Origin of the sequence: Nocardia sp. NPDC051750 (genome assembly GCF_044453135.1) — a bacterium.
In the GTDB taxonomy this organism is placed as follows: domain Bacteria; phylum Actinomycetota; class Actinomycetes; order Mycobacteriales; family Mycobacteriaceae; genus Nocardia.
In genome coordinates this window covers 684,758-800,100 of record NZ_JBITCK010000001.1, presented here as the reverse complement: position 1 = coordinate 800,100, position 115,343 = coordinate 684,758, and the positions used below count along the sequence as shown (strand labels likewise).

General features: G+C 67.0%; 101 protein-coding genes (2 of these 101 running past the window's edge). 56 read left to right on the top strand and 45 right to left on the bottom strand.

The features are described 5' to 3' along the window. Positions 1-1,400, top strand: partial view of a DUF4185 domain-containing protein gene (locus ACIA75_RS03450; protein WP_397099448.1) — the 3' portion only. 190 nt of this gene lie to the left of the window's left edge; 1,400 of the gene's 1,590 nt are visible here — the last part of the coding sequence; the start codon falls outside the window, past its left edge; the stop codon is at positions 1,398-1,400. An 11-nt stretch (positions 1,401-1,411) separates the two neighbouring features. On the opposite strand, the gene ACIA75_RS03445 is transcribed toward ACIA75_RS03450, so the two are convergent. The 3 genes from ACIA75_RS03445 to ACIA75_RS03435 are packed head-to-tail and all read right to left on the bottom strand — an operon-like array spanning position 1,412 to position 3,720. Further along, positions 1,412-2,272 carry a biotin-dependent carboxyltransferase family protein gene (locus ACIA75_RS03445; RefSeq protein ID WP_397099446.1) on the bottom strand — a complete coding sequence of 287 codons (861 nt, stop codon included), beginning with the start codon at positions 2,270-2,272 and terminating at the stop codon, positions 1,412-1,414. Further along, entirely contained in the window at positions 2,269-2,955 is a 687-nt protein-coding gene (locus tag ACIA75_RS03440) for an allophanate hydrolase subunit 1 (protein WP_397099444.1), read from the bottom strand. Before ACIA75_RS03440 ends, ACIA75_RS03445 begins: the two co-directional genes overlap by 4 nt. A gap of 15 nt (positions 2,956-2,970) precedes the next feature. Then, positions 2,971-3,720, bottom strand: a complete 750-nt coding sequence (locus ACIA75_RS03435) for a LamB/YcsF family protein (protein ID WP_397099442.1) — start codon at positions 3,718-3,720, stop codon at positions 2,971-2,973. A 473-nt stretch (positions 3,721-4,193) separates the two neighbouring features. Here ACIA75_RS03435 and ACIA75_RS03430 point away from each other — a divergent pair, with 473 nt between their 5' ends. Then, positions 4,194-4,802 (top strand): hypothetical protein, encoded by a 609-nt coding sequence (locus ACIA75_RS03430; RefSeq protein WP_397099440.1) that lies wholly within the window; start codon positions 4,194-4,196, stop codon positions 4,800-4,802. 50 nt (positions 4,803-4,852) lie between these two features. Here ACIA75_RS03430 and ACIA75_RS03425 read toward each other — a convergent pair whose 3' ends face one another. Both ACIA75_RS03425 and ACIA75_RS03420 read right to left on the bottom strand, forming a co-directional pair. Further along, positions 4,853-6,205, bottom strand: a complete 1,353-nt coding sequence (locus ACIA75_RS03425; RefSeq protein WP_397100889.1) for an MFS transporter — start codon at positions 6,203-6,205, stop codon at positions 4,853-4,855. 49 nt (positions 6,206-6,254) lie between these two features. Then, positions 6,255-6,755 (bottom strand): NUDIX hydrolase, encoded by a 501-nt coding sequence (locus ACIA75_RS03420; protein ID WP_397099438.1) that lies wholly within the window; start codon positions 6,753-6,755, stop codon positions 6,255-6,257. 196 nt (positions 6,756-6,951) lie between these two features. Here ACIA75_RS03420 and ACIA75_RS03415 point away from each other — a divergent pair, with 196 nt between their 5' ends. The 3 genes from ACIA75_RS03415 (at position 6,952) to ACIA75_RS03405 (ending at position 10,575) form a co-directional block, all read left to right on the top strand. Further along, complete coding sequence (locus ACIA75_RS03415; RefSeq protein ID WP_397099436.1) at positions 6,952-7,731, top strand: pirin family protein; 780 nt, start codon at positions 6,952-6,954, stop codon at positions 7,729-7,731. A gap of 307 nt (positions 7,732-8,038) precedes the next feature. Next, the gene (locus ACIA75_RS03410; RefSeq protein ID WP_397099434.1) at positions 8,039-8,512 is read left to right on the top strand and encodes a DUF4190 domain-containing protein; all 474 of its coding nucleotides are present in this window, start codon (positions 8,039-8,041) and stop codon (positions 8,510-8,512) included. A gap of 59 nt (positions 8,513-8,571) precedes the next feature. Then, positions 8,572-10,575: a M13 family metallopeptidase gene (locus ACIA75_RS03405; RefSeq protein ID WP_397099432.1), complete on the top strand. Its 2,004-nt coding sequence runs from the start codon at positions 8,572-8,574 to the stop codon at positions 10,573-10,575. A 71-nt stretch (positions 10,576-10,646) separates the two neighbouring features. Here the strand turns inward: ACIA75_RS03405 and ACIA75_RS03400 are convergent, their stop codons facing one another. Next, a complete protein-coding gene (locus ACIA75_RS03400) occupies positions 10,647-11,543 on the bottom strand; it encodes a L,D-transpeptidase (RefSeq protein ID WP_397099430.1) in 897 nt (298 codons plus the stop codon). A gap of 636 nt (positions 11,544-12,179) precedes the next feature. Here ACIA75_RS03400 and ACIA75_RS03395 point away from each other — a divergent pair. Then, on the top strand, positions 12,180-12,815 hold the full coding sequence (locus ACIA75_RS03395) for a hypothetical protein (RefSeq protein WP_397099428.1): 636 nt from the start codon (positions 12,180-12,182) through the stop codon (positions 12,813-12,815). A 70-nt stretch (positions 12,816-12,885) separates the two neighbouring features. Here the strand turns inward: ACIA75_RS03395 and ACIA75_RS03390 are convergent, their stop codons facing one another. Continuing rightward, positions 12,886-13,578, bottom strand: a complete 693-nt coding sequence (locus ACIA75_RS03390; RefSeq protein WP_397099426.1) for a serine protease — start codon at positions 13,576-13,578, stop codon at positions 12,886-12,888. Between the two features lie 612 nt (positions 13,579-14,190). On the opposite strand from ACIA75_RS03390, the gene ACIA75_RS03385 reads away from it, so the two are divergent. The 10 genes from ACIA75_RS03385 (at position 14,191) to ACIA75_RS03340 (ending at position 24,649) form a co-directional block, all read left to right on the top strand. Then, positions 14,191-15,009, top strand: a complete 819-nt coding sequence (locus ACIA75_RS03385; RefSeq protein ID WP_397099424.1) for an MlaE family ABC transporter permease — start codon at positions 14,191-14,193, stop codon at positions 15,007-15,009. A 4-nt stretch (positions 15,010-15,013) separates the two neighbouring features. After that, positions 15,014-15,877, top strand: a complete 864-nt coding sequence (locus ACIA75_RS03380) for an ABC transporter permease (RefSeq protein WP_397099422.1) — start codon at positions 15,014-15,016, stop codon at positions 15,875-15,877. A 4-nt stretch (positions 15,878-15,881) separates the two neighbouring features. Further along, the gene (locus ACIA75_RS03375) at positions 15,882-17,423 is read left to right on the top strand and encodes an MlaD family protein (RefSeq protein ID WP_397099420.1); all 1,542 of its coding nucleotides are present in this window, start codon (positions 15,882-15,884) and stop codon (positions 17,421-17,423) included. Then, complete coding sequence (locus ACIA75_RS03370; RefSeq protein WP_397099418.1) at positions 17,420-18,451, top strand: MCE family protein; 1,032 nt, start codon at positions 17,420-17,422, stop codon at positions 18,449-18,451. Before ACIA75_RS03375 ends, ACIA75_RS03370 begins: the two co-directional genes overlap by 4 nt. Continuing rightward, on the top strand, positions 18,448-19,446 hold the full coding sequence (locus ACIA75_RS03365; protein WP_397099416.1) for an MCE family protein: 999 nt from the start codon (positions 18,448-18,450) through the stop codon (positions 19,444-19,446). Before ACIA75_RS03370 ends, ACIA75_RS03365 begins: the two co-directional genes overlap by 4 nt. Beyond that, positions 19,443-20,543, top strand: a complete 1,101-nt coding sequence (locus tag ACIA75_RS03360) for an MCE family protein (protein ID WP_397099414.1) — start codon at positions 19,443-19,445, stop codon at positions 20,541-20,543. The genes ACIA75_RS03365 and ACIA75_RS03360 overlap by 4 nt, the downstream gene beginning before the upstream one ends. Then, positions 20,540-21,634, top strand: a complete 1,095-nt coding sequence (locus tag ACIA75_RS03355) for an MCE family protein (RefSeq protein WP_397099412.1) — start codon at positions 20,540-20,542, stop codon at positions 21,632-21,634. Before ACIA75_RS03360 ends, ACIA75_RS03355 begins: the two co-directional genes overlap by 4 nt. After that, positions 21,634-22,794, top strand: a complete 1,161-nt coding sequence (locus ACIA75_RS03350; protein WP_397099410.1) for an MlaD family protein — start codon at positions 21,634-21,636, stop codon at positions 22,792-22,794. The genes ACIA75_RS03355 and ACIA75_RS03350 overlap by 1 nt, the downstream gene beginning before the upstream one ends. Positions 22,795-22,980: 186 nt before the next feature. Continuing rightward, on the top strand, positions 22,981-23,982 hold the full coding sequence (locus ACIA75_RS03345; protein WP_397099408.1) for a hypothetical protein: 1,002 nt from the start codon (positions 22,981-22,983) through the stop codon (positions 23,980-23,982). A 40-nt stretch (positions 23,983-24,022) separates the two neighbouring features. Continuing rightward, a complete protein-coding gene (locus ACIA75_RS03340; protein ID WP_397099406.1) occupies positions 24,023-24,649 on the top strand; it encodes a hypothetical protein in 627 nt (208 codons plus the stop codon). Between the two features lie 106 nt (positions 24,650-24,755). Here the strand turns inward: ACIA75_RS03340 and ACIA75_RS03335 are convergent, their stop codons facing one another. From ACIA75_RS03335 to ACIA75_RS03320, 4 genes are all read right to left on the bottom strand, one after another. Beyond that, a complete protein-coding gene (locus tag ACIA75_RS03335) occupies positions 24,756-25,352 on the bottom strand; it encodes a ribonuclease H (protein WP_397099404.1) in 597 nt (198 codons plus the stop codon). Positions 25,353-25,361: 9 nt separating this feature from the next. Further along, positions 25,362-25,835 carry an SRPBCC family protein gene (locus ACIA75_RS03330; protein WP_397099402.1) on the bottom strand — a complete coding sequence of 158 codons (474 nt, stop codon included), beginning with the start codon at positions 25,833-25,835 and terminating at the stop codon, positions 25,362-25,364. A gap of 361 nt (positions 25,836-26,196) precedes the next feature. Next, a complete protein-coding gene (locus ACIA75_RS03325; protein ID WP_397100887.1) occupies positions 26,197-27,000 on the bottom strand; it encodes a TIGR03084 family metal-binding protein in 804 nt (267 codons plus the stop codon). A 239-nt stretch (positions 27,001-27,239) separates the two neighbouring features. Continuing rightward, a complete protein-coding gene (locus ACIA75_RS03320; RefSeq protein WP_397099400.1) occupies positions 27,240-28,595 on the bottom strand; it encodes a hypothetical protein in 1,356 nt (451 codons plus the stop codon). A 166-nt stretch (positions 28,596-28,761) separates the two neighbouring features. Here ACIA75_RS03320 and ACIA75_RS03315 point away from each other — a divergent pair, with 166 nt between their 5' ends. The 7 genes from ACIA75_RS03315 to ACIA75_RS03285 all read left to right on the top strand — a co-directional run bounded on the left by ACIA75_RS03315 (position 28,762) and on the right by ACIA75_RS03285 (position 38,201). Then, on the top strand, positions 28,762-29,571 hold the full coding sequence (locus ACIA75_RS03315) for a cyclase family protein (RefSeq protein WP_397099398.1): 810 nt from the start codon (positions 28,762-28,764) through the stop codon (positions 29,569-29,571). Next, complete coding sequence (locus ACIA75_RS03310; RefSeq protein ID WP_397099396.1) at positions 29,568-31,283, top strand: thiamine pyrophosphate-binding protein; 1,716 nt, start codon at positions 29,568-29,570, stop codon at positions 31,281-31,283. The genes ACIA75_RS03315 and ACIA75_RS03310 overlap by 4 nt, the downstream gene beginning before the upstream one ends. A 241-nt stretch (positions 31,284-31,524) precedes the next feature. Next, positions 31,525-33,867: an endopeptidase La gene (gene lon, locus ACIA75_RS03305; RefSeq protein WP_397100885.1), complete on the top strand. Its 2,343-nt coding sequence runs from the start codon at positions 31,525-31,527 to the stop codon at positions 33,865-33,867. A 167-nt stretch (positions 33,868-34,034) separates the two neighbouring features. Continuing rightward, positions 34,035-34,682, top strand: a complete 648-nt coding sequence (locus ACIA75_RS03300) for a fasciclin domain-containing protein (RefSeq protein ID WP_397099394.1) — start codon at positions 34,035-34,037, stop codon at positions 34,680-34,682. Positions 34,683-34,832: 150 nt separating this feature from the next. After that, positions 34,833-35,516, top strand: coding sequence for an ECF RNA polymerase sigma factor SigK (sigK, locus tag ACIA75_RS03295; RefSeq protein ID WP_397099392.1), 684 nt, complete (start codon positions 34,833-34,835; stop codon positions 35,514-35,516). Then, the gene (locus tag ACIA75_RS03290) at positions 35,509-36,402 is read left to right on the top strand and encodes an anti-sigma factor domain-containing protein (protein ID WP_397099390.1); all 894 of its coding nucleotides are present in this window, start codon (positions 35,509-35,511) and stop codon (positions 36,400-36,402) included. Before sigK ends, ACIA75_RS03290 begins: the two co-directional genes overlap by 8 nt. A gap of 206 nt (positions 36,403-36,608) precedes the next feature. After that, complete coding sequence (locus ACIA75_RS03285) at positions 36,609-38,201, top strand: molybdopterin-dependent oxidoreductase (RefSeq protein ID WP_397099388.1); 1,593 nt, start codon at positions 36,609-36,611, stop codon at positions 38,199-38,201. Between the two features lie 81 nt (positions 38,202-38,282). Here the strand turns inward: ACIA75_RS03285 and ACIA75_RS03280 are convergent, their stop codons facing one another. Continuing rightward, positions 38,283-40,163 carry an ABC transporter ATP-binding protein gene (locus ACIA75_RS03280; protein ID WP_397099386.1) on the bottom strand — a complete coding sequence of 627 codons (1,881 nt, stop codon included), beginning with the start codon at positions 40,161-40,163 and terminating at the stop codon, positions 38,283-38,285. A gap of 74 nt (positions 40,164-40,237) precedes the next feature. Continuing rightward, positions 40,238-41,344 carry a DNA polymerase IV gene (locus ACIA75_RS03275; RefSeq protein ID WP_397099384.1) on the bottom strand — a complete coding sequence of 369 codons (1,107 nt, stop codon included), beginning with the start codon at positions 41,342-41,344 and terminating at the stop codon, positions 40,238-40,240. Between the two features lie 86 nt (positions 41,345-41,430). On the opposite strand from ACIA75_RS03275, the gene ACIA75_RS03270 reads away from it, so the two are divergent. From ACIA75_RS03270 to ACIA75_RS03260, 3 genes are all read left to right on the top strand, one after another. Then, complete coding sequence (locus ACIA75_RS03270; RefSeq protein ID WP_397099382.1) at positions 41,431-41,871, top strand: PaaI family thioesterase; 441 nt, start codon at positions 41,431-41,433, stop codon at positions 41,869-41,871. Positions 41,872-42,051: 180 nt separating this feature from the next. After that, positions 42,052-44,856 carry an FAD-binding and (Fe-S)-binding domain-containing protein gene (locus ACIA75_RS03265; protein ID WP_397099380.1) on the top strand — a complete coding sequence of 935 codons (2,805 nt, stop codon included), beginning with the start codon at positions 42,052-42,054 and terminating at the stop codon, positions 44,854-44,856. Between the two features lie 281 nt (positions 44,857-45,137). Next, positions 45,138-46,082: a DNA-3-methyladenine glycosylase family protein gene (locus tag ACIA75_RS03260; RefSeq protein ID WP_397099378.1), complete on the top strand. Its 945-nt coding sequence runs from the start codon at positions 45,138-45,140 to the stop codon at positions 46,080-46,082. Between the two features lie 7 nt (positions 46,083-46,089). Here the strand turns inward: ACIA75_RS03260 and ACIA75_RS03255 are convergent, their stop codons facing one another. Continuing rightward, positions 46,090-46,290, bottom strand: a complete 201-nt coding sequence (locus ACIA75_RS03255; protein WP_397099376.1) for a hypothetical protein — start codon at positions 46,288-46,290, stop codon at positions 46,090-46,092. Between the two features lie 267 nt (positions 46,291-46,557). Between ACIA75_RS03255 and ACIA75_RS03250 the strand changes: the two genes are divergently transcribed. Further along, positions 46,558-46,785: a DUF397 domain-containing protein gene (locus ACIA75_RS03250; protein WP_397099374.1), complete on the top strand. Its 228-nt coding sequence runs from the start codon at positions 46,558-46,560 to the stop codon at positions 46,783-46,785. Between the two features lie 80 nt (positions 46,786-46,865). After that, on the top strand, positions 46,866-47,063 hold the full coding sequence (locus ACIA75_RS03245; RefSeq protein ID WP_397099372.1) for a hypothetical protein: 198 nt from the start codon (positions 46,866-46,868) through the stop codon (positions 47,061-47,063). A 21-nt stretch (positions 47,064-47,084) separates the two neighbouring features. On the opposite strand, the gene ACIA75_RS03240 is transcribed toward ACIA75_RS03245, so the two are convergent. The 5 genes from ACIA75_RS03240 to ACIA75_RS03220 all read right to left on the bottom strand — a co-directional run bounded on the left by ACIA75_RS03240 (position 47,085) and on the right by ACIA75_RS03220 (position 52,971). Then, complete coding sequence (locus ACIA75_RS03240; RefSeq protein WP_397099370.1) at positions 47,085-47,831, bottom strand: succinate dehydrogenase/fumarate reductase iron-sulfur subunit; 747 nt, start codon at positions 47,829-47,831, stop codon at positions 47,085-47,087. Positions 47,832-47,835: 4 nt separating this feature from the next. Then, positions 47,836-49,803, bottom strand: a complete 1,968-nt coding sequence (locus ACIA75_RS03235) for a fumarate reductase/succinate dehydrogenase flavoprotein subunit (protein WP_397099368.1) — start codon at positions 49,801-49,803, stop codon at positions 47,836-47,838. A gap of 15 nt (positions 49,804-49,818) precedes the next feature. Next, entirely contained in the window at positions 49,819-50,652 is an 834-nt protein-coding gene (locus tag ACIA75_RS03230; RefSeq protein ID WP_397099366.1) for a hypothetical protein, read from the bottom strand. Between the two features lie 285 nt (positions 50,653-50,937). Then, a complete protein-coding gene (locus ACIA75_RS03225) occupies positions 50,938-51,225 on the bottom strand; it encodes a hypothetical protein (RefSeq protein ID WP_397099364.1) in 288 nt (95 codons plus the stop codon). Between the two features lie 558 nt (positions 51,226-51,783). Beyond that, positions 51,784-52,971: an AAA family ATPase gene (locus ACIA75_RS03220; protein ID WP_397099362.1), complete on the bottom strand. Its 1,188-nt coding sequence runs from the start codon at positions 52,969-52,971 to the stop codon at positions 51,784-51,786. A gap of 451 nt (positions 52,972-53,422) precedes the next feature. Between ACIA75_RS03220 and ACIA75_RS03215 the strand changes: the two genes are divergently transcribed. Both ACIA75_RS03215 and ACIA75_RS03210 read left to right on the top strand, forming a co-directional pair. Next, positions 53,423-54,010, top strand: coding sequence for a C40 family peptidase (locus ACIA75_RS03215; protein WP_397100883.1), 588 nt, complete (start codon positions 53,423-53,425; stop codon positions 54,008-54,010). Between the two features lie 3 nt (positions 54,011-54,013). After that, positions 54,014-54,418: an RNA-binding S4 domain-containing protein gene (locus ACIA75_RS03210; RefSeq protein WP_397099360.1), complete on the top strand. Its 405-nt coding sequence runs from the start codon at positions 54,014-54,016 to the stop codon at positions 54,416-54,418. 131 nt (positions 54,419-54,549) lie between these two features. On the opposite strand, the gene ACIA75_RS03205 is transcribed toward ACIA75_RS03210, so the two are convergent. Next, complete coding sequence (locus tag ACIA75_RS03205) at positions 54,550-56,550, bottom strand: acyltransferase domain-containing protein (RefSeq protein WP_397099358.1); 2,001 nt, start codon at positions 56,548-56,550, stop codon at positions 54,550-54,552. A gap of 427 nt (positions 56,551-56,977) precedes the next feature. Between ACIA75_RS03205 and ACIA75_RS03200 the strand changes: the two genes are divergently transcribed. After that, positions 56,978-57,931, top strand: a complete 954-nt coding sequence (locus ACIA75_RS03200) for an MBL fold metallo-hydrolase (protein WP_397099356.1) — start codon at positions 56,978-56,980, stop codon at positions 57,929-57,931. Positions 57,932-58,045: 114 nt separating this feature from the next. Here ACIA75_RS03200 and ACIA75_RS03195 read toward each other — a convergent pair whose 3' ends face one another. Further along, positions 58,046-59,020 (bottom strand): NAD(P)H-dependent flavin oxidoreductase, encoded by a 975-nt coding sequence (locus ACIA75_RS03195; RefSeq protein ID WP_397099354.1) that lies wholly within the window; start codon positions 59,018-59,020, stop codon positions 58,046-58,048. Between the two features lie 332 nt (positions 59,021-59,352). Here ACIA75_RS03195 and fadD5 point away from each other — a divergent pair, with 332 nt between their 5' ends. Further along, entirely contained in the window at positions 59,353-60,918 is a 1,566-nt protein-coding gene (gene fadD5, locus ACIA75_RS03190) for a fatty-acid--CoA ligase FadD5 (RefSeq protein WP_397099351.1), read from the top strand. A gap of 67 nt (positions 60,919-60,985) precedes the next feature. Here the strand turns inward: fadD5 and ACIA75_RS03185 are convergent, their stop codons facing one another. Continuing rightward, positions 60,986-63,370, bottom strand: a complete 2,385-nt coding sequence (locus ACIA75_RS03185; protein ID WP_397099349.1) for a YbhN family protein — start codon at positions 63,368-63,370, stop codon at positions 60,986-60,988. Between the two features lie 118 nt (positions 63,371-63,488). On the opposite strand from ACIA75_RS03185, the gene ACIA75_RS03180 reads away from it, so the two are divergent. Beyond that, positions 63,489-64,088, top strand: coding sequence for a GDSL-type esterase/lipase family protein (locus ACIA75_RS03180; RefSeq protein WP_397099347.1), 600 nt, complete (start codon positions 63,489-63,491; stop codon positions 64,086-64,088). A 95-nt stretch (positions 64,089-64,183) separates the two neighbouring features. Here the strand turns inward: ACIA75_RS03180 and ACIA75_RS03175 are convergent, their stop codons facing one another. Continuing rightward, positions 64,184-65,557, bottom strand: coding sequence for an ABC1 kinase family protein (locus ACIA75_RS03175; protein WP_397099345.1), 1,374 nt, complete (start codon positions 65,555-65,557; stop codon positions 64,184-64,186). A gap of 141 nt (positions 65,558-65,698) precedes the next feature. Here ACIA75_RS03175 and ACIA75_RS03170 point away from each other — a divergent pair, with 141 nt between their 5' ends. Further along, on the top strand, positions 65,699-66,487 hold the full coding sequence (locus ACIA75_RS03170) for a GntR family transcriptional regulator (RefSeq protein WP_397099343.1): 789 nt from the start codon (positions 65,699-65,701) through the stop codon (positions 66,485-66,487). A 191-nt stretch (positions 66,488-66,678) separates the two neighbouring features. Here the strand turns inward: ACIA75_RS03170 and ACIA75_RS03165 are convergent, their stop codons facing one another. Both ACIA75_RS03165 and ACIA75_RS03160 read right to left on the bottom strand, forming a co-directional pair. After that, a complete protein-coding gene (locus ACIA75_RS03165) occupies positions 66,679-67,806 on the bottom strand; it encodes a nitronate monooxygenase (RefSeq protein WP_397099341.1) in 1,128 nt (375 codons plus the stop codon). A 168-nt stretch (positions 67,807-67,974) separates the two neighbouring features. Next, entirely contained in the window at positions 67,975-69,372 is a 1,398-nt protein-coding gene (locus tag ACIA75_RS03160) for a glycosyltransferase family 87 protein (RefSeq protein WP_397099339.1), read from the bottom strand. A 292-nt stretch (positions 69,373-69,664) separates the two neighbouring features. On the opposite strand from ACIA75_RS03160, the gene rpsF reads away from it, so the two are divergent. From rpsF to ACIA75_RS03125, 7 genes are all read left to right on the top strand, one after another. Beyond that, on the top strand, positions 69,665-69,952 hold the full coding sequence (gene rpsF / locus ACIA75_RS03155; protein ID WP_357243570.1) for a 30S ribosomal protein S6: 288 nt from the start codon (positions 69,665-69,667) through the stop codon (positions 69,950-69,952). A gap of 96 nt (positions 69,953-70,048) precedes the next feature. Beyond that, positions 70,049-70,591: a single-stranded DNA-binding protein gene (locus ACIA75_RS03150; protein WP_397099336.1), complete on the top strand. Its 543-nt coding sequence runs from the start codon at positions 70,049-70,051 to the stop codon at positions 70,589-70,591. A 55-nt stretch (positions 70,592-70,646) separates the two neighbouring features. Beyond that, positions 70,647-70,898 carry a 30S ribosomal protein S18 gene (gene rpsR, locus ACIA75_RS03145; RefSeq protein WP_033246575.1) on the top strand — a complete coding sequence of 84 codons (252 nt, stop codon included), beginning with the start codon at positions 70,647-70,649 and terminating at the stop codon, positions 70,896-70,898. An 18-nt stretch (positions 70,899-70,916) separates the two neighbouring features. Then, positions 70,917-71,372: a 50S ribosomal protein L9 gene (gene rplI / locus ACIA75_RS03140; protein ID WP_397099334.1), complete on the top strand. Its 456-nt coding sequence runs from the start codon at positions 70,917-70,919 to the stop codon at positions 71,370-71,372. A 658-nt stretch (positions 71,373-72,030) separates the two neighbouring features. Continuing rightward, positions 72,031-73,413 carry a replicative DNA helicase gene (dnaB, locus tag ACIA75_RS03135; RefSeq protein ID WP_397099331.1) on the top strand — a complete coding sequence of 461 codons (1,383 nt, stop codon included), beginning with the start codon at positions 72,031-72,033 and terminating at the stop codon, positions 73,411-73,413. Between the two features lie 363 nt (positions 73,414-73,776). Beyond that, the gene (locus tag ACIA75_RS03130) at positions 73,777-74,499 is read left to right on the top strand and encodes a hypothetical protein (RefSeq protein ID WP_397099329.1); all 723 of its coding nucleotides are present in this window, start codon (positions 73,777-73,779) and stop codon (positions 74,497-74,499) included. A gap of 63 nt (positions 74,500-74,562) precedes the next feature. Further along, positions 74,563-74,781 carry a hypothetical protein gene (locus tag ACIA75_RS03125; protein WP_397099327.1) on the top strand — a complete coding sequence of 73 codons (219 nt, stop codon included), beginning with the start codon at positions 74,563-74,565 and terminating at the stop codon, positions 74,779-74,781. A 57-nt stretch (positions 74,782-74,838) separates the two neighbouring features. Here the strand turns inward: ACIA75_RS03125 and ACIA75_RS03120 are convergent, their stop codons facing one another. Further along, positions 74,839-75,234 (bottom strand): RidA family protein, encoded by a 396-nt coding sequence (locus ACIA75_RS03120; protein WP_397099325.1) that lies wholly within the window; start codon positions 75,232-75,234, stop codon positions 74,839-74,841. Between the two features lie 104 nt (positions 75,235-75,338). On the opposite strand from ACIA75_RS03120, the gene ACIA75_RS03115 reads away from it, so the two are divergent. Then, the gene (locus tag ACIA75_RS03115; RefSeq protein ID WP_397099323.1) at positions 75,339-75,746 is read left to right on the top strand and encodes a MarR family winged helix-turn-helix transcriptional regulator; all 408 of its coding nucleotides are present in this window, start codon (positions 75,339-75,341) and stop codon (positions 75,744-75,746) included. A gap of 234 nt (positions 75,747-75,980) precedes the next feature. Here the strand turns inward: ACIA75_RS03115 and ACIA75_RS03110 are convergent, their stop codons facing one another. Then, the gene (locus tag ACIA75_RS03110; protein ID WP_397099321.1) at positions 75,981-77,093 is read right to left on the bottom strand and encodes a DUF475 domain-containing protein; all 1,113 of its coding nucleotides are present in this window, start codon (positions 77,091-77,093) and stop codon (positions 75,981-75,983) included. 210 nt (positions 77,094-77,303) lie between these two features. Next, positions 77,304-77,879, bottom strand: a complete 576-nt coding sequence (locus tag ACIA75_RS03105; RefSeq protein WP_397099318.1) for a TerD family protein — start codon at positions 77,877-77,879, stop codon at positions 77,304-77,306. Positions 77,880-78,067: 188 nt separating this feature from the next. On the opposite strand from ACIA75_RS03105, the gene ACIA75_RS03100 reads away from it, so the two are divergent. From ACIA75_RS03100 to ACIA75_RS03085, 4 genes are read left to right on the top strand one after another with little or no spacing between them, the layout of a single operon-like run. Then, positions 78,068-79,276 (top strand): hypothetical protein, encoded by a 1,209-nt coding sequence (locus tag ACIA75_RS03100; protein ID WP_397099316.1) that lies wholly within the window; start codon positions 78,068-78,070, stop codon positions 79,274-79,276. A 15-nt stretch (positions 79,277-79,291) separates the two neighbouring features. Further along, on the top strand, positions 79,292-80,506 hold the full coding sequence (locus ACIA75_RS03095; protein ID WP_397099313.1) for an HpcH/HpaI aldolase/citrate lyase family protein: 1,215 nt from the start codon (positions 79,292-79,294) through the stop codon (positions 80,504-80,506). Then, positions 80,503-82,959, top strand: a complete 2,457-nt coding sequence (locus tag ACIA75_RS03090; protein WP_397099311.1) for a phosphoribosyltransferase — start codon at positions 80,503-80,505, stop codon at positions 82,957-82,959. Before ACIA75_RS03095 ends, ACIA75_RS03090 begins: the two co-directional genes overlap by 4 nt. 47 nt (positions 82,960-83,006) lie before the next feature. After that, positions 83,007-83,804 (top strand): HAD family hydrolase, encoded by a 798-nt coding sequence (locus ACIA75_RS03085; protein ID WP_397100881.1) that lies wholly within the window; start codon positions 83,007-83,009, stop codon positions 83,802-83,804. Positions 83,805-83,901: 97 nt separating this feature from the next. Here ACIA75_RS03085 and ACIA75_RS03080 read toward each other — a convergent pair whose 3' ends face one another. The 4 genes from ACIA75_RS03080 to ACIA75_RS03065 form a co-directional block, all read right to left on the bottom strand. Next, positions 83,902-84,867 (bottom strand): DUF389 domain-containing protein, encoded by a 966-nt coding sequence (locus ACIA75_RS03080; protein ID WP_397099308.1) that lies wholly within the window; start codon positions 84,865-84,867, stop codon positions 83,902-83,904. A gap of 66 nt (positions 84,868-84,933) precedes the next feature. Continuing rightward, a complete protein-coding gene (locus tag ACIA75_RS03075) occupies positions 84,934-85,674 on the bottom strand; it encodes an AIM24 family protein (protein ID WP_397100879.1) in 741 nt (246 codons plus the stop codon). 171 nt (positions 85,675-85,845) lie between these two features. Then, positions 85,846-86,541: an AIM24 family protein gene (locus ACIA75_RS03070; protein WP_397099306.1), complete on the bottom strand. Its 696-nt coding sequence runs from the start codon at positions 86,539-86,541 to the stop codon at positions 85,846-85,848. Positions 86,542-86,544: 3 nt separating this feature from the next. Further along, a complete protein-coding gene (locus ACIA75_RS03065) occupies positions 86,545-87,168 on the bottom strand; it encodes an AIM24 family protein (protein WP_397099303.1) in 624 nt (207 codons plus the stop codon). Positions 87,169-87,445: 277 nt separating this feature from the next. Between ACIA75_RS03065 and ACIA75_RS03060 the strand changes: the two genes are divergently transcribed. Continuing rightward, positions 87,446-88,789, top strand: coding sequence for a TerD family protein (locus tag ACIA75_RS03060; protein ID WP_397099301.1), 1,344 nt, complete (start codon positions 87,446-87,448; stop codon positions 88,787-88,789). A 243-nt stretch (positions 88,790-89,032) separates the two neighbouring features. Beyond that, positions 89,033-90,598: a TerD family protein gene (locus ACIA75_RS03055; RefSeq protein WP_397099299.1), complete on the top strand. Its 1,566-nt coding sequence runs from the start codon at positions 89,033-89,035 to the stop codon at positions 90,596-90,598. Between the two features lie 93 nt (positions 90,599-90,691). Here ACIA75_RS03055 and ACIA75_RS03050 read toward each other — a convergent pair whose 3' ends face one another. The 3 genes from ACIA75_RS03050 to ACIA75_RS03040 form a co-directional block, all read right to left on the bottom strand. Then, positions 90,692-92,527 (bottom strand): glycosyltransferase family 87 protein, encoded by a 1,836-nt coding sequence (locus ACIA75_RS03050; RefSeq protein WP_397099297.1) that lies wholly within the window; start codon positions 92,525-92,527, stop codon positions 90,692-90,694. A 72-nt stretch (positions 92,528-92,599) separates the two neighbouring features. After that, positions 92,600-95,236, bottom strand: coding sequence for a transglycosylase domain-containing protein (locus tag ACIA75_RS03045; RefSeq protein ID WP_397099295.1), 2,637 nt, complete (start codon positions 95,234-95,236; stop codon positions 92,600-92,602). Positions 95,237-95,678: 442 nt separating this feature from the next. Continuing rightward, positions 95,679-96,092, bottom strand: a complete 414-nt coding sequence (locus ACIA75_RS03040) for a DUF5318 domain-containing protein (RefSeq protein ID WP_397099293.1) — start codon at positions 96,090-96,092, stop codon at positions 95,679-95,681. 291 nt (positions 96,093-96,383) lie between these two features. Here ACIA75_RS03040 and ACIA75_RS03035 point away from each other — a divergent pair, with 291 nt between their 5' ends. The 4 genes from ACIA75_RS03035 to ACIA75_RS03020 all read left to right on the top strand — a co-directional run bounded on the left by ACIA75_RS03035 (position 96,384) and on the right by ACIA75_RS03020 (position 100,547). Next, positions 96,384-97,082, top strand: coding sequence for a hypothetical protein (locus ACIA75_RS03035; protein WP_397099291.1), 699 nt, complete (start codon positions 96,384-96,386; stop codon positions 97,080-97,082). Positions 97,083-97,088: 6 nt separating this feature from the next. Then, positions 97,089-98,735 (top strand): serine/threonine-protein kinase, encoded by a 1,647-nt coding sequence (locus ACIA75_RS03030; RefSeq protein ID WP_397099289.1) that lies wholly within the window; start codon positions 97,089-97,091, stop codon positions 98,733-98,735. A gap of 170 nt (positions 98,736-98,905) precedes the next feature. After that, positions 98,906-99,466: a PadR family transcriptional regulator gene (locus tag ACIA75_RS03025; protein ID WP_397099288.1), complete on the top strand. Its 561-nt coding sequence runs from the start codon at positions 98,906-98,908 to the stop codon at positions 99,464-99,466. After that, positions 99,459-100,547, top strand: a complete 1,089-nt coding sequence (locus ACIA75_RS03020; RefSeq protein WP_397099286.1) for an inositol-3-phosphate synthase — start codon at positions 99,459-99,461, stop codon at positions 100,545-100,547. Before ACIA75_RS03025 ends, ACIA75_RS03020 begins: the two co-directional genes overlap by 8 nt. Positions 100,548-100,595: 48 nt before the next feature. Here ACIA75_RS03020 and ACIA75_RS03015 read toward each other — a convergent pair whose 3' ends face one another. The 6 genes from ACIA75_RS03015 to ACIA75_RS02990 all read right to left on the bottom strand — a co-directional run bounded on the left by ACIA75_RS03015 (position 100,596) and on the right by ACIA75_RS02990 (position 107,337). After that, positions 100,596-101,021, bottom strand: coding sequence for a GyrI-like domain-containing protein (locus ACIA75_RS03015; protein WP_397099284.1), 426 nt, complete (start codon positions 101,019-101,021; stop codon positions 100,596-100,598). Positions 101,022-101,027: 6 nt separating this feature from the next. Further along, positions 101,028-101,489: a GyrI-like domain-containing protein gene (locus ACIA75_RS03010; protein ID WP_397099282.1), complete on the bottom strand. Its 462-nt coding sequence runs from the start codon at positions 101,487-101,489 to the stop codon at positions 101,028-101,030. A gap of 179 nt (positions 101,490-101,668) precedes the next feature. Continuing rightward, a complete protein-coding gene (locus ACIA75_RS03005) occupies positions 101,669-104,032 on the bottom strand; it encodes a transglycosylase domain-containing protein (protein WP_397099280.1) in 2,364 nt (787 codons plus the stop codon). 62 nt (positions 104,033-104,094) lie between these two features. Beyond that, positions 104,095-104,982, bottom strand: coding sequence for a carbohydrate ABC transporter permease (locus tag ACIA75_RS03000; RefSeq protein ID WP_397099278.1), 888 nt, complete (start codon positions 104,980-104,982; stop codon positions 104,095-104,097). Next, a complete protein-coding gene (locus ACIA75_RS02995; protein WP_397099275.1) occupies positions 104,979-106,013 on the bottom strand; it encodes a carbohydrate ABC transporter permease in 1,035 nt (344 codons plus the stop codon). Before ACIA75_RS02995 ends, ACIA75_RS03000 begins: the two co-directional genes overlap by 4 nt. Positions 106,014-106,053: 40 nt before the next feature. After that, a complete protein-coding gene (locus tag ACIA75_RS02990; protein ID WP_397099273.1) occupies positions 106,054-107,337 on the bottom strand; it encodes an ABC transporter substrate-binding protein in 1,284 nt (427 codons plus the stop codon). Between the two features lie 148 nt (positions 107,338-107,485). Between ACIA75_RS02990 and ACIA75_RS02985 the strand changes: the two genes are divergently transcribed. After that, positions 107,486-108,355 carry a DUF2786 domain-containing protein gene (locus ACIA75_RS02985; RefSeq protein ID WP_397099271.1) on the top strand — a complete coding sequence of 290 codons (870 nt, stop codon included), beginning with the start codon at positions 107,486-107,488 and terminating at the stop codon, positions 108,353-108,355. A 133-nt stretch (positions 108,356-108,488) separates the two neighbouring features. After that, complete coding sequence (locus ACIA75_RS02980; RefSeq protein ID WP_397099269.1) at positions 108,489-109,019, top strand: TIGR04338 family metallohydrolase; 531 nt, start codon at positions 108,489-108,491, stop codon at positions 109,017-109,019. An 89-nt stretch (positions 109,020-109,108) separates the two neighbouring features. Here ACIA75_RS02980 and ACIA75_RS02975 read toward each other — a convergent pair whose 3' ends face one another. Next, on the bottom strand, positions 109,109-110,098 hold the full coding sequence (locus tag ACIA75_RS02975) for an o-succinylbenzoate synthase (RefSeq protein WP_397099267.1): 990 nt from the start codon (positions 110,096-110,098) through the stop codon (positions 109,109-109,111). Between the two features lie 90 nt (positions 110,099-110,188). Further along, positions 110,189-111,106 carry an AraC family transcriptional regulator gene (locus tag ACIA75_RS02970; protein WP_397099265.1) on the bottom strand — a complete coding sequence of 306 codons (918 nt, stop codon included), beginning with the start codon at positions 111,104-111,106 and terminating at the stop codon, positions 110,189-110,191. Between the two features lie 552 nt (positions 111,107-111,658). On the opposite strand from ACIA75_RS02970, the gene ACIA75_RS02965 reads away from it, so the two are divergent. After that, positions 111,659-112,933, top strand: coding sequence for an SGNH/GDSL hydrolase family protein (locus ACIA75_RS02965; protein ID WP_397099263.1), 1,275 nt, complete (start codon positions 111,659-111,661; stop codon positions 112,931-112,933). Between the two features lie 131 nt (positions 112,934-113,064). On the opposite strand, the gene ACIA75_RS02960 is transcribed toward ACIA75_RS02965, so the two are convergent. Then, entirely contained in the window at positions 113,065-114,234 is a 1,170-nt protein-coding gene (locus tag ACIA75_RS02960; RefSeq protein WP_397099261.1) for a thiolase family protein, read from the bottom strand. Between the two features lie 106 nt (positions 114,235-114,340). Between ACIA75_RS02960 and ACIA75_RS02955 the strand changes: the two genes are divergently transcribed. Further along, positions 114,341-114,841: a winged helix-turn-helix transcriptional regulator gene (locus ACIA75_RS02955; protein WP_397099259.1), complete on the top strand. Its 501-nt coding sequence runs from the start codon at positions 114,341-114,343 to the stop codon at positions 114,839-114,841. Positions 114,842-114,854: 13 nt separating this feature from the next. On the opposite strand, the gene ACIA75_RS02950 is transcribed toward ACIA75_RS02955, so the two are convergent. Further along, on the bottom strand, positions 114,855-115,343 hold the 3' end of the coding sequence (locus ACIA75_RS02950) for an ABC transporter ATP-binding protein (protein ID WP_397099256.1). 585 nt of this gene lie beyond the right edge of the window; the window shows 489 of its 1,074 coding nt (coding positions 586-1,074); its start codon lies off the right edge, out of view; it ends in the stop codon at positions 114,855-114,857.

Genomic DNA, 115,343 nt, shown 5'->3' with positions numbered 1-115,343 from the left:
TCCCGGTGCCGCAGCTCACCCCGGTACCGGTTCCCGATCCCCCGCACGACAACACCCGGATCGTCGCGGACCCGCTACCTGCGGATCCGTGCCGCAATCCGTGCCCCGATATTCGCGATACCCCGAAACCGGAGACCTCGAAACCGGAGGCCCCGGAGGACGGCGAGTCCGAGGCGCCGGATGCCCCGGCGAGTGGATCGGGCAGTGGTTCGGCCGCCGGCAGCAGTTCGGGTAGCGGCTCGGGTTCCGGGGACCCGGTGAAACTGCCGAAAATACAGTTGAAACCGGAGATCGAGCCCATTCCGATCCCGATTCCGGGGGGACCGGGTGAGCCACCACAACCGGCGCCCCCGCCGGTTGTGCATCCGGCCGAACCCGGTCCTGTGGCCGCGCCGGTCGCCGTGCCCCAGGTGGAGTCGGTGCGGTTGGTCGAGCAGGTGACCGGCCCCGGCTCGCCGAACCGCACCGATATGCGCTGGCAGGTCGACGGCACCGATCTCGGGCTGATGTGGGAGACGAAACCCGGCGAGGTTGCCGTGGTGTTCGGCGATACTTTCGGCAAAGGCTGGACGCCGGGCGGTGCCGGCGGTGACGACGAGGACTGGCGCAGCAATGTGCTCGCCTACAGCACCGACCGAAACCTGTACGACGGCCTGACCCTGGACACCATGGTCCAGGACAGCCGCTGCCACGCCGCCGAGCTGCTGGGTAGCCGGAAGCTCAGGAACTGGGAGACGACGACCATCCCGACCTCGGGTTTCGCCCTGGGCGACCGCCAGTACATGAGCTATATGTCGGTGAACCGCTGGAGCAAGATACCGGGCCTGTGGTGGACGAACTACGGCGGAATCGCCTACTCCGACGACAACGGCAGTACCTGGGTCAAGGATCAGCACGCCAAATGGGAGAACCTGTTCGGGCTGGGCCGGTTCCAGGTGGCGGCGATGGTGCCGCACGGTGACCACGTGTACATGTTCGGTACCCCCAACGGCCGGATCGGTGTGATCGGGCTGGCCAGAGTGCCGAAGGCCGACGTGTTGAACAAATCCGCCTACCAGTACTGGGTGAACGGTAACTGGGCGCCGGCAGCCGAGAATATGGCCACGCCACTGGTGCCGGGTATGGCCAGTGAACTCTCGGTGCGTTTCGACGACGAGTCCGGGCAGTGGCAGATGAGCTATCTGGATTCCGCCAGAGGCGCGATCGTGCTGCGTACGGCTACCGAACCGCAGGGCACCTGGACCGAGCCGGTCACGCTCGTATCCACCAGCGACTACCCCAAGGCATACGGCGGCTTCATTCATCCGTGGTCCACCGCGCAGGACCTGTATTTCACGCTTTCGGAATGGGATTCCTACAACGTGTATCTCATGCATGCCCGCCTGACACCGACGGCCTGACCCGTACCGGGTCAGGCCGTCCGGGCGCGGCGGAACCGTATCCGTTCGCCGGGCCGGGCCTGTGCCATCAGGTCGACATCGGCGTCCAGGACCACCGCGACGACCGGATAACCCCCGGTGATCGGATGGTCGGCGAGAAAAACCACCGGCTGCCCACTGGGCGGTACCTGCACCGATCCGAGTGCGACTCCCTCGGTCGGCAACTCCGCCGAGGTGGTGCGCCGCAGCGGTGGACCGTCGGTGCGGTCCAGGCGGGCGCCGACGCGGTCGATGTCCTGGCTGACCGTCCAGTGCCCGGCGAACAGGGCGGCAGGGTCGGTGAACCAGTCATCACGTGGCCCGAGGAGGGCGCGGATCTCCAGCGGTGCGGGCGGCCGGCGTTGCGGGGCCTGATCGATATTCGGCCAGTCCGGTGGCGGCGGGCCCGCAAGGATCTCCGTTCCGGCCCGCAACGGTGCGGGTCCGATGCCGGAGAGCGTGTCGTAGCTGCGTGACCCCAGTACCGGCGCGATATCGACACCGCCGCGTATCCCGAGATAACTGCGCAACCCGGTGCGGGTGAAACCCAGCCGCAGCCGCTGACCCGCGGCGAGGCAGATCACGCCGGCATGGCCGACCGGAGTGCCGTCGACGGTCGCGGGTGCGGGCGCCCCGGTGACCGCCACCAGCACGGTGTCCTCCGCACGGAGCGCCAGCCCGCCGAGCAGCACCTCGATGCCGGCGTAGTCCTCCGGGTTCCCGACCAGCCGATTCGCCAGCCGTAGTGCGCCCCGATCGGCGGCTCCGGCCGGCCCGACCCCCGAATCGAACCAGCCCGGACGACCCAGATCCTGAACGGTCGCCAGCGGGCCGGACTCCTCGATCACGATCATGTGCCGGTCTCCGCGTCGACGAACCGGACGGGCCACCCGGCTCGGATCAGGGCGGGCGGATCACGTTCGGTGTCCCACATGGTCAGCTCGGTACGTCCGATGAGTTGCCAGCCTCCGGGCGTTTCCCGCGGGTAGACCGCGGAATAGCCGCCGGCCAGGGCGACGGCGCCGGCCGGAATCCGGGTCCGCGCCGCCGGGCGCCGCGCGACGGTCAATCGTCCGTCCGGGGATTGCAGGTAACCGAAGCCCGGCGCGAACCCGACGAAGGCGCAATGCCACACCGTGCCGGTATGCGCCGCGACGACCTCTTCCGGGCTGATACCGAGCGCGCTGGCGACTTCGCCGAGGTCGGGCCCGTCATAGTGGACCGGAATCCGCACCGGCTCGGCCGGGTGCGTCGATGTTCCACGGGAAACATTGCCCGAATCGCCTTCGTTCACGGAACCGACCAGCCGCTCCAGTGCCGGGCGTAATCGATGCGCGCTTGCGGGCGAATCCAGGGTCACCAGAACGGTTTCCGCCGCGGAAAGCAGATCGACGACACCGGGCAGTGACCGTACGGCCAGCTCCGCGGCCAGGGCAGCGACCCGGTCCGGGCGCGGGACGAGCAGCAGCGCGCGGTCGCCGGCCGGGCGCACCGGCACCGCTTCCGGACGTTCTGGAGGCCGTGACAGATCGCTCACCCCGTTCCAGCTCGATCAGGTGAACGACGCTACCGCGATCCCCGCATCCTCGAGTGCGGTTCGGATCCGCTGAGCCATCCGGACCGCGTCCGGGGTGTCGCCGTGCACGCAGATACTGTCCGGCGACACCGTGACCGTGCCACCCGCGATCCGGGCGGTGCCGGTTTCGGCCAGTGTCACCGCTTGGGCGAGCGCCGTATCGGAATCCAGGACCGCGCCCGGGGTATCGCGCGGGGCCAGTCCGCCGGTCGCGGTGTAGGCGCGGTCGGCGAAGCCCTCGCTCACGTATCGGATACCCGTGAGCGCGGCCGATTCCTGCAGGTGGGTGCCTGCGGGCCCGAGTAGCGCGAGCGCCGGATCGTATTCACGCATCGCGGCGAGAACGGCATCGGCCAGGGCGGGCTGGGCGGCCGCGGCATGGTAGAGCGCTCCGTGCGGTTTCACATACCGCACCCGATCCCCCGCCGCCCGGGCGAATCCGTCCAGGGCGCCGAGCTGGTACAGCGTTTCGTCACGCAGTTCCGCGGGAGCGACGGCCAGTGCCCGCCGCCCGAAGCCCGCCAGGTCGCGGTATCCGATATGCGCCCCGATCCGGACGCCTTTCTCCACCGCGAGTGAACAGGTACGCCGCATGATCGCGGGGTCGCCGGCATGGAACCCGCAGGCGATATTCGCGCTGGTGACGATATCCAGCATGGCGGCGTCGTCCCCCATACTCCACGCCCCGAACCCCTCGCCGAGGTCGCTGTTCAGATCGAGTCCCACCGGACCTCCTTCCGCCGCGCTCCATTGTCCCCGCAGATGAGTCCGCACGACAGACCTCGACCGGCCGGGTCCTTGATCGCTCTCGTGGCGGTGATCCTTTTCACAGAAAAACCCGGGCACGATAGGGAACCGGTATCGGCCGATGCGGAATATCCGAGGTCCGCAGCCGGAGTTTTTCGAGCGTACGAACGACCGAGCGAAACCTACTGGCAATTACTCGAATACCGGTAATTTTTGGTGCCACCGATCAATTCAGCTGCGCAGTCCCGCTGATCGGGATCCGTGGAACCGGACGTGTCGAGTGCCGGGTAATTCCACGGCAAATTTTGTGACGCAGGAATGGTGATCCGTTCCCCGGCAATGTTTCTCGCGGTTCTGATCGGACTTGCGTGATCGGTGCACCGCCGTAGTACTGTCTGGCCGCGGCCGGCCCAACACAGGGCTGCCGGATTCTTGGGGAGGATCGAAAAGATATGAAATTCGGAAAGTTCAGTGCTGTCGCTTTCATGGCTGTCGCCGCCGTCGGTATCACCGCCGGATCCGCGAACGCAGCGCCCGCGACCGCGACCGAAGGTGTGACGACGGCCGGGCAGCAGCAGGGGATCGAATACCAGAGCACGCTCTCCGGCGATGCGCGTGCGGTGACCACGACGGTCGAGGCAGGGACCTTCACGCTCACCGACAACGGCACCACCGTCACCCTGATCGCCGCCGACGGCGCGGAGATCACCGAGGTTCCGCTGACCTTCGAGGTCGCGGGCCGCTCGATTCCGGTCGGGCACCAGATCGCCGACAACGGCCAGAGCCTCACGCTGACACCGGAAGTCAGCCCTGCCGATATCGCCGAGCTGAAGAACATCAGCTCCTTCGACCGGTTCCTGGATCAGGCCAATCAAAATATCGTGGGCCTGATCGCGGGCGGTGTGATCGGCGGCTTCGTCGGCTCGCTGCTCGGGCTCGGTATCTTCAGCATCGTCACCGGCCCCCTCGGCACGATCGCCGGAGCGCTGGTCGGCGGCTCCATCCAGGGCGGCCAGCCCTTCATCGACGCGCTGACCGCCGTCGCGACGGGCCAGCCCTGACCGTCATCGAATATCGGAGCGGGCGCACCTCATGGAGGTGCGCCCGTTTCTTATATCCGACTGGCTCGGGATCGTCCCCTCGACCTGCGGTTGTTCGCCAGCAGCGCGACGATGCCGGCCGCGTAGCAGCCGGCACCGGCCAGCACCACCGCGACCGACCGCCCGTCCGCCGGGACGACCACCGCGGTCAGCGCGACAGCCAGGACGAACGCGATATTGAACACCGTGTCCTGCAGAGCGAACACCTGGCCGCGCCGATCGTCGGCGATATCGATCTGCATGGCCGCATCGCCGGTGAGCTTGATCGTCTGACCGGCCAGGCCGAACAGAAATGCGCCGGCGAGCAGCAGTTGGTGGGCGCGGTGGGTGGCGTCCGGAGAGTCGGCCAGCGCGGTGGGCAGGACCAGCGCGAGTTGTACGGCGATCGCGCAGGACAGTCCGAGCAGGACCGTGCGTGGCCGGCCGAGCCGTGGGATCAGGAACGGAGTCAGCAGGGCGGCGACGAGCATACCGGCGGCGGTGGCGGTAATAGCGACCCCGAAGCCGATGAGGCCGCCCTCGACGGTGGTTCCACCGGACGGCGATTCCCGCAGCACCAGCACCATGATCAACGTATTGGCACCGAAAACGATTCGGTGGGTGCCGATCCCGATCATCGCGGTGGATACGTCGGCCGACTGCCGCACGGCACGCGCCCCGACCACCAGACCGGTGAGCACCGCATGGAACGCACCCACCGCCTGGCCGGCCGTCGACTCGGGACCGAGCGTCCGGGGCCGGAATCCGGCGGCGAGCACCACCCCCGCGACCGATCCGGCCGCGCTCACCGCGACCGCCACCGCCGAGCCGGTGTCACCCGCGCCGACCAGGCCGATAAGGGCCACCGCCGCGGCCGCGCCCACCGCCGCGCAGGCCGAGCCCGCCGTCGCCAGCACCGAGTTGGCGGGCACCAGCCAGCGCTGGGCCAGCACCCGGGGTAGCGCCGCCGACACGCCGGCCGCGGTGAATCGGCTGATCCCGACCACTGCCAGGGCCAACAGCAGCAGCGGGTTCGCGCCGACGCCGGCCAGCAGTCCCAGCGCCACGGCCGCGATCAATATCCCCCGCATGATGTTGGCGAACAGCAGCACCAGCCGGCGGTCCCAGCGATCCAGCAGGGCGCCCGCGTAGGGTCCGATCACCGAATACGGCAGCAGCAGAACAGCGAAACCGGCCGCGACGGCCAGCGGGTCGGTTTCGCGTTCCGGGTTGAACAGGATCGCGCCCGACAACGCCGCCTGGAACATCCCGTCCCCGAACTGACTGGTGAACCGCACCAGTGTCAACCGGACGGCGCCGGGACTCGCCCGTATCGCGGCTCGCACCGCTCCCAGGCTGTGTTTGCGCCCGCCCGTCCCGGTCACCTGGTCCGGCGTGCAAGGTTCGGGCGTAGCGCTGGACACGGCCGCGACGCTACCTGTTCGGCGGGCCCGAACGTATTCCGGCCGGTCCGCGCTCCTCGGTGATCAGCAGATCGACTGCCTCACGCATATCCGGGGCCATCGGCAGGGTGCCCAGCGCGTCGGCGTCGATCCAGGCGTAGGCGTCGTGTTCGTCGGGTTCCAGGGTTATCGCACCGGGCTCGGCGTCGGCCAGGAAACTGAACTTGCGCACCTTGGGTTTGGTGCGGGTCGCGTAGTCGAACCAGCCGAGGAATTCGGTGATACACCGGGCCACCAGCCCCGTCTCCTCGAAGAGTTCGCGGACCGCGCTCTCGATCAGCGTTTCCCCGGCCTCTACTCCCCCACCCGGTAGTTCGTACATTCCGCCGAGATCCGCGCCCGGCACCCGGCGCACCACCAGCAGCTTTCCGGCACGGAATACCGCGACACCGACTACCAGATCGGTGACGCCGTCACGCCGCGCACCGGCACGCAGCCGCTGCTCTATCCGCGCGAGTGCTTCGGGGCGCATCCTTCACCTCCCGATCCGATATATCCATTTTCGACGCGTATGTGCCGTACCGCTATTACCGCCCGCCGTTGCTCACCAGCCGTTCACCCCGAGGTCGCTCGCGTAAAATGCCGAGGGCGGACAATCGACGAAGTGGGGTATCGGGGTACTCCCTGCGAAGATGGTAATTGTGCCCGAGCCGGAAAGGAGGCGTGTGATGTCCACACCGCCGACCCCGCATATCGAGGTCCATCGTGGGGGCGACCGGATGAAGACGCGGATATCCTGGCTCGATTCCAAACACTCGTTCTCCTTCGGCGAGCACTACGACCCCGAGAACACCCATCACGGTCTGCTGCTGGTGAACAACGACGATATCGTCCTGCCCGGTCAGGGCTTCGACACCCATCCGCACCGGGATATGGAGATCGTGACCTGGGTGCTGGAGGGGTCGCTGGTACATCAGGACTCGCTGGGGCACAGCGGCGTCATCTACCCGGGTCTCGCGCAGCGGATGAGCGCCGGTACGGGCATCCGGCATTCGGAGAAGAACGATTCCTGGCGCGTCGATTCCGGCCGGTCCGAACACGCGGATCCGGTGCATTTCGTGCAGATGTGGGTGCTGCCGGACGAACCGGGTATCGAGCCCGGCTACCAGCAACTCGAGATCGACGCCGAACTGGCCGCGGGTGGGCTGGTGACTGTGGCGTCCGGCTTGCCGCGGTATCGCGATCGTGCCGCGATCGCCATCAACAGCAGCCATTCGGCACTGCACGTGGCGAGACTGGCTCCGGATGCGGAGCCGAGCGTGGACCTGCCCGACGCGCCCTACGTTCATGTTTTCGTTGCGCGCGGCGCGGTCGAGATGGAAGGGGTGGGCCGGCTCGACACCGGCGACGCGGTGCGCCTCACCCATTCCGGCGGGCAGCGGCTGACCGCGCCCGAACCCGCCGAAGTGCTGATCTGGGAGATGCACGCCCGGCTCGGCGCCGCCTAGACCTGCCACCGCGTGCACTCCGGCAGTGAGCTCCACCGCGTTCGCTCCGGCCACGCGCTTTGTGGGTACCTCCGCGTTCGCTCCGGCCGCGGTCTTCGTGCGTACTTCCGCGTTCGCTCCGGCCATGCGTTCCCTGCCGACTTCCGCAGACGCTCCGGACATGCGCGTCCTGTGTAGTGCGGCCTACGCTCCGGGCGCGGATTCGACCCGGACGGCGGCGACCGTCGACAATGGTCGGATGGACTCCGCGGTCGCGCTCGTGCGGTACCGCCGATGATCGTGACCGGCTCAGCTGAGGAGGAAATCTATGACCTACCCACCACCGGCGGGCTACCCCCCGCCGGACCCGTATCCGGGACCCGGCGGTACGCCCCAGTACTGGCAGGAATCGCCGAAGACCAAGGGGATGGCGATCGCCGCCCTGGTGTTCGCGATTCTGGCGGTCCTGAGTTTCTGCACCGTTTTCGGCGGAATTTTCTTCGGGCTCATCGCCGTGGTCCTCGGCGTGATCGCGACGGTGAAGGCGCGCCGTGGTACCGCGGGGGGCGGGGTCATGGCGGTGATCGCCTTGATCCTCGGGGCCGGTGCGATGATCGCGGCCGCCGTGTTCGGCGTGCTCTTCTGGGGGATCTGGCAGGATTCCGGAGGTCAGGATTTCCTCGACTGCACCACCCGCGCCGGGGGTGACCAGGCGGCGATCGCCCGGTGTGAAGATCAGTTCAATCAGCGGCTCGAGGACCAATTCGGGGTGACGATGGTGCCGCCGGAACCGACGAACTGAGCAGACCGGCCGGTCGCACATCATGTCGTGCCGCACCGGGCACCGGCATACTGGATTGCGTGACTTCCGACGTGACCAGCCCCTCCGGTATCGATCTGACCCATCTAGCCCCGGCCGTCCGGGTACAGGACGACCTGTTCACGCATGTCAACGGCGCCTGGCTGACCGGGTACGAGATCCCGGCCGACCGGGCGGTGGACGGTGCCTTCCGCAAGCTGTACGACCGGGCGGAACTGGATGTCCAGGAGATCATCACCTCCGCGGCGGGCGAGCCGGGCAGCGATGCCCGCAAGATCGCCGACCTCTACGCATCCTTCATGGATTCCGAGGCCGTGGAAGCCGCGGGCCTGGCGCCGGTCGCCGAGGAGCTGGGCGCCCTGGCCCGCACGACCGACCGGAGTGAATTCGCCGCGTTGCTGGGCCGGCTGCAGCGCACCGGGGTATCCGGAGCGGTCGCGGTCTACGTCGATACCGACGATAAGAACTCGCAGCGCTACCTCGTCTACGCGACCCAGTCCGGTATCGGCTTGCCCGACGAGTCGTACTACCGCTCCGACGACTACGCCGAAGTACGGGAACGCTACATAGCCCATATCGACCGCATGTTCGCCCTCACCGCGGCCGACCCGCGGATCGCGGAACTGCTCGAGTCGGAATCGGCGGGTTCGCGGGTATTCGACCTGGAGCGCAAACTCGCCGCGGGGCACTGGGATGTGGTGCGCCGCCGGGATGCCGAACTGAGCTACAACCTCACGACATTCACCGAACTCGCCGAGCACAACCCGGAATTCGATTGGGGTGCGTGGTCCGACGGCCTGGCCGCGGGCGTTTCCGGCGACGGCTCGCTGCTGCTGTCGGAACTCGTTGTCCGGCAGCCGGATTACCTGCGTACTTTCGCGCAGGCCTGGGATTCGGTGCCGGTGTCGGAGTGGCGCTTGTGGGCCCAGTGGCGGGTGCTGCGGGCCCGCGCGCCTTACCTCACCGAGGCGCTGGTGGAGGAGAGCTTCGATTTCTACGGTCGTACCCTCACCGGCGCCCAGGAGAACCGGGAGCGGTGGAAGCGCGGGGTTTCGCTGGTGCAGGATCTGCTGGGCGAAGCGGTCGGCAAACTCTATGTGGCCGAGCACTTCCCGCCGGAGGCCAAGGCCGCGATGGTACGGCTGGTGGAGAACCTGCGGGAGGCCTACCGCCGCAATATCGCCGACCTGGAATGGATGACTCCGGCCACCCGGCAGGCCGCGCTGGCGAAACTGGAGAAGTTCACACCCAAGATCGGGTACCCGGACCGCTGGCGGGATTATTCCGCCGTGACGGTGGATCCGGCCGATCTGGTGGGCAACTACCGGCGTGGTTATGCCGCCGAGCACGATCGGGACCTGAACAAACTGGGCGGCCCGGTGGACCGCGACGAATGGTTCATGACACCGCAGACGGTGAACGCCTACTACAACCCGGGAATGAACGAGATCGTCTTCCCGGCGGCGATCCTGCAACCCCCGTTCTTCGATATGAATGCCGACGATGCCGCCAACTACGGGGGTATCGGCGCGGTGATCGGCCACGAGATCGGGCACGGGTTCGACGATCAGGGCGCGAAGTACGACGGTGACGGCAATATGGTCGACTGGTGGAGCGATGCCGACCGCGCCGAGTTCGGTAAACGCACCCGTGCCCTGATCGACCAGTATGATCTGCTCTCCCCCGCCGATCTGCCCGACGAGCACACCGTGAACGGTGAGTTCACCATCGGGGAGAACATCGGTGATCTGGGCGGACTGTCGATCGCCCTGCAGGCGTACCGGATTTCCCTGGACGGGCAGGAACCGCCTGTCATCGACGGCCTGACCGGATTGCAGCGGGTGTTCTTCGGGTGGGCGCAGGTCTGGCGGACCAAGGTGCGTCCGGAAGAGGCCGTGCGCCGGCTCGCGGTGGACCCGCATTCGCCGCCGGAGTTCCGGTGCAACGCCGTGGTCCGCAATATCGACGCCTTCCACGAGGCTTTCGAATTGACCCCGGAGGATGCCCTCTACCTGGCCCCCGAGGAGCGGGTCAAGATCTGGTGAGCTCCGCCCCCTGAACAAACGAACGGCGGTGCACCCCGCGAGGGTGCACCGCCGTTTTCGGCTCGTGCGGGTCAGGTATTCCAGTCGCCGAGTCCGTCGCCGGCGTTGAGGGTGCCGCCCTGAGTGTTCTGGACGACCACCGCGTCACCTTTCCCCACGTTCTCGTAGAACCACTGGGCGTCCTCGGTGCTCACGTTCAGGCACCCGTGGCTCGTGTTGGAGTATCCCTGCGAACGGACCGACCACGGTGCGGCGTGCACGAAGATACCGCTGTTCGAGATGCGGGTCGCGTATTCGACGTCGAGCTTGTAGCCCTCGGGATCGTCGATCGGCACACCGTAGGTGGAGGAGTCCATAACCATCTCGCGCAGCTGCTCACCCACGATGTAGGTGCCGTTGGGGGTCTCGTGGTCGGTTTTGCCCATCGAGGTGGGCATGGTGCGGATGACCTCACCGTTGCGGGTGACGGTGATCATCTTGGTGTTGTCGTCGGCGGTGGCGATCACCGCGTCCCCGACGTGGAAGGCGCTGCGGCTGCCGCCGGCCTCCACCACCACATCGGTCTGCGCGGGCCAGAACTGGTCCGGCCGCCAGCGCACCTGCTTATCGCTCCACCAGTAGAAATGCCCGGGTACCTCGGTCGACGGGGTGATCTTGATGGCCCGCTCGGCGGCGGCCCGGTCGCCGATCGGCTCCTTGAAGTTGATGATGACCGGCTGGGCGATGCCGACATCCTCACCCTCGGACGGGTTGATGGCCGGCGGCGCGAAGTTCGCCTTCGGCGGGGTCGGCTCGGTCTCGGTGATCCCGGTGGCCGAACCCGACGGGATATTCGGTAGTGCGTCGGCGGGCGCGGTGGCCAGCGTGGTGGCGGTGGCGATCGCGGCCGTCAACAGGACACCCTGCCGAAGCCGGCGAGCGGCCCGGCGCGCGGTCGGCAGCGACCCGGTGTTCTCGGTGACATGCATAAGAGTGTTCGTCCGTCCATTCGACTCTGGAGCGTGCGGTTGCCTGTGGGCTACCGGCACGTCCGGCGGAGCACCCCGGCGAGTGTTCGCGGAGTTGTGGAGCACCTCCACGGCCGCCGAGCCCGTGATCTTCTCGGAAGCCGGAACGTCCTGGCCGGTCGTGGAGTTGTGGAGCGGTCCCGACGGGTGGTGGCGCCACGCGGAAGCCGTGCCGTCCATGGCTGGTGCGCCTCCGCTCCGAAGTCCTTCCTACTGCCTTCATCTCTTCGTGACCAACTGGCCATTTCGTTACATAGCCGTTGGACATCAGATGTGGTGTGAGCCACGGGCGAAGTGGTCGATGTCTGACTTCGGCACGGATGGGGCTGCCACGTGGGCTTTTCCCGCCATCGTGGGCGCCGTCTCGGAAAATGGGCACAGAAGCGGATAAACCTCTAGATGAGATATGTCACGAGCGGGCCGCGCCGGCGTCGCCGGCTCGATGTGCCCGGGCCCTTCGGCGGACGTGCGGGGTCTCACCGAGTCGACGCTCGCGCCGCGATGGTGTATTCATGGCGTGTTGTTCGATGCAAAGCTGTAGTGAGGTTCGGATTCGAGGCGGGGGAAGGGTTCGGCGTCGCAGCGGGAGGACTGTGCGTGTCTGGATGGACTTCGTCTCGATGGACGGTGGCGATTGCCGGGATGGCGACCGCGCTGGCGGTGGCCGGTTGTGGTTCCACCATCGACGGCCTGGCGCAGCCGGTGACCGAGACCGGGACGGTGGATGCCGTGGACGTGACCGGGGCTCCCGGCACCGGTGCGGAAACGACGAGCCCCACCACGACCACCAGCGCGCCGACCACCACCGAAGCCGGCGCTGTCGGCTTCGAGGCCGAGGTCGGCGATTGCATCCTGCTCGGCGGTACCACCACCGACGCCAGTATCGAGGAGGCGTCCTGCGGGTCCGGTGCGTCGAACTACCGGGTGATCGGTAAGGCCGCAACCAGCACCGAATGTGTCAGCGACGCCGACAACTATTACGCGGAGAGCCGCAACGGTATCGAGATGGGCGCGCTGTGCCTCGATATCGACTGGGTGGTCGGCGGTTGTATGGACGTCGGCACCGGGACCACGGGCCCGGAGCGGATCGATTGCACCGATACCACCGCTACGGACGGGGTGAAGGTGCTCGCCATCGAGCAGAATGCCGACGATGTGAGCGCCTGCGGTGCCGGTAGCAGCGGGTATGTGTACCCGGAACGCCGCTTCGTGGTGTGTGTCGACGAGCTCTGAGCTGCTTCCGGAAAACAAAAAACGAGCGGGCCGGGCGGCCCGCTCGTTTTCTGTTGCCGGTGTGCCGGGGTCAGACCGGCCGGAATCCGGATCCGACGCTGCCCCGGCCGTCGATATCGCCCATGATGGTCGACATATTCGTGCCCACCTCGGGGCCGAAGCAGGCGATGGCGAGATAGGCGTTCACCATGCCGACCAGCGTCGATCCGACGACGACCGGTGCGCCCGAGTCACCCTCCATAACGCACATCTGCGACCAGGTCTCCATACTGCTCGCGAAGATATCGCCGTAGGCGATACCGCAGGTGTTGCCTGTGGTACGGCCTTCTTTGCACACGATATTCGGGAACTGCGCCGGCGCGCCGACTCCGGTGATGCTGAGGTTGCCGACCCGGTTGACCGGGGTGACCCGGCCCGGGTCGAATTGCAGCACGGCGTAATCGAGTTCGGAGTTCGAGTAGACGAACCGGCCGAGAGCGCCCGAAGCTGGGTCCTGCTCGGAATAGACCTCGTGCCCGGGGGTCCCGCAGTGCCCCGCGGTGAGCCCGACCAGCCGGCCGGCCCCGTCGTAGCCGATCGTGGTGAGCGTGCACTGGATCGCCATATCGGACATATGACCGGCCTCCGAGGAGACGATCAGCCCGGATCCGCCGCCGAGTACGGGTCTGCCGGGATCGGCCGCGGCCGTCCCGGAGCTGAGTAGTGCCGCACTCAGCGCGACGGCGAAGACGGCACCGGCCGCCTGGGCGAGTTTCCTGAACATATCCCTCCAGACCTCGAAGCCCGCACGATATCTCACTGTGTGGCACCTCATCGTGGCAGCACCGGCCGCGATGCGCGCCCCGAGTTGCCGTTGCTCGTGGGTTCTGTTGTGCCACTGCCGAGTTCGGCTCTTCGGTCGAACATTCGGCCGGATGATCGCCACGCACGGCGCAGACTGCGCGAACTCCGGCCACGATACCTTCGGAAGAATAGCCTAACGCTATTAATTGACGCCGATTTCGCTACGCGGGTCGAGTAACGGTCGAATCTCCATGTCGCCGCGAATTGGTAATTTTCAGGAAAATCCTCCGTTATTTATGTGAACCGCCGTTCTGCCTCCAAGTCATCGCTCATCGCGCTTTATCCCCCGGTCAGCTGTATGTTCTTCCAGAATCGCGGAAGTCCCATTGGGAAGTGCACCAAGACTTGGCTGATAACCCAATGGTCACGCCGCGGAGTGCTGAACGTCTATGACAGCCATCACGCGTCTATGGTGTGTTCCGCACTACTACGTAGTAAGGTGCCTCAAGCAAACCAGTCGTCGGGGTAGGTAACCGACGTCGAGAGGGGTTAGTCAGTGCAGTCGACCAAGAGTCCACCAACAGGTCCTCGGTTGAGCGGAGCGGTCGAGTGGACGCGGGACTATTGGCGCGACCACCCCAGGCGTTCGCTGGAGACCCTCGGTCGCCAGATGACGATGGGTGTCGAGGCCGTCACCGAGCTCGTGGTCAGTATTTTCCGCGGCCGATTCCCGCTCGCGGAGTTCATCCGGCAGTGCGCCTTCATGGCAAACGTGGCCGCGGCTCCCACCCTGCTGGTCGCGATTCCGATCGGCGTCATCGTATCTATCCAGGTCGGATCGGTTGCGCAGCAGGTCGGCGCCACCTCGTTCATCGGTGCGGCCAACGGACTCGGCATCATTCAGCAGGGTGCCCCACTGGTCACCGTATTGATGATCGCCGGTGCCGTCGGTTCGGCCATCTGCGCCGATCTCGGGTCCCGGACCATCCGCGAGGAAATCGACGCCATGAAGGTCATGGGCGTTGATCCGCTGCGCCGCCTCGTCGCGCCCCGCCTCGGCGCGGCAATGGTTGTCAGCGTGCTGCTCTGCGGTTTCGTTGTCTTCGTCGGATTTTTGACCGGATACATTTTCAATATCTTCGTCCAGGGTGGCACCCCGGGCTCATATATCTCGACCTTCGCGTCCTTCGCGATTTCGCTCGACCTGTTTGTTGCGCTGGTGAAATCGCTGTTGTTCGGTCTGCTTGCGGCAATCATTGCTTGCGATACCGGGTTGAACACCCGCGGTGGTCCTGGTGGTGTCGCCAACTCGGTGAATACCGCCGTTGTCATGTCCGCGGTGATGTTGTTCGGAGTGAATGTGATCTTCACCCAGGTGTACAACACCTTGTTCCCGCCACAGGTGGTGTGATCAGGTGTCCGCAACCTATGTGCCGCCGCTGCTCAAACCTTTACAGCAGCTGCGTAAAGTCGCCGGTGCGCCGGGCGATCTGCTCGCCCGGCTCGGACACCAGGTGTTCTTCTTCCTGCGGTCCATCGGTTCGATGCCGCTGGCGTTCAAGCAATACCCCAAAGAGGTGTGGCGGCTGCTGTCCGACGTCACCTGGGGCAACGGCAACCTCATCGTCGGTGGCGGAACCATCGGCGTGGTGCTCATCCTCAGCGCCTTCGGCGGGATCACGGTCGGTCTGCAGGGTTACACCTCGCTCGACCTGCTCGGCCTGAGCCCGCTGACCGGCGCGATCTCCGCATTCGGCACCACCCGCGAATTGGGACCCCTGCTCGCCGCACTGGCTTTCGCCGCCCAGGCAGGGTGTCGTTTCACCGCGCAACTCGGTGCGATGCGGATCTCCGAAGAGATCGATGCGCTGGAATCGATCGCGATCCGGCCGCTGCCCTACCTGGTCAGCACTCGCATGATCGCCGCGATGATCACCATCCTGCCGCTGTACTGCCTCGGTCTCGCGATGGCCTACATCTCCTGCTCCGTCACTGTGCAGGTGATCGGCGATACCGCCAGCGGAACCTATGAGCATTACTTCTATCAGTTCCTGATTCCGACGGATGTCCTGTATTCGCTGCTCAAAGCAATACTCTTCGTTGCGATCACCACGTTTATCCAGTGCTACTACGGCTTTTTCGCCTCGGGTGGCCCGGAGGGCGTCGGCGTGGCGGCCGGTCGCGCGATCAAGATGTGCATCATCGTGGTCGTTTTCGTGGACCTCTTCATGACCTTGGCCATCTGGGGTGTCGACCCCGGCATCAGGATCTCGGGGTAGCCGAATGATCATCGATCCGAGTGGGCGTGGGCCCACGATGAAGCAATTGTTCATCGCCGGCATCTGCGGCCTCGTTGTCTTCGCCGTGGTGCTCGGTTTCCTGATGGCGCGTTACCAGGGCTACTTCGTGGAAAAGGTGCGGGTGACCGCGAACCTGACCACCACCGGTGACGGCCTGCCGCAGAAAGCGGACGTGAAGTTCCGTGGAGTGCTGGTCGGTGCGGTCGATACCGTGTCCGTGGCCGCCCAGGGTGAACTCCAAGAGGTGAAAATCGAGCTGAAGCCGGAGTTCGTCGAGCAGATCCCGGCGACGGTCACCGCCCGGGTGGTGCCCAGCAACCTGTTCGCCGTCACCTCCGTGGAGCTGCTCTACAACGGTCCGAGCGAGGGCCACCTCGAAGAAGGCGCGGAGATCGCCGAGGACAAGAGCCAGGGCACCATCGCCCTGCAGGACACGCTGACCACGGTCCAGAACATTCTCGACAAGATCGACCCGATGCAGTTCGGGCGTGTTCTGGGCACCCTGTCCTACGCCCTCGACGGCAGCGGACGGGTGCCCGGTTCGACCGTCGAACGGCTCGACCACTGGCTCACCACGGTCGACCAGTCGATTCCGGATCTCGGTGTCTTCCTGGACGATTTCGCGAATTCGGCGCATGCGCTGAACGAGTCGGCGCCCGAACTGATGGATGTACTGGCCTCCTCGGTGCAGACGGCGAGCACCATCGCCGACCGGCGCGAGCAGCTGGTCAATGTGATCAGCGGTGCCAGCAGCATGGTCGACCAGGTCAACGATCTGTTCGCGCGGAACCCGAATATCGGCAAAGAGCTCACCGTCGGTACGAACCAGACCTTCGGTGCGCTGGCCGCCAATCCGGCCGCCATCACCAACGCGATCAGCAACCTGAACGACTCGGCCCGGGCCCTGAGCACGACGTTCACCTGGGGGCCGCAGCGGCAGATGGTGTGGAACGCCGGTGTCTCGTTCACGCCGTTCAACCCGAACACCGTCGCGGACTGCCCCCGCTACGGCGATCTGGCCGGACCGAGCTGTGCGACCGCGCCCGCTGTCGCTGACCCGGGGTACATCCCGGAACAGCTGAAACCGCGCCGGCTCGCTGCCGCAGACGGACTGCCGGTGCTGCCGCCGATCCCCGGCCTGCCGCCGATCCCCGGTTTCACGACTGAGGCCGGCGCGCCGGCTCCGGCCGCGCCTCCGGTGAACAACCCGTTCGCCGGCACGCCGCTGGAGGGTTTGTTCCCGCAGGGGCTGCCGCAACTTCCGGGTATGCCCGGTGCACCGGCCCCCGCGCCGGCCGCGCAGCCCGGTGACCAGCCCGCGGCTCCGCCGGCCGAACCCGGTGCTGCCGCACCGGCGGCGGACAGCGGTAACGGCGCCGCACCCGCGGCCCGGCCGATCACCTATGAGGGCGACGCGGCTGTGACGGCCCTGCTCGGCCGGAAGCCGACCTCAGTGGAGTACCTGATGTTGAGTTCGATTCTCGAAGGCGGGACCTTGCAAGTGACCGAGGAGGCGTCCGCGTGAAGGGGGTCCGGAAACCGCTGATTGGGTTCGGCCTGTTCGCGTTGGTATCGGTGCTGGTCACCGTGCTCGTGTGGAATACGCTGGCCCGCACGGTCGACGGCGGTACGAAAACGTATTCCGCGGTCTTCACCGATGTGCTGGGCCTGCGCGAGGGCGACGATGTCCGGATGGCGGGTGTGCGGGTCGGGAAGGTCGAGAATGTCGAACTGACCGACGACTCCAACGCCAAAGTGACCTTCATCGTCCAGGATGATCAGACCCTCTTCGGCAACACGAAAGCGCTGGTCCGATACCAGAACCTGATCGGTCAGCGCTATGTGGCGCTGGCGCCGGGCTCCGGCGGGGATGCGTCCCAGCTGCCGGAGGACGCCACCATCCCCGTCGACCGCACCGAGCCTTCCTTCGATGTCTCGGCGCTGCTCAACGGATTCCAGCCGCTGTTCGAGGTGCTCGAACCCGAGCAGGTGAACCGGCTCTCGGAGACCTTCATCCTCGCCCTGCAGGGCGATCGGGTCTCGTTGAGTTCGTTCATCACCCAGGCCGCCACCATGGCCACCGATTTCCAGCGGCGCGACGCCATCCTCAGCGATGTGATCACCAACCTCAGTGGCGTGATGGCTGGTCTGGCCAAACGAGGGGACGAATTGGAGACGCTGATAACCCAGACCCGGGCGCTGATCGGCGGCCTGTACGAGCAGGGCCAGTCGCTGCTCGGGTCGACCGAGCAGATCGCGGGGGCCACCACCGCGCTCGTCGGGATGGTGGGAAATATCCAGCCCAAGCTGGAGGCGGTCCAGAATTCGACACGTGACGCTTTGACCCTGTTCCTGGCCAACGGCGCCAAACTGGATCAGGCGGCAATCGACCTGCCGGCCATCCTCGCCGACGCGGGACGTTTCACCTCCGAAGGCGCCTACGCGAACGCGTATATCTGCCGGCTGGATGTCTCGCTGTACGGAGTCCTGTTCCCCCGCGGTCTGTTCTCGCAGATCGGCGGCAATTCTCAATCGGCGGTGTGCCGGCCATGATGACGAAATTGAAGACCTGGTTCAACAACAATCGGTATTTCGGCCTCGGCATCGTCGGTGTCGTAGTCGTCGCTGCACTGGTGCTGGCGTCGACCCTGTTCAGTAATTTCGGTCTAGGAAAGCAGTCGATCAAGGCCGAGTTCGTCCAGTCTGCGGGCATCACGGTCGGAGACAAGGTCGATGTGGCCGGCGTGCCGGTCGGCACGGTGTCCGGGGCCGAGCTCGAGGGTGACCACGTACTGGTGACCCTGCAGGTGGACGGCGATGTGGAACTCGGGCCCGACGCCCGGGCGTCCATCAAGATGGCCACCCTGCTCGGTGCGCGCTACGTCGACCTGGAACCCGGTGACGGCTCCGGGCTGCCGGACAACCGGATCCCGAAGAACAACACCGCGGTTCCCTACGATCTCGCCGACGTGGTCGACAAGGGCACCCCGGAGTTCCAGGAACTCGATCCCGGCAAACTCGCCGAATCGCTGAATCTGTTCAACGATCAGCTGGCGGGTTCCCCGGAACTGGTTGTCCAGTCGCTGGACAGTATCGGTGCGCTGGCCAAGGTGATCGACGGCCGTAAGGACGATGTCAGCCAATTGCTGAAGGACCTCGACCGGGTGACCACCATCCTGGCCGACAACCGCAACAGCGCCCTGCTGATCATCACCCAGGGTGAGGCCATCGCCTCGCGGGTGGTGGAACGCCAGCAGCTGCTGCGGACCCTCTTGGACAATGTGGCCACCCTGACCGCACAGCTGCAGGCGATCGGTGCGCAGAACAACGACCAGTTCAGCGGCACGCTGGACCAGCTGAACATCATGGCCTCGGGCCTGCAGAAGAACAAGGACAACCTGGACCGGTTGCTGTCGATCATGCCGCCGTCGGTGCGCTACCTCACCAATGCCTGGGGTAACGGCAACTACGCCGAGGTCGGCATCCCGTGGCTGTTCCCGGACAACTGGTTGTGCTTCGCCCAAGTCGCCGAGGGGTGCCAGGGATGAATCCGTTGAACATCGGCCTCGTGAAAAAAACCGCCAAGGCGGTGGCCATCGGCGCGACGGCGCTGGCGCTCGGTAGCTGTTCGATGGTGAACAGTGCGGTCGGTGGCGATATGAAGATCACCGCCGATTTCGAGAATATCGCCGGTATGTTCGAGGGCAACCCGATCACCGTGCTCGGGCTCCAGGTCGGCACGGTCGACAAGATCGTTCCGCATGGTGACCTGGTGGAAGTCCACATGACCATCGACGGTGACGTGGAAATCCCTAAATCGGCGATGGCCGTGGTGGTTTCACCGTCGATCGTCACCAACCGGCATATCGAGTTCACGCCGCGCTATGTCGAGGGCGACACGCTCGAAGACGGCGACCATCTGCCGCTGGAGAAAACCGACGTCCCGGTCGAGCTGGACACCATGCTCAAGACCATCGACCAGTTCGCCGACGCGCTGAAACCGCAGGAGGGTCAGGAAGGGCTCGGTCCGCTGTCGGGCCGGGTGCTCTACCCGATGCTCAACGGTCAGGGCGAGAAGATGCGCGACACCCTCAATGCGCTGTCCGGCGCGTTGAAGGTCGGTGTCGACAACAAGGGCGCCATCGCCAACATCATCACCAAGCTCAACGAGCTGACCACGATGCTGGCCGAGAACGACCAGGCCGTCCGCGATTTCAGTAACCAGGCCACGCAGATGACCACCATGCTGGCCGAGCAGGCGCCCGGCCTGCAGGCTACGCTGCAGCAGCTCTACGACTTCCTGAACAACACGAGCTCGATCTTCGGGCAGCACCAGGATCAGCTGGTGGACACGCTGACCCGGATGAACACGGTGATCGACCAGCTGCGGCAGAACGCCCACGGCGTCACCGAGGTGGTCGACGTCGCGCCGATGCTGCTGCAGAACATCCACCGCTCGATGAACTACGAGCAGGGCTACGTCCGGTTGCACGCGCTGATCGGCACCAACCTCGCGGGCGGTGAAATCGTGAGCCTGTTCTGTGAACGGATTCAGATGAAATCCGATGGCTGCCGGACCGGCCGGCCCGAAGACTTCGGACCGGACTTCGGACTCACCGCCGCACTGCTGGGACTGACGAAATGATGCAAACAATCCGACGGGCCCGCCGCACGGTAGCCGCCCTGGCGGCGGCCGGGACGGTGCTGCTGGCCTCCGGCTGCGGTTTGACGGTGGAGGATATTCCGCTGCCGAAACCGGGGACCGGCGGTGAAACCTTCACTCTGCAAGCAGTATTCGACAATGCGCTGAACCTGCCAGATCAGGCGAAGGTGAAGGTCGGCGGTTCCGATGTCGGTGTGGTCACCAAGATCGAGACCCGGAACTTCCAGGCCATCGTCGATATGGAGATCCGCAAGGACATCGAACTCCCGGTCGGGACCACCGCCGAACTGCGCCAGGCAACCCCGCTCGGCGATGTTTTCATCGCGGTAGCCAAACCGCAGACCGAACCCGGAACGGCGCTGCTCGAGGACGGCGACAAGCTGACCCTCGAGCAGACGTCCGCCGGTGCCACGGTGGAGGAGTTGCTGCTCTCGGTCTCGCTGATGTTCAACGGCGGCGGTATCGCCCACCTCACCCGGCTGGGTACCGAACTGGATTCCATTGTCGGCGGGCGCAGCGATCAGGTGGTCCACCTGGTCAACGAGATCACCGGCGTGGTGTCCAGTATCAACGCGAATTCGGCGCGAATCGACAGTGTGCTGGCCGAATTCGGCACGCTGGCCGACACCCTCGACAACCGGCGCACCGAACTCGGCCAAGTTGCCGATACGCTGCCGGATATGATCGGCGCGGTCGCCGAGAACAACCGGGCGCTCGGCGATCTGCTGAGCAAGATCGCCACCACCAGCGCCGCCCTCGGGGATTACGCGAACACCACCGGCGGCGATCTGGCCGGCACGCTGGACGGCCTGAACAGCCTGATGGGGGCACTCGCGGCCACCGGGGACAAATTCGGTGCGCTCATGGATATCCTGCACGAACTGCGCGGCCCGGTGGATGCCACTTTCCGTGGCAGCAGCCTGGCCGCCCAGGTCAACGTCACCAATCTCGATATCGCGATGCTGACCGCCCCGGGCACCAGCCACTTCTACGACGTGCGCGATCTACAGGATTTCGCGGGCAGCCTGATCCAGATCCTCCAGGTCGTCCAGCAGCGCGTGGGAGGCCAGTGATGTTCAAGAGCAAGATCCTGTGGTCGAATATCGGCATCGTCCTGGCGCTGCTCATCGGCGGAACCTATCTGCTGGTCAATGTGATGCGGGTGAACCCGCTGCGCAGCACTTACACGGTGGTCGTGAACCTGGACCGCTCCGGCGGTCTGCAGCCCGGTAACGATGTCACCCTGCGCGGCTTCCGGGTCGGCGAGGTGAGCAGCCTCGAACTCGTCGACAACGGCGCCGGTATCCAGGCCGAGGCCGAGATCGATTCCCGGTGGGATATCGCGGTGGACACCGACGTCGCGGTGCAGGCCCTGTCCGGGGCGGGTGAGCAGTACATCGACTTCCGCCCCGCCACGGACCAGGGGCCGTATCTGACCGACGGTTCGGAGATCACCTTCGATCCGGAGCGCGTCAGCACTCCGGTGCCGATCTCCGCGGTGCTGGAGAACTCCAGCGATCTCATCGCGCAGGTCGACCCGGAGCACTTCTCGGTGATCCTGCGGGAACTCGACACCGCGCTCAGCGGTGGCCCGGACCAGATGCGTTCGCTGATCGAAGGCGTCAGCCTGGTGACGGCCGGGTTGGACTCGCTGCTGCCGCAGACCACGAACCTGATCGCGAATCTGCGCACCATCGCCGCGACCACCTCCCAGGCCCAGCCGGATCTCGGTACCCTGACCGCGAATTCGCAGGTGCTGTTCGATCAGTTCAACAAGGCGAATGCCGAGCTGATCAATGTGCTGGATCAGGCGCCGGGCCAGTTCGCGAGTGTCACCGCGACGCTGGACGCCACCAGCGACCCGATCACCGCCCTGGTCAACAATTTCGTCGCGGTGACCCGGGCAGCCCAGTTGCGCACACCCGCGCTGGCGGCGCTGTTCCCCGCGCTCGAACAGGGCGGCGCGGCGCTGGGCGTTCCCGCCCACGACAACGAGTTCCACGCCATGTTGGATATCTGGTTCCGGCCGTACTGCCAGTACCAGTCCACTCCGATCAAGACCCAGGTGGTACAGGACGGCACGCTGCCGATGTGGAACTACTGCGACAACCCCGGCCCCGGACAGCAGATCCGTGGCGCGGCCAACGCCCCGCGACCGAACGTGCCGGACAACGGTGCAAACATGCCGCCGGGGGTGGATCCGAACGAACGTACGCTGCCGCCCGTGCGGTAGCAGAGACCGGTCGTCCGGCGCCGGGTGCGACGGTGCATACTCTCGCAGAGATGCCCGCCACACCCGGCGGTCCTTTTTCCGACCGGTAGATTACGGCGCTCGTGCAGCTGCGCCGGAAAGGTGTGAACAGTACAGATGTCCACAGAAAAACCCGTCTCCGACCCTTTGGAGCCGGAAGGCACTGGTGTGCCAGCGGACGCCGCGGCTGAGCGCACCACCTCCGAGAGCAAATCCACAGCCGGCGCCGAGACGCCGGCGGCGTCCGAACCGTCGGGCGATACCGGTGCCGCGGATTCCGGCGACACGGACGCTACGGTGCAGGCCGAGAAGCCGGATCCGGACGCGACCGTGAAGGTCGACAATCCGGATCCGGACGCCACAGCGAAGATCGAGAAGGCCGCGGCCGCCGAGTCGTCCGGCAGCGGGGACAAAGCGGAACCGGCAGCCGGAGACGAGACGGTTGTGCTCGGCAAGGCTGTGGAGGCGTCGACGGTCGCGGCCGGGAAATCCGCTGCTGACGACACCGCCGAGCCCGGTGCCGACGAAACGGTCGAGCTGGGCAAGTCCGCTTCGGATGATCCGGCTTCCGAAGAAACCGTCAAGCTGAACAAACCCGGCGCAACCTCCGGCGCCGGCGCCGAGAAATCGGAGTCCGGCACCGAGGCCGGGAAATCTTCGCGTCTCGGTTCGCGTTTCCCTATTCCGGTCGTAGCCGGCGCCGCGGTGCTGCTTATCGCCGCGCTGGTGGCCGTCGGGGTGTTCTTCTTCCTCGCCGGCGATCGCCAGGACGAGCTGGACCGCCGCGCCGCGGCCACCAAGGCCGCCTGCGATTTCGGGACCAGCTTCGCCACCTACACCGGCGACAAGGCCGACGACTACGTGACGCGGCTCGATCAGACCGCCACCGGCGAATGGAAGAAGCTGGTCTCCCAGATCGGACCCGACCTGAAGGCGCGGTTCGCCGAGACCCAGGTCAACTCCACCGCCGCCGATGTGCAGTGCGGCTACGAGTCCGGTTCGGACGACAAGGCCCGGGTGGTGCTGGTCATCGACCAGCAGTTCACCACGGTCGGCGGCCCGCAACAGCAGGCTCCGGGACGGGTCAAGGTGGCGGCCAACGTCGATATGGAGCGGGTCGACGGCACCTGGCTGGTCGCCAATTTCGATACGCCGATGATGCAGCAGTAGCGGCAGCCGCGAGACGAACCAGAAGTTAGGACTCGAAGCTATGGCGAAGAACGAGACCGCGGCAGCGCAGAACACCGACGGCAACTCCGGGATACTCCCGGTAGTGGTCGCTTTCGTCACCGGTGTGGTGCTGGTGGCACTGGTCGCCGCGGGAGTTGTCTATTTCCGTGCCTTCCAGCAGAACCAGGGCGAATTGTCCGCGCAGGATGAATCCACCCGGGCGGCTTGTGATTTCGCCCGGGAAACCAACACCTATGACTACCAGGGCGATCTCGACGGTTTCCTGAAGGCGATGAAAGAGGGTGCCACCGCCAACGTGGTGCAGTCGCTGGAACAGAACTGGGACGTCCTGCGCCAGCTGCTCACCGAATCCAAGGTGAAATCCTGGGTCGACGAATCGACCTGCGGTTTCCAGTCCGGTGACGAGAAGAGCGCGAAGGTTCTGGTCAATATCGCGCTGATGAAGACCAACTCCGTGACACCCGAACCGAAACGCCAGGACATCGCGGTGGTCGCGGGTCTGCAGAAGGACGGCGACCGCTGGATCGTGAACCAGTGGGAGCTGGCCATGCTCGCGGGCGGGGGCGGCGATCCGGCCCAGCAGGCTCCGGCGGGTCCCGCTCCGGCGGCTCCCGGAGACCAACCGGCTCCGGCACCGGGTAACTGATTCCGGGCGCCTCCGGCGGTGGGTCGAGCCACCACCGCCGGAGGCTATTCGGGCGGTATCCACATATCGGTAGTACAGCGACAACAGCGCGGGCGCTGCGCCTGGTTCAGAACAGGTGGAGCGCCTGCGCTGTTGTCGCGTAGCCGGCGGCCGGTACGGCCGTCGGTTCCGCAGCCTTCCCTGCTGCTGCGGAGGTTTCGGGGGCCGGGCGGGTGTCGGCGGTACTCGGGGCCGGGGCAGTGGTGACCGTTGCGCGGTCTTCGCGCGGTGCGGTCGCGGCGGCTTTGCGGGCGGCGGATCCGGCCAGGGCGTCGGCCTGCTCGTTGAAATAGTTGCCCACATGTCCGCGTACCCAGCGGAACCGGACGGGGCCGGGGCGGGCCGCGATGGCGTGGTCGATATCGCGGATGAGTTCGATGTTCTTCACCGCGGCGCCGGTGGAGGTGCGCCAGCCGTTGTTGCGCCAGTTGGGTAGCCATTCCGAGGCGCATTTGATCGCGTAGAGCGAATCGCTTTCGATCAGCAGCGGATCGGAGCCCGGATGGGCCCGGATGGCCTCCAGGACCGCACGCAGCTCGGCGATCTGATTGGTACCTGTTGCCGCGCCGCCACTTTCGGCGCCGCCCGCGTGATCGACCCACGCCCAGCCGATGGCTCCGCCGGGGTTTCTCAGGCACGAACCGTCGGTACTCACGATGATCATGGCAGTACCTTACGCAAGTCGGCCGACAAGATCGGTGCCATGGACTTCTTCGATAGCCGCGCGCAATCGTGATTCGGTGCGGCGCAGCGCGGTGCGCAGCAGAGCGTTCCGCGGCTTGTCCCGGAGCGGGGCGGCGAAGCCGCGTGATCCGGTGTAGTCGAGTTCGGAGGTGAGTACCGACCGCCCGCGGCCCAGCGGATCGAAGCGCAGGGTCAGGCAGGCGGTGAGAGGCCCACCGGTGAGGGTGTAGCCGAGAACCGCGTCCTGCCGGTGCTCGGTGACCTCGCAGTGCAGCACGGGTCGCCATAATCCGAGCCGGAGCCCGATGTCGTACCGGGCGCCCAGACCTCGCTCGATATCACCGCGCGGCGTGATCTGCTCGGTGTACGCCAACCAGTGCGGGATCGTCCGGGGATTGCCGGCATAAGCGAAGGCTACGGTGATCGGCGCCGTCACATCGCTTGCATACTTGATGAAGCCCACGGGCCCTCCCTCCACGGCTGCCCGACAAAAGTACTATAGCCTTCCGGTTTATTTCTGGCAGTCCGGGATTCGATAGCCGTACAGCTGGAGTGTGAGCTACCGCCGAGTGGCCGGGCGATCCTATCAGGGCAGGTCGCTGCCGGGCCGGGGCGATAAACCACTCTCATGGCGAGACGATCATCACATTCCGGTCGAGATCCTGCGGTGTGGCCCGCCCGGCTTTGCCCGCCGGGTTTCGTGGACTGTCGCCGGGGTACCTAACACCCGCCGGCGAGCGCCGTACTCGACTGTCGTGCGCAGGCACCCCGGCCAACGACGTCCGGCTGTCGCGGGAACCTGGTTCGACGCTCGCCGGTCCCCGTCAGCTGAAGACGCCCGCTTCGCGGCCTGTCCCCGGCGGGCCCGCGAAGGCCTGCGCGATGGTCAGCCACTCCATCGCCTGTTTCCCGGTCGCCTGGAGCGCCAGATCGTCCGGATGGCGGCGCTGTGTCACCAGCAGGCAGAAATCGAGTGCCGATCCGCTGATCCGCTGTGCTGCGTCCGCTGGGCCCCAGGACCACTGCGCTCCCGACGGTGCGGTGAGTTCTACCCGGAACTCGTCCGCCGGGGGCGGCAGCTCCCGGACTGCGTAGGCGAAATCCCGGGTGCGGACACCGATATGGGCCACCGCGCGCAACCGGTCGGTCGGCTCGCGGCGGATACCGAGCGCGTCCGCGACATCTTGGCCGTGTGCCCAGGTTTCCATCAGCCGTGCGGTGGCCATCGAGCCCGGGCGCATGGGCGGCCCGAACCAGGCGACCTTGGCGTCGGCGGGCACGGCGCGAAGCGCCTCGGCCAGCACGGCGCGCCCGTCCTGCCAGCGCTGTAGTAGCTCCGGAACCGGTGCACCGGCGGCCAGTGCGGCGGCGTCGTCGACGAAGGTCGCTATCCGGGGGGCGGCCTCGGTCAGCAGTTCGGTGAAGTCCGTGCTCCCGGTGCGGGCGTCGGTGGCGGCCAGCGTGGCGACCTCGTCGGTCCAGGTCAGATGTCCGATCTGATGGGCGATGGTCCAGCCGGCGGCCGGGGTGGGCCGCGCCCACTGCTCGGGCGGCAGGGGTGCGACGAGTGCTTCGAGTTCGGCGCTCTCGGCAGCGAGATCGTCGAGCAGGGAGTTCAGGTCGGCCATCGGTTCGTTCGCTTCCATGCGGCACCCGGCAGGTGCGTTGTGCGCCCCGCACCGGCAGGTGCGCCGTAGGTTCCGGCGCCGGCCAGGTGCGTCGTTCCTGGCCCGAGGCTGTCGGGCCGGCGGGAGGGCGTGGTCGGTTCGGCACGCCGGGTATCGGCGGTGTCTGCTCAGCATTCCAGCGCCGTGCACCGAATACAAGCAAGCGTGCTTGGTTTTTCCCTTGGTGGGAGGCGGAGGTACTACCAGCCGAAGATCAGGAGATGGGTGGCGCCGACGCACAGGCCCAGCACCGCCCCGTGCAGATACAGCAGCCAGGCATCCTGTTCCACCGACGCGTAGAACATCTCCATGAACTCGCCGGGCGTCAGCTGCTGGAGTTTGCGGGCCGCGAATTCATCGATCTTCTCGGCCTGCTCCCGGGTGAAATCGGCGTCCTCGACCAGCGTCGGGGCCAGCCCCACCGCCGCACCGGCCGCCCCGACCTTCAGGTTGTCGAACTGCCGGCGGCCGAACGCGGCCCGCACCACCGAGGTGGTGCGGCCGAGCTGGCGGTGGATCTCATCGGAGATGAGCTGTTCGAGCAGCAGCCGGGTCTTGTCGCCGTTGGGTCCGTTCAGCAGCTCGTTGGACAGGTTCGGCAGGGTGAGGACCTGATACGCGAGAATATGCGCGAGATCGGTGGCGGCCTGCGGCTGCCGTTTGGCCAGCAGTGCCTGTTTCCACAAATATTTGTAGCGGGGCTGGGGATCACCGGGGGTGAACACCACGCGAATAGCGATGATGTTCACCACCACACCGATAAGGGCTGTCACCAGTAGCACGATCACCCAGGACGGAACCCACCCCCAGACCGGTATGTCCTGGTGAATATGCAGATATAGGGCCAGCAGCAGACCGAACGGGGCTCCGAGTAAACCGATCCGCACCATGAACTTCAGTTCCGGCGCCGCGATGGTGGTGGTCAGGTCCTTCAGGATCTGCGGATTGTCCTGCAGATAGCGGATGACGAAACCCTTGATATCGATGAGTTGATCGACATTGTCGCCGAGCGACGCGAACGCCTTCGTGCACAGATCGGGCATTTCCCGTTCGACCCGCTGGTAGATGAGCTGGCGCATCTGCCGCGGCAGGGTCTGCCACAGATCCGGGTTCTCCCGGTTCATCACCTCGTCGACGATGGGTTTGACCTGTTTGCCGGCCAGCGCGGCGACATAGTCCGCGATACCGTCGAGGTCGAGTTCGTGAATGAAATCCCGGGGACTGCCGATCCGCATCAATGCTTTGTCGACGCAGATACTGGCCATTTTCTCGGCCCGGGCCGGAATGAAACCCTGGAAGCCGAGCCGGGAACCGTCCTCGGAGAAAGTCGGCAGAACCTGCACGCGCCGGGGTAGGTAGGGGTACAGCACGGCGAGTCCCGGAATCCGGACGCCGCGGAAGAGCAGCGGCCAGAAGAGCATCACGACACCGGTCCAGTTGGTGAACCAGCCGGCCGCGGCGCTGAAAATCGGAAAACTGATCAGGTCGACCACGAATTTGGTCTGGCCGGTGAGTTCCTCCCAATCGATCAACACTCCGGACGAGAGGGTGATCATCGCGCGCTCCCCTTCGGACCGGATTGTGGATTGGAGTGGATCGGAGATGATCACATTGTCACCGGGCCGTCCCGGGTGTCAATCAGGGCCGGACCGGGTTGCGAGCGCCGGCCCGGCGCACGCTGCCGGTCTGCTCACCCCGGCGAAACCGGAATAAGGTGCGGATATGACCGACCCCCAGGCCGCCGCCACGACACTGCCGGCTTTCCTCGACGCCCTCACGACCGGACGGCTCGAAGTGGTCGACCTGACCACTGCGCTGAGCAGCGCGACCCCGGCGCTGCGCCTGCCCGCCCCGTTCGCCAACCTGATCGATTTCAGTCTCGAGGAGGTCAGCGCCTACAACGAGCCCGGACCGTTCTGGCGGCACAACAATATCCACACCGGGGAACACGTCGGCACCCATCTCGACGCCCCGGTGCACTGGGTGACCGGACGGGACGGTGACGATGTGTCACAGATCCCGGTGCGCCGGCTCCTCGGGCGCGCCGCCGTACTCGACCTGACCGATCAGGTCGCCGCCGACCCGGACTACCTGCTCACCATCGCCGATGTGGAGACCTGGGAGCAGGCACACGGCCGGCTGGCCGCGGGAACGTGGCTGCTGCTGCGCACCGGCTGGGAGTCGCGGGGCCACTCCGAGGCGGCGTTCCTCAATGCCGACGACACCGGCTCGCATACACCGGGTGTGGCGGTCGACTGTGCGCGGTGGCTGGCCACCGAACGGGACATCACCGGGCTGGGAGTGGAGACGGTCGGGGTGGACGCGGGCCTGGCCGGAGGTTTCGACCCGGCCTTCCCGGTGCACCACTACTTCCTCGGCAACGACAAGTACGGGATCACCTCGCTGCGCAACCTCGGGCGGCTGCCCGCCTCGGGCGCGCTGCTGGTCGTGAGCCCGCTGCCGATCGTGGGGGGCACCGGGAGCCCGGCCCGGGTGCTCGCCGTGATCGATCCGGACGGTGCGCTCGGATGACGCCCGGGAACCGGGCAGATTCGATCGGGCGGGACAACGCGGAGCGGCGGGTTTACGGCCCGACGGTGGCGGATGTGGTCGGCCGAGCCCTGGCCGATCTGGGTGCCGGTCATGTCTTCGGCGTGGTCGGCAGCGGCAATTTCGTGATGACCGAAGCTCTCCGGCAGGGCGGGATGCCGTTCACCGCCACGCGGCACGAGGGCGGTGCAGCGACCATGGCCGATGCATATTCGCGCATGTCGGGCCGGGTCGGCGTGGTCTCCCTGCACCAGGGCTGCGGACTGACCAACGCGATGACCGGTATCGGTGAGGCCGCCAAGAGCCGCACCCCGATGATCGTGCTGACCGCGGACAGCCCGGCCGCGGCGCTGCGATCCAATTTCCGGATCGATCAGGAGGCGCTGGTCCGCAGTGTGGGTGCGGTGAGTGATCGGGTGTATTCGGCGCAGACCGCGGTCGCCGATGTGACGCGCGCCTTCCGCACGGCCGCGGGCCAGCGGCGCACAGTGGTGCTCAATGTGGCGATCGATATCGCGGCAGCGGCCTGCTCCGCGACCGGACCGATCGCGGCCGCGGTGACTCCGGCGCCTGTCCGGCCCGATGGGGACTCGATGGCTCGATTCGCCGAACTTCTGCGCGGTGCGCACAAACCGGTCTTCGTGGCCGGTCGCGGCGGTCGCGCCGCCGGACCCGCCATCGCCGAACTGGCCAGGATCTGTGGTGCGCTGGTCGCCACCTCCGCTGTGGCGAACGGCTTGTTCAACGGCGACGAATTCGCCCTGGGAATCTCCGGCGGTTTCGCCTCACCGGTCACCGCCGAACTCATCGCCGGCGCCGATCTGATCGTCGGATGGGGCTGTGCGCTGAACGATTGGACGACCCGCCACGGCCGCCTGATCTCCCCGGGTACCAGGATCGTGCAGATCGACGACGATATGGCGGCCCTCGGCGTGCACCGCCCGGTCGACCTGGGAGTGCTGGGCGACTGCCGGCAGACCGCCGACGATGTCCTTACCGCGATCCGGGAGTCCGGTACGGAGGCCGTAACCGGCTATCGCACCGCGGAGGTCGCCGCGTTGATCGCGAAATCGAGTCGCTGGCAGGATGTTCCGGTGGCCGACACCTCGACGGGTGACCGGATCGATCCCCGGGCGCTGACGATCGCGCTCGACGAGATCCTGCCCGCGGAGCGGATCGTCTCGATCGATTCCGGGAACTTCATGGGCTATCCCGCCACCCATCTATCGGTACCGGACGAGTTCGGTTTCTGCTTCACCCAGGCGTTCCAATCGATCGGGCTCGGACTGCACACCGCGATCGGCGCGGCCTTCGCCCAGCCCGGCCGGCTTCCCGTCCTCGGGGCCGGTGACGGCGGGTTCCTGATGGCGGTCGCCGAACTGGAGACGGCGGTGCGCGCGGAAATACCGCTGGTGGCGATCGTGTACAACGATTCCGCCTACGGCGCCGAGGTGCATCATTTCACCACCGCGGACCACACCACGGTGACCTTCCCGGAGACCGATATCGCCGCCATTGCCGCAGGTTTCGGTGCGACCGGCGTCACGGTTCGCTCGCTCGGCGACCTCGCCGCGGTGCGCGAATGGCTCGACCGCTATCGGCAGAACGGTAAGGCGCGGCCGTTGGTGATCGACGCGAAAATCACCAGTGACGGTGGCGCATGGTGGCTGGCCGAGGCATTCGCCGGACACTGACCGTCCGGTCCCGGAGGTGCCCGCCTGTACGCACCACCGAAGGTACGGCCAGGGGAGCGCAGCGACGGCGTGGGGTACCCGGATCGACTTCTTCGCCCTGGGCGAACATCGGCGGGCAGCGGAACAATGACCACCTCCATGAAGTTGAGTCGGGATAGCTCAACTATTGGAGGTTGTGTTCGTGACTACACCACTGAATCTTCCGGTGCTGTTCCTGACCGATCCCATCGTGCTGCCGGGCATGGTCGTCCCGATCGAACTGGACGAATCAGCGCAGGCCGCGATCGATGCCGCGCAGGCCGCGAAGACCGGAACCGTACTGCTCGCCCCCCGTCTGACCGAGGGGTACGCCGCCTACGGCGTGATCGCCACCATCGACCAGATCGGCCGGATGCGCGGCGGTACCCCGGCCGCGGTGCTGAAGGCCGAGCGGCGCGCGAAGATCGGGCACGGTGTCACCGGCCCCGGTGCCGCGCTGTGGGTCGAGGCCGAGCCGGTCGAGACATCCGCCGCCGACGGCCGGACCCGGGAACTGGCCGACGAGTACAAGAAGCTGGTCGTCTCCGTACTGCAACGCCGCGAGGCCTGGCAGATGATCGACGCCTTCAACCAGCTCACCGATCCCTCCGCCGTCGCCGATACGGCCGGTTATGCCGCCTACCTCACCGCCGACCAGAAACGGGAACTGCTCGAAACCCCGGATACCGCGGCCCGGCTGAACCGCCTGATCGAATGGACCAAGGCGCACATCGCCGAGGCAGAGGTCACCGAGAAGATCGGTGACGAGGTCCGCGAGAACATGGAGAAGAGCCAGCGGGAATTCCTGCTGCGCCAGCAACTCAACGCCATCCGTAAGGAACTGGGCGAGGACGAACCCGACGGCGCCGACGATTACCGGGCCCGGGTCGAACAGGCCGACCTGCCCGAATCCGTCCGGGAGGCGGCCTTGCGCGAGGTGGGCCGGTTGGAGCGGTCCAGTGACCAGAGTCCGGAAACCGGCTGGATCCGCACCTGGCTCGATACCGTGCTCGAACTCCCGTGGACGGTGAAAACCACCGATTCCACCGATGTGTCGGCCGCTCGGGCCGTGCTCGACGCCGACCACCACGGCTTGGACGAGGTCAAGGACCGGATGGTCGAATACCTGGCGGTCCGGGCCCGGCGGGCCCGGCGCGGGCTGGAGGTCGTCGGCGGGCGTGGGTCGGGCGCGGTCCTGGTCCTGGCCGGTCCACCCGGTGTCGGCAAGACTTCGCTCGGGGAATCCGTCGCGCGGGCGCTGGGCCGGAAGTTCGTGCGCGTCGCGCTGGGCGGGGTCCGGGACGAGGCCGAGATCCGCGGTCACCGGCGTACCTATGTCGGCGCGCTGCCCGGCCGGATCGTGCGCGCGATCAAAGAGGCCGGTTCGATGAACCCGGTGGTGTTGCTCGACGAGGTCGACAAGCTCGGCGCGGATTTCCGCGGCGATCCCGCATCGGCGCTGCTCGAGGTGCTCGACCCGGCTCAGAACCACACCTTCCGGGACCACTACCTGGATATGGACCTGGACCTGTCGGATGTGCTGTTCCTGGCGACCGCGAATGTCATGGAAACCATCCCCGGCCCGCTGCTGGACCGGATGGAAGTGATCACCGTCGACGGCTACACCGAAGACGACAAGGTGGCCATCGCCCGCGATTTCCTGCTGCCCCGGCAGCTGGAACGCAATGCGTTGACCTCCGACGAGGTGCGGGTCACCGATGCCGCGCTCCGCGAGATCGCGGCCGACTACACCCGGGAAGCCGGGGTCCGGCAGATGGAACGGCTCATCGCCAAGGCGCTGCGCAAGGCCGCGACCCGGCTGTCCGGCGCCGACATCGAAACCGGACTCGGCCACGACACCGGAGCGACGGAGCAGCCGGCTTCGAGCCCCGACCGCGAAGCATTGACCATCGATGTCGCCGATTTGAAGGAGTACCTGGGCAGGCCGCGGTTCACCCCGGATTCGGCCGAACGTACGGCGGTGCCGGGCGTGGCGACAGGGCTGGCGGTCACCGGGCTCGGCGGTGACGTCCTCTATATCGAGGCGAACAACGCCGAAGGCGAACGGTCGCTGACGCTGACGGGGCAACTGGGTGACGTCATGAAGGAATCGGCGCAGATCGCGCTGACCTACGTGCGGTCGCATCTGGGCGAGATCGGTATCGAGTCCTCGGTCCTGGACCGCAGCCTGCACCTGCACGTCCCGGCCGGCGCCGTGCCCAAGGACGGTCCGTCCGCCGGTGTCACCATGGTCACCGCGCTGGTTTCGCTGGCACTGGGGCGTCCGGTTCGTTCCGACGTCGGAATGACCGGTGAGGTCACGCTGAACGGCCGAGTGCTCCCGATCGGCGGAGTGAAGCAGAAGCTGCTCGCCGCCCAGCGCGCCGGTCTGAAGACGGTGTTCATCCCGGCCCGCAACGAGCCTGACCTCGACGACGTTCCCGCCGATGTGCTGGCCGAACTCGATGTCCGCCCGGTGGGCGATGTTGCCGAAATCCTGGCCTACGCCATAGAGCCGGTCCGGGAACCGGCGTTCGACGGTGGCCAACTGGCCGTCTCCGTCTGATCGCACGCAGCAACGGGTCGTGGCAGTCGCGCAGGACTGTCACGGCCCGTTCCTACGCGGACTCTCGGCCCGTCTGCCCATCCGCGCCGTCGGGCAAGCCGAACTCCGTCCTGCAATGTTCGCTGTGCGACCAACGAGGTCGTCCCGGCCGAAAGTGACGGAAATCCATGAAGAGTATGCAGCGTGTTGCGCTCCTGGCTGCGCTTGTCTCCTCGACTGCGCTCATCGGCGCGACAGCGTGCACCAGTGACGACAGTTCCGCGGGCACAGCGACTTCGGCGACCGGCTCGACGACAACCACCGCGGCCGCGGATGATCCGGCTGCCGGTCTCGTCGGTCCAGGTTGCGCCGACTACGCCGCACAGGTGCCCACCGGTGCGGGGTCGGTGGCCGGCATGGCAGCGGACCCGGTCGCCGTGGCGGCCGCCAACAATCCGATGCTGAAAACCCTCGTGCAGGCAGTGTCCGGCCAACTCAATCCGCAGGTGAACCTCGTGGATACGCTCAACGGCGGCGAATTCACCGTTTTCGCGCCGGTGGATTCGGCATTCGCGAAAATCGATCCGGCGACTCTGGAAAGCCTGAAAACCGATTCCGCGGCGCTGACCGACATCCTCACTTATCACGTGATCCCGGGCCGGATCGAACCCGGCGCAATCGCCGGCGACCATCCGACCGTTCAGGGTGACACCGTGACCGTTACGCGGGACGGCGCCGATATCGAGGTAGCGAACGCATCGGTGATCTGCGGTGGAGTGCAGACCGCGAACGCCACGGTCTACATGATCGACGGGGTGCTCATGCCGCCTGCCTGACAATTCTCCGGCGTCCCGGCACTCGATGGACAAGACTGATCCCATGATGCGTCCGCCTCGTAGAAGTGACCTGCGCAACAGCTGGGGTTTCGTGGCCATCCGGGTGAACATGCGCGGCGAACACCTTGCCATGCAGTCGAGGGCACGATCATGACGAACTGGCCGGAATCCGACTCCGGGCCGATCCGGCTCCGGATCGCCGGGCCGGGGGCCGAGGCCGGCGATAACGAGGCGGCGGCCTGCCCGGTCCGATCCGAAGGCCACGATGACCGCGCGACCCAACTCCGGCTCGCGGATCTGCTGCACGCGGCGGGCAATGGTGACCGGGAATCCTTCACCCGGTTCTACCGGGAGACCAGTCCCCGGGTGTTCGGGCTGGCGCGGCGGGTCCTGCGCAGCCCGGCGGCTGCCGAGGAAACCACCCAGGAGGTGTTTCTCCAGGTCTGGTCTGCCGCGGCCCGGTACGACCCGGCGCGGTCCAGCGCGATCGGCTGGTTGATGATGATCACCCACCGGCGCGCTGTCGACCGGGTACGTGCTGAGGAGTCGGCCGCCGGGCGCGATGTCGTGTACGGCCACCGCAATTTGGGGCGTGACCACGATATCGTCGCCGAAACGGTCGACCAGCGGTTCGACGAACAGGCCGTCCGCGAGTGTCTGGAAGTGCTGACTGCCACGCAGCGCGAGACCATCGCACTCGCCTATTACGGCGGACGCACCTACCGCGAGGTGGCCGACCATCTCGATTCACCACTGCCCACCATCAAGAGCCGGATCCGTGACGGTCTGAAACGGCTCCAGAACTGTCTCTCAGGGGTTGCTACCGATGCCTGACACCTCCCCGCCCGATTCACCGGGCAGCAACGGCGACCTGGTCGATCTAGCGATCCCGTACGCGCTCGACGCGGTTTCGGCCGCCGAAAGCGACGATATCGAACAGCGATTGCGTACCGCCGATCCGGCGGACGCGCGGTCATTCGAAAACGTCGTGCGCGATATCCGCGAAGCGATGGGTGCCCTGTCCATCCTCGATGCGCAGGCGCCGCCTGCGCGCGTGGAAGCGCGCATCCTCGCGGCGCTCGATTCCCGCCCGGGGGCGCGGTCGGATGTGCACACCGGCGAGCGGCAATCCGCTTCCGCCGGACGGGACCAGCTGCCCGGGACGGATACGCCGGCGTCGCGGGATTCGGCAGGAACGGGCAGCGGCGTGCCGATCGCGTCCGGCGCGTCCGCCGGTGACGACACCGATGAGCTCGAGCGGGCCCGGCAGCGCAGAATACGGCGGGTGGGATGGTTCGCGGCTGCCGCCGCGGTGGTGGTGGCCATCGGCATCGGCATCGGCATACTCGACCAGCGCACCGGTGAGCCGCCCGGCGGTACCGTCTCGGCGCAGGAGGTGCGTGACCAGCCCGATGCCCGGACCTCCACCACCGAGCTCGGCGGCGGAACGCTCACCGTCCACGTTTCCGCCGAACTGGGCGCGGCCACCGTTTCCTTCGACGCGGTGGCCGCGCCGCCGGACGGAAGCGACTACCAGTTGTGGTTGATCGATGCCGCCGGGGTTCCGCGCTCGGCGGGCGTGCTGGACCGATTGCCCGCCGAAGGTTCGCCCTATGTCACCGAGTTCGCCGTTTCCGACCAGCTCGCGGTGACCCTCGAGCCCGACGGCGGTTCCCCGGCGCCGACCGGTACGCCACTGGGGGCGATCGCGCTGGGCTGAGCGCTTCCGGCCGATATCGAGACCGGGAACCCGCGAGTACCGCGAGCAGGTAACGATCTGTAGATCGGCAGCTGCAGATTCCTGACGGTTCGGTGACGCCTGACCCGGCTGCCTTCACCGGTTGTGCCCGCAGTGACACCATCCACAACGGGTGGATCGACGAATTCCCGGGCAGGCGGGTCGACGAGCCCGATGGAGGAGCGCAGATGCACGAGACAATGGACCCGGCCGCTGGGCGAACCCCGGAACCGGCCGCGGGGCGTGGGACGCCGGGAGCGGGCGCCGCGGGTGTGTGCGGGCTCGTGGCCGCCGGGATGGTTCTCGGTATCGCGGAATTGTTCGCCGGTCTGATCGATCCCGACGCCTCACCGTTCGTGGCGCTCGGGGCAACGGTGATCGACCATACACCGGAGGCGTTGCGCGAGTTCGCTATCGAACAATTCGGCACCCAGGACAAGCTGGTCCTGTTCCTCGCCATGGCTGCGGTGACGGCGGTCCTCGCTGTTGGCGTGGGCCTGCTGGAACGGCGGCGGCCGTACGGTAGTGCGCTGCTGGTGGTGCTCGGACTCGCCGTCTGCGTGATCGTGCTGACGCGGCCCACCGCGACCGCGGTGTTCGCGATTCCTGTCCTCCTCGGTACTGCGGCGGGCATTCTCACCTTGCGGTTCCTGATAGCCCGCGCACCGCGCTCGGCACCGGATGCGATGCCCGGAGCAGGTGGGTCCATGGATCCGTCCAGGCGCCGGTTCCTGATGCTGGCGGCGGGAGCCACCGCGGTCGCGGCCGGAACCGCGGTGGCCGGACGCTGGGTCGGGGAGCGGATGCGCGCGGTCACCGCGGATCTGGAACGTTTCGTCGTGCCGCGGCCCCGAGTCGCCGCGGCGCCGCCACCGGCGGGTACCGATCCCCCGGTGTCCGGGCTCACCGAATTCGTCACGCCGAACGACACTTTCTACCGAATCGACACCGCGCTGCGGATCCCGGCGGTGACGAGTGAGAACTGGCGGTTGCGTATCCACGGCATGGTCGACCGTGAGATCGAGCTGACCATGGACGATCTGCTGCGCCGGCCCGCGGTGGAGAAGATCATCACACTGACCTGCGTCTCCAACGAGGTCGGGGGTGATCTGATCGGAAACGCGAGGTGGATCGGATATCCGCTGGCGGAGCTGCTGGCCGAGGCCGGCGTCCGCCCGGACTCGGATATGGTCCTGTCCACCAGTGCGGACGGATTCACCGCGGGGACACCGGTGGCGGCGCTGACGGACGGTCGCGACGCGCTGCTGGCGGTCGGGATGAACGGTGCTCCGCTTCCGGTCGAGCACGGGTATCCCGCCCGGCTGGTGGTCCCCGGTCTCTACGGATACGTCAGTGCCACCAAATGGGTGGTCGATCTCGAACTCACCAGATTCGACAGGGCACAGGCTTACTGGACCCGGCGCGGGTGGTCGGCTCGGGGCCCGATCAAAACCGCGTCCCGGATCGACGTTCCCGCCTCATTCGCACGGGTCGCTCCGGGGCAGACCGTTGTTGCCGGGGTGGCCTGGGCGCAACATCGCGGTATCAGTGCGGTCGAGCTCCAGGTCGACGACGGCCCCTGGCAACCGGCCGACCTGGCTCCGGAGTATTCGCTCGATACCTGGCGGCAGTGGACCTGGCGCTGGGACGCGACACCCGGGGACCACACGCTGCGCGTCCGCGCCACCGACGGGGAGGGCCGGGTGCAGACCGAACAGCGGGCCGATCCGGTACCCGACGGTGCCACCGGATGGCATTCGCGGTCCTTCCGGGTGCGATGACATCGGCAGCCCCGGTACCGGCCGGATGGCCGGTACCGGGGATCGCGTGGTTCCGGGCAGCCTGTGGATGAGCTGCGCCCTTCAGGCCGCGGCCGGAGCGGGATCATCGGCGAATTGGGTGCGGTAGAGCTCGGCGTAGCGCCCGTCCGCGGCGAGCAGCTCCGGATGCGATCCGTGCTCCACGATCCGTCCGGCCTCCACCACCAGGATCTGGTCGGCGGCGCGAACGGTCGAGAGCCGGTGCGCGATCACCAGGGCCGTGCGTCCCTGCAACGCTTCGTTCAGCGCGGCCTGTACCGCCGCTTCGGAGGTGGAGTCGAGGGAGGCGGTGGCTTCGTCGAGAATCACCACCCGCGGTTGTTTGAGCAGCAGGCGGGCGATGGTCAGGCGCTGGCGTTCCCCGCCGGAGAGCCGGTAGCCACGCTCCCCGACCACCGTGTCCAGCCCATCGGGTAACGAGGCGACCAGGTCGGCCAATCGGGCGCGGCCGAGCGCGTCCCACAGGTGCGCCTCGCCGGCATCGGGTGCGGCCAGTAGCAGGTTGGCCCGGATGGTGTCGTGGAACAGGTGGCCGTCCTGCGTGACCAGGCCGACCGTGTCCTGGATCGAGCCGGTGGTCAATTCGCGGACGTCCGCCCCGCCCAGCCGCACGGCACCGGAATCGACGTCGTAGAGCCGCGAAACCAGCTGGGCGATGGTCGATTTACCCGCACCGGAGGAGCCCACCAGAGCGATCAGTTCGCCGGGTTCGGCACGCAGGGAGATGCCGTGCAGCACTTCCTCGCCGCCCCGGGTATCCAGCGTCGCTACCTCCTCGAGGGAGGCCAGCGAGACCTTGTCGGCAGCGGGGTACCCGAAGCGTACGTCGTCGAATTCCACCGAGACCGGGCCTTCGGGGACCGGCCGGGCGTCCGGAGCGTCCTGGATCAGCGGTTCCAGGTCCAGCACCTCGAATACCCGCTCGAAGCTCACCAGTGCCGACATCACTTCCATCCGCGCGCTGGCCAAGGCGGTGAGCGGGGAGTACAGCCTGGTCAGCAGCAGTGACAGGGCGACGACCGCCCCGGCGTCCAGCTGCCCGCGCAGCGCGTACCAGCCGCCCAACCCGTACACCAGTGCCACCGCCAGCGCCGACACCAGCGTCAACGCGGTGACGAATACGGTCTGCAGCATGGCGGTGCGGACGCCGATATCGCGCACCCGCCGGGCGCGCAGGGCGAATTCGTCGGATTCCTGCCGCGGCCGGCCGAAGAGTTTCACCAGGGTTGCGCCGGGTGCGGAGAAGCGTTCGGTCATCTGGGTGCTCATGGACGCGTTCAATCCGGCCGCCTCCCGCTGGATATCGGCCAGCCGATTGCCCATTTGCCGGGCCGGTATCACGAACACCGGTAGCAGCAACAGCGCGAGTAGCGTTATCTGCCAGGACAATTGGAGCATCACCACCAGGGTGAGCGCGACCGTGACGAGATTCGCGACCACCCCGGACAACGTATCGCTGAACGCCCGCTGCGCCCCGATCACATCATTGTTCAGCCGGCTGATCAGTGCGCCGGTGCGGGTCCGGGTGAAGAAGGCGATCGGCATCCGCTGCACATGATCGAACACGGCGGTGCGCAGGTCGAGGATCAAACCCTCGCCGATCCGCGCCGAGAGCCACCGGATGACGAGGCCGAGCCCGGCGTCGAAGACGGCGAGGCAGGCGATGGCCAGCGCCAGCAGGATCACCGTCCGCGGCGCGGAGCCGCTGACGATACCGTCGACCACCCGGCCCGCGAGCAGTGGCGTCGCGACCGCCAGGACCGCGGCGACCACGCTGAACGCCAGGAACGCGCCCATCCGGCGGCGGTGCGGCTGCGCGAACCGCAGGATGCGCCGGGCGGTGGCGAGGCTGAAGGCACGCTGTTCCTCGGGCGCGTGCATGCGCCGGTACATCTGGTCCCAGGCGACCGATTCCATGCTCATCTGACATGTCCTTCCGCTCCGGAGCCCTATTCGACTCCAGTGCACCGACACTAAAAGCTAAACCTTTATTCAGGTCAAGGCGCCGGGGCGGCAGAATCTTCCACGGGAGCGAGTTCCAGCCGGACACCGAGCAAGCGGACCGGCCGGTCCAGCGGGAAACGATCGAGAATCCGCAACGCGGTATCGGTGACTGTGGCGATATCGACAGTCGGTTGCGCCAGCTTCGACTGTTTGCTGCGGGTGTAGAACGTGCTGGTGCGCACCGTGACCGCCACCCGGACCGCGACCCGGCCGGCCGCCGCGATCTCCTCGGTGACTTCGGCCGCCAGGCGCGCGACCTGGGCGCGCATATCCTCGCGTTCGGTGAGGTCGCGCGGGAAAGTCTCCGATTTACTGCGCCCCACCGGGGGCGGCGGTTTGGTGACCACCTCGGTGTCCCCGGCTCCACGGCCCATAACCCACAGGTAGGGCCCGTTGGCAGGCCCGAATTCCGCCGCCAGCACAGCCCGGTCGGCAGCCATCAGGTCCCCGATCGTGTGGATATCCAGTTCGGCCAGCCGGGCGGCGATCCGGTTGCCGATTCCCCACAGTGCGTTCGTCGGTCGATGGGCCATGACCCGCGACCAATTCTCGGCGGTGAGCCGGAACATTCCAGCGTCGGCGCCCGGATGTTCTGCGGGAGTGTCGGGGGACTTCCCGACCGATTTCGCGAAACCCGTCGCCAGCTTGGCGGTGAGTTTGTTGTCGCCGATTCCCACCGCGCAGCCGAGGTCCAGTTCGGCGATCGCGGCGCGGATCGCGCCCGCGAGCTGTTCGGGCTCGTCGGTCTCGGCCGCCACGAAGGCCTCGTCCCAGCCCCAGACCTCCACCTGGTCGGTGAAGGTGCGCAGCAGCGCCATGACCTCGTCGGACGCCTCGTCGTAGCTGGGAACGTCCAGGGGCAGGAACACGGCGTCCGGGCATTTGCGCGCTGCCGTCCGCAACGCCATTCCGGCCCGGATACCGTAGCCGCGGGCCGGATACGACGCGCAGGTCACGACCTTGCGCGGTTCTTCGGGATCCCCGTTCCCGCCCACGATCACCGGCCGGCCGCGCAGTTCGGGATGCCGCCGGAACTCCACCGCGGCCTGGAATTGGTCGAGGTCGACATGTAACAGCCATCTGGCCACGTCTGCAGTCATACTCCACCCGGGTGACAAGTAGCTGGATATCGCGCAGAGTCGGGTGTGCCCGCCGGGCCCCTACCCGACTCGACCGAAAGGCCGCGATGTCCGATCCAGCCCCCCTCGACTTCGATCTCGCCAGGAAAGTGCTGGCGGCCCAGCCCTTCGCGAACCTGGTCGGCACCGAACTGGCCGCGTTCGACACCGGTTCCGCGACCCTGGTGGTAGCGATCCGTCCGGAACTCGCCCAGCAGTTCGGCTATGTACACGGCGGGGTGCTGTCCTACCTGGCCGACAATGCGCTCACCTTCGCCGCCGGAACGGTCCTCGGCGCGAACGTGCTGACCGGCGGCTTCTCCGTCACCTACCTGCGGCCCGCCCGCGGTGACCGCCTGCGCGCCACCGCCACCGTCACCGGATCCACCCGGCGCCAGGCCGTCGTGAACTGCACCATCTCGGCCGAATCGGACGGCAGCGACCCTGTCGTGTGCGCGTTGGCCCAGGGCACGGCCCGCGCCGTCGACCGAGCTCTCGGCGAATCCTGAACCAGCGGACGCGGAGGTACGCAGAGAGCGCATGGCCGGAGCGGACGCGGAGGTACGCAGAGAGCGCATGGCCGGAGCGAACGCGGAGGTACGCAGAGAGCGCATGGCCGGAGCGAACGCGGAGGTACGCAGAGAGCGCATGGCCGGAGCGGACGCGGAGGTACGCCTAGGCTGGTCGATGTGACCGACCAGGACAGGCGACGGGATGCGCTCGCCCGTGGGTTGCGCGCCCGAATCGGTGCGGATGTCGTGGACGCCTCCTACCGCCGTCGGGTGGAGTACTCGTCGGATGCGTCGAACTACCGGGTGCTGCCCGAGGTCGTGGTGTTCCCCCGTGCGGAGGCCGATATCGCGGCGGCGCTGGAGGTTGCCCGTTCCGAGGGCGTACCCCTGACCCCCCGCGGCGGCGGCACCTCGGTGGCGGGCAACGCCGTGGGCCCCGGCATCGTCCTCGACTTCAGCCGCCATATGAACGGAATCGCCGAGATCGACCCGCAGCGCCGGACCGCGCGGGTCCAGCCCGGCGTGGTGCTGTCGGCACTCCAGCGCCGAGCGCGCGAACACGGCTTACGATTCGGGCCCGACCCGTCGACGCAGAACCGCTGCACGCTCGGCGGGATGATCGGCAACAACGCCTGTGGCCCCCACGCCATCGCCTGGGGCCGTACCTCCGACCGGGTCCGTGAACTGCGGATTCTCGACGGTACCGGCACGCCGCGCCGGCTCGCGGACGATCTCGCCGCGGTCCCGGGATTGGCAGAGTTCACCCGCGACTCGCTCGCCGTGCTGCGCACCGACCTCGGCCGGTTCGACCGGCAGGCTTCCGGATACGGCCTGGAATACCTGCTGCCGGAGCGGGGTGGTTCGGTGGCCCGTTCCTTCGTCGGCTCCGAGGGCACCTGCGGTGTGCTGCTCGAGGCCGAGGTCGAACTGGTGGAGATCCCGGCCGCGACCCTGCTCGTGGTGCTCGGCTACCCGGATCTGGCGACGGCCGCCGACGATATCGCCGCGGTGGTGTCGGTAGCACCCGTCGCGGTGGAAGGTATCGACGCGCGGCTGGTCGAGATGGTGCGCGCACACGGCCGGCAGGTGCCGGATCTGCCGCGCGGCGACGGCTGGTTGTTCGTCGAGCTGGCGGGCGAGAATCCGGTCGCGGTGCAGGGCGCCGCCGAACAGTTGTGCCGGGTGGCCGGAGCCCTGGATACCCGGATCATCGCCGATCCGCGCGCGGCCGCGGCGCTGTGGCGGATCCGGGCCGACGGCGCCGGGCTGGCGGGGCGCACCCGGGACGGGCAGCCGGCCTGGCCGGGGTGGGAGGATGCCGCGGTTCCGCCCGCGCGCCTGGGACCCTATCTGCGTGATTTCGACGACCTGATGAGCGAGTACAAGCTCGACGGGCTGCTCTACGGGCATATCGGCGACGGTTGTATGCATGTGCGGCTGGATCTGCCCATCGCCGAGGCGCCCGACCGTTTCCGTGCGTTCCTCACCGATGCGGCACATCTGGTGGTCCGGTACGGCGGTTCGCTGAGCGGCGAACACGGTGACGGCAGGGCCCGCTCGGAACTTCTCGAGATCATGTATTCGCCCGAGGTCCGCGCGGTTTTCGCCGGCTACAAGGCGCTGTTCGATCCGGCCGGTGTGCTCAACCCGGGAGTGCTGGTGCGGCCCCGCCCGCTCGATGCCGACCTCCGCCTCCGCGGCCTGACCCCGGCGGCGCCGGCGGGCGGTTTCGCCCTCGGCGGCGACGCCGGGGATCTGTCCACCGCGGTTCATCGCTGTGTGGGTGTGGGCAAATGCCGGGCGGATACGCGGGCCACCGGCGGGTTCATGTGCCCCTCCTACCTGGCGACGGCCGACGAGAAGGACACCACCCGTGGCCGGGCCCGGGTGTTGCAGGAGGTCGTCCGTGGCGAGCTCGATTGGTCCGCGCCCGCAGTGGCCGAATCCCTGGACCTGTGCCTGTCCTGCCGGGCCTGCGGTTCCGACTGTCCGGCCGGGGTCGATATGGCGACCTACAAGTCCGAGACCCTGTACCGCCGTTACCGTGGCCGGCCCCGGCCACGTGATCACTACTCCCTCGGCATGCTGCCGCGGTGGCTGGCGGGTGCGACGCGGATGCCGCGGCTGGTCAACTCCGTGGCGAGGATCGAGACGTTGCGCCGGTTGGGCATGCGGGCGGCGGGCGCCGATCCACGGCGCCGGGTGCCGGAACTGGCCGACCGCCCGTTCCGCCGGATATGGCGCGCCGAATCAGGAAAACAGCAGGTCACCGACCCGGTGGCCACCGTGATGCTCTGGGTGGACACCTTCACCAATGCCTTCGACCCGGACATTGCGCAGGCTGCGGTCGATCTGCTGAACTCGCTCGGATACCGGGTCGTGCTGCCCGGCCGGCAGGTGTGCTGTGGGCTCACCTGGATCAGCACGGGGCAACTGGACGGCGCCCGTGCCCGGCTGCGCCGAACCCTCGACCACCTCGATTCCCATATCCGCGCCGGCGGGCTCGTTGTCGGCTTGGAACCCTCCTGCACCGCCGCGCTGCGCACGGATCTACCGGAGTTGCTGCCCGACGATCCCCGAGCCCGCCCGGTCGCCGCCGCCGTGCGTACGCTCGCCGAGTTCCTCCTGGCCCAACCGAATTGGCGCCCGCCGAGCTACCCCGGCCGGTCGATTGTGGTGCAACCGCATTGCCATCATTATTCGGTACTGGGTTTCGAAGCCGATCGCCGGATATTTGCCCAGATGGGTCTGAATGTGACCGAAATCGCAGGATGCTGTGGTCTGGCCGGGAATTTCGGAATGCAGCAGGGGCACTACGAAATATCACTCGCGGTGGCCGGCAACGGAATACTTCCGGCTTTGGCAAACGCCCCGGCCGATGCCGTTTTCCTGGCCGATGGCTTCTCCTGCCGAACACAGGCAGCTCAGCTGGACGCCGGCAGAGGTCGGCATCTGGCACAGATTCTGTTGGGGCAATGGTGATTTCGCAGAACAAAGGGTCAGGAACGGTGGCGCCGGGGTCCGGTCACCGGACCGGTGGCCCGGCGCCGGCGGCTCAGCTACTGCCGAACGGCAGAGTGCCCGGCTGAATCTCGTATCCGGAACTTCCGGCGAAAACGGTGCCCCAGAGATCGAGTAACCAATTGAGCGCTTCGGTGATCATGAAAACCTCCAGTCATGACAGCAGCCACGTATTTGCTCAACTCGATGCCTATCGTTGCGCACTTCGGCCCTGTTACCCGTGAAGGAGGCACAATGGCGTGGTGCCTCCTCGCTCAGCGGGGCCTCCGGAAGGGCCCGGAGTTACCCGGGAACTCACCACCAGCGCCCCGATCCACCTCGCGCATACCCTCGCGCCGCTACGGCGGGGGCCGGGCGACCCCTGCCATCAGATCGACCGTGACGGTGCGCACTGGCGGGTGTCGCGGATGCCGGCCGGACCGGTCACCTACCGACTGAGCCAGACCGCTCCCACCACCGTCGTCGCGCACGCCTGGGGCGCGGGTGCCGCGGAATTCCTGGAACAGCTCGATCGCATGCTCTGCGTGGACGAGAACACGGACGATTTCGTCGCCATTCATCCCACGGTCGCGGCCGCACATCAGCGGTACCCGGGTTTACGGATGCTGCGCACCGGACTCGTGTTCGAATCGCTCGTTCCCGCGATTCTGGAGCAGAAGGTCACCATTGTGTCGGCCCATGCCGCGTGGCGGACCCTGGTGCATCGTTTCGGCGAGCGCCCGCCGGGGCCGGCGCCGGACGGGATGCGAGTTCCGCCGGACGCCGAAACCTGGGGCAGGATCCCGTCGTGGAGCTACCACCGCGCCAATGTCGGTCCCCAGCGCTGGCAGACCATCGTCCGAGCCGCGCGGGTGGCCGATTCGCTCGAGCGCACCGCTGGGCTACCTCCGGCAGAGGCGGCGCGCCGGCTGCGCACGATCCGCGGTATAGGGGAGTGGACGGCCGCGGAGACAGCGCAACGCGCTTTCGGAGACGCCGATGCCTTGTCGGTCGGGGATTTTCACCTGGCATCGGTGGTGGGCTGGACCCTGCTCGGCCGGGAGATCGATGACACCGAGATGATCGAATATCTGGAACCGGTACGCCCACATCGCTACCGGACGATCCGGTTGCTGGAGATCAGCGGTCAGGCCCGTAAACCGCGATTCGGCCCGCGCGCTCCGATCACCGACCACAGCCGGCGCTGATAGGCCGTTATTGCAGCGCGCGATTGTCCAGAACACAGCGGCCGGATTCCACGAGGGTGGATCGGGCGCGGCGGCGGACACGACACATATCGACCGTGCAGTCGAGGTGCAATTGCATTGCCGAATGCGCTTGTTCGAGGGTCATCGCACCGGGATCGTCACCGCAGTCGAGCAGCGTGGGGATCCGGGTACTCAGATTCAACCGCATCACACGACCTCCTTGTGAACCCGCGGCGATCCTGTTGTCCGCGGTGGGTTTCCGGGTGTGCACATACGACCAACAGCTCACCATAGGCCGAGAACCGTCCGAATCGGGTGATATTCGGCGTTTTTCCGGCACCGAATTTGCGCAGTACGACAAGGGGGATATCCGGCCCGGTGCGGCCGTCCGGGCGCGTAGCATCGCGATCGACGCTTGTGGCGCGCGCTGCCGCGCCCGATAGACCACGCTGGGCCGATGGAGGAGAAACCCCGGATGAGCATCGATGACGGCACGAAGGTGGATCTTTCCGGTGCTCAGTGGCTGAGCAGTCCGGTGGAGGGCGCACCCGGTGCGCACAGCGTCGAGATCGCGATGCTCGCCGGCGGCCATGTCGGGATGCGGGACGGGAAGAACCCCGACGGGCCGGTGCTGGTCTTCACTCCGGGCGAATGGGCGGCCTTCACGGCCGGCGTGCGGGACGGCGAATTCGACCGCCCGTGATGTTCCCGCGATCGTGCGCCGGATGATCCGGCCTGGTCAGTAGGGGTTTGCCCGGCTGTGTAACGGGTAGACAACAATATGTGGACCGAGGGATCAAGAATTCCCATCTCCGGCTTCGCAAATTCGGGCCCAGTGACGGTGTTGCCTGGTTGATCGTCGGCCTGCTTTTTGCGGCGGCTGCGGTGGGTGTGTTCGTACTCACCGGCTCAGTGCTGTCGGCACTGTTCGTCGGCGTGCTTGTGGCGCTGGTCGCCACGGGTGTGGTCGCCATGCTGTGACCACACCCGCAGCGCGGTGGATCAGCGCCGGAAGAGTTTGTTGCCGAGCCAGACGACCGGATCGTATTTCCGGTCGGCGACCCGTTCCTTCATCGGGATCAAGGCATTATCGGTGATCTTGATGTGCTCGGGGCACACCTCGGTACAGCATTTGGTGATATTGCAGTAGCCCAGACCGTGCTGCTCCTGAGCCTCGTTGCGCCGGTCGGCCACATCCAGCGGATGCATCTCCAGTTCCGCGATCCGCATCAGATACCGCGGTCCGGCGAACGACTCCTTGTTCTCGTCGTGGTCGCGAACCACATGGCAGGTGTTCTGGCAGAGGAAACATTCGATGCATTTGCGGAACTCCTGCGACCGCTCCACATCCACCTGTTTCATCCGGTACTCACCGGGTTTGAGATCCGGCGGCGGCGTGAAAGACGGTATCTCCCGCGCCTTTTCGTAGTTATAGGACACGTCGGTGACCAGATCGCGGATGACCGGGAAGGCCCGCAACGGCGTCACTGTGACGATGTCTTCGGGAGTGAAGGTGGACATCCTGGTCATGCACAGGAGCCGCGGACGTCCGTTCACCTCGGCCGAACACGAACCGCATTTACCGGCTTTGCAATTCCACCGGACCGCGAGATCCGGAGCCTGGGTGGCCTGCAACCGGTGAATGATGTCGAGTACCACCTCGCCCTCGTTCACCGGCACCGTGAAATCCTGCAGTTCCCCGGTATCGGAATCACCGCGCCATACGCGGAATCGGGCGTCGTAACTCATCGCCTCACGCCTCCTCGGTATTCGATTCGCGGCCCTCGCGGATATCCGCCGGGCCGCCCTCGGCCGCCGGATGTCCGGAGAGTTCGGCCGGGGTGTAGTACTTCTCCAACTCGCCGAGGTCGAACAGGGCCAGCAGCTCGGCTCGCATCGGCGGTTGGTCGTGCACGGTCACCGTGACATCGGGTACGCCGGTATCGGACGGCTCACCGTCGACAGCGCAGACCAGCAGTTTGTTGCGCCACTGCGGGTCCATACCCGGGTGGTCGTCGCGGGTATGTCCGCCGCGGCTCTCGGTGCGCTGGAGCGCGGCCTGCGCCACACACTGGCTGACCAGCAGCATATTGCGCATATCGAGCGCCAGATGCCAGCCCGGATTGAACTGGCGGTGCCCCTCGATGGTGACCTGGGCGAACCGTTCGCGCAGCGCCTCGAGGCGGGTGATCGCCTCGCGGACCTCGTGCTCCTTACGGATGATGCCCACCAGATCGTTCATCGTCTGCTGCAGATCGGTATGCAGGGTGTACGGATTTTCGCCCGACGCACCTTCCGGGGGATCGAACGGGGCGAGGGCGATCTCGGCCGCGGCCGCGATATCGGTCTCGGCAACCGCCGGCCGGTCGGGCAGCATCCGAACGTATTCGGCCGCGCCCAGACCCGCCCGGCGACCGAAAACCAGCAGGTCGGACAGTGAGTTCCCGCCGAGCCGGTTGGACCCGTGCATTCCACCGGAGCATTCCCCCGCAGCGAACAGCCCGGGCACATGTGCCGCACCGGTATCCGGGTCGACCTCGATACCGCCCATGACGTAGTGGCAGGTAGGACCCACCTCCATGGGCTCCTTCGTGATGTCCACGTCGGCCAGTTCCTTGAACTGGTGGTGCATCGACGGCAGCCGCCGGGTGATCTCCTCGGGTTTCAGCCGGGAGGCGATATCGAGGTAGACCCCGCCGTGCGGCGTGCCCCGGCCGGCCTTGACCTCTTCGTTGATCGCTCGCGCGACTTCGTCCCGGGGCAGCAGATCGGGGGTCCGGCGCGCCGAATCGTTGTCACGCAGCCACTGATCGGCTTCCTCTTCGCTCTCGGCGTACTGCCCCTTGAACACCGCGGGGATGTAGTCGAACATGAAGCGCTTGCCCTCGGTGTTCTTCAGGACCCCGCCGTCGCCGCGCACCCCCTCGGTGACCAGGATGCCCTTCACGCTCGGCGGCCAGACCATCCCGGTCGGATGGAACTGCAGGAACTCCATATTGATCAGCCGGGCCCCGGCGCGCAGAGCCAGCGCGTGACCGTCGCCGGTGTACTCCCAGGAGTTCGAGGTGACCTTGTACGACTTCCCGATACCGCCGGTCGCGAGCACCACCGCCGGGGTTTCGAACAGGATGAAGCGGCCGGATTCACGCCAGTAGCCGAAGGCGCCGCTGATCCGGTCGCCGTCCTTCAGCAGGTCGGTGATCGTGCATTCGGCGAAAACCTTGATCCGCGCTTCGTAGTCACCGGTTTCCGCATAATCCTCCTGCTGCAGCGAAACGATCTTCTGCTGCATGGTGCGGATCAGTTCCAGGCCTGTCCGGTCACCGACATGGGCGAGGCGCGGATAGGTGTGACCGCCGAAGTTGCGCTGGCTGATCCGGCCGTCGGGGGTCCGGTCGAACAGGGCACCATAGGTTTCCAGTTCCCAGACCCGGTCCGGCGCTTCCAGTGCGTGTAGTTCGGCCATCCGCCAGTTGTTCAGGAACTTCCCGCCGCGCATGGTGTCGCGGAAATGGGTCTGCCAACTGTCCTTTTCGTTGGCATTTCCCATGGCCGCCGCACAGCCGCCCTCGGCCATCACCGTATGAGCCTTGCCGAACAGGGATTTACATACGACCGCCACCGACAGGCCGTGTTCCCGGGCCTCGATCACGGCGCGTAGTCCGGCACCTCCGGCACCGATCACGACCACGTCGTAGGTGTGCCGTTCCACTTCGGGCATAGCCGTCCAAACTCCTCAGTCGATGATGCGAAGGTCCGAAATCGTGCCGCTGGCAACCAACATCACGTAGAAGTCGGTGAGCACGAGGGTGCCGAGCGTGGTCCAGGCCAGCGCCATATGCCTGGTGTTGAGCTTGGAGATCTGGGTCCACAGCCAGTAGCGCACGGGGTGGGCGGAGAAATGTTTCAGCCGGCCGCCCGCGATATGCCGGCAGGAATGGCAGGACAGGGTGTAGGCCCACAGCAGGATCACGTTCCCGGTGAGGACGAGGCTGCCCAGGCCCATACCGAAGCCGCCCGTTTTTCCGTGGAAGGCGCCGATCGCGTCGTAGGTGTTGATCACCGAGATGATCACCGCGACATAGAAGAAATAGCGGTGCGCGTTCTGGACGATCAGCGGCAGCCGGGTCTCGCCGGTGTACTTCGCGTGGGGTTCGGCCACCGCGCAGGCCGGGGGCGAGAACCACACCGACCGGTAGTAGGCCTTGCGGTAGTAGTAGCAGGTGAGCCGGAACCCGAGCAGGAACGGCAGCACCACGAATCCCAGCGGGATGAACATCGGGAGATCGCCGAACGGGGTGCCGAAATGGCTCGCCCCCTCCACACACGAAGTACTCAGGCAGGGTGAGTAGAACGGCGTCAGATAGTGGTAATCGGGCACCCAGTACGCAGTCCGCACAAACGATCTGATCGTTGCGTAGATGACGAACGCGGCCAGCCCGACGACGGTGATCAGAGGCGGTATCCACCACCGGTCCGTGCGTAGGGTGCGGGCGTTGATCCGAGCCCGGGTCCTGCTGAAAACACCTGTTCCCGATTCGGGAGCGGTTGCGGTTGTTGCGGCACTCACTGGTCGATGCCTCACTGATCGGCGGTGCGAAGGCCGGGAGGTCTCCGCGATCGAATGTGATGCTGAGCACCATACGGCAGCCCTGCTATCGGTCGAGCAGGGTCCGTGCATTCTCATGGGGTCATCGGGGTAGTGATTTGCGCCACATTTACTGACGATCTTGGTCGGGTGAATACACCGCAAACGAGGACGGCCGGTCGCTTCTCCGGCGACCGGCCGCCCACGGCGCCCCGGGCTCGGGCCCGGGGCGAGGGGTTCAGTTATCCGGCGGTGAACTCGGTGGCGCTACTGGGTGCGCGGCCGCGAGTGGAAGCCGAGCCCCTCGTCCTGGGCGCCCATCCAGGCCGACTCGTCGGATTTGCTGTCGGGTACGTAGATGGGTTCCTGTGCGCGCCCGGCCAGCGCCGGCGGCGGGCTCTGCTCGAATTCGTCGGCGTCGATGCAGAGTCGCTCGAGGTCGTTCTCCAGGCGGCGGACGGTGCCGGCGTCCCCGTAGTGGGCGCGGAGCACCCCGATGGACTGCCGGAGCTGGTTTACGGCGTACCGGAGTTCCGCGAAGTCGCTACGTGTCATGGATACCTCCTGAGTTGCTCACCGGCCGCGGTGGAACGCCGCGTGGACTGCGCTGACCATTCGGCTGATCTTGTGACCGACCGCACAGGGTGATCTACAACACAGTACGGCAAAATTCGGGTTCGGGCTCGTCGGATGATCAAGATCGGGTTGCGGTTGGGAGCCGATGTGCACAACCGGTGGAGCTCGGGGGGCTCGGCATCAGGGTCGTGGAGCGACGCGGCGGTGCGTGTTCTCCGATTCTCTGGGGTCGGCTATCGATATCGCTAGAACCAGGTAGAGGCGGGTCGATTGCCGTCGTGAGCGAAATATTGCACTCTCGTGCTCCAGTGCTAGATGGAGTTAGAAAACTCGATAGATGGCGACGATCGGAGTATCTATCGATATCTAGACCCAGGGCTAGTTATCTGAAGAGAGCTCTAGCGCGGTGGCTGATCGCGGGTTCGGGCTACGTCCGGGCCCAGGTCCGACTGTGCGGTATCCGCCGCTTGTATCCGGTCGAGCCAGGGGGACAGCGCCGTCCATCTGCCGAAAACAGAGTATTCGGCCGGGTGCGGCTCAGGTGGTCACCGTGCGCAGATAGCGCCCGAAATGCGGGACCGTGAATCCGATGGTTCCGCGCTCCGCCGAATAGATCAGGCCTTTCTTGATCAGTCCGTCGCGCGCGGGCGACAGGGAAGCGGGCTTGCGGCCCAACTCCGCCGCCACCGCTGCCGTCGCGACCGGACCGTCGTCGCCGGCCAGATCTGCCATCGCGCGCATGTACTCGCGTTCGGCCGGTGTAGCGCGTTCGTAGCGGGAGCCGAAGAAGCCCACCGCCAACTCCTCCTCGGCCGTCGGTGCGGCGACTTCGACATCTTCGGCGGTGATCGGGCTGCCGGGCGCCTGGTCCCAGGTCGCCTTGCCGTAGGCCTGAACGAAATATGGGTATCCGTCGGCTTTCCGGTACAGCGCGGCGAGGGCCTCGTCGGAGAACTTCACCTCCTCGCGCTCGGCCGGCGCGATGAGCGCCTGGTCGGCGGACTCCCGATCGAGCCGATCGATCCGGTGGTAGCTGAACAGCCGCTCGGAATAACTCTTCGACGCCGACAGAACGGCCGGCAGGTGCGGCAGGCCCGCGCCCACCACGATCAGTGGCGCGGCATCCTGGCTGAGTTCGTGGCAGGCGCCGCAGATGGCCGAGATATCGGCCGGGCCCAGATCCTGCATCTCGTCGATGAACACGGCGATCCCCACGCCGATATCCGCGGCCAGTCCGGCAGCCTCGGTGAGCAGCTCCACGAGATCGATTTCGATATCACCGGAATCGGCGCGACCGGTGACGGCCGGGACGTCGATACCCGGTTGCCACCGTTCCCGCATTCCTTTGTCCGCGGTGGCGCGCAGGGCGAATGCCTTGAGAATGCCGAGGAAATCGTCGACGCGTTCGGTGCTGCGGTGCGTCTTGGCGATGGCGCGCACCGCCATGTGCAGGGCGGAGGACAGCGGCCGGCGCAGCTCCTGATCCGGTCGTGCCTCGATCTTCCCGGTGCCCCAGCCGCGGGCGCCCGCGGCCGAGCGCAATTGGTTGAGCAGGACCGTCTTGCCGACACCGCGCAACCCGGTGAGCATTACGCTGCGTTCCGGGCGGCCGCGCGCGATGCGTTCGCAGACGATATCGAAGGCGTCCAGCTGTTTACCGCGTCCGGCGAGTTCGGGTGGGCGCTGACCTGCGCCGGGTGCATACGGGTTCCGCACAGGGTCCATAACCCTCATACCGTAGCGCGCGCATCGGGAAATATGGGCGATTCTAAGTCGTGTCCTAGAGAGGGGTAGTCGGAAGCCGGCCGCCCGGGTGCGTGGTGGCCGGATACGACCGAACGCGCCCGCCGATACCTTGCCGTGACCTACCGCCGGGTCGTAAATCTCCTCCGGCGCAGGTCTTTACACCTGTATTCCCAGCTCGCGTGAAAATACTGCGTGTTCGGCTGGACAACGTCGGCTGGGCATCGTAACCTCTTTGTGACTTAGTGGAGTCGAGTCGTTTCGCCAGTGAGGCGGCGCCACTGGTCACCGCCATCGCAGACCGTCGCGATATATGTAGGACGCGCGTTCGCCGCTGGCGGGAGAGCACGAAGATCGGAGACGGAGCTCGGTGGGTAAGCACAGCTTGCAGCGAGAGTCCAAGCTGCCAAATTCTGTCAAGGGCGCGCTCGTCATGGGCACCCTCGCCGCCACGACGGGCACCATGCCCGCGATCGCGTCGGCGGCGACCACCACGATCGACGTTCCGGGCGTCGGCAAATTCGATGTCGAGGTGCCGGACCAGTTCGCCGCGCAGGCGGATCAGCTCAACCAGCAGCTGAACCAGGCGCTCGAGGCGGCCCCGAAGGTGATGCCGGCGGCGCCCGCGCTGCCGAACTTCGCTCCGCCGGCCGCGCCCGCGCCGCTGCAGCAGCAGAGCCTGGGCGATATCGCCCTCGACGCCGCCAAGACCAAGGTCGGCGCCATGTACTCGTGGGGTGCCGCGGGTCCCTACAACTTCGACTGCTCCGGTCTGGTGCAGTGGGCCTACAAGCAGGCCGGCATCAAACTGCCGCGCACCAGCTTCGAGCAGTCCCATGTGGGCGCGCCGATCGCCTTCCAGAACCTGCAGCCCGGCGATATCGTCATCACCAACGGTGGCGGGCACGTCGGCATGTACGCCGGTGACGGCCTGCTCCTCAATGCGGTGCAGTCCGGTGAACCGGTGACCTACACCAACCTCACCCCCGACGATGTGGTTACCGCGCGTCGTATTGTCTAAAGGGTGAGCCCAGCTCCCTCCGAGCCGAACAGCGGCCCGACCCAGGCCCGGGTCGACTCCTGGGTCTGGGCTGTGCGTTTGTTCAAAACTCGATCGGCTGCCGCGGCGGCGTGCCGCGGCGGTCATATCCGCGTCAACGGTGCGACGGCCAAACCCGCCCAGCCGGTCCGGCCGGGGGACGAGGTCCGCATCCGGAGCGGCGGTGTCGAACGAATCGTCGTTGTGGAACGTGTGATCACCAAGCGGGTCGGTGCTCCGATCGCCGCCCAATGCCTGATCGATCGCAGTCCGCCTCCGCCGCCGCGGGAAGTCCTCGCGTCCCTGCCGCAGCGCGACCGCGGAACCGGGCGCCCCACCAAGCGGGAGCGCCGGGAAACCGACCGGCTGCTGGGACGAACCGATCACTGACCCCCGTCCGGCGAACCGAATCCGGTGAATCGTTCCGGTGAGACCCACGTGCTCGGGTCGTATCCGGATAGCACCCGGCTTCGGCGACGCCGCACGTCGGGGAGTGCGCTTCTTGTCGCTGGTCGGCAGCGCTAGCCCGGGTCCATCCGCCGTGGGCTGATCACCGGGTTCACTTCTCCCGATGTGCCGTGGCTACGGAACGGCGTCGAGAACACCGCGAAGAATGTCACCGGGTCGGCGGCGGTGAGTTCGATGAGATTGGCCGTGGCAGGGGAGATCCGTGCGAACCGCCGCGCGAGCCGACCGGCATCCAGGGCCGGGTCCGGCGATCCGTCGTGGGACGCCCGGCCGCCCGGCTCGCCGAGCAATACGGCCGTGCCGGCCGTGGTTACGGCGGCGATCACGGTGTCCTCGAAAACCTGGGCCGCGTGCACCACACCGCGGATCGTGCAACCGGATTCGCGGATATCCCGAAGCGCATTGTCCAGATCGGGGCGGTCGGCGGTATCGCAGCGAACCACAACCACCCGGTCCTCGAAACCCTCGAGCAACGGGGGAACCGGGCGCGGTGAACGCGTGGGTACCAGCACATCGCGGGCACCCGCCACCAGCAGGCGGCGCACCATCACCGAACCGAGCGCGCCGAGGCCACCGCTGACGACATAGGTGCCGGCGGGGTCGATCCGCATCGGCGGGTCCAGCGCCACCCGGCCGGTGAGGAAGCGGATAGCCCTGTTGGCGTCGACCATTCGAGTCCATGCGATGATATCTGTGGGTGGGAGGTCATCGGCGAGCCGTATCGAAGCCAGCGTTCCGGCACCCGCGACCTCCGCCCGCGAAACTTGCGCGGTGTGCTCTCCCACGCTCTCGATGTCGGAGGACTCCGGTCCGGAGCTTTCCTGGTTTCCCGGCTGTTTGGCACCGGTGGCGGACCACTTGTCGGCCGAAGCCTCTGCGGGAGAGCTGTTTCCGTCCTCGCGCGGATGTGGTTCCTGGGCCGGCGCGGCACCCGGGGACGTTCTACTCGCCTCCCGGTACGCCCCGATCATGGTGGTGGCGCGCGTGGCTTGGACCTGGGCCAGACAGGTCAGGAAGGCGGTACCCTCATCGTCCCGGCAAGCGGCGGGATAGGTGCTGTGAGCGAATTCCGGCCGCCTGCGCACGGTGCCGCCGAGTACCGGATCCGGGCCGACCTCCAGCACGATGGTGTTGTCCGCTTGCGCTGCCCGGCTCAGCGCCGCGTCGAGTTCTACTGTGCCGATGAAGTTGTCGGCCCAGTAGTCGGCGGTGGCGACCGCCGAGCCGATGAGCGCGCCACGGTGGGTGGTGGAGTACATCGCGATATCGGGGACGCCCGGCCGCAGCTCACCGAGATCGGCACGCAATCCGGCCGCGGCTCCCCGATGAGCGTGGGCAGGAGGGAACAGGGTGGAACGTGCTGCCGTGATACCGCGGCGCCCGGCCCGGCGTACGACGGTATCGATATAGCGTGGGGCGCCGGCGATCAGTACCGAGTCCGGTCCGTGCACGGCGGCGACAGCGACCTTCTCACGCACCGGCGCCACCAGCCGCAGTACCTCCGGCACCGACGCGGTCAATTCGGCTACGACATCGGACGTCCCGGACCGGCTCGAAACGCGCCCACGCGCGACCGCCACTCGCGCCGCGTCGGCCGCCGGTAGCGCACCGGCGGTCACCGCCGCCGCGAGTTCGCCGATACCGTGACCGATCACTGCGTCGGGCCGGACGCCCCAGGAGATCAGCAGGGCCGCGATCGCGACCTGGTAGGTGAACAGAGCGGGTTGGGTGAATTGGGGGTCGCGGTGGTGTCGGTCCGGCCACGCCGTCGAGCCGGGGTGCCGGAAGCCGTATCGCGGGGTCCATACCTGCGGTCCACCCGCCGCTACGACGGCATCGTTCGTCTCGATCACGGTCGCGGCGAACGTGGGGTAACGACCGGCGAGTATCCGTCCCATCCGATCGTGCTCGCCACCCTCCGGCGAGAACAGGAAGACCACACCGCGCGGGGAACCGGTCATCGGCGTGGTGGCGGGGACGGTGGGGTCCGGCCGCGGTCGTGGCGAACGGTGCGCGAAGCCGACCGGCTGCTCATCGAGCCGTGAATCGAGCACAGCAGCTGCGTGTCCGGCCTCACGCCTAGATTATGCCGGAAGATTCGCGTGCTCCGGCATTGCCGAACTCGTTGGCTCCGTGCGCCTTCCGGATGCGATGTCGGCGCCCCTGATCCGATTACCGTTGCGGTGCAGAACGACTCCGCGCAGCGGCGGTTCTGTACCTCGCCCGGACACAGTTTCGCTACGGTTCGCCCGCTGTCTCCTCGCCACCGGACCTGCCTGCCCGGAGCCCGATCCGGTGAAGCGCGGTGTGGTGAGCGGGCGCGGTTCCGGACGCTCACCGGTACCCGTGTCCGCGCATTGCCGATGCGTTCCTGCGATCTTCGGCTTTCGAGCCCGCCGGCGCGTCGTCGTGCCTGCCGGAGCTGCGCGCGGATATGCGTTCTCGCCGTCCCCGTTCCGGTAGGACCGGTACCGTTGCGGTGTGGCCGCTTCCGCCGAAGGACGAACCCCGACCTTTCCGACACTGGTGCGTTGTTGCGCGGCACTGGTCGCCACACCCGCCCGGCTCCTGCGCCCGCGGCAGGCGGATACCCGGTTGCTCGCGCGGCTGGAATCGGTATCTCCGCCGCCGGCTCGGGCGAGTGTCGGACTGACCGTGCTGCTGCAGGGCCGGATGCAGGCGCCGACTGCCATCGTGGCCGAGGGGGTGCGCAGCCTCGGGCATCTGCCGATGGCCATGGCCGCGTATATCGTCGAACATCCGAAGGCGCGGTTCCTGGTCGACCCGGCACTGTGCGCCCATGTGCATCAACGGGTGCTGCGGGGGCTGCCGTTCCCGATTCCGCTGCTGGTGGCGCCGGACAAGCCGGTACTGGGCCTCGGCGACGCGCTCGCCGCTCGCGATATCGATCCGGCGAGTATCGACTTCGTCCTGCCGACCCATCTGCACTGGGACCATATTTCGGGTGTGCTCGAACTCCCCGATTCGGTGCCGATCCGGTTACCCGCCGCGGAATTGAGCTGGGCGCTGGACGGTCCGCACGCTCCGGCCGGTGTGGTGCGGCCACCGCTGCAGGGCCGCCCGCTGGACCCCCTCGAGCTCGACGGTCCGCCGGTCCTCACCTTCGAACGCAGCCTCGATCTGTTCGGCGACGGGTCGGTGCTGCTGGTGGATCTGGCCGGACACACCCCGGGCAGTGTCGGCGTACTGCTGGCCACCGCCGACGGCCGCCGGGTGCTGCTGGCGGGGGACGCGGTATGGAACCGGCTGCAGATCGACCTGATCCGGGAGAAGGCGCCGATGCCCGGGCAATTGTTCGATGCCGACCGGGATCTGGCCTTCGAAACCATCCACCGGCTGCACGCGCTACCCGCCGATATCGACGTAGTCGCCGCGCACGATTACGACGCCGTCGCCGCGCTGGCGGCGCACTGAATCCGGTCCGGTATCCACGGCTGTTTCTGAAGCGCGGGAAGCCGACCTTTCCCGGACGGCTTCCCGCGCTCCGGCGCCGGAGTGATCGCCATACTCCCGGCGCGGCTCAGGGGATCAGGCGGAAACGAATCCGGCCAGCCGGGCGCTGATCAGTTCTTCGGCCTCGGTGACCATCCGGCCGATGAGGTCCGCGCAGGTGGGCACGTCCTCGATCAGGCCCTGGCACAGGCCGACCGACCAGATCCCGGCGTCCAAGTCGCCTTCTTCGAATACTCGCCGGCCGCGGGCGCCGGAGACGAGTTCGCGAACATCTTCGAATTTGCCGCCGGCCTTCTCGATCTCGACCACCTTGCGGCTGACCTCGTTATCGGCAACCCGCGCGGTGTTGTGCATGGTGCGGAAGATCAGCTGGGTATCGCGCTCGGAGTTGGCGACGATCTGCTCCTTGACCTGCTGGTCGATGGAGGATTCCTGGGTGCACAGGAACCGGGTGCCCATATTCACCCCGTCGGCCCCCAGCGCCAGCGCCGCGACCAGGCCGCGGGCGTCGGCGATACCGCCCGACGCGATGATCGGGATGGTCAGCGCGCGGGCGGCGGCCGGGATCAGGACCAGCCCGGGAATATCGTCCTCGCCAGGGTGACCGGCGCATTCGAAGCCATCGATGCTGACGGCGTCCACACCGATTTTCTGCGCCTTGAGCGCGTGCCGGACGCTGGTGCATTTGTGCACCACCTTGATGCCTGCCTCGCGATAGGTGGGCAGGAACGGCTCGGGGTTGCTCCCTGCGGTCTCCACGATCTTGATGCCGCTTTCCACGATCGCGCGCGCGTACTCCTCGTACGGCGGCGGGTTGATCGACGGCAGGATGGTCAGGTTCACCCCGAACGGCTTGTCGGTGAGTTCGCGGGTCCGCTCGATCTCGCGGCGGAGATCATCGGGGGTGGGCTGCGTGAGTGCGGTGATGAAACCGAGCCCCCCGGCGTTGGCCACGGCGGCGACGAGTTCGGCCCGGCCGACCCACATCATTCCGCCCTGCACGATCGGATGTTCGATACCGAAAATCTCGGTGAACCTGGTCCGCAGCATCGGTGCTCTCCTCTACTTTCCGCGGATAGTCCGCGCCTGCTGCATGGTGCCATGGAAATCACGGCGTGATCAACCCTGGAAGTGAGTCAGGATTCGCATATGTGATCGCATACTGGATAGCTGGGTGACGTGCTGGAGTGTCGGTATCATCGCAAATACACGGTTCAGCGCGGGTGAACTTGTTCCGTGGTCAGGTTCCTCGGGATTAACCGCTATTCGGTTCCGTTTTCCTTGCCGGTGTCGATGTGAATTGTTATTCTGCCGACATGTTCACACCGCGTGTGGCGCCGGACACTCCGGTGGGTCACGCGGTACCGAGAGGAGTACGTGGGATGACCACCGGTGCGCAGGCCCTCGACGAGCCGATCAGATCGCGTCGAAACCACTGGAACAACCAGATCGCCGCGCACGCGGTGATGCGGCCGGACGAGGTGGCGCTCCGTTTCCGCGGCGCCGACACCACCTGGCGTCAACTGCACGAACGCTCGCAGAAGTTCGCCGACGCGCTCGCCCGCCGGGGGGTCGGCTTCGGGGACCGGGTGATCATCCTGGCCCTCAACTACCCCGAATATCTCGAGGCCGTGTTCGGGATCAACGCGCTGGGTGCGATCGCGGTTCCGGTGAACTTCCGTCTCACCCCGCCCGAGGTCGCGTACATAGTCGGGGACAGCGGGGCCAAAGCGGTGGTCACCGACACCATGCTGCAGCCGCTGGCCACTGCGGTGCAGGCGCAGGCGTCCGGGCTGGAGCACTGCTTCGTGATCGGTGGCAGCAGCGGCGACGGAGTCATCGGCTTCGACGACGCACTCGCCGAAGAGGGCGCGGCGCACACTCCGCTGGATATTCCCGAGGACACCCCGGCCCTCATCATGTACACCTCCGGTACCACCGGGAGTCCCAAGGGCGCCATCCTCTCCTACGGCAATATGAACGCCCAGGCGCTCACCTGTATCCGGGCGCTGGCGATGGAGCAGGATTCGATCGGTTTCTGCACTTCTCCGCTGTTCCATATCGCCGGTATCGGCAGCCTTGCCCCCGCGTTCCTTCTGGGTGCCAAGACGGTCCTGCACCCCCTGGGTGCCTTCAGCGCCACCGAGTTCCTGGACGCTGTCGAGGCCGAGCAGGCCACCTCGGCGTTCTGCGTGCCCGCCCAGTGGCAGCTGATCTGCGACGAGCCGACGGTGAAACAGCGCAAGCTGGCGTTGAAGGCACTCAGCTGGGGCGCCGCACCGGCCTCCGACACCGTGCTGAAGGCGATGGACGACGCCTTCCCCGACGCGTTCAACGTGGCGGTGTTCGGGCAGACCGAGATGTCGCCGATCACCTGCGTCCTCGAAGGTAAGGACGCCATCCGCAAGCTCGGTTCGGTCGGCAAGGTCATCCCCACCATCCAGGCCCGCATCGTCGACGACGAGATGAACGATGTGGCGCCGGGTGAGGTCGGCGAGATCGTGTACCGCGGGCCCACCATGATGGCCGGTTACTGGAACAAGCCGGAGGCGACCGCGGACGCATTCGCCGGCGGTTGGTTCCACTCCGGTGATCTGGTGCGCCAGGACGACGAGGGTTTCGTCTACGTCGTGGACCGCAAGAAGGACATGATCATCTCCGGCGGTGAGAACATCTACTGCGCCGAGGTGGAGAACGTCCTGTTCGCGCACCCGAAGATCCGTGAGGCCGCGGTCATCGGCCGTGCCCACGAGAAGTGGGGCGAGGTCCCGGTGGCGGTGGTCGCCCTGAACGATCCGGACGACGAGCTCACGCTCGCGGACCTGGAACCGTTCCTCAACGAGAACCTGGCCCGCTACAAGCACCCGAAAGACCTGGTGATCGTCGCGGAGTTGCCCCGCAACGCCAGCGGCAAGGTCGTGAAAGTGCAGCTGCGCAGCGACGGCTAGATCCGCCGCAGACCTGTACGCGCCGGCCCGGGAGACCCAGTGCTCACCCGGGCCGGCGCGACACATTTCAGATCATGTTCTTCTCGGTCATCCAGCGCATGACCTGCCAGCCGCAGAAAACCGGGATCCAGCAGGTGAGGACCCGGTAGAGCAGTACCGAGGGCACCGCTACCGCGGCGGGCAGGCCGAACGCGGCCAGACCACCGATCAGCGCGGCCTCCACCGCGCCCACCCCGCCGGGCGTCGGCGCGGCCGAGGCCAGGGTGCCACCGATCATCGTGACAATGGTGACGGTGATGAAGGTTGTGCCACCGCCGAACGCCTGGACGCTGGCCCACAGCGCCAACGCCTGGCCGAGAGTGAGGGCCGCGCACCCGAGCACGATGACCGCGCAGCGTTTCGGGTCGCGGGCCAGCCGCGCCAGTTCGCCCACCACCTCCTGCACCTGAGGTAGCACCGACGTGTTCAGCCAGCGGCGCAGTTTCGGCACGAACATGAAGGTGCCGATGATGCCCACCCCCACACCGCCGATCAGATACAGCACGGTGGGTGAAGGCACGAAGTGTGAGAGGTTCGCCGAGGTTCCGGCGGCCACACTGAACAGCACCAGCAACCCGATATGCGTGCACACCTGCACGGCCTGCTGCAATGCGACCGCCGCGGTGGCGCGGACGGCCCCGACCCCACCCTTCTGCAGGAACCGGACACTCAGCGCCAAACCGCCCACCCGGGCCGGTGTGGTGGTCGCGGCGAAGGTGTTCGCGATCTGCATCAGCACCAGCGGCCAATACTTGATCACTCCCGAGGCGCAGGCCCACAGCGCGGCCGCGGTGCCCAGGTAGGTCAGCGTCGACAGTGCCAATCCGGCGAGCGCCCACCACCAGTCGGCCTCGCGGAGCTGGGTGAAGAAGGTGGGCACCGCGCTGATGAACGGGTAGGCGACGTAGACCAGGCCGATGAGCAAGGCCAGCTGCAGCAGGCTCTTGCGGTTGAACCGCGTGATCTGTTCCGCTTCGATCCGGTCCTGGCCGGTTTGTGTCCGCACTTCGTCGCGCGCCGCGGTCACCACTGACTTCCATTCGGGAATGGAGTTACGGATACCGCGCGGCATGGCGAATTTCGTCAGCCGGCGCGAGGCGGTGAGCACTGTCTGCTCGCCGAGCGCTTCGATCGCCGACCGTACTGCGGCCTCCGGCCCGAAGACCGCCGCCATCGACACCAGCAGCTGGGCGATATCGGATTGGAGCTGGGCGTCGGACGCGCACAGTTCGGCGGCGGTGAAACCGCCGAACGCGGCATCGCCCGCGACTACCCGGATCTGCGCCGGTCGTAGTTCGCCGTGCGAGATTCCCCGCTCACGCAGCATCGTGAGCGCTCGCCATACCGCATCCAGTGCCTCGGCATCGGCGGGATCCTGTTCGATCGAGCGGCCGGTGGGCAGTGTGTGCGCGTACAGCATCCAGCCGCGCGGCAACCCGGCGACCGCCACCGGCCGATGTGCGGCCACACCCATGTCCCCCAGCGCGATCGCCATCAGCGCACGATGTTCCACGGCACGGTGCATGGAACCGTGCAGGGGGGCCGTCTCGCTGGACCGGAAGGTCAGCCAGCGCCACAGCTGGCGTATCGCGTTGAGTGAGCGCTGGTTCTTGCCGTACAGCTCGACGACCAGGGCCTTCTCGCGTTCCTCGATCGTCGCCGACAGCATGAGCGCGCCGGGGCCGGCCGGCCGCACGACGGTGAGCCGGTTGACGGTGTAACCGCGCCGCGTCAACTGACGTACCGCCGCGTCCAGCGGAACCTCCAGCGCCGGTGTTCCGACCAACAGGACGATGACCGCGCCCACCAGCCAGCCGAGGACGAGCCCGAACATAGCGCGCGCCGGGACGACGGTGCTGACCACCAGATGTATCGGCGCGAACGCCAGGATCAGCACCCACAGCCAGCGCCGGGCGCGTACCGGCAGCCACGGGCTGGACACGGTGAGTACCGCGGCCAGCATGGCGATCCAGCGTGGATCGTCGAGGAACTGCTGGAGGAAGGTTTTATCGGCCAGATTCTCCGGGACCTGCAGATGCCATTGCGGGGCCGATAATCCGCTCGGCGTGATCGACAGCAGCAGCCCCGCGACCAGTCCCGCGGTGGCGTATCCGGCGAGCAGTTTCCAATGCCCGCCCCACACCAGTTCCACCAGGATCGCGAACGGCAGGATCAGGATGGCGATGCCGTACACCAGATAGACCAGGTTCGACTGGTCCGAGTTGAGGAACCCGACGATATTGGACACCGAGCGTTCGAGCGCGAGCCATTCGGGCCGGGTGATCAGGGATCCGGCGACGACCACGGCCACACCGACGGCTGCGAAGACGACACGCAGAATATCGCTGGTACGCCGGGTGAGCGGTTGTAGCAGGCTGCCCGTTACCGGGATCTCCCGCCCATCGACTCGCATGTCGTATCGGTACTTTCGGATCGAGGTGAAGCCGGCCGGCCGCCCACGCCCACCAAATGGTGAGTATGCAGGAGGCCGAGCCGGACGATACACACCAACACGCTGCCAGAATCATGGGGTGAACCGTGATCTGCGCATCTGTTTCGTGGGGGATTCCTTCGTCGCCGGGGAGGGAGATCCGCGAGCCCTGGGCTGGAGCGGCCGGCTGACAGCACATGCCCGATCGGCCGGGCTCGCACTGACCGCCTACAACCTCGGCATCCGCGGGCAGACATCGGCCGATATCGCCGCGCGCTGGCGGGTCGAATGCCGATCGCGTTTGCCGGCCGGCATTGCGGGTCGGCTGGTGTTCTCGTTCGGGGTCAACGACACCGTTCGGACCGGCGACGGTATCCGGGTGGACGTGGATACTTCGGTGGCGAATCTGCGTGCGGTGCTGGCGGCCGCACGTGACGAATCGTGGCCGGTGCTGATGGCCGGACCGCCTCCGGTCGACGATGCGGCGCACAACCGGCGGATTGCCGACCTCGACGAGCGTTTCGACAAGGTCTGTGCAGAGTTCGGGGTTCCCTATATCGGCAGCTGTCATCGGCTGGCGGCCGACTCGGTCTGGATGGAGCAGGTGCGGTCGGGCGACGGCGCACACCCCGGGGCGGAGGGTTACGCCGTGTTGGCGGAACTGCTCCTGCCTCGATGGCGCGAATGGCTGGATTACTGAGCACGACAGCGGGTAGATAGGATATCTTTCCGTAAAAACCCGTTCCTCACCGGAAAATGTCCCAGACGGTGCGATCCGATCCGAAGCGTGCCCGCTCAGCTCGCGGGTACGCCCGGCTCCGACCCGCGCCGCATCGTGGTGAACACCTCCGCGAGTTCCGGGACCGATCGCACCAGCTCGGCACCGTAATCGCATTCGCTCTCCAGTTGGCTCAACGTACCGACCATCGTGAGCGACGCCCGCGCGAACGGTGTGCACTCCGGGGGTAGCGTCAGTTCGCGCATCACATTGGTCAGCCGCGGGCTCGTGATGCGCAGCACCTGCTTGCGCAACCAGGACGTGGTGAGCCGGAACCGGTCGTGCCGAACCGGTTCACCACACGCCGCGAGCGCGGTATCCAGCGCGACGGCGTCGAAATCCCGTCCCGGCAGGGCGAATCCGTGTGCACGCACAGCTGTCTCCAGCGCGGCCGGCCCGCCGTTGAGAATCGCGTCGCACATCTGCACCGTCAAATCGGTGAACCCCGGATGCGGCCACGGCGCGCAGGCGCCGAAATCGGCAACTCCCAGCCGTCCGTCCGGCAGCAGCCACAGATTGCCGGGATGCGGGTCGCAATACAGGAATCCGTGCCGCTCCCAGCCGGTCAGCACGAACCGCATCGTCAACTCGCCGACCCGGTCGCGCTGCTCCCGGCTGCCCGAGCTGACGATCCGGGTGGCGGGGGTACCGCGCACCCATTCCGAAACCAGCACGTCGCCCCGCTGTTCCAGCACTTCCGGAACGAAGAACTCGTCGCTGCCCCGGTACTCGGCGGCGAAGGCGCGCTGCGTATCGGCTTCGCCCGCGTAATCCAATTCCGCGCGCACACTCTCACACAGCGCCTCGGTCACCGATTTCACATCGGCGCCGGGCAGTAGCACCGAGGCCAGGAACGACATACGCCGTAGCTGCACCAGATCCGATTCCACCGCGGCGCGAGCCCCCGGGTACATCACCTTCACCGCGACCTCGCGCCCGTCGTGCCAGACCCCGCGATGCACCTGGCCGATCGATGCGGCCGCGGCCCGTCGATCGTCGAACTCCTGGAACAGATCACGCCACTGTGGCCCCAGATGTTCGGCCAGGACGCCGTGCACGGTGGCCGGCAGCATCACCGGTGCCGAATCCTGCAGCCGGGTCAGTGCGGCCTGGTACGGCGCCGCGAGATCGCGCGGTAGCGCGAGCTGATAAATGGCCAGCAACTGCCCGAGTTTGGCCGCGCAGCCCTTCAGCTCGCCCAGCACAGCGAACATATGCTCGGCGGTGCGGGACTGGATCTCCCGGTTCACTTCCCGCGCGGGCCGGCCGAGCGCCCGGCGCCCGGCTCCCGCGGCCTGCCGGCCCGCGTACGCGACCGGCAGTGCCATGAGTTTGGCGCTGCGCAGCGCCGGCCGCGAAGGCAGCGGGCCGGGATCCCGTCGACCGCTCATACTGTGTCCTCCAGGTATGGGCGAAGCCCTGCGTGGTGATGCTTCGTGATCCCCTGAACCGAATCGCTTGTTCTCCCGTGCAGTCTGGCATATTTGTGCATAGACTGTCTGGGACGTAACGATGCCGAAAGAGGTGTATCCATGGGGTCCCGCACGGTGGTCGCCGATGTTGCCGACGAACTGGCACGGCGGGTCGCCGCAGGGGAGTATCAACCGGGTGAGCTGATGCCCTCGGTGCGCCAGGTGGCCGACGAGTTCGAAATGAACCGGGCCACCGCGCAGCTCACGCTCGGCCGGTTGGAATCCTACGGTTTCGTGGAAGCCCGGCGCGGTAAGGGTTTCACCATCCGCGAGGTGCGCTCCGCGGGCGGCCTGGATGTCTACCGGCACCTCTTCCGGTTCTCCATCCCGATGCCCGACGTCGCGATCGAGATGTTCCGGGATATCGTCGAGGTCGAGCGCGGGATCGTCATGGACGCGTTGCTCGCCTACACCGGCGCGGCGCACGGCGGTCCCGTCGACGCCGGATTCGACCTCGCCGAACTGAAGGCCGAGGTCGATGCGCTGGAAACACTGGCCCGCCTGGACGTCCCCGATCATCGCCGCATTCTCGCCATCGAAATCGGTATCGTCCGGCGTCTTCTGGTCGCCCTCGAATCCAGTATGCAGCGCGCCATCCTGAACTCGATCGGCGAAATGGTCCTCGAGGTACCGCAAGCCGTTGAGGCGTACTTCGCGGGCGCGGCCGATCTGCACGTTCTCGTATGGCGGGCACTGATCGCGGTATGGGAATCGGAATCCGGCCCCTCGCCCGCCCAGCTCGCTCTGTTCGAAGATCTTTTCGGGATCTATCACAACAAGGTCATCGCCCGGTTCGAGGAACTGGTCGAAACCCAGGGGCAGCCGGAGGTCCACGCCGCTTCCGCGTGAATCTGCGTCTTTTGGCGCGCTGGCGCGGGCCGGGCCAAAACCTCCAAGGGCCTCGCTGAACTCGGCACCGCCGCTGGGCACGTTTCGATCGGCGCTACGGGACCTCGGCCCACTCGAGCACAATCATGAGCAGGCCCACTCCGGAATCCGGTGCGGGCCTGCTCATGATTGTTGTGGTTCGGTAGCGGCTGCTATCCGGCGTCGTTGAGCTTGTTCAGCCGTTCGCAGGCGGTGACGTACTCCTCGATGAGGCGGTTCATCACATCGGCGGAGCGTTCCGTCTTGTTCATCATGCCGACCACCTGGCCGACCGGATTGAAGTTCACGTCCTTGGCGGCTTCCGGGTAGCGGTGACCGCGCTTGACGCCGTCCAGCGCCACCATCATCTGCAGCGGCATGGGCAGCGGGTCCGGGGTGCCTTCCGATTCCCAGGCATCGGTCCAGTCGTTGCGCAGCATGCGGGCCGGCTTACCGGTCCAGGCGCGGGAGCGGATGGTGTCGTGGCTGGTGGCGTCGATGTAGGTCTTCATCTGCGCGGGCGGCACATTCGCCTCTTCCACGGTCAGCCAGATGGAACCGGTCCACGCGCCCGCCGCGCCCATCGCCATCGCGGCCGCGACCTGCCGGCCGTCGCCGATACCACCCGCGGCCAGCACCGGCAGGTCACCCACGGCGTCGATGACCTGCGGCCACAGCACCAGCGAGGAGACCTCGCCACAGTGGCCGCCGCCCTCGGTGCCCTGGCAGACCACGAAGTCCAGCCCGGCGTTCTTGTGGTTCATGGCGTGTTTGACCGAACCGCACAGCGCGCCGATGAGGCGGCCGGAGTCCTGGATCTGTGAGACGAACTCCGGCGGCGGGGTGCCCAGGGCATTGGCGACGAGCTTCGCTTTCGGATGCCTCAGGATCACCTCGACCTGCGGCGCCGCGGTGGTGGCGGTCCAGCCGAGCAACTGCGGATGCACTTCTTCTTCAGGCAGCTTCGGGACGCCGTGGTCGGCGAGGATCTTCTCGGCGAAATCGCGGTGGCCCTGCGGTACATGCTTGGCGAGTTCCGACTCGAGCTCCTCGGGCGAGAGCCCGTCGATGCCCTTGCCCTCGTACTTGGACGGAATCACCAGGTCGACACCGTAGGGGTTGTCGCCGACGTGCTCGTCCAACCAGGCCAGCTCGACTTCGAGCTGTTCAGCGGTGAACCCGACCGCGCCGAGCACGCCGAGACCACCGGCGTTGCTGACCGCGGCCGCCACGTCGCGGCAGTGGGTGAAGGCGAAGATGGGGAACTCGATCCCCAGCCGGTCGCAGATATCGGTACGCATGGCGGTGCTGGTCTCCCTATGCCTGGAACAAGTTACATAATTGCCGCGCGGCGGCCGGTCCGGCCGCAGTCACCTCTCAGGGCCGAATGCGCCGGGTGCCGTGGGTACGGGCAACTGGTGCGTGCGAGCCCGACAGGTGCCATACCTTGAATGTAACACGTTCTAGTTTTAATGGAACCGATTCGCCGGTCCGGTCACCGTTCCGGGCGGTTTCTCTCGCGTATCGGGGGCCGCCGCCGGTTCCCGCGGGATACGCTCCGGGACCTTCAGGAAGAGCGCGAACAGAAAGACCAGCAGCGTGGCCCGCCCCCAGACCCCGAAGCGCACCACCGCCTCCATCAGTTCGACCGAATGTCCGGTCCCCATCGCGTAGAAGTAGCGGAAGACGCCCACCCCGATCGCGATATCGGCGACCAGATAACTCCACACCACCGGCCACGGCACCGCCAGGACCACCAGGAACGGAATCAACCACAGGGTGTACTGCGGGGAATGCACCTTGTGGAAGACCAGGAACCCGCACAGCATCGCCCCGCTGACACCGATCCACGGGTAGACGCCCATTTCCGTATAGCGCCGGTGACCGACCCACAGGGCCAGCGCGAAGGACGCGAGGATAAGCGCCGGAGACGCGATCGCCACGGTATCGGCGAATGCCGCCGTCCCGACCCGGTCCGTACCGAACAGCGGCCGCAGACCCCAGAACCAGATCGAATTCGTCGTGATATCGGCCTGCCGTTGCTGCTGGAACTCGATCGACGCGCGCCAGCCGTCGAAGCCGGCGATCGCGAAGGGCAGGTTCACCGCCAGGACCGTCGCGACGGCGGCGCCACCGGTCCACAGCGCACCCCGGATATCGGGACGCGCCCCGGCATCCCGCCGATCGCCGCCGGTGAGCACGTACAGCATCAGCGGAATCACGAAGATCGCCGGATAGATCTTGAAACAGAAGCCCAGCCCCAGCAGGGTCGCGGCGAGCACCGCGCGGGACCGCAACGCCCGGCGCGACAACGTCATCACCGCCATCGCGACCACGGTCGTGCAGACCACCGGTAGTTCCCAGTTGTGGAACGCGTACAGCACCAGCGGTGGACTCACCGCCCACAGCAGGGCGGCGCGTCCTGCCAGCCGGGCCAGCAACCATGCGGTCAGCAGGGCGAACGGGGTCAGCAGCAGGGCCGAATGCAGCAGGAACATCGCATCGTTGTCCGCGCCCAGCGCGCCCAGCCACATCAACAGGCCACTGAGCACCGGATACTCCACCGCGCCGCCCGTCAGCGATCCGTCGGCAGTGATACCGCCGTGGATATACGGAAAAATATGCTGATCGATATCGCGGCCCAGCCAGAGAAACTGGATATCGGAATAGCAGACCCGCGCATCTTTGACATAGTCGAACGCGACACTGCGCCCATCGGCCCGGAACGGCGCGCCCGCGCAACGAGCCTTGTTGAGAAAAGCCACGGCCAGGGTCATTACGCACAGCAATACCGCCGCGGTCACCGCTGTCGTCTGCCGGGAAACGTGACCGGACGCGAACGCGCGCGCGGTCGCTCCGATCGACATACCGATCACCCTAGTGGCCTTCGCCACGGTCGAGTGCGGTGCGGCCTGGACGCCGGCACGGCTCCGAACGGTCATAACGCCAGGTCGCCGCGGCGCTCACGGGGTGAATTCCGGCCGATTCCTGGTGCTGGGAAACCGGGCGCGACATCATGCGGAATCCGCCCGGCCCCGCCCGCGAGATCGATTTCGCAGTGACCTGCCCCCTCAGGTACTCTTGCCCGGTTGCTGACGCGACGACCTCCTGCCACGGACCGTCCGTGGCCGATCACAGACCACAGGAGGTGATTGGTTCGTGCGTCATTATGAAGTAATGGTCATCCTCGATCCGAGCATGGACGAGCGCACCGTCGGGCCGTCCCTGGACACGATGCTCAACGTTGTGAAGACCGAGGGCGGAAAAATCGACAAGGTCGATATCTGGGGCCGTAAGCGCCTCGCCTATGAGATTCGTAAACAGGCCGAAGGCATCTACGCGGTCGTCGATCTGACCGCCGAGCCCGCCACAGTGAGCGAACTCGACCGCCAGTTGGGCCTCAACGAGCAGGTGCTGCGCACCAAGGTTCTGCGCAACGAAAAGTAGTTCCGGCGGCATCGCGGTTTCGTCGGAGTCTGTCTCTAGGCTCTAGCGCAACAAGCGAGTGCACTCGGACTGCACACCGAGCAGGAGGAACCCACCATGGCAGCAGGCGACACCGTCATCACGGTCATCGGAAATCTGACGGCCGACCCCGAGCTTCGATTCACGCCCGCGGGCGCGGCGGTTGCGAATTTCACCGTCGCATCGACGCCCCGCATTTTCGACCGTAATACCAACGAGTGGAAAGACGGCGAGGCGCTGTTCCTGCGCTGCAATATCTGGCGGGACGCGGCGGAGAATGTCGCCGAAAGCCTGACCAGGGGCGCCCGGGTGATCGTCAGCGGACGGCTCAAGCAGCGCTCCTACGAAACCCGCGAGGGTGAGAAGCGCACGGTCGTCGAGCTCGAGGTCGACGAGGTCGGTCCTTCGCTGAAGTACGCGACGGCGAAGGTCAACAAGACCAGTCGCGGTGGCGGCGGTGGTGGATTCGGTTCCAACAGCGGTGGTGGTGGAAACTACAACGCCGGCAACAGTGGCGGCGGACGGTCCGAGCAGGGCGCAGCAGAAGACCCGTGGGGTAGCGCGCCCGCGGCCGGCTCCTTCGGGGGCGGCGGCCGGATGGACGATGAACCGCCGTTCTGAGACGGCCCGCATCGGCCCGCGTCGGCGGGTCACCAAGAAAACGGAGTGAACGAAAATGGCCAAGGCACCGGCGCGCGAAAAGGTGCTCAAGAAGAAGGCTTGCACTTTCTGCAAAGAAAGCAAGACCGGACCTGTCAATATCGACTACAAGGATGCGCCGCTGCTGCGCAAGTACGTCAGTGAGCGCGGTAAGATCCGTGCCCGCCGGGTGACCGGCAACTGCGTGCAGCACCAGCGCGATATCGCCATCGCGGTGAAGAACTCGCGTGAGATGGCGCTGCTGCCCTACGTTTCGACGGCTCGCTGAGAAAGGTCGGTCAAGCATATGAAGCTCATCCTGACTGCCGACGTCGACAATCTCGGCGCTCCCGGCGACACCGTTGAGGTCAAGGACGGCTACGGCCGTAACTACCTGCTGCCCCGCGGGCTGGCGATCGTTGCCTCCCGTGGTGCCCAGAAGCAGGTCGAGGGCATTCGCCGGGCCCAGGAGGCCCGCCGGGTGCGTGACCTCGGCCATGCGAACGAGCTGAAGCAGGCCATCGAGGGCCTGGAAGGTGTGTCGCTGTCGGTCAAGACCGCCGGTACCGGCAAGCTGTTCGGCTCGGTCACCCAGTCCGATATCGCTTCGGCGATCAAGTCGGCCGGCGGCCCGGTTCTGGACAAGCGCAGCATCGAACTGCCGAAAGCGCATATCAAGGCCACCGGTAAGCATCAGGTCACGGTGCATCTGCACCCGGATGTCGCCGCGAAATTTGCCTTGGAGGTCGTGGCCGCGAGCTGATCGCGGTCTCGGCTGACTCCAACCGGGGATCACGCACCTGCGTGATCCCCGGTTGGAGTGCTTTGCTCTCCGTGGGGGATATTAGCCAGCAATTAGCTGAGTTCTGTCGACGAACGGATGACTCCGGCCGTGCCGTTGCCGTCGGTTCTGGTTGCTTCTGTGTTATCCACAAGGTCGGAAACCTGTGGATCAATAGCAAAACCAACCGGCCGTATTGTGATCCAGGTCATATCTGTTCGTCTATCCGTTAACTCAACACGCCCGGCTGTTCAACAACCCCGACACGCCGAGACTTTGTTTATCCACACTGCGTTGACCGAGAAAATCCCTGTCTAGCTGGGGATTTTTGACGGCTGACCTGCGTTTTCCCCAAGTTCTCCACAAGTTGTGCACAACCAGAGGTGAACTATCCCCAGGTTATCCACAGGTCTGTGCACAGGGTCGTTTGGCATGTGGATAGAACCTCGCCTAGGTTCATCGCAGCACCATCGTCAAAGCCGCGCCGCAAACCGGCGGAGCGGACCTTTCTGGGTGATAGCTGGGATGCCTGACCACAGGTCACAGATACTTCCCGCTCCGGCGAACCTGTCGGACCCATGCGGTAGAACCAGTCGGCAAAAGGGTGCGTCCGGTCTGGAGGAGAGGACGGTCGAGTCTGATGGCAGTCGTCGATGACCGCGGGCATACGGACTTCCCGCCCGAGCCGCCCGGCGAGGACTTCGGGCGCCAGCCCCCGCACGATATGGCCGCCGAACAGTCGGTCCTGGGCGGCATGCTGCTCAGCAAGGACGCTATCGCCGATGTGGTCGAGGTTCTGCGCTCCGGCGATTTCTACCGCCCCGCCCACCAAGCGGTCTACGATGCGATCCTCGACCTCTACGGTCGCGGTGAACCCGCCGACCCGGTGACCGTTGCCGCCGGCCTGGACCGCAGCGGCGAGCTCAAGCGTATCGGCGGCGCCCCCTATCTGGTCACCCTCACCCAGACCGTCCCCACCGCCGCGAATGCCGGCTACTACGCCGAGATCGTCGCCGAGAAGGCCATCCTGCGCCGCCTGGTGGAGGCCGGTACCCGCATCGTGCAGTACGGCTATGCCGGCGCCGACGGCCAAGATGTGGCCGAGGTGGTCGACCGGGCCCAAGCCGAGGTCTATGAGGTCACCGAACGCCGGACCGCCGAGGATTTCCTCCCGCTGGAAGACCTCCTCCAGCCCACCATGGACGAAATCGACTCCATCGCCTCCCGCGGCGGGATCTCCCTCGGTGTCCCCACCGGATTCACTGAACTGGACGAGATCACCAACGGCCTGCACCCGGGCCAGATGATCATCGTCGCGGCTCGACCCGGGGTTGGTAAATCGACGCTGGGAATGGATTTCATGCGCAGTTGCTCGATTCGGCACGGGCTGGCGAGTGTCATCTTCTCGCTGGAGATGAGCCGAACCGAGATCGTCATGCGACTGCTGTCCGCGGAGGCGAAGATCAAGCTCGGGGATATGCGGTCCGGGCGGATGAGCGATGACGACTGGACCAAGCTGGCGCGGCGGATGAGCGAGATCAGCGAAGCGCCGCTGTTCGTGGACGATTCACCGAATCTCACGATGATGGAGATCCGCGCCAAAGCACGGCGGCTCAAGCAACGGCACGATCTGAAACTCGTTGTGGTGGACTACCTCCAGCTGATGAGTTCCGGTAAGAAGGTCGAATCACGTCAGCAGGAAGTCTCCGAATTCTCCCGGCATCTCAAACTGCTGGCGAAAGAGTTGGAAGTGCCGGTGATCGCGATCAGTCAGCTGAACCGCGGACCGGAGCAGCGCACGGATAAGCGCCCACAGGTCTCTGACCTGCGTGAATCAGGATCCTTGGAACAGGATGCGGATATGGTGATCCTGCTGCACCGGCCTGATGCGTTCGAACGTGACGACCCGCGAGGTGGGGAGGCGGACCTGATTCTGGGTAAGCACCGCAACGGGCCGACGGCGACGATCACCGTCGCTCATCAGTTGCATCTGTCGCGCTTCGTGGATATGGCGCGCGGCTGATCCAGCTGTAGGATCTCAAAACTCGTGTCGCAGAAACAGAGTGAGTGTCGCCGACTTGGCACATGTGCCACGGTTTTGAGATTTCTACACCGCCGACACCCTGAGCGCGGTTCGTCGGCACAGCAGGACAGACTCTGAAGGCTCGACGCTCAGCAATCTCGGTTTCACCCGGGATCAGCGCGAATCAACTGCTCGATGTCGCGCTGCTTGTCGGTTTCCGGCCCACCGCCGGGCCGGGCGACTGGCTGTTCACGGTCGGTTTCCTGGTGGTGCTGACTTTGTGCTCGTCTCGGTCGTTCCCGGCTGGGACGCGGCGACGTAGGGTTGGTGGATGCGGGGCCCTGCTCGTCGAGGAGGACGGCCATGACCGACAGCCCACGATCGATCGCCGAAACCGATCCGGCGCTCCCACCCGGTGCGGACCAAGAGCGATTCGCCGGATACGGAGTGATGGGGCTGCCGTTCGCGAGTGGCCACTATCTGGCTTTCCGGCATTTCGCTGCCAGTTCGATCGGTCCGGGATACGAGTCGGTATGGCATCGCGACCCGGCCGGGCAATGGGTCATCTACAGCAGTGTGTCCCCGGAGGCGAGCTGTGGCCGCTATTACGGTTCCGCACTGGCGGATGCACGGGTCGAGAACATCGCGGTGACCTGGACAGGCCCCTTCACGTTGACGGTCGAGATACCGGACGTGCTGGTCTGGGATATCGAGCTGGGCCGATCGGTGGCGACGAAGGCTATGACGGGTCTCGGTGCCATGATGCCCTCGGCTCTGTGGCGCAACCCCGCTGTGCTGTCGATGATGTCGCGGATAGCGGGTCCGGCGCTGGGCGTCGGGCGGGTGCGGTTGCGTGGGACCGCGCCGAACGGTCAGTGGTTCCGGACCAACCCGCGGATGCTGTGGACGGTCGACAACAGTGTGGCCCATATCGACGGTGCCGATATCGGTCCACCCGGGCCGTTGCCCGAGCAAACGAGTCTGGGCGAATTCTGGCTGCCGCAACGCGGCGTTTTCGCGGTGGGTCAGGCATATTTCGAGCGGTACGACGCCGCCCGTCATCAGGTGGCGTCGCCGGGAACGTGAGGTCGCGTCGGATCGGAGATCCAGTCTGTCCGCCCTCGAGCCAGCTGCCGATCATCGTCGATCGTGGCGTCGACCTCGGCGGTCGTCGTCGCGCGCGGCGTGACATGGTCCACCGGCCCCCGGGCGGTGGAGATCTGCCGGCCGGGGGGCCGCACCGTCCTTGCCGAGAACATTCGGGTAGATGCCCTCGGTGACGATCAACCCCTGGCGCCGTTCGCGCGGCGTCTGGTCATCGGGGCCATCGCGATGCGGTTCGGCAGGTCGAGAGTGCCGCGCCGGTAAGGAAGCAGCAGAGGGCCGGCGGACATGGGTTTTCCCTTGGAGGTTGTGGGTCGTCGGTCAGCGAGCTAGGGCGGTGACTTCGACTTCGATCTGCCAGTCGGGCTGGGCGAGGGCGGACACTTCGAGCAAGGTGTCGGCGGGGTAGGGCTCGCGGAGGAACTCCCCGCGGAGCTGAATAACCTTGTCGAGGTTGGTGGCCATATCGGTGACGAAGATGCCGACCTTCACCACATCGCCCAGGTCGGCCCCGGCCTCGGCCAGGACGCGCTCGATATTGGCGAACGCCTGCCGTCCTTGTGCCAGGAAGTCGCCGGAGACCGTGCGCCCCTGCTCGTCGATACCGGCCTGCCCGGAGACGTGGAGGAGGCCGTTCGCCTCGACTGCCTGCGAGATCTTGTATGGCGCATACCAGTCGGGTGTGGTTGCGATCTTCTCGATGCGCTGGGTGGTCATGGTGGGGTGTCCTTCTCGGCAAGTGCATGTACATGCAATTAATGTAGGTACATGCAGATGTTGTCACTGCATGTATTCTGTTGTCAATACGGAAGGCGGTGATCATGGAGACGACGACCTGGGATCAGCTGGTCGCGCTGCACGGCATGGTGACCCAGCGGCTCGCCAAGGTGATGCAGCGTGGCCACGGTATCGGGCTGTCGGAATACCAGGCTCTGTGCCGGCTCGCGCACGCCGCCGATGGCGAACTGCGTATGCAGGAGTTGGCCGAACTCATCGGCCTCAACCAGAGCTCGGTCAGCCGCCTGGTCGCCCGCCTGGAATCCGGGGGACTCACCCGTCGCGATCTGTGCCCCAATGACCGGCGGGGCGTCTACACCGTCATCACCGATAAGGGGCGGGCTCTGCAGAAAGAGGCCGAGCCGGCCTACCGGCAAGCCTTGACCGAGGCATTGGACGAGGCTTCCGCGGATACCCGGGTCAGCGAATTCGCCGCCAAGCTCCGCATGTGAATCACGGACTGATCAACGGTCGCTCGCCTAGGGTCCTCGGTCCCGCCGCGCCGCCGAGGGCGGTGCCGTAGCCCGGCATGCGGAGCAGTGGGGTTCGATCGTCGAGCGTTCCGGCGCCGGTTGGACACCTGCCCCCGGGACAGGCTGCTCGACCTCGGAACCTCCCGAAGGGTGAACGAACCGCGGGAGCGGACCGTGACGGTCCGCTCCCGCGGTCTTCGACTCAGTTCGAGGTCAGGCTACCGGAGTGGGCTCCGAGGTAGCGGGCTCCTTCGGTTCGTCTTCCTTGCGGTTGCGGCTGATGCTGGAGATCACCGCGGCGCCGATGAACGCGACACCGATGAGGCCGGTGACGAGTTCGTGGACGTGGATATCGCCGACCGTGATCAGCAGGATCAGCGCCAGGGCGCCGATCGCCCAGTGGGCGCCGTGCTCGAGGTACACGTATTCGTTCAGCGTGCCCTTGCGCACCAGGTAGACGGTGATCGACCGGACGAACATGGCGCCGATCAGGCCCAGGCCCAGCGCGATGATGATCGGGTCGGCGGTGATGGCGAAGGCGCCGATCACACCGTCGAAGGAGAACGAGGCGTCCAGGACTTCGAGGTAGAGGAACAGGAAGAACCCGGCCTTACCGGTGGCCTTGGCCAGTTCGGACGGTCCGCCGGACGCGTTTTCGGCCTGTTCCTCGACGTGGAACATCGAACCCAGCCCGTCGACGGCGATGTAGAGGATCATGCCGAGCAGGCCGGCCAGCAGCACGGTGGAGCGGGTGTCGTCGTGCGCGAGGAACTCCGCCGACAGCACCAGGCCGATTCCCGCCACGACCACCGACACCATGTCCAGCTTGCCCGCCTTGGCCAGCGGTCGTTCCAGCCAAGACAACCATTTGATTTCCCGGTCCTCGAAGATGAAGTTCAGGAACAGCATCGCCAGGAACATGCCGCCGAACGCCGCGATCTGCGGATGGGCGGCGGTGAGCAGGGTTTCGTAGCTGGGGCTACCGTCCGGGAAGTACTCCGCGTCGCCGGGAGGCGGGTTCAGGGCCAGGTCGAAGGCTTCGATCGGGTTCAAGCCCGCGGTGATCCACACGATGGCCAGCGGGAAGATCAGCCGCATACCGAAGACGGCGATCAGGATGCCGATGGTGAGGAAGATCTTCTGCCAGAACTCACTCATCTTTTCCAAGACGGTGGCATTGATCACGGCGTTGTCGAACGAGAGGGAGACTTCGAGGATGCCGAGGATCAGGCAGAGCGCCAGGGCGGTCGGACCGCCGTAGAGGAAGGCCACCCCCAGCGACAGCACTGTCACGACTATGGAAAAACCGAATATGCGCAGGACCACGCTGGGACCTTTCGTGTGCGGTGGCCGGACTGCGGTCGGTATCCCGGCCCTTAACGAGAAACCTGGTCGGCGGTGTCGGCGACCTCTTGGTCACCAGCGTTGCCGCCCACCGCCTATTTGTCCAATTTGTCCCCCTCCGGCTCACTGCGGAGGCCGAAAGTGAGGGGGCCCGTCACCGGACCCCCTCACGCTACCCGGAGGCGCGGATCGTCAGACGTTGACGCCGTAGTCGCGGGCGATACCGGCCAGCCCGGACGCGTAGCCCTGGCCGATGGCGCGGAACTTCCACTCGGCGCCGTTGCGGTACAGCTCGCCGAACACCATGGCGGTTTCGGTGGAGGCATCCTCCGACAGGTCGTAGCGGGCCAGCTCCTCGCCGTTCGCCCGGTTCACCACGCGGATGTAGGCGTTGCGCACCTGCCCGAAGGACTGCGAACGGCCGTCGGCCTCGTAGATCGAGACCGGGAAGAAGATGCTCTCGATCGTCGGTGGGGTGTTCGCGAGATCGACGTTGATGACCTCGTCGTCGCCCTCACCCTCACCGGTGGTGTTGTCGCCGATGTGTTCGATGGCGCCCTCGGGCGACTTCAGGTTGTTGAAGAACACGAAGTGCTGGTCGGATACGACCTTCTTGTCGGCTCCGGTGGCGATCGCGCTGGCGTCGAGGTCGAAGTCGGTGCCCGTGGTGGTGCGCACATCCCAGCCGAGGCCGACGGCGACCGCGGTGAGCCCCGGAGCCGCCTTGCTCAGCGAGACGTTGCCGCCCTTGGACAAACTGACACCCATGCGGGATTCCCTTTCGTAGTTGTCTGCGATTCCCAGCATGTCCGAAATCGCCGGGTACGGAAACGACAGTAGTGGTTTTCGGTGAAGTTGCGTAGCGTCATGCGGTCATTCGGCTCCGGAAGCCCTCTTGCACCTGCGATAACGAGCGGCAGCTACGGTCGGTTCCGCGATCTCATACCATCGGGTCTGTGGCAGGCCGTAGGCGTGGATGGTTCCGGTCGGGAGAGGATCCGTGGTTCGAACAGGCACGGTCGGCGTTGACGACCGCGTTCCTGGATATGGATCGGCGGCAGTCGGCGGCCGATGCGGCCACGATCGCCTCCGAAGAGATCTTTCCCGAACGCGAACTGGGCCGCCGCTGGGCGTCGGTGCGGGAGCACTGCTACACCGCTGGTGAGGCATATCTCGCGCTGACCGCCGAGATCGAACGTGCCGAACAGGGCGGTGCCGATATCTCGGGGCGGCAGCAACGGCTGGACACCGTGGTGCGGCAGTTGCAGACGGCCGCACAGGAGGTGGACCGGTTCTATCACGGGTCGCGTGACCGGCTCGAAGAGGCGATCGCGGTGCGCGGGGCGGTACCGGAACTGGTGGCGCGCGTCACCACCGAGGCGGTGCGGGTGCGTGCGCAGGCGGCCGGGTCCGAATACGCGGGCTATCCGTCGGTGCGTGCGGCGTCCGCCCGGGTGGATGAGGCGATCGTCACAGTGGAGGCGGTGCCCGCGGAGCAGCGGGGGCGGGTGCGGTCGGCGGCGAACGAGTTGGACGCCGCGACCACGGAGTTGTCGGAAGCGTTGGCCCGGGCCCCATCTCGCGCCGGCGCCGCGCGGAACGCGATCGCGTCGGTCACCACCCGCATCGCCGCGGTACGCACCCGCGCCGAACGACTGGGTCCCGCGTACTCTGCTTTGCTGCGTGAGTTCAATGCTGCGAGTTCGGCGGATCTGGCCGACAATGAGCGCGCAAGTGAGCGTCATATCACCGCCGCGGACGCCGCCCTCGCCGGGGCACGCGCCGCCGCGGCCGAGCACAACCCGGAGCCGTCCCTTGACCTGACCACGACTGCGCGCGGCCATCTCGCCGACGCCGAACAACTGGTGGACGCCGTCACCAAACGGCTGACCGAGTTACGGGCGGTCCGGGACGATCCGCGCGAACGCGCCGAGGCCGTACGATTCCGCCTGCGGGACGCGCAGATGCTTGCTGTTTCACGGGGGTTGGTTGCCGAATGGGGCTCGGTACTGGACGCTCAGGTCGAGCGGCTCGACCGGGTCACCGCATCGCTGACCGGGCGACACCCCGACTATTGGGCCTACATGAAAGAACTCGACACCATCACCGAATTCATTGCCGGTGTGGTCGATCGAATGCGCAGACAACCGGGACAACAACGATGATGAGACGGGGGAGCGATGACCGCAGGCATGGCCGTCCGGCAGGAAGTTTCCCTGCACAAACGGATACCGCGCCGCCATTTCCGGCAGTTACAGGGCCCGGATGTCCGGGCCCTGTTCCACCAGCAGCCGGAGCCGTTCGACGATCATGCCGAACGGGAGATGCTGGCCCTGGCGCTGGGCGCCACCCTGTATGTTCCGGCGACCCGCAGTGACCTGACAGCGACGATTGTCCGGCGGGCCGAACGCGGCGTCTGCTCGATGGTGATCGATCTGGAGGACGCTGTCGCCGACCACGAGGTCGCCGCCGCCAAACAGCAGACCGTGCGTACCCTCGACGAGCTCGCGCAGCGCCGGGACCCGTGCCCGATGCTCTTCGTCCGGGTCCGCGATGCCGATACCGTCCCCGAGCTGCTCGATCAGCTGGGTGCGGGCGCCGACGTGCTCACCGGGTTCGTCTTCCCCAAGTTCGACAGCGCCGCCGGACCGAAATACCTTGCCGCGCTGACGGCCGCCGCCGCCATCCGGCCCGACCGGCCCCTCTACGCCATGCCGGTGCTGGAGTCCGCGGCACTGGTGCACCGGCAGACCCGGGACTCCGAACTCACCCAGATCGCCGCGCTGCTGGCCGAGCATCGGGAGCGGATCCTGGCCGTCCGGATCGGGGCCACCGATATGTGCGCCACCTTCGGGATCCGCCGCGATCGCGACCTCACCATCTACGACGTCCGGGTGATCGCCGATGTCATCGCGGATATCGTCAACTATCTGGGGCGCGCCGACGGTACGGGTTTCGTGATCACCGGCCCGGTCTGGGAGTACTTCGCCGATCACGAGCGGATGTTCCGGCCGCTGCTGCGGACCGCACCGTTCGAGGAATCCGATGCGGTGCCGTTCCGCAGTTACCTGGTGAGCCGGGATCTCGACGGTCTGCTCCGCGAGATCACCCTGGACCGGGCGAACGGGATCCAGGGCAAGACGGTGATCCATCCCTCGCATGTGGCGGCGGTGCACGCGCTGTCGGTGGTCACGCACGAGGAGTATTCGGATGCCCTCGACATACTCCAGGTGGAGGTCGGCGGGGTCGCCGCGTCCGGCTACCGGAACAAGATGAACGAGATGCGGCCACACCGCAGCTGGGCCCGGCATACCCTCGCCCGGGCCCGGGTCTTCGGCGTGGCGAAGAAGGGAGTGTCCTTCGTGGACCTGCTATCGGCCCTGGTCACCCAGTGAGGGCGGACTACTGGGCCACTCGGACCCTCGGAATAGAGCTGCACCATCGCGAATGCTTCCGGCACGGCGATCTGCCCGACGCGTTGCCCGCGCGACCGGTGATCACCGACCTGTTGCAGCCGGGGCTGCGCAAGAACCCGCGGCGCGCGCATCTGCTGGTGTCCACCGTGCTCGGTAAACATCTGCCGACCGATCCGCTGGTGGTGCGGGACGCCGGTGACCGGCTCGGCGATCTGGTGCGCGCGGTACTCGGCGAACTGGATGCGGTCGTACTCGGTTTCGCCGAAACCGCCACCGGCCTCGGGCATTGCGTGGCCGCGCGGATCGACGCCGCCTGCTATCTGCACTCGACCCGCCGGACCGTCCCGGGCGCCCCGGTTCTGACCGGTTTCGAGGAGGGGCATTCCCATGCCACCTCGCATATGTTGCAACCGATGCCGGGCGACGTTTTCACCGCCGGTTTACCGCTGGTGCTGGTGGACGACGAGATCTCGACCGGCAACACGGCGCTGGACGCGATCGCGGCGCTGCACGAATTCGCGCCGCGCACCCACTATGTGCTGGCGGCGCTGGTCGATATGCGCACCGACGCCGACCGCGCCCGGTTCACCGAGGCGGCCGCCGAACTGGGCGCGCGCATCGATACCGTCTGCCTGGCCACGGGAAGCACCGTGCTGCCGGACGGGCTGGTCGGTAGCGTGCTGGATCTTCCGGAGGCCCGGCTCAATCCGGTCGCCGGGTCACGAGGTGGTTCGGCACGGATCGAGCTGCCCTGGCCGCAGGATGTGCCGGAGGGCGGGCGGCACGGCTTCCTGCGGGCCGACAGCGCGGGATTCGAGCAGGCCACCGCTGTGGCCGCGAAAATACTGCGAGACGAGCTGGCCACCGAGCATGCCGGCCGCCCGGTGGTCGTGCTCGCCCATGAGGAATTGATGTATCTGCCGCTGTGCCTGGCGGTCGCGCTGGCCGAATCGGGGATTCCGGTGCGGTACCAGACCACCACTCGCTCTCCGGCCTACGTCCTCGACGAGCCCGGTTACCCGCTGCGCCGCGGGTTCCGTTTCCATGCCCCGGAACCGGGCGAGGAGCAGCCGCGCTTCGTGTACAACGCCTGCTGGCCGGAAGGGCAGGCCGGGGACGCTCTCGACCCGGTGCTGCTGTTCGTAGTCGATACACCGGGCGACAGCGCGGCGCTCTACGCGCCGGGCGGTCTCGTGGATGTGCTCACCGCGGCGGGTTCGGAGGTGCTGGTGGCGGTCCTGTCCGGAGCCGATCCACGGGTGCTCGCCGCGGCCCGGACCGGGGCGGGCACACGGCCGGAGGTGGCCGGGCCGGCTCCGCTGTACGGTCCGCAATTCGGGTCCTATGCCCGCGATGATGTGGCGTGGCTGTTGAAGGACCTCTCCGAGGCGGAACTGGAAGCCGATCTCGCCTATCGCGAACAGCGGATCCAGGCCGGTATCGCACACTATGCGGAATCGCTGCCGATCGAGTATCAACCCGACGCCGCCTATCGTGAGTTGTTCGACCGGGTCCTCGCCGACAGCGCCGAGCGGTTGGCTCTCGCGGTGGGGACCGTCGCCGAACTGATCGTCGCCGAACGTGGTACCGATATCGCGCTGGCCTCGCTCGCCCGGGCGGGCACACCGATCGGAATCCTGATCCGCCGCTGGCTGGCCACCGGTCACGGCACCCGGCCGGCCGCGGATATCCCGCACTATGCGGTATCGATCGTGCGGGACCGCGGTATCGACACCGTGGCCCTGGACTACCTGTCCCGGCAGCACGATCCCGGTGCGGTGGTGTTCGTCGACGGCTGGACCGGAAAAGGCGCGATCGCCAAGGAACTCACCGAGGCGCTGGATGCCTATCACGCGGCCGGCGGTGCCCGCTTCGACGACGATCTCGCCGTACTCGCCGACCCCGGCCACTGTGTGCGCACCTACGGAACCCGCGACGATTTCCTGATCGCCTCGGCCTGCCTCAACTCCACGGTCTCCGGGCTGGTCTCGCGGACCGTGCTGAACCGGGACCTGATCGGCCCGGACGATTTCCACGGTGCGAAGTTCTATGCCGAACTCGCCGCCGAGGACGTCTCCGGACGGCTCATCGACACCGTCACCGCGGCCTTCGAAACCGTCCGCCCCCGGGTTTCCGCGCAGGTCGCGCAGTTGCGCGCCGCCGACCGCACGCCGACCTGGGCCGGGTGGGCGTCGGTGGAACAGGTACGCACCGATTACGGAATCGGCAGTGTGAACTTCGTGAAACCGGGGGTCGGGGAGACGACACGGGTACTGCTGCGGCGGGTACCGTGGCGGGTCCTCGTGCGGGAACCGGACGCGCCCGAGCACGCGCATATCCGGCTGCTCGCGCAGGCCCGCGGTGTACCGGTGGAAGTCGTGCCGGACCTGGCATATTCGTGTATGGGCTTGATCAAGGATGTGCGGCGCTAGTGGATTCCCCGAGACCGGTACTGGTCGCGACCGATCTGGACCGCACGATGATCTACTCGCGCAATGCATTCGACGGCGCCGAGCCGGCGACGGTATGCGTGGAATACCTCGACGGCGCCCCACTGTCGTATATGACCGCCGCCGCCACCGCCGCGATGGCCGATCTCGCCGCGACCGCTGCGGTCCTGCCCACCACGACCCGCACCATCGCGCAGTTCGATCGCATCCGGTTCCCGGGCGAGCCGTGGGCGTACGCCGTCACCAGCAACGGCGGGAACATCCTGGTCGACGGATCGCCCGACCGGCAGTGGCGGCGGGCGGTCGATGGGGCGGTCCGGGCCGGGGGAGCCACGCTGGCCGAGGTCGGTGCCGCGCTGCGTGACCGGATAGACGAATCGTGGGTGCTCAAATATCGCGAGGCCGATGAACTCTTCTGCTATCTGGTGGTCGATCTGAGTGTTACCCCGGTCGATTTCCTTGCCGAATGGGATAGCTGGTGCCGCCCCCGCGGCTGGTCGGCGTCGCGCCAGGGCCGCAAGATCTACACCATGCCGATGGCGGTGTGCAAGAGCCGGGCTGTGGCCGAGGTCCGTGCGCGGCTCGTCGCCTCCGGACGCCTCGATCCGGCCGCGCCGACGCTCGCCGCCGGCGACGGCGCGCTGGATGCCGAAATGCTCTCCGCGGCCGATCGGGCGATCCGGCCCCGGCACGGTGAACTCGAAGAGCTCGGCTGGACCCACCCGAATCTCACCGTCACCGCCTCCACCGGAATCTTGGCGGGGGAGGAGATCGTCGACTGGTTCACCGCCGCACTGCCCGGCCGGGTCACCGAACCGACCGGTTAGACGTACCGGCGCCTTCGCCCCGGTACGCCGCGTTCGCGCACCTCGGCATGCTATCCGGTCTATACGCGCGGTCCGCGGATCGGCCGACCCGCCCGCATCAGAGCATGCGGCGGCGTGCCCGTGCCTCGGCCTGGGCTCGCCGCAACGAGATCCGCGACCAGACAACGTCCTGCAGGGCCAGTGTCGCCCAGCCCGCCAGCGCCATTCCGGCCAGGTTCACCACCAGTTGCAGCGCGCTGCCCCACACCGCCGGCCAGGCCCCGAATGCCAGGCCGAGAGCGATATTGCCGGCCGCGGGCACCGTTGTCACCGAGATGAAAACACCTACCAGAGCACCGGATTTTGCCGAGGTGAGTGATAGCACTCCGGCCGCGGCCGCGATCAGCGCGACCACGAACGACCATCTGTCGGGGGTGTAGATGAACGCTGTCTCCGGCCGTTCCCCGGTGACCGCGTCGGCGGGGATCCAGCCGAGCAGACGGCCCCCGAGAGCGGCGACGAACGCGAGGGAAATGGCGGCCGCGAATCCGGCCAGCAAGGTGGCGACCGCACGGCCGAACAACGCGAGCCGGCGCCGCACCAGCGCCACGCCGAGCGCCGCGATAGCACCGAACTCGGGGCCCAGCACCATGGCCCCGATCACCAGGATCTGTGAATCCACCACGATCGCGATAGCGGCCAGGATGGTCGCCAGGGTCATGAAACTCAGGTAGGTCCAGTTGAGTTCGGTTTCCTCATAGGACTTCTGGGTCACATCCGCCCAGACCACCGAGTCCGCGCTGTAGCCCGGTGTCCGGATTTCGGCGAGGTAGCCGGACAGCGACATCCAGGTGCGCACCGGTTCGAGTTCGATGCTGCCGTGGTGGTGCAGGCCGGTCGCGCGCAACCGGTCGATGATGTCGTTGGCGGCCTCACGGGCCAGATCGGCCAGGATCAGATCACCTTCGGGCCGGATCGCGCTCCCCCGTAACACCGCCAGACCGCTGACGGCGTCGTCGGACCCGAGAATCGTCAGCACGTCGTCGGTCAGTTCGGCCGGCGCCATCACCCGCAGATGCAGCATGCGCCAAGTCTGCCCGGCGGGTTGCGTTATCGCAGCCCGACGATCCGGCCGGCGTGGTGTTTCGGCTCAGTACCCCTGCTGTCCTGCCAGCTGCTGGCCGATAACACCCTGCAACCGCTGCAACCCGGGCACGGTGATCCCGCTCTGCAACTGTCCTTCGATGGTGCGGATCAGGGCGGCGTCGCTGATCACCTTCTCGCTTGATTGGATCAGCACTGTTCCGGCGCCGGTGAAATCGAACTGCCGTTCCTCACCGGAATTCACTCCGAACGCGGCCGCGCCCGCGGCCAGGAAACCGGTAACCCAGCGCTGGTCGTAGTGATGGCTCGGCGACGGGCAGTCGGCCCAGCCCACCAGGGATTCCGGGTCCACCCGTAGCGGCGGTTCGGCGAAGATCACCGGACCGTTCGACGAGGCCAGGAATTTCCCGGTGCCGATCAGGGTGAGGAAACCGGGCACGATCGACTGGTTCAGCGAGAGGCCGGGTTCGAACGCGAGCAGGTTCGCCGCGCGAATGGTGAGGTTACCGTCGTCGAGGTCATAGGAGTTGATGTCGTAGCCGCGGTCGCCGATCAGCAGTTTGCCCTGGCCTTCGGCCACCACATAGTCGCCGGTGAACAACGGTGCGGAGAACTGATTCGCGACCATGTGCATCAGCTGGCCCTGGAGACCGTGCGTCAGCGCCTGGAATCGCATCTGGCCGTAGTAGGCGATCATCGCGCCCTTGCGCATGAACCAGGGCTTGGTGAGGTCGATGCAGTAGGCGTAGCTGTTACCGGGGATATTGTCGCTTTCCCCGAGAGTCATCGGGCTGAGGATCTCGCTCACGACTGCACCTCGCTGTCGCTCGGCTCCGTCGTGCGCGATGCGCGCTGTGTCGATGGTTCGCTCGCAAGCTCGCTCACGACTGCACCTCGCTGTCGCTCGGCTCCGTCGTGCGCGATGCGCGCTGTGTCAATGGTTCGCTCGCAAGCTCACTCACAGTTTCTCCTCCGAGGCCTGGACATACACGACACCCTGTCCGGCGCACTGCAACTGCATGGCCTCACCGGATCCCTTGCCGACCGCGTCGCGCCAGCTCACCGCGGTTTTCAGTTCGGTCTGGACGTTTCCGTACGAGGCGATGAACGCCTGCGGATCCACCACCACCGGGTTGGGTCCACCGATCTGCAGTTCGAGATAGCCGCCATGGGCGAGCAGGACCGCGCTACCGTGCCCCGAGAGCTGGGTGGTGAACATCCCCTGCCCGGTGAGCGCGCCGGAGGCCGCACCGCGCAGGGCGCCCATGAGACCGCCACCGCCGCCCCCGCCGGAACTCATCACCGACACCACCGAGGTCTGCAGTCCGGCGGTGTAGGCCAGCAACCGGGATGCCTCGACCTGGAGCGTCGCCCCCGGTTGTATCGGCACCACCTGGACTTCCAGCCCGGCGAACCCGTAGTGCACCTGACCCGTTCCCTGGGCGAGCATGGTGCGCTGGTGTTCACCGGTCATCATCCGGCCGGCCATCCGGACCAGGCCGCCGCCACCGCCCATCCCGGCTCCGCCCGGTATCTCGTGCGGAGCGAAGGACACATCGCCGGTGTAGAAGAGCATTCCGCCGGTCCGCGCGACCACACCGCCCGCGGCGCCGATATCGACCGTGACAACCTTGGAGTTGATTTTCTCGAACATGACCTACCGTTCCGCCGGCTGGATCGAGACCACGCCTTGCCCGTCCCACCGCAGCGAGAACGCTTCCCCACCGTCCTGTCCCATCACCGACCGCCACGAGACGTCGGTGACGAACGACTGGTTGAGGTTACCGCGGGCGGCGACAAACGCATCCGGGTCCACCACCAGCGGGAATTGCGGCGAGACCTCGAGGTGGATGAGCGGCCCGCCCGCCGAGAGCAGCGCGACCTGGCCCTGCCCGCTCACCGTGGTGGTGAACAGCCCCTGGCCACTGGACGCTCCGCGGACCCCCGCGAAACGCACATCGGTGCGCAGGTTTCCGGCGAAGGCCAGCAACTGCTGCGATTCGACCTGCAGGGTTTCGTTGTTCAGGTTCACCACCGACACGTACTGGCCGTTGACCGCGAAGAACACCCGGCCGTTCCCGGCGCATTCCATCAGCGACAGCTTCTCTCCGGTGGCCCGGCGCTTCATCCCGGCGAGCACGCCGTCGCCGCCGCCGAACCCGGCCGATTTGAACTGCACGGCGCCCTCGTAGGCGACCATGGAACCGGAGATGGCGCGGATACTGGTGTTCGCGAGGTGCGCCTCGACTACCTTCTTCGACTGTTCGAAGAGTTGTGCCATGAAGAATCGCCTGTCGTCATGTTCTATCGGTCTCGGGCGAGGGCCCCGGGTGGTCACGCTTCGCAGCCGCCTCCGGGCCTGGCTCACTCTTGCCGCGCCCCGAACCCGACCCGCGCCGGGCGCCCATCCGTCGCTGCCACCTTAATGTCGCAGGTCGGCCGAGTCCATCCCGGTTCCGGCCCGCCGGCAACACAGCAACACTGTTAACGAGATTCGTGGTGCGCGCGTTTCTCGTAGAGTGGCTGCTACATAAGCACCGACAAGCGAAGGGTCTGACTTGTCCGCAACACTCGCCAAGGGCCAGAACGGTCCACTGGCCACCAACGATGTGGTGATTTCGATTCAATTGGCCGCACCGGCCGATCTGTCCGCACTACTGGTCACCGAGCAGGGCAAGGTTCGGACCGACGCCGATTTCGTGTTCTACAACCAGCCCACCGGCCCCGGCGTGAATCTGCGTCCGGGCCCGGCCGGTCAGCCGGCCTCGCTGGCGGTGAACCTCGGGGCGGTTCCCGCCGATATCGCGCAGGTGCGGGCCGTGATCACTCTCGACGATCCGAATACGAACTTCGGGCAGTTCGCGCCGCCGGTCGCCTTTGTCTCCGATCAGTCCGGGGCTCAGCTTTTCGAGTACCGGATCGATGGCCTGGCCAGCGAGTCGATCGTGATCGCGCTGGAAGTGTATCGCCGGCAGGGCTCCTGGAAGGTCCGTGCGGTCGGCCAGGGTTACGCCGGTGGTTTCGCCGCGCTGGTCACCGATCACGGTGTCACCGTGGATGATTCACCCGCGCAGACGCAGGCTGCGCCCCCGCCCCCGCCGCCGGCGCCCACACCGCCGCCCGCGCCGCCCCAGCAGTCCGCGCCGGTGCCTCCGCCGCCGCAGCAGCCCTACCCCGCGCAGCAGCCGCCGCCCACCGCGCCCTATCCGCCGCAGGGCGGGGGGTATCCACCGCCCCCCGGACCGGGCTACCAGCCGGGGCAGCCGGCCCCCGCACCGGTACCGCCGCAGCAGCCCGGTGAGATCAGCCTGAGCAAGACCGGTCCGGTGAGCCTGCAGAAGGGCCAGCGGGTCAGCCTCCGCAAGGAGGATGGTCAGGCACTCACCTTCGTGAAGATGGGCCTGGGCTGGGATCCGGTGCAGCAGCGCGGCATGTTCGGTAGCCGCACCGTCGATATCGACCTGGACGCCTCGGTGGTGATGTTCGCCGATATGAACCCGGTGGATGTCGCCTACTACGGCCAGTTGACGTCCAAGGACGGATCGATCCGCCACCAGGGCGACAACCTGACCGGTGAGGGCGCCGGCGACGACGAGGTGATCCTGGTCGACCTCATGCGCATCCCGGCGCATGTCACGAGCCTGGTCTTTATCGTGACCTCCTATAAGGGGCATACATTCGGCCAGGTGCAGAACGCGTTCTGCCGGTTGATCGACGGCGCGAGCAATGCCGAGCTGGCTCGGTACTCCCTCACCGGCGGCACCCCGACCACCGCCATGGCCATGTCGAAACTGTTCCGGGTCGGCGGCGGTGACTGGAAGATGCAGGCCATCGGTGAGGGTTTCAACGCCAAACATCCGGGCGAGGCCATACCGCAGCTGGGCCGGTTCCTGACGGCATGAGCGGGTCAGGCCCGGCGGCGGTAGCGGAGCGTCACCACGGAGGGCCCCGCTGATGCCAGATGGGCAGAGCATGAGCGGGGTCAGGCCCGGAGGCGGTAGTTTGCGTAGCCGCGGCGGGCCCTCGTTTGTGCCCAGGGGCACGGCAGTGAGTCGGGCCCGGACGCGGTAGCTTGCGTTACCACGGCGGGCCGCGGCCGGTCGTGCCCACAAGAATAGGACGAGCGGATGCTCGGGGGACAGGATATGAAGCTCTTGCAGGCAGGACAGAACATTCCGCTGGCCGGTGGTGAGGCCCGCTTCCACGTGAACGCGGCGGCGCCGCTCACGGTTTCGGCGCTGGTGGTGGCGGCGGATCTACGGGTGGGCTCGGCGGCGGATGTACTGGTGTCCGAGCGGCCCGCGGGTCCGGGCGTGCGGATCGAGGAGGCGGCCGGGGTGGTGGTGGTCACGCCCACGGAGGTCCGCGCGGATGCGCAGGCGGTACTGCTGGTCGCCTCGGCGGCCGGCGCTCCGGGCGTGATCACCGCCGGTTTGTCCGAAAACGACACGCCGGTGGCCGAATTCGTGATCACCCCGCAAGCCGGGGAAACCGCGTTGATCTGCTTCGAGCTGTACCGGCGCGGCGACGCCTGGAAACTGCGTGCTCTGGGGCAGGGCTATGCGGGCGGGCTCTCCGAACTGCTACAGGCCCACGGCGCGCAGGGCTACGTTACGACTGCTCCGCCGGTTGCGGCCTCGGCCGTCACCGTGGTCGACGGGACCGTACCGGTTGCGCCCCCGTCTTCGGCTGCCCCGGCGGAGATTCCGCCCATGGAGGTCGGGCACGGGCTGGAACGATTGTGGATGATCTTCGAAGACGCCGCGCGCTCGGCCGCCGCCCTGGAATCGGCCCGTAATTACGCGGCCGAACGGCTCGACCAGGAACTCTCCGCGGCGGTATCGGATCCGGCGACCCGCAACACGCCCGCCGCCGATGCGGCGCGCACGGACGCCCAGCGCCGCTACGACGAGCTCACCGCGACGGCCGAGGATCGCCACCGGTCCGACAGCGCCCAACTGCAACGCGAACTCACCGAGGCGGACACGGTGCTGCCCGCGGCGCTGGCGTCCTGGAACTCACCGGCCTGGGACCACCCGGCCGCCCCCGCCGACGGTATCCGGCTCGGCGAGCTCTACGCACTCGACCGCGGCGGGCTGCGGGTGCCCTACTGTGTGCCCGTTCCGCTGAACCGCCCGCTGTGGGTCGATACCGAATCCTCGACCGCGGTGGCGCCGGTGATCGGTGCCTTGCTGGCCCGGCTGCTGCGCGCCGCGCCGGGCCGTCGCACGGTTGTCGACATCATCGACCTCACCGGCGCGTTCACGGGTTTCACCGGCATGCTGGCGCCGGTGCTGGCCGGGCCACCGATCACCGATCACTCCGATATCTCCCCGCGGTTGCAGCAACTCGTGGACATGGCGGAACTCGCCGAAATGGCCTACAACTCGGGTCAGGGTGTTCCGCCGGCTGAGCACCGGATCCTGCTGGCGGCTGATTTCCCGCACGGCTACCAGTCGATGGATGCGCAGCGCCTGGTCGCATTGCTGGCGCGCGGGGATCTGATCGGGTTGTCGACGGTGATCGTCGGCGCCAGCGAAACGGATTCGAGTGATAGCACGGTGGCGTCGCTGTCCCGGGCGTGCCGGCATCTGCCGACGGTCAGCGGCACTCCGCTGTTCGATCCGTGGACGAATAATGCCTGGCAGCTGGACCTGGACCTACTGCCGCAGGAACCGGAACAGTTGGCGCGGATCATGCGAGCCGGCTGAGGGGCCCAGCGGCGAGTCGGTGCTGGGCGGGTTTGTTCGGGCGCGAGCCGAGAGCGCTGAGGGCGTCGCGGGTCCGCCATGGGTGGGCACGGGTCAGCCCAATCGCGCCGGCGGCCTTGTCTCGAGTGGGTTTGCGGGCGCTGTCGGGTGAACGTCGGTTGTGCTTGCCCTGGACACCGGGCGGGCGGCGGCCACCGCGCGGGTCCAATGGGTGTCCAGGGAGATTCTGGGCCGGAGCACCTCGGGCAGCCAGGGCAGTAGTGGGTCCGGGGCTCGGTCCACTACGCCGCCCACCGGGTCGTCCAAGTAGTCGCGGCGCACCAGGTCCTGGTCCGGCCGGTAGATCTGGCGGATGATCAGTACGCACAGGCCGATCACCGCGATATCGCGCAGGAGCACGGTGCCGGTGAACCACTGCTCGGGCAGGCCTTTCCGGTCTATGCCGAGGTAGTAGAACATGCGCGGTACCCAGACGAGGGCGTCGATCGTCATCCAGGCCAGCAGCAGTCGCCGATGGGGTAGCGCGAGAACGGCGATCGGCACCAGCCACAGCGAGTACTGCGGACTCCAGACCTTGTTCGTCAGCAGGAAAGCCGCTATCACCAGGAAACACAGCTGGGCCAGCCGGGGGCGGCGCGGCGCGGTGAGCGCGATGTAGGCGATGCCCAGGCATGCCGCGGCGAACAGCAGCAGCGACACCAGGTTGAGTACGGTCGGCGCCTCACCATGCCGCAGAATGCCGTCGAATCCGTTCCAGTCGGTGAACGACATCACCACGTTGTACAGCGAATCCGGGTCGGCGTGCCGGGTGGTGTTGAGCCGGAAGAACTCCCGCCAGCCGTCCGGATACAGCAGCGCGATCGGCAGATTCACCAGCGCCCAGGTGGTCAGGGCGCCCGCGGCGGTCAACCCGGCCGCCCCCAGCGGCCGGGTGCCGAGCAACCGGATCCGGGCCGCAACTTCGGCCAGCCAGGCGGACAGGGAATCCATGCTGCGCACATCACGCAACCGGGTCGATTGCCGGGTCCGCGGGGTGCGTTGCATCGGGTCGGCGCGCAGGCACAACACCAGGATCGGTCCCAGCAGTAACAGCGGATACAGTTTCGCCGCCCCACCCAGGCCCAGCAGGACCCCGGCCAGCAGCGGCCGGCGCCGTGCCCAGGCCAGTAGTCCCGCGGCGGCGAACGCCGTGGCGAGGAAATCGAAATTGGTGAAGGCGTGCACGATCACCAGCGGGGAACAGGCCATCAGGGCGGCGTCCCAGATCCGGCGGCCGGCCAGCAGCGCGGTCGCCCAGATGGTGACCAGCCAGGCCAGGGACAACCCCAGGGCCACCACGTTGAAGTAGAGAACCACCTGCAGCGCACCCGGTAGCGGACTCGCATCCCAGGTCTTGGCCACCAGCATGGATACGTACTGGTACAGCCCGGACAGCACCGGATACTCCATATGCCTGACCTCGGTACCACCGCCCGGGGTCTCTTCCACCCAATACTTCTTGTACGGGAAAGCGCCCTCGTTGAGTCGTTCGGCGCCGTAGAGCGGCACCGTGTCCGAATAGCACATGGCCGTGTATTGGCGGCCGTTGTTCCAGTCGAGCGAAAGCGCGCCGCCGGGGGTCGCGGTCTGCTGAATACAACCGGCTTTGGCGAACCACCCGAAGGCCAGGAAGATCACGGTGAAGGCCAGCAGCACCCGCATCGGGGTCCAGAAACGCGCCCGTCCGATGAGGGCGTGATCGCCGACCGGCCCGCCGATCGCCGTGCACAGCTGTGCGGACATCGAATCGTTGCGGCTCGGTTTGTCGCGGGCATCGGCCGAACGCAGATCGGAGGCGAGCGGGCCGGGGGATTCGTATCCGCGGCCGGCATCCGGAGGGGTCCGCCCGCCCCCGTCGTCCGGCCCACCCACCAGTCGCTGCTCGCTCACGGGACCCGAGGTTACCTGTTACCGGGGGCCCGGCTCGGATCGAGCCGGGCCCCCGGAACGTGGTGTGGTCCGTCAGCCGCCGTCGCCGGGGCTGCCCGGATCGCCGGAATCGGTGTCCGCGCCGCCGGTGTCGTCCTCTGTGCCCGCGCTCGGTGCCTGGGTGAGGGTCGGCGTCGAGCCTTCGGGTCCGGCTGTCGGCTGTCCCGGTAGCGGTCCCGCGCCGTTGTTGGTGCCCTGCGGCTGGCCCTGCGGTTGCGTCTGGCTACGCGGATTGGGTGCCACTCCGGGGACCGGGATGGTGATCCCGGGCAGGATCTCGACCTGGCTCGGCTGGATCACGACCGGTGGTTCGAAACTCGGCATCGTCGTGGACGGCGCGGTATACGGTGCGGTCCACTTCGGTACGCCCGCCTGACCCTTGATCGGGGCGGGTTTGGGGAACTTCTCGTTGGGCGTGCCCTCGAGGGCGCCGTCCATCGTGTCCTTCCAGATGTCCGAGGGCAGGCTGGACCCGTAGATCATCGCGCCGCCGAAGTTGCGCAGCGGTGAATTATCGGTGGTGCCCACCCAGACCGCGGTGGCCAGTGACGGGGTGTACCCCACCATCCACGCGTCCTTGTTCTCGCCGGTATCACCCAGCTGCGCGGTACCGGTCTTGGAGGCCGAGGCGCGGCCACCGTCGAGCCCGTGGTTGCGTGAATACGCGGCGATCGGTTCCATGGCCGCGGTCACGTTGTCGGCGACGGCTTCCGATACCCGGCGTTCCCCGGCCACATCGCCGCGGTCCAGCAGCACCTGACCGTCGGCGGTGACGACCTTGGTCACGAAATGCGGCTTGTGGTAGGTCCCCGAGGCCGCCAGCGTCGCGTAGGCCGAGGCCATATCCAGCGGCCGGGCCTGGTACTGGCCGAGCACGATACCGTTGTTCGGCCCGGCGCCGCCCGGTTCGGTCAGGGTGGGGCCGAGGCCCGGAAGTTCTTCCGGAATGCCCAGTTTGTGGCCCATATCGGCAATCTTCTCCGGGCCGTTCTGCATTTCCAGCTGCATCCGGTAGAAGCTGGTGTTCAGCGAACGTTTCAGGGCTTCGGCGATCGTGCAGACACCGCACTGCTCGCCCTCGACGTTGGTGATCTCGATCCCGTTGACCGTCACCGGCGAGCTGTCGTACATCTGCGACAGCGGTATACCCATCTCCAGGTTCTGCGCCAGGCCGATCACCTTGAACGAGGAGCCGGTTTGCAGGGGCGCGTTGGCGAAGTCGTAGCCGTAGCCGTCTTCCCCGCCGTAGTAGGCGCGCACGGCACCGGATTTCGGGTCGATCGACGCGACCGCGGTGCGCAGCTTGTCCGGTTCGCCCTCCATGTTGGTGTGCACGGCGTTCAGGGCGGCCTGCTGTGCCTGGGAGTCGATGGTCGTGGTGATCTGCAGGCCTGAGGTGTTCAGCTGCTGCTCGCTGATACCGGCCTCGGAGAGCTCGCGCAGCACTTGCGCTTTGATATGGCCTTCCGGGCCGGCGGAATCGGTTTTCTGACCGGCCGTCGACGAGGACACGACCTGGGGATAGGTCAGACCCGCGCGTTCGTTCCGGTCGAGATTGCCGCCGGCGACCATACCGTCGAGCACATAGTTCCAGCGGGCCTCGGCGCCTTCGGGGTTCGCTTCGGGATCCAGCAGCGACGGCAGCTGGATGGTCGCGGCGAGAACGGCGCCCTCGGCGACGTTCAATTCCTGCACCGGCTTACCGAAATAAGCCTTGGCGGCCGCGTCGATACCGTAGGCGCCGCGTCCGAAATAGATGGTGTTCAGGTAGGCGGTGAGGATTTCGTCCTTGCTCCACTGCCGGGCCATCTTCGCGGAGATGACCAGCTCGTGGAGCTTGCGGGTGTAGCTGCGTTCGTCGCCGACCAGTGCGTTCTTCACATACTGCTGAGTGATCGTCGAACCACCGCCGGCGCTTTCCCGGCCGAGCAGGTTATCGCGGGCGGCTCGGGCGAAACCGGAGATCGAGAAACCGGGATTGCTGTAGAAGTCGCGGTCCTCGGCGGCGATCACGGAATTACGCACATGCGGCGGAATCTGGTCGATCGTCACATCGGTGCGATTGCCCTGCGGCGGAACGACCCGGGTGATCTCCGTTTCCCCGTCGGCCGCGAGAATCGTGGCGACCTGGTTGGTCTTGAGGTCGCCCGGTTCGGGAACCGAAACGGTGGAGTACGCGACCAGGAACACGGTGCTCGGCACCACGATGGCCAGCGCCACCAGGACATAGGCGATTCGGCGCACGATCTTCCACCGGCTCTTGCGTTTCTGTGCCGGGCCCCGGCCCTCGGGGCCACCCGGGCCACCCGAGCGGTTCTCGCCCGGCCGCCGGGGCGGCGGGCCGCCGCCCGGGCCGGAGCGGGTACGGGACCGGCCCTCGGGGCCGGTGGCCCGCCGTTCACCGGTGTTCGGGCCCGGCCGGGTAGCCGGGCGCGGCCCGGTCGGGGTCCGTTCGCGCCGGGTGGTGTCGGTGGACCCGGCAGGGCTCGGAGCCGCCGGGTTCTGCATTTTCACGGTGCCCTGTTCGCCGCGCTGCGGGACTGCCTCGCCCGGCCGGCCCATCCGCTGCGTCGGCTGATTGGGCGGCTGTGGGCGACCCTGCGGCGGGCGCCCCGGCGGTGGGCCGGGGCGTTGCGGTGGCGGCGGGCCGCCGCGCGGCGCCGGCGGCATACCGCCGGTGTTCGGTCCCGGGCGCCGGCCGTCGGGGCCCGGACGCGGGCCCCCGGACGCGGGTCCGGGACCACTGGTGGCGGGCGGTCGTGGCCCGGCGGGTCCGGGGCGCGGTCCGTTGACGGTCGGTCGTGGCCCCGTGGCGGGTCCGGGACGGGGCCCGGGGCGCGGGCCGCCGGGGCCGGGCGGCCGACCACCGGGACCCGGCCGGGGGGCGTTCGCGTTTGGTGCGGGACCGCGGTTCGGTGACCCCGGGCGCTGCTGCGGTTCCCGGCCCGGCAGCGGACCGCGCGGGCCGCGGCCACCGCGCGGGTCATCGCCGGATGGGGTCTCGTAGGGCGAAGTCACTGACAAGGTCTCCAAAGCTCGTATCGGTCTGATGGGCCCGTGCTCCGGTGCCCTCGGGCACCCGGCACCTGCGCCACCGTCGGGCCGGGCTGGGTCATTCCGCGGCGGTGCGCCGGTTCACCCGGGAGCCGGAGCGCCGCCGCTGTGGCGTCTTCCCGAGCACATAGGACTGCACCAGATGATTCCAGCTGCAGGTCCGGCACACCTCGACGACATGAACCGAGAACTCGTCTCTGGACTCGGCCAGGCGCACCAGCTCTTCCGGGCTGCGCGCGGAACCCGCGATCGGCCCGAGGCCGTCGCCGTAGACCCAGGATACGAGAGTGAGTTGTTCCTTCCGGCAGATAGGGCATGTGACCTCGCTCCCCCGGCCGTGAAATTTGGCCGCACGCAGCAGGTAGGGATTGGCATCACATACCTCGGCGACATCGACACGACCCGCATAGACGTCAGCCAGCAGTGACTTGCGCCGGAGCGCATAGTCCACCACTTGCCGCTGAATTCGCACGCTCCCAGAGTAACCGTGTTGTATTTCTGCCGCCCATGGCCGGATTGGATTCGGGTGGCCGTTACCGGCGGTAGCTGTGTCGCGGCCGCTGCCGCGACGACCTCCCCGGGGACCTCCGCGTGGGCGTCGTGGCGCCCCCAGCGATCCGGTGGGGCGCAGATCGGCCGTCGTAGCGGCGGGATTGGCGCAAATGTGCCAACTGTCGTCGGCGGTCCGGCCGCGAACAGTGGCGACAACCACAGCGGGTTCGGAGCCTGTCCTGCGGTCTTGCGTCCGACGTAGTATTCGCTGGTGTCAGCAGCAAGGTCGGGTCGTACTCGTGGGCGTGCCGTCGGCCGCGCCGGCACCGCCGGTTCCGGCCGGTACTTCGCCGTCCTCACTGCCGCCGCGCTGGTGACGGCATTCGCCGCCTACACGCTCACCAGCCGCGTCACCGACTCCGCGGCGATCGAGCCGTCCCCCACGACACCGACCACGACACCGACCACGGCGCCGGCGCCGGCCGCCGATGAGCCCGAACCGCTGGTCTTCGCCCCGCCGAATCTCGTCACCGGTTCCGGGCTCGCCCAGTTCATCGCCGAGTATCGCGAGCGTTTCGGCGATACCGTGGCAGACCAGGTCTGGCTGTATCCCGACCACGGTGATGTCGAACGTGCGGTATCAGGGCAGCCGAACCGGCTGGTGAGCTACGACTACCGGGGCGGTTTCAACCAGTCCACCGATCTGACCACCCGCCCGGTCGACACCCCGACGGTGGACCTGGGCACGGTGGATACCGGCGCGATCGATCGTGTGCTGGCCGAGGCCCCGGCGATGACACGGGTCGCCGATGGTGCGGTCAGTCATCTGAGCTTCGAGGTCAACAGCTCCCCGCCGTACGAGGGCATGCCCGCGCTGAGCATCTATGTCTCCAATTCGTTCGATGAGAGCGGGTGGCTGCTGGTCGGTCCGTCCGGTGACATCCTGCGGGTCCGGCCGTTCGAGGGATAGGGAACAATGCTGCAACCCGGGGAGAGCTTCGCCGGCTACCGGATCGTGCGCCGGATCGGCGCGGGGGGAATGGGTGTCGTCTATCTCGCCGAGCACCCACGGCTACCGCGCCAGGATGTACTGAAACTGCTCCCCGCCGACCATCTGACCGATCCGCAATTTCGTGCCAGGTTCGACCGGGAGGCCGATCTCGCGGCCCGGCTGCGACATCCGAATATCGTCACCGTCCACGACCGCGGCGTCAGTGACGGGCAGCCGTGGATCGCCATGGAATATGTGCCGGGCACCGATGCCGCCGCGCTGGCCGGGTCGGCGGACCTGGGCCCGCGCCGCGCGGCACACATCATCGACGACGCGGCCCGCGGTCTGGACCATGCCCACCGCCACGGGATGCTGCACCGGGATGTCAAACCGGGAAATATCCTGGTCACCGCGGATCCGGATCGTGAGTTCGGGGAACGCGCCCTGCTGACCGACTTCGGAATCGCCCGCCTCGCGCTCGGCGGCACCGACCTCACCCGCACCGGTGATGTGATCGCGACGGTGGCGTATGCCGCACCCGAGCAGTTCACCGGCGGTCCGGTCGATCACCGCGCGGATGTCTACGCGCTGGGTTGCACACTGTTCGTCCTGCTCACAGGTGAGAAGCCGTTCGCCATGGACAGTGCCGCCGCCGTCATCAGCGCGCACCTGTACACCCCGCCGCCGGCGGCCTCCCAGCGAGTTCCGAGCCTGCCGCCGGCGATCGACGAGGTGCTCTCCCGCGCGCTGGCGAAAGAGCCCGGGGAACGCTACGACTCCTGCCGCGCCTTCAGCGAGGCGGCGTTCCGCGCCCTCGACACTGTGGCGTTCCCCGCCGGCGACACGGTGGCACCTCCCGCCCTGGGCGCTGCGGCGTTCCGCGCCTTCAACACTGTGGCGGCCCACGGCTCCGGATCGGGGCCCCAGCCCTCCCGCACGCCCGACGCGGCGCCGAGCATCACATTCGCAAAGCGAACACCTGGCCCGGTGCCGAGCGCACCGGCCGCAGCCGAGCTTGCCGATGCCGCGATTCCGCGATTCGGCCGCCGGATGTGGCGCTGGTGGCTTCCGGTGGTGGTGCTGGCGGCCGCTGCCGCCCTCGGCGGCGGCGCCGGAATAGTGGCGCGGGAGGACCCGGAAGCGGGCGTTGCCGCCGTGGCGGAAGCAGACCCGGAGTCGGCGTCGCTGCCGAACCTGGTGACTGTCGGCGGGCTGGCGTCCTTCATCGACAACTACCGCCGGGAGTTCGGCGACACCATTATCGATACGGCCACTGTCTACCCGGACTTTCTGCTGGTCCAACGGCTGGATGGCGGCAGCCCCCGGAACTTCCGCTTCGACGGCGACGGGTTCGCCGAGACGGGTGCCGCGGTCCCCAGCTACGCGGACGGCCGGCCGATCGATTTGGCCGATATCGACCTGACCACATTGGCCGCCGTCTTGGCGGGCGCCCCGGCCTCGGTGCGCCTCGAACAGGGCGAGGTCGAACATCTCGGAATCGGTTTCGAGCTGATCGCCCCGGCCGACGCCGGGCCGACGATCGATATCTACGTCGAGGACCCCGCGGGCAGCACCGGCCATATGTCCGTCTCCTTCGCCGGCTCGCCACTGGAAGTATTTCCCGCGAGCTGAGCCATAAGTCCGCGGTTACCAGGGGGGATTTCCTGCCCCGGAACCGGTGATGCACCACGACCCCCACCTGTGATGTAGCGGACTGAACTATGAATGGTTATATCGCTCCGATATAGTGGGAACTCGCATCCATTGGTTAGGTCTGTACGGAAGTCAGGGGGTGAAGCCCGGTGCTCGAACTGGCAATCCTCGGGCTGCTCCTGGAAGCGCCCATGCACGGCTACGAGCTGAAGAAGCGGCTCACCGGCCTGCTCGGGGCGTTTCGGGCGTTCTCCTACGGATCGCTCTATCCGACCCTGAAACGCATGCAGGCGGATGGGCTGATCGCGGAGGAAGCGCCCGAGGGCTTGGTGACAACCCGCCGCGCCCGGCGCGTCTACCAGCTGACGCCGGCGGGCCGGGAGCGGTTCGGCGAGCTTCTGGCCGATACCGGTCCGCAGAACTACACCGATGACGGCTTCGGCGTGCACCTGGCCTTCTTCAGCCGCACCCCCGCGGAAGCGCGGATGCGGATCCTGGAGGGCAGGCGGCGCCAGGTCGAGGAGCGCCGAGAGGGGCTGCGGGAGGCGATCAAGAAAGCAAGCGGCTCGCTGGATCGTTACACCCGCCAACTCCATCAACTCGGACTCGAATCAAGCGAGCGCGAAGTGCGCTGGCTCAACGAGTTGATTGCGGCGGAGCAATCGACGAAGGCGGCACCACAGAAAGAGGGAAATACCGGCCATGAGTAGTGGAGACACCCAAAAGTCCAGTGTTCGCGTCGCCATCGTAGGTGTGGGCAACTGCGCCTCCTCGCTCGTGCAGGGCGTGCAGTACTACCGGGACGCCGACGATACGGCGACGGTGCCCGGCCTGATGCACGTGCGGTTCGGCCAATACCACGTCCGGGACGTGCAGTTCGTGGCCGCCTTCGACGTGGACGCCAAGAAAGTCGGCTTCGACCTGTCCGAGGCGATCTTCGCCAGCGAGAACAACACCATCAAGATCTCCGATGTGGCGCCGCTGGGCGTCACGGTGCAGCGGGGCCCCACCCTCGACGGCATCGGCAAGTACTACGCCGAGACCATCGAACTCGCCGAGAGCGATCCGGTCGACGTCGTGCAGACGCTGAAGGACGCCGAGGTGGACGTCCTCGTGTCGTACCTGCCCGTCGGCTCCGAAGAGGCCGACAAGTTCTACGCCCAGTGCGCGATCGACGCGGGGGTGGCTTTCGTGAACGCGCTCCCGGTGTTCATCGCCTCGGACCCGGAATGGGCCGAGAAGTTCCGCGCCGCGGGTGTGCCGATTGTCGGCGACGACATCAAGAGCCAGGTCGGCGCGACCATCACCCACCGGGTGATGGCGAAACTGTTCGAGGACCGCGGTGTTCAGCTCGACCGCACCATGCAGCTGAATGTCGGCGGCAATATGGACTTCAAGAACATGCTCGAGCGGGAGCGGCTGGAGTCCAAGAAGATCTCCAAGACGCAGGCTGTCACCAGCAACCTGCAGAAGGAGATGGGCGCCAACGATGTGCACATCGGCCCGTCCGACCACGTCGGCTGGCTCGACGACCGCAAATGGGCTTACGTCCGGCTGGAAGGCCGCGCGTTCGGCGATGTGCCGCTGAACCTGGAGTACAAGCTCGAGGTCTGGGACTCCCCGAACTCCGCGGGCATCATCATCGACGCGGTGCGTGCCGCGAAGATCGCCAAGGACCGCGGTATCGGTGGCCCTGTGCTCCCGGCCTCGGCGTACCTGATGAAGTCCCCGCCGCAGCAGATGGCCGACGATATCGCCCGCACGGAGTTGGAAACCTTCATCATCGGATGAGCCGGTCGGCGCGCGGGGGCGAAACCCGCGCGCTGATCTGCCCGGCTGTCAGTCCAGCGATACGTAGACCTCGACCGAGGTCGGACCGGTATAGCGTTCGAGTTCGGCGGTGTGGGAGCGGGTTATCGTGCCCGCTTTCTCCGCTTCCCGGACCCGTGCCCAGGCCGTGCGCAGCAGGTCGTACGGTTTTTCGGTGACCACGAATTTCGCGTAGCGGCCCGCCGGTACCCGGGTGAGGACATCGCCCGGGTCCAGTGTCGCCAAACCGCTGACCTCGTATCCGAGGACCGCTACGGCATGGTCGTCCTGGCCGATGTAGGCCGCAACCCTGGGAACTTCTTTCTCTCGGCTCAGGTAGCGATCCCAGGTGAAGTTGACCAGATCCAGGTCGCGGGCACTCACCTCCCGCCCGGCGAGCGGAACGGTGAGCCCGGCGACCAGGCTTTCGTCGAGGGTGACAATTTCGAAATCCACAGCTTCCTACCTGCCCGCCGAATCGTCTGCTGCCAGTGCCACGAAAACCTCCACCGTGTGCTCGTCCGGATAGCGCTCGTGGTCTCCGGTGTAGGAGCGCACCAACCGGCCGGCGGCTTCGGCGTCCCAGATCGCGCGCCACAGCGTCACGATCGTTTCACCGAGGTCCGCACCGCCGAGGGTGAATCGCGCGTAGCGGCCGGCCGGGATCCGGGCGAGTACATCGCCGGGAAGTAGGTCGTCGAGGCTGCGGCAGCGGTAGCCGATGATATGGGTCAGGTACGAATTGATCTCGGGGGCATGGTCGACGAACGCGCTGGCCGGTGGACCCGGTAACGCCCGGGCAAGATTACGTTTCCAGGCTTGTTCCACCCGGGTGCGGCGCGGCCCTTCCACGGCGAGGGCCGGGCTGCGAAGCACCATTCCCGCCACCAGTGTTTCCGGGCGGTCAACGACATTGAATTCCACCGGCGTAGCCCCTATGTCTCGTCATCCGTCGTCGCTCCAGCGCATATCCTCCCGCACGCTCGTCCCGGCAACGAGCGTGGGCCCGGTGCCGGTCGGTCGGATGGGCGACATCTCACTCTGGCCAACGATGCTGCCATGCCGACCGTTCCTTCGGTGGGAGCACGGGCGGAAAACGTCGATCAGGGCACGGGAACCGTCACGCCGGGCAGGATTTCGATGACCCGGGGCGGTGGCGGCGGAGGCGGGGGCGGTGGCGGCACGAAGGCCGGTGGCGCCGGGGCCTGCGGCTCGGGTTCGGGCACATACGGTTCCGGTTCGGGGACATAGGGCTCGGGCTCGGGCACATAGGGCTCGGAGGCCGGTGGTATCACGATGAACGGCTGCTGTGGTTGCGGCGCGGGTTCCGGCGACGGCGGCGGGTTGAGAACATCGTACGGACCGCCGGACGGTCGTTCGTTCGTGGCAGGCGCGGGTGGGGGCGCGGGCGCCGGGCCGCCGGGGGGTGGATTGCCGATTTGTTCGACAGGTGTATCTACCAGGGCACCGTCCATGGTCTCTTTCCAGATATCGGAAGGAAACCCGGAACCGTAGACGGGGCCGCCGCCCGCCGTCACGATGGGGAGGTTGAGTTCGGTGCCGACCCAGACCGCGGTTGACAGCGAGGGGGTGAAACCGACCATCCAGGCGTCTTTGTTCTGCCCGGTATCGCCCAGCTGGGTGGTGCCGGTCTTGGCGGCCGACGGGCGTCCGCTCAATCCGTGACCGTTGGAGTAGTCGGCGATCGGCAGCATCGCCGCGGCGGCGCGGGCGGCGATCTCCGGCGGGATGCGTTGCTCGGCGGGGCGGGGCTGTTCACCGGTTTGCTGTTCCGGATCGGGGCTGCGATCCAGCAGCACGCGGCCGTCCCCGCGAACTACCCGCTGGACGAAATACGGCTCGTGGTATCGGCCTTCTCCGGCGATCGTCGCATACGCCGAGGCCATATCCAGCGGCCGGACCAGATAGGTGCCCAGCACGATCGACGGCATGGGATCGGCGCCCATCTCGGTCAGCGACTGTCCCGGTACACCGGGTATCTCGAGCGGTATGCCGGCTTGGTGCGCGGCGTCGGCAATCGCTTTCGGGCCGTTGTTCATGGCCAGTGTGAGCCGGTAGAAGCTGGTGTTGAGCGAGCGCTTGAAAGCCTCCGACAGCGAGCAGGTGCCGCAGGATTCGTTCTGGACATTGCGTACCTCGACCCCGTTGACGTGCACCGGTGCGCTGTCGAACGCCCGCGACAGCGGAATCCCCTGCTGCAGCGCGGCCAGCACCGCGAAAGTCTTGAACGCCGACCCGGTCTGTACCGGTGCCTGGGCGAAATCGAACCCGATACCGTCCGCCCCTCCGTAGTACGCGCGCACCGCGCCGGACCGCGGGTCGATCGAGACCACCGCGCCGCGCAGCTCCGGCGGCTGCCCGTCCAGCGTGTCGCCGGCGGACGCCTGCGCGGCCTGCTGCGCTTTCGGGTCGATGGTGGTGACGATCTGCAGGGCGCCGGTATCGATCTCCTTCTGCGAGATTCCCGCGGCCGACAGTTCGCGCAGCACCTGGGCCTTGATATGTCCCTCCGGGCCGCGTTCGACGATGTTCTCGTCGAACACCGGCGGCGGGACCGTGGGCGGGAAGACCACCGCACCGCGCTCACCGGGCGCCAGGTTTCCCATGGCGACCATGCCGTTGAGGACGTAGTTCCAGCGCTGGAGCAACTGGGGGAGCTGGTGCTGCGGATCCAGCCCGGACGGGGTACGGATCAGCGCGGCCAGTACCGCTCCTTCGGCCACGGTCAGCTCGTTGACCGGTTTGCCGAAATAAGCCTGCGCGGCGGCTTCGATTCCGTAGGCGCCGCGGCCGAAATAGATGGTGTTGAGGTAGGCGTGCAGGATCTCGTTCTTATTCCATTCCCGCGACATCTTCGCGGAGATGATGAGCTCGTGCGCCTTGCGGCTCACCGTACGCTCGGGGCCCAGGAAGGCGTTCTTGACGTACTGCTGGGTGATGGTGGAGCCGCCGCCGGCATTCGCCCGGCCCAGTGCGTTGTCCCGGAGCGCACGCAGCAGGCCGGTGGGCGAGAAACCCGGGTTGGTGTAGAAGTTGCGGTCCTCGGCGGAGAGTACGGCGTTGCGCACGTGGACCGGCACCTTTTCCAGTGGCACGGGGGTGCGGTTGCCCTCGGGAGGTACCACCTTGGCGAGCACCGTGGTGCCGTCCGAGGCGGTGATGGTGGCCGTCTGATTGACCGGCACGGTTCCGGCCCGCGGGATCTCCGCACTCCAGTAGATCAGCGCCACCAGCAGCGCCGGTATGGCGACCAGGATGATGAACAGCCACAGCAGCAGGTGCCGGATGCGCTGGCTGCGGGTTCGGTGCGGGCGCAGATACTGCGGTGGCCGGGGCGGGCGGGGTCGCACACCGGTGTCGAGCTGGTTCCAACCGGCGAGTGAAGGGTATTGCGGCGATCTGGGAGTGCTGTGGCCACGCGGGGAACGAAACGAGCTCACGATCATCTCCTCCCGGAGCGTCGGAAAAACTCAGGCGCACGACCGCCAGTCCCCAGGATACCCAGTGATCAGCTTTTGACGCCGCCCGCCGTGAGTCCGGAGATGATGCGTCGCTGGAACACTAGTACCAGAATTACCAGCGGTACGGTCACCAACGTCCCTGCCGCCATAATCGCGGCATACGGTTCTACCTGGGGATTGTTCCCGGAGAAACGGGCGATGGCCACGGTCACCGGTTCCGTGTCGCTGCCGGAGAGCACCCGGGCGAGCAGGTATTCGTTGACTGCGGCGATGAAGGCCAGGATCGCGGTCGTGAATACTGCGGGCGCCGCCAGCGGGAGCATCACCAGCCGGAAAGCCTGCAGTTTGGTGGCACCGTCGATGCGGGCCGCCTCCTCGAGCTCCCACGGGAGGTCGGCGAAGAACGACGCCAGGATGTAGACGGTCAGCGGCAGCACGAAGGAGATATTGGGCAGGATCAGCGCCTGGTACTTGCCGATCCAGCCGATATCGGTGAACAGCTGGAACAGCGGCGTCACCAGCACGACCACCGGGAACATCGAGGCGCCCAGGATCAACCCGGACACCAGATAGCGACCCTTGAAGGTGAGCCGGGCCAGCGCGTACGCGGCCATCACGCCGATGACCAAGGCGATCACGGTACTGGCCGTACCGATGATCACACTGTTGAGCAGAGCCTTGCCGAAATCGTTACCGCGGCTCGTGTCGAAGACATCGCGGAAGTTGTCGAGGGTGACGTGGGTCGGCCACGGGGTGGTGTCGAAGGTGTAGGCGGGATCGCGGAACGCGGTCACCGCCATCCAATAGAACGGCCCCAGGCCCCAGAGCAGCACGATCAGCGCGCCCACATAGATACGGGCCGAGCCGAGCCGGTGCCGCCAGGACGGGCGGGGCCGGGGCGGGGTGCCGGTTTGCTGTGTTGTCACCGCGGTCATGCCTTCCGCTGTTCTTCCTGCGTCCGCACCGCGTTCGCGCCCAGTACCTTCACGAGGACGAAGGCTGCCGCGAAGATCAGCAAGAAGGTGATCGTCGAGAGTGCCGCCGCGCTGTTGGGGCCCTGCCTGGTCTGTTCGACCACCAGCACCGAGAGCGTGCGGGTGGCCGGCAGGTTATCGGTCATGATGGCGGGCAGGTCGTACATGCGCAGTGCGTCCATGGTGCGGAACAGCACCGCCACCAGCAATGCCGGCTTCAACAGCGGCATCGTGATCTGGGTGAACCGCTGCCAGGCCGATGCGCCGTCCACCCGGCCCGCCTCGTACACATCGTTCGGGATCACCTGCAAGCCGGCCAGCAGCAGCAGTGCCACGAACGGCGCGGTCTTCCACACATCGGCGGCGATCACCGCGAAACGCGCCGGCCAGGTATCGGAGGTCCACAGGATCTCGGTGCCGAAAATCGTATTGACCAGGCCGTCGTACTGGAACATGAATTCCCAGAGCCGGGCCGTCACCGCGGTCGGGATGGCCCACGGGATCAATACGGCAGCCCGCAGCAGCGCCCGGCCCCGGAATGTCTTGCCCATGACGATCGCCATACCGAGCCCGATCGCGACCTCGAGCGTCACCGTCACCACGGCGAAGAACAAGGTCACCCCGACCGCGCCCCAGAACTCCGCGCCCAGGTTGCCGGTGGGGCATTCGGTGACACCACCGGTGATCACCTGGCATTGGCCGATCAGCCAGTGCAGGTAGTTGTAGAAGGTGCTTTCCCCGTTGTCGGTGAACCGGCCGGTCACGGCGTCGAGCTGGTCGTCGTAATGGAACGACATCCACAGCGCCCGGATCACCGGATAGCCGATCACCACGGTGAGCGCTATCAGTACCGGCGCGACGAACAACCACGCCCGGCCCGACATGCGGATTTCATCGCGCAGCCTGCTGGCCGTCCCGCCGGTACGCGCTGCGTTCGCGGGCTTATCTGTACGGACCGACGCCTGCGCGTGCGTTCCGGAAGGATCCGACACCGTTCTCTCTCCTGGCTCGCCGGGTCCGGTTGAACAGTAACTACGATCCGGCCGTCTCGATACCCTTCTGCATGCCGATGATCGCGTCGTTCACGGACTTGGTTCCGGTCAGGGCAGCATATGCGTTGTCCTGAATGGCTTTGGACACCGCCGGATAGAACGGGGTGACCGGTCGGGGCACCGCGCTGGCGATGGAATCCTCGAGGGCGGGCAGGTACGGCATCTTGGCGATGAGCGCCGGATCGTCGTAGGTGGAGGCCCGCACCGGAGGGAGTGCGCCGGAGGCGATGATGTGCTGCGCCTCCTCGCTGATCAGGTACTTCAGGAAATCCAGTGCGGTGGCCTTGTTCTCGGAGTACGCGCTGATCGCGGCGTTGTAGCCGCCGAGGGTGGAGGCGCCGATACCGGTGTCGCCGGGCAGGGGGGCCACGCCGAACTTGTCCTTCACCGCCGACGATTCGGAGGCGGCGTCACCGTAGGTGGACGGCCAGCTGCGCAGGAACATGAGTTTGCCCTGGTTGAAGGCCGCGCCGCTCTCCGGCTCCTGGAAGGTGACGGCCTCGCGGGGGATATCGCCGATTTTGTAGGCATCCACCAACTGCTGGAGCCCGGCTCGTGATTCCGCACTGTTCACGGTCGGCGTGCGGCCGTCGGTGCCGACGAAGGTGCCGCCGAACGCGTTGATCACCTCGGCGGTGTTCACCGTCAGACCCTCGTACGGCGCGAACTGGCCCGCATAGCAGCCGATCTGCTGCTCCCGTGCGATCGGGCAGCTGGCTCGCATCTCCGACCAGGTGCGCGGGGCGACGGGAACCAGGTCCTTGCGATAGAACAGCAGGCCACCGTTGGTGTTGCGGGGCGCGGCGTAGAGGGTGCCGTTGTAGGTGGCGCTGGCGACCGGCGGGGACAACAGCGGCGCGGTATCGATCGCGAACTGATCCTCCAGGGGCTGGATCCAGCCCTTGGCGGCGAACTCCGCGGTCCATGGGACGTCCAGGGCCACCACGTCGTAGTCCGGCGATTTCGCCCGCATATGTTCGACCAGGTCGTCGTACTGGGCGGAGGCGTCGTTGGACTGTTCCTTGTAGGTGACCTGCTCGTCGGGGTGGGTGGCATTCCAGCGGTCGATCAGCTGTTTCACCGCACCGGTTTCGGTGGTGTCCTTACCTTCGACGTAGGTGATCGGGCCGCGGCCGTCCTGGTTCATGCTGAGCTGCTCATCGGTATCGCTGGTGTTGCACGCGGTGGCAAAGGTCGCGGTCAGCAGCGCGATCGGCAATAGCACGAGCGCGGCGCGTAGAGACTGCACCTTTTTGAAAGCCATCGCGGAACTCCAGGGTCGATACGTGAGCGGCAGCACAACGCAACATACATGGTGCGCACGTCGCGTGTGGGGTACTCCTGGACCGAAGCCGGCCCCGCGACCGCCGCCGCGAACATAACCACAGGTGGGCCGACTACGCTGACCCGTGATGTCCACCGCGAACGCCGTATCCGAACGCCTGCTCACCAGGATCGGCGGACTGCTGCGTCAAGCCGAGTCGACCGACAACGAATACGAGGCCGAGGCATTCCTGGCCGCCGCCCAGCGGCTGGCCACCCGGTCGTCGATCGATCTGGCGGTCGCGCGGGCGCACACCCGGAACCGGGAGCGGGGCGCGACGCTCATCCAGCGGATGATCCCGATCGGCGAACCCGGTCGCAAAGGGCTGCGCACCTATGTGCAGCTGTTCGTGGCCATCGCGGAGGCCAACGATGTGCGCTGTGATGTCGCCCGCACCTCCACCCAGGTGTACGCCTACGGGTTCGCCGCCGATATCGACGTCTGCGAGGCGCTGTACTCGAGCCTGCTGGTGCAGATGGTGCAGGCGTCGGATCGGTACATCAAGTCCGGGGCGCACCGCTCGGCGACGATGGAAAAGGTGGTCGTCGAACGGCGCCGCGGCCGGCGGGTCCGCCGGGTAGTCCGGGTTCCGGTGGCCGGCGTCACCGCCCGGCTCAACTTCCAGATGGCGTTCGCGGCGCGGGTCGGGGCGCGGCTGGCCGAGGCCAAGGCGGAGGTCGAACGGGCGGCCACCACACAGGACGTACACGCCGCCGAACCCGTCTCCGAGGAACAAGCGGCCGGAACCGCGCTCGCGTTACGCGGCAAAGAAATAGAGTTGGCCGATTTCTACAGTCGCAACTCCGAAGCCCGCGGCACCTGGCGTGGCCCGCAGACCTCCACCGGATACGCACCGGACGCCCGGCAGGCCGGGGATCGGGCGGGTCGCGTGGCCAGGCTGGGCTTCTCGCCGGAATTGGACGCAGCACGCGGGCGGCTCGACAGCCCGGGCGGGTAACCGTGCCGCGCGACCGAGCCGGGGCGGGCGCTGTCCGAGTGCCGGGGCGCCCGGTGCTTCGGCTCCGCCGGATCGGATTCCGTGCGTGCTCGGTCACCGGTGCGACGGCTCTGCCGGCTGCGAGGTCTGGACTGTGAGCGCGATACGAGATTTACAGCGCGGCAAGGTCTATGACGCCGAACAGTTGGTGCGATCCGTATTCGATCGGGCCGCCGAGTTCGGGCAGCGCACGATAGAGATCTATGGTTCGCGACTGACTCTGCCGGCGGAAAGGAAATTCGCGTCGGTGGAATCGGTGCAGGAGTATTGCGATCGTGTCCTCGCCCTGAATTGGGTTGCGGCGAAATGGGAACGGGCGGAGGCGCCGATCCGCGCGCGCGCCCGCGCGGGGACGGTCGCGGCGCACTACGAATCCGGGTCAGGTGTGCTGGCGGTGCCCGTCCACGGAAGCCGTCCCGGTCGTGGCGGCGCCCCGTGGGCATTGCGGGAGTTGGTATTACTGCACGAGCTCGCCCACCACCTGGAACCCTCGCCGCCCACGGTCGCGGCACACGGCCCGGAGTTCTGCGCTCGGTACGTGGAATTGGTGGACGGTGTCCTCGGGCCGGAAGCCGGTTTCCTGCTTCGCATCACATTGCACGACTGTGGAGCCCGACTCACGTGAGGCGCGCTCCCCGAAGCAGGACCATGGGCCGCGCCTGGGGTGACAGCATGACAGATGTGCGGCGGCCGACCCGGGCCGCTCGGGAGAGTTCACTTTTTACTCTCACGGGCCAACACGTCCCATACCCGCGTCAAACGTTCGGTCCACCAGGCCGTGCGTTCGGGGTCGGGATGCCGGTATTTCTCCAGGAGGGCGGGCTCCGGGTGTGGAGCGGTGCGGGGCACCGGCAGGTAGCCGTCGACCGGGCGCAGTGAATCCGCGACCAGGTCGCCTTCGAACAGAGTCACCGTCCCCAGCCCGCAGGCGTGGTCGAGTTCCGGTAATGCGCCGGCCAGGGCGAGCTGGGCGGACAGTCCGACGCTGGTCTCCAGCGCCGAGGAGATCACGCACGGCAGCCCGGCGGCTTCGGCCACTTCGAGGGCCCGCCGCACGCCGCCCAGCGGGGTGCATTTGATCACCGCGATATCTGCAGCGCCGGCGACGGCCACCCGCAGGGGGTCTTCCGCACGGCGAATGGATTCGTCGGCCGCGATAGGCACATCGACCTTCCGGCGGACCTCGGCGAGCTCCTCGACGGTCCGGCACGGCTGTTCGACGTATTCCAGTCCGCCTGCCGCACGGTCTAGTTCCCGAATACTCCGGACGGCGGTGTCCACATCCCATACCGCGTTCGCGTCCACTCGGATCGCGCCGCCGGACCCCAGCGCCGACCGCACCGCCTCCACCCGCGCCGAATCCTCGGCCAGTGCGCCGGGATGATCGGCGACCTTCACCTTCGCGGTCCGGCAACCCGACCCGGCGACGAGTTCATACGCCCGCTCCGGTGACACCGCGGGAACCGTGCAGTTGACCGGCACCCGGTCGCGCACCGGTTCCGGCCAGCCCACGCCCACCTGTTCGATGGTGGTCGCCAGCCAGTGCGCGGCTTCACGATCGTCGTATTCGGGAAACGGGCAGAACTCACCCCAGCCTCGCGGTCCGCGGAGCACCACGCCCTCACGCACGGTGATCCCCCGGAATTTCGACCGCATCGGAATCGCGTAGACGGTGATGGAGTCGATCTCGGGCAGCTCGGTCACCGTCCTTACGGTAGTAGCGGGTCGCCGGCCGTTGTCCGGAGACCGGCCGAGAGATGGGTCTCGCCCGTGCCGTGGATGCGCTGTGCGCCGTCAGACTGCCACGGGCTCGGCGCGTTCCGTCTCCTTGCGGTATTGCCCTGGGGCGATACCGAATTCACGTTTGAATGCTTTCGCGAACGCGAATTCCGAGCCGTAACCGACGGTGCGTGCCACCGTGGACAGGGCGTCGGCGCTCTCGCGTAACCGTTTCGCCGCGAGGATCATCCGCCAGCGGGTCACATACGACAACGGTCCTTCGCCTATCGTGGCGACGAATCTGCGGGCCAGTGTCGCTCGGGAGACTCCGGCCGCCGCGGCCAGCTCGTCCACCGTCCATGAGTGCGCCGGATCGGCGTGCACAGCGCGTAGCGCCGTCGCGACCGCCGGGTCGCCGAACGCCGCGGCCCACCCGGACGGGCGAGTATCGGCGTTGTCCTCCAGCCATGCCCGCAGGATGTACAGCAGCAACGTATCCAGCAGTGACGGGATCAGGGCGGCTGTTCCGGCGCGAGGTTCGGCCAGTTCGGCCGCGAGCAGGTCGACCGCGCCGCGCAGGGAGGTATGTCTGCCGAGCTGGGCAGGCAGGTGCACGAACTCCGGCAGTCCGTCCAGCATCGGGTGCGCATGGCGCCGGTCGAGTGCGTACGCGCCGCACAGCAGGATGCTGCGCGGCCCGGGGCCGATGATCTCCCGGGGTTCGCCGGGCCGGGCGGTCTCGGTGACGAGGGTGGCGGGGTCGTCGGCGAGGACGTGGTCCGCGCCGCGGGGCATGAACACCACATCACCGATACCGAGCGCGATCGCGTCACCGTTGGGTGGGAGTAGCCAGCACGACCCTTGCAGTACGACGTGGAAGCCCGCGCCGGGCACCACTGGGTACTGCCGGCCCCACGGTGCGTGACGGACGAACAAACCGGAACTCGGACTGCTGGTGCGGACGGCGGAGACCGCATCGGAGAGGATGTCCACACATGAATCATACCGTCATGGCTCTGAGCTTTTCAGACATGAATATGAGGCTTTGACCCATTCTTACACTCACATCTGATCCGTAGATTCATGCTCGAAGATATCGACCCGAGAACGGGAGTTCGAGATGAAGATCACTGGACGCCACCGGCCACACCCAGGGCCGTCTCACGGCAGAGCTGGTGCAACCGGGTCCCGCCCGGGCTCTGGTCGGACGGGGCAGCGGCGGGCTGAGGTCGATCGCCCGGCGGTCCTCGTTACCAGCCACCGGATCATCAGCGGTGGCGAAGAAAAGCGAGGAAGTACACGGACCTCGCTGGCGAGCCTGGGCCGGTTCCGGAGCGGTGGCTGGCACTATCGGGGCGCGATGACCCCCGACCTGGTCCACCCGCTACCGGAGACGCCGTCGGCACCCGCTGATATGCGATACGACTTCGTGGTGCACGCAGCCGGCCCGATAGTGCGCGCTGTACCGATTGGCGTCGACTCCGCCCGCGAGTCCGCGATCATGGCGGTGACCGCTCCCCGGCGCATCCAGGAGCCGGTAGGCCGATGAATCTTCGAAAGATACGGACCACCGTGCTGTCGGCTCTGCTGGGAGTCCTGCTGACCGTCTCCGGTACGGCGTTGTATGTCGGCGCCTCCGGATCGAGCGGGCCACCCGAAACCTGGCTCGACAGTTGGTCTGCCGCGCAGCTATCCGCCGGTGAGGTGCTCGGGCCGAATTGGTCGACCGCGGGCTTTGCTGGTCACACCATCCGCCAGACCGTGCGCCCCACTCTCGCCGGCGAATCCGTACGGATCACCCTGTCCAACCTCTTCGGCGACCGACCGCTGCCTATCGCCGCGGCCACCATCGCGCACACCGCTGAAGGGGCGGCGGTACGTTCGGGCACGGTGCGCCCGCTCTCCTTCGGCGGCGCATCGGGCGCGGTGATACCGCCGGGCGCCGAACTGACCAGCGATGCCACCGACTACCCGGTCAACGCCCGGCAATCGGTCACTGTGACGCTGTATCTCAGCCGGCCGACGGGACCCGCCACCTTCCACTTCCTCGCCAATACCACCACGTACCGCGCTATCGGTGATCACAGTGCTGACATCGATGCCGGGGCGTTCACCGAATCCAGCAGGTCGTGGTACTACCTGACCGGCCTCGAAGTCTCCGGCCCGCCCAGCCGCGACGGTGTGGTCGTCTTCGGCGACTCGCTCACCGACGGTGCCGGAGCGTGGACCGATAGGGACAATCGCTACCCGGATGCCCTGGCCGACCGGCTCGCCGTGGCCGGCCGTCCCCGCGCTGTGCTCAACACCGGGATCGGCGGGAACCGGATCGTGTCGGATTCGGCGTATGTGGGCCAACGCGCGGCAACCCGGTTCCGCCGCGATGTACTCGACAAGGACGGGATCGGCACCGTGATCCTGCTTTCGGGCATCAACGACATCGGCGCCAGTGAAGTCCACGAACCATGGATGCGCCCGAACCCCGAAGTCACCGCCGAGCAGCTGATCGCCGAATACCGCTTATTGATCCGGATGGCACGCGCCGGCGGACTGCGAATCGTCGGGGGCACCCTGCTGCCCTACCGGGGCGCTCCCTATTACAGCGAGCGCGGTGAACGGGTCCGCGACGCGGTCAACTCATGGATTCGCGGTTCCAGCGAATTCGATGCTGTCGCCGATTTCGAACGGGCGCTCGCCAACCCGTCGGATCCGGACGAACTGGCCGCGCGGTTCGACAGCGGAGACCACCTGCACCCCGGCCCCGCCGGGTATTCCGCAATGGCCGACGTCGCCGCGGGCGTCCTGTTGGGGGCAGTCGATTGAGCCCTGCTCCGGAGCGATCCCCCGGGACAGCTCTCGGTCGCGCAAGGTCCGGCTGCCCGAATCGGGGTAGCCGGACCTCCCGCGCCCGCTGTCATGACCCGCTCCCTCGCCGCACCGGTGAGCGTGGATGTTCAGAGGCGTTCGAGGATGGTGGCGTTGGCGAGGCCGCCGGCTTCGCACATGGTTTGCAACCCGTATCGGGCGCCGCGATCCTGCATGGCGTGGACGAGGGTGGTCAGCAGGCGGGCTCCGGAGGCGCCGAGCGGGTGGCCCAGGGCGATCGCGCCACCGTTGACGTTCACGCGCTCCGGGGCGGCGCCGGTGTCGCGGGTCCACGCCGAGACCACGGACGCGAAGGCTTCGTTGATCTCGATCAGGTCGATATCGTCGATGGTGAGGCCCGCCCGGTCCAGGACTTTGCGGGTCGCGGGTATCACGGCGGTGAGCATGAGTAGCGGGTCGTCGCCGGCCACGGCGAAGCTGTGCAGCCGGGCGAGGGGGCGCAAGCCGAGTTCGCGGGCTCGTTCGCTGGTGGTGATGAGGACCGCTGCGCTGCCGTCGCTGATCTGGCTGGCGGTGGCGGCGGTGATATTCCAGCCGATCTGCGGGAAACGTTCGGCCATGGTCTCGTTGTAGTAGGCGGGACGCAGGGCGGCGAGAGTGTCGAGGGTGGATCCGGTGCGGATGCCTTCGTCGGTGTCCAGTCCGGCCAGCGGTGCGAGTTCGGCGGCGAACTGGCCGTTCTTCGTGGCGCGCGCCGCTTTCTCGTGACTGGCCAGCCCGAATTCGTCGAGCTCGGTGCGGGAGATTCCCCATTTCGCGGCAATGAGTTCGGCGCTGATGCCCTGCGGTACCAGCCCTTCCGGGTAACGCTGCGCGAAGCCCACACCGGAGATGTCGTCGGCGCCCCGCGCGCTGGCACCCATCGGCACACGGCTCATGGACTCGACTCCGGTGGCGATCACCATGTCGTAGGCGCCGGCGATCACGCCCTGCGCCGCGAAATGCACCGCCTGCTGGCTGCTGCCGCACTGCCGGTCGACCGTGGTGGCCGGGACCGATTCCGGGAATCCGGCGGCCAGTGCGGCGCGACGGGTCATGTTGACGCCCTGCTCGCCGACCTGGCTGACGATTCCGCCGATCACATCGTCGATCAGTACGGGGTCGATTCCGGTGCGTTCGACGAGGACGCTCAGGCTGTGTGCCATGAGGTCCACCGGGTGGACCGAGTGCAGGGCTCCGCTGGGTTTGCCGCGCCCGATCGGGGTCCGGACCGCATCGACGATGACTGCGTCTCGCATGGCGATTCCTTCCGTCACCAGAGACTTCCACTCTGGCTAAAGTTATCTAAAGCCAGAGTAGGTGCTGGCATGAGTTGAGGCAAGCCAGGGTCGATAGAATGAGCGCATGGCAGCCGTGATGGAAGGCCCCTTGGCCGATCTGAACTCGTGGAAACCGGACCAGTGCTCGATCGCGCTGGCTGTGGATGTGGTGGGGACCCGCTCGGCGATCCTCATCCTGCGCGAGGCCTACTACGGCACCACCCGCTTCGACGGATTCGCCTCCCGGGTCGGTATCACCGACGCGGCGGTCTCCGGTCAGCTACGCAAACTCACCGAAGCGGGCCTGTTCACCAAGCGGCCTTACCAGGAAGAGGGCAAGCGCACCCGCCACGAGTACGTCCTCACCCGCAAGGGCCGCGATCTACTCCCGGTGGTGCTCGCCCTCATGCAATGGGGCAACACGTACCTGCAGCCCGGCCCCCCGCCGCTGGACCTGATCGAGGCCGCCACCGGTGACCCCGTCCGGGTGCAGGTCCGCAGCGAGTCCGGCCGGGAGATCGGGGTCGACGAGCTGGGCGTACGACTCAACCAGGAGTGGCGCGCGGCCCGGCGGCGGAAGCCCTGAGCGGCGCTTCCGGCTAGTTCAGGCGGCGGCCGTCGTCGGCGGCGAAGAAGTAGATCTGGTCGGGGCCGGGGGTGAGGTGTACGCGGCTGCCCTTGGCCGGGGGGTTGCGCCAGTCGGTGCGCGCCACGATCGTGTCGACACCTGCGGTGTGGTCGGCGGGCCGGCCGTAGATGAACGCGTCGGAGCCGAGTTCCTCGACCACGTCGACCTCGATCTCGATACCGGAAGCCCCGGTATCGAGGTGCTCGGGACGGATACCGATTGTCACCGAGCCACCCGCCTCCTCGGCCACCGACCGCGGCAGCGACAGGGTGTACCCGCCGACCCGGACCGCTCCGTCGGTCACCGGGAGGGTGAACAGATTCATGGCCGGCGAACCCATGAAGCCGGCGACGAAAACGTTCGCGGGCTCACGGTAGAGGTCGCGCGGGGAGGCGCACTGCTGGAGCAGGCCGTCGCGCATGACTGCCACCCGGTCGCCCATGGTCATGGCTTCGACCTG

Excerpts from the sequence above, each read along its gene's own strand:
- ACIA75_RS03445 (WP_397099446.1), bottom strand. The coding sequence starts at position 2,272 with ATGATCGTGATCGAGGAGTCCGGCCCGCTGGCGACCGTTCAGGATCTG.
- ACIA75_RS03430 (WP_397099440.1), top strand. The coding sequence starts at position 4,194 with ATGAAATTCGGAAAGTTCAGTGCTGTCGCTTTCATGGCTGTCGCCGCC.
- ACIA75_RS03420 (WP_397099438.1), bottom strand. The coding sequence starts at position 6,755 with ATGCGCCCCGAAGCACTCGCGCGGATAGAGCAGCGGCTGCGTGCCGGT.
- ACIA75_RS03415 (WP_397099436.1), top strand. The coding sequence starts at position 6,952 with ATGTCCACACCGCCGACCCCGCATATCGAGGTCCATCGTGGGGGCGAC.
- ACIA75_RS03410 (WP_397099434.1), top strand. The coding sequence starts at position 8,039 with ATGACCTACCCACCACCGGCGGGCTACCCCCCGCCGGACCCGTATCCG.
- ACIA75_RS03400 (WP_397099430.1), bottom strand. The coding sequence starts at position 11,543 with ATGCATGTCACCGAGAACACCGGGTCGCTGCCGACCGCGCGCCGGGCC.
- ACIA75_RS03390 (WP_397099426.1), bottom strand. The coding sequence starts at position 13,578 with ATGTTCAGGAAACTCGCCCAGGCGGCCGGTGCCGTCTTCGCCGTCGCG.
- ACIA75_RS03375 (WP_397099420.1), top strand. The coding sequence starts at position 15,882 with ATGATCATCGATCCGAGTGGGCGTGGGCCCACGATGAAGCAATTGTTC.
- ACIA75_RS03365 (WP_397099416.1), top strand. The coding sequence starts at position 18,448 with ATGATGACGAAATTGAAGACCTGGTTCAACAACAATCGGTATTTCGGC.
- ACIA75_RS03360 (WP_397099414.1), top strand. The coding sequence starts at position 19,443 with ATGAATCCGTTGAACATCGGCCTCGTGAAAAAAACCGCCAAGGCGGTG.
- ACIA75_RS03355 (WP_397099412.1), top strand. The coding sequence starts at position 20,540 with ATGATGCAAACAATCCGACGGGCCCGCCGCACGGTAGCCGCCCTGGCG.
- ACIA75_RS03350 (WP_397099410.1), top strand. The coding sequence starts at position 21,634 with ATGTTCAAGAGCAAGATCCTGTGGTCGAATATCGGCATCGTCCTGGCG.
- ACIA75_RS03340 (WP_397099406.1), top strand. The coding sequence starts at position 24,023 with ATGGCGAAGAACGAGACCGCGGCAGCGCAGAACACCGACGGCAACTCC.
- ACIA75_RS03335 (WP_397099404.1), bottom strand. The coding sequence starts at position 25,352 with ATGATCATCGTGAGTACCGACGGTTCGTGCCTGAGAAACCCCGGCGGA.
- ACIA75_RS03325 (WP_397100887.1), bottom strand. The coding sequence starts at position 27,000 with ATGGCCGACCTGAACTCCCTGCTCGACGATCTCGCTGCCGAGAGCGCC.
- ACIA75_RS03320 (WP_397099400.1), bottom strand. The coding sequence starts at position 28,595 with ATGATCACCCTCTCGTCCGGAGTGTTGATCGATTGGGAGGAACTCACC.
- ACIA75_RS03315 (WP_397099398.1), top strand. The coding sequence starts at position 28,762 with ATGACCGACCCCCAGGCCGCCGCCACGACACTGCCGGCTTTCCTCGAC.
- ACIA75_RS03310 (WP_397099396.1), top strand. The coding sequence starts at position 29,568 with ATGACGCCCGGGAACCGGGCAGATTCGATCGGGCGGGACAACGCGGAG.
- lon (WP_397100885.1), top strand. The coding sequence starts at position 31,525 with ATGGTCGTCCCGATCGAACTGGACGAATCAGCGCAGGCCGCGATCGAT.
- ACIA75_RS03300 (WP_397099394.1), top strand. The coding sequence starts at position 34,035 with ATGAAGAGTATGCAGCGTGTTGCGCTCCTGGCTGCGCTTGTCTCCTCG.
- sigK (WP_397099392.1), top strand. The coding sequence starts at position 34,833 with ATGACGAACTGGCCGGAATCCGACTCCGGGCCGATCCGGCTCCGGATC.
- ACIA75_RS03290 (WP_397099390.1), top strand. The coding sequence starts at position 35,509 with ATGCCTGACACCTCCCCGCCCGATTCACCGGGCAGCAACGGCGACCTG.
- ACIA75_RS03285 (WP_397099388.1), top strand. The coding sequence starts at position 36,609 with ATGCACGAGACAATGGACCCGGCCGCTGGGCGAACCCCGGAACCGGCC.
- ACIA75_RS03280 (WP_397099386.1), bottom strand. The coding sequence starts at position 40,163 with ATGAGCATGGAATCGGTCGCCTGGGACCAGATGTACCGGCGCATGCAC.
- ACIA75_RS03275 (WP_397099384.1), bottom strand. The coding sequence starts at position 41,344 with ATGACTGCAGACGTGGCCAGATGGCTGTTACATGTCGACCTCGACCAA.
- ACIA75_RS03270 (WP_397099382.1), top strand. The coding sequence starts at position 41,431 with ATGTCCGATCCAGCCCCCCTCGACTTCGATCTCGCCAGGAAAGTGCTG.
- ACIA75_RS03255 (WP_397099376.1), bottom strand. The coding sequence starts at position 46,290 with ATGCGGTTGAATCTGAGTACCCGGATCCCCACGCTGCTCGACTGCGGT.
- ACIA75_RS03250 (WP_397099374.1), top strand. The coding sequence starts at position 46,558 with ATGAGCATCGATGACGGCACGAAGGTGGATCTTTCCGGTGCTCAGTGG.
- ACIA75_RS03240 (WP_397099370.1), bottom strand. The coding sequence starts at position 47,831 with ATGAGTTACGACGCCCGATTCCGCGTATGGCGCGGTGATTCCGATACC.
- ACIA75_RS03235 (WP_397099368.1), bottom strand. The coding sequence starts at position 49,803 with ATGCCCGAAGTGGAACGGCACACCTACGACGTGGTCGTGATCGGTGCC.
- ACIA75_RS03225 (WP_397099364.1), bottom strand. The coding sequence starts at position 51,225 with ATGACACGTAGCGACTTCGCGGAACTCCGGTACGCCGTAAACCAGCTC.
- ACIA75_RS03220 (WP_397099362.1), bottom strand. The coding sequence starts at position 52,971 with ATGGACCCTGTGCGGAACCCGTATGCACCCGGCGCAGGTCAGCGCCCA.
- ACIA75_RS03215 (WP_397100883.1), top strand. The coding sequence starts at position 53,423 with ATGGGCACCCTCGCCGCCACGACGGGCACCATGCCCGCGATCGCGTCG.
- ACIA75_RS03195 (WP_397099354.1), bottom strand. The coding sequence starts at position 59,020 with ATGCTGCGGACCAGGTTCACCGAGATTTTCGGTATCGAACATCCGATC.
- fadD5 (WP_397099351.1), top strand. The coding sequence starts at position 59,353 with ATGACCACCGGTGCGCAGGCCCTCGACGAGCCGATCAGATCGCGTCGA.
- ACIA75_RS03185 (WP_397099349.1), bottom strand. The coding sequence starts at position 63,370 with ATGCGAGTCGATGGGCGGGAGATCCCGGTAACGGGCAGCCTGCTACAA.
- ACIA75_RS03175 (WP_397099345.1), bottom strand. The coding sequence starts at position 65,557 with ATGAGCGGTCGACGGGATCCCGGCCCGCTGCCTTCGCGGCCGGCGCTG.
- ACIA75_RS03170 (WP_397099343.1), top strand. The coding sequence starts at position 65,699 with ATGGGGTCCCGCACGGTGGTCGCCGATGTTGCCGACGAACTGGCACGG.
- ACIA75_RS03165 (WP_397099341.1), bottom strand. The coding sequence starts at position 67,806 with ATGCGTACCGATATCTGCGACCGGCTGGGGATCGAGTTCCCCATCTTC.
- ACIA75_RS03160 (WP_397099339.1), bottom strand. The coding sequence starts at position 69,372 with ATGTCGATCGGAGCGACCGCGCGCGCGTTCGCGTCCGGTCACGTTTCC.
- ACIA75_RS03150 (WP_397099336.1), top strand. The coding sequence starts at position 70,049 with ATGGCAGCAGGCGACACCGTCATCACGGTCATCGGAAATCTGACGGCC.
- rpsR (WP_033246575.1), top strand. The coding sequence starts at position 70,647 with ATGGCCAAGGCACCGGCGCGCGAAAAGGTGCTCAAGAAGAAGGCTTGC.
- rplI (WP_397099334.1), top strand. The coding sequence starts at position 70,917 with ATGAAGCTCATCCTGACTGCCGACGTCGACAATCTCGGCGCTCCCGGC.
- dnaB (WP_397099331.1), top strand. The coding sequence starts at position 72,031 with ATGGCAGTCGTCGATGACCGCGGGCATACGGACTTCCCGCCCGAGCCG.
- ACIA75_RS03130 (WP_397099329.1), top strand. The coding sequence starts at position 73,777 with ATGACCGACAGCCCACGATCGATCGCCGAAACCGATCCGGCGCTCCCA.
- ACIA75_RS03120 (WP_397099325.1), bottom strand. The coding sequence starts at position 75,234 with ATGACCACCCAGCGCATCGAGAAGATCGCAACCACACCCGACTGGTAT.
- ACIA75_RS03115 (WP_397099323.1), top strand. The coding sequence starts at position 75,339 with ATGGAGACGACGACCTGGGATCAGCTGGTCGCGCTGCACGGCATGGTG.
- ACIA75_RS03105 (WP_397099318.1), bottom strand. The coding sequence starts at position 77,879 with ATGGGTGTCAGTTTGTCCAAGGGCGGCAACGTCTCGCTGAGCAAGGCG.
- ACIA75_RS03095 (WP_397099313.1), top strand. The coding sequence starts at position 79,292 with ATGACCGCAGGCATGGCCGTCCGGCAGGAAGTTTCCCTGCACAAACGG.
- ACIA75_RS03085 (WP_397100881.1), top strand. The coding sequence starts at position 83,007 with ATGATCTACTCGCGCAATGCATTCGACGGCGCCGAGCCGGCGACGGTA.
- ACIA75_RS03080 (WP_397099308.1), bottom strand. The coding sequence starts at position 84,867 with ATGCTGCATCTGCGGGTGATGGCGCCGGCCGAACTGACCGACGACGTG.
- ACIA75_RS03075 (WP_397100879.1), bottom strand. The coding sequence starts at position 85,674 with ATGACTCTCGGGGAAAGCGACAATATCCCCGGTAACAGCTACGCCTAC.
- ACIA75_RS03070 (WP_397099306.1), bottom strand. The coding sequence starts at position 86,541 with ATGTTCGAGAAAATCAACTCCAAGGTTGTCACGGTCGATATCGGCGCC.
- ACIA75_RS03065 (WP_397099303.1), bottom strand. The coding sequence starts at position 87,168 with ATGGCACAACTCTTCGAACAGTCGAAGAAGGTAGTCGAGGCGCACCTC.
- ACIA75_RS03055 (WP_397099299.1), top strand. The coding sequence starts at position 89,033 with ATGAAGCTCTTGCAGGCAGGACAGAACATTCCGCTGGCCGGTGGTGAG.
- ACIA75_RS03045 (WP_397099295.1), bottom strand. The coding sequence starts at position 95,236 with ATGCCGCCGGCGCCGCGCGGCGGCCCGCCGCCACCGCAACGCCCCGGC.
- ACIA75_RS03030 (WP_397099289.1), top strand. The coding sequence starts at position 97,089 with ATGCTGCAACCCGGGGAGAGCTTCGCCGGCTACCGGATCGTGCGCCGG.
- ACIA75_RS03020 (WP_397099286.1), top strand. The coding sequence starts at position 99,459 with ATGAGTAGTGGAGACACCCAAAAGTCCAGTGTTCGCGTCGCCATCGTA.
- ACIA75_RS03005 (WP_397099280.1), bottom strand. The coding sequence starts at position 104,032 with ATGATCGTGAGCTCGTTTCGTTCCCCGCGTGGCCACAGCACTCCCAGA.
- ACIA75_RS03000 (WP_397099278.1), bottom strand. The coding sequence starts at position 104,982 with ATGACCGCGGTGACAACACAGCAAACCGGCACCCCGCCCCGGCCCCGC.
- ACIA75_RS02990 (WP_397099273.1), bottom strand. The coding sequence starts at position 107,337 with ATGGCTTTCAAAAAGGTGCAGTCTCTACGCGCCGCGCTCGTGCTATTG.
- ACIA75_RS02985 (WP_397099271.1), top strand. The coding sequence starts at position 107,486 with ATGTCCACCGCGAACGCCGTATCCGAACGCCTGCTCACCAGGATCGGC.
- ACIA75_RS02965 (WP_397099263.1), top strand. The coding sequence starts at position 111,659 with ATGAATCTTCGAAAGATACGGACCACCGTGCTGTCGGCTCTGCTGGGA.
- ACIA75_RS02960 (WP_397099261.1), bottom strand. The coding sequence starts at position 114,234 with ATGCGAGACGCAGTCATCGTCGATGCGGTCCGGACCCCGATCGGGCGC.
- ACIA75_RS02955 (WP_397099259.1), top strand. The coding sequence starts at position 114,341 with ATGGCAGCCGTGATGGAAGGCCCCTTGGCCGATCTGAACTCGTGGAAA.